Origin of the sequence: Mycobacterium sp. 29Ha (assembly GCF_032883055.1) — a bacterium.
Classification (GTDB): Bacteria; Actinomycetota; Actinomycetes; order Mycobacteriales; family Mycobacteriaceae; genus Mycobacterium; species Mycobacterium gallinarum.
In genome coordinates this window covers 1-115,343 of the sequence record NZ_JAMQTI010000003.1, presented here as the reverse complement: position 1 = coordinate 115,343, position 115,343 = coordinate 1, and the positions used below count along the sequence as shown (strand labels likewise).

Sequence of the window (115,343 nt, the reverse complement as noted above, 5' to 3'; positions counted from 1 at the left end):
TTGTGATAGCGCAGCTTGGCGATGTCGAACTCGTCGTGGATGCCGGTGCCCAACGCGGTGATGATGGCTTGGACTTCGGTGTTCTTCAGCACGCGGTCGATGCGCGCCTTCTCGACGTTGATGATCTTGCCGCGCAGCGGAAGGATCGCCTGGAACATCGAGTCGCGGCCGCTCTTGGCCGAGCCACCCGCGGAATCACCCTCCACCACATACAGTTCCGACTTCTTCGGATCTGTGGACCGGCAGTCCGCGAGCTTGCCCGGCAGTCCGCCGATGTCGGTGGCGCTCTTGCGGCGCACCAACTCGCGTGCCTTGCGTGCGGCCATCCGCGCCTGGGCCGACGACACCGCTTTGTTCACAACGATTTTCGCTTCGGCCGGGTTGGCGTCGAACCAGTGTTGCAGTTCCTCGTTACAGATCTTCTGCACGAACGACTTCACCTCGGTGTTCCCGAGCTTGGTCTTCGTCTGACCCTCGAACTGCGGTTGGCCCACCTTCACCGAGATCACGGCCGCCAGACCTTCGCGGATGTCGTCACCGGTCAGGTTGGGATCTTTGTCCTTGAGGAGCTTCTTGTCCTTGGCGTACTTGTTCACCACGGAGGTCAACGCCGCGCGGAAGCCCTCTTCGTGGGTGCCACCCTCGTGGGTGTTGATGGTGTTGGCGAACGTGTGCACCGACTCGGAGTAGCCGGCGTTCCACTGCATCGCGATCTCGACCTCGTGGCCTTCACCCTTGCCCTCGAAGTCGATCACGCTCTGCTGGATCGGGGACTTCGTCCGGTTGATGTGCTTGACGAAATCGACCAGACCGCCGGGGTAGTGGAAGGTGCGGTGCTTGACCTTGTGGGGAGCGGCGGCCTCGGCGGCCTTTTCCTCCGCCGACTTCGGCGCTTCGGCCTGGTCGCTGACGACCTCGTCGACGACCTCCTCGGCCGTGACCCGCTCATCGGTCAACTCGATGGTCAGTCCCTTGTTCAGGAAAGCCATTTCCTGCAGCCGCCGCGCGATCGTCTCGAAGTCATAGCTGGTGGTCTCGAAGATGTCGGGGTCGGCCCAGAACCGGATCGTCGTGCCGGTTTTCTTCGTCTTCTCACCCTGCTTGAGACTGCCCGGAACCGAGCGGTCATAGGTCTGGAACCACTCGTAGCCGTCCTTCAAGATGTCGGCCTCGAGGCGGGTCGACAGCGCGTTCACCACGGAGACACCCACGCCGTGCAGACCACCGGACACCTGGTAGGCGCCCTCTTCGAACTTTCCGCCCGCGTGCAGGACGGTCATGACGACGTCGACGGTGGGGATGCCCGTCGAGTGCATGGCGACGGGGATGCCGCGGCCGTCGTCGGTGACCTGGACGCCGCCGTTCTCGAGCAGTCGCACGTCGACCTTGGTCGCGAAGCCGGCCATCGCCTCGTCGACGGCGTTGTCCACCACCTCCCAGACCAGGTGGTGCAGACCGCGCTCACCCGTGGAACCGATGTACATGCCGGGGCGTTTGCGGACCGCCTCCAAGCCTTCGAGAACCTTGATCGAATCGGCACCGTATTCTTTCGGTGCACTCTTCTTCTGGGCAGCCACGTTGGACGCGTCTCCTTGGGGTTTTCAAGCGAGAGATGACGACTCTCGCGGATCCTCGATCAGTCTACCGTCAACTACCGTCTGGACCGATTCTGAGGCGGCGTTTTCACATACCTATTTGCGCCGTCTGCTGAATTTCTCGCTCCGAGGTGCGTCATGACGCTTGAGAACGCTGCTTTCTGTGTTCTGGCGGCTCTCAGGCAACAAAAGATCGCTCTTATCCGTACGTGTCGCGAGGTCCTCGCCCGGCGATGTGATATCGCCCCTTGCGCCAGGAGGGACCGACCGGACCGACGATTTTCATCGAATTCACCACGCCGTCGCCGACCGCCGCCGCGATCTTCGCGAGAAGTTGCGCCTGCACCATCCTCAGCTGGGTGGCCCAGGCCGTCGACTCCGCCGAAACCGTGAGCACACCGTCCTGTAGCGACGTCGGCGTCGCGTGGGCCGCGATCTGCTCACCGACGACCACCGACCACCGACCGAACACCGAACCCTCGGCCACCCGATCCGACCAGCCGCGGTTGCGGGCGAGGTCACGGGTGAGGGATCCGAGCAGCTGCGGGTCGCGCGAATCCGGGCCCGGACCCGACCACCGTCGCCGACTGGTGCCCGCGACCTTTTTGCGCGGCTGCGTGCTCCGGCCGCGGCCGACATCCTTTCCTTGACTGCGGGCGGCGCCCCGGGCTTCCTCGAGGGTCCGCCTGACCAGATCCATACCCTTTAGATGCGCCAGGTGCGCCGGCGGTTCCACGTCGTCACTCATTCCGGTCACTCCCGCCCCCACCAGTTCTGTCTCGTACTTCCGAAATCCGGCCGCTGTCGTCGTCGGTCATGACGATTTCGATCCTGGTCGCATCCCAGTCCTGCGGGATGTCCTCGTGGACGGCAGCGGTGACCAACACCTGTTCGGCGGACGCTGCGACGTTGGCGAGCGCCTGCCTGCGCGCGGTGTCGAGTTCGGCGAAGACGTCGTCGAGGAGCAGTACCGGGTCGCTGCCTTCCGCGCGTAACAGTTCGTACGCCGCGAGCCGCAGCGCCAACGCCATCGACCACGATTCACCATGGCTCGCAAAGCCTTTCGCCAATTGGTCGCCGAGTCGCAACTCCAGATCGTCGCGGTGCGGACCCACCAGACAAACGCCACGTTCCAGTTCGGCGTCGCGGCGACGCGCCAGCTCGTCAAGCAGGGCAGCCTCGAACAATTCAGCGCTTCCGGTTCCGGCGTGGGCCTCGCTTTCGATCACCTCCACGCCGCTGCGGTACCGGATGGCCGCCGGCCGTGATGCGGGCGCCAACAGTTGATAGGACTTCTCCACCTCGGGGGCCAGTTGGTTCACCAGATCGACCCGCGCGGCGATGAGTTGTGCACCGTGGGCGGCGAGGTGTCCGTCCCACACGTCCAGGGTGTCGAGCACGCCGCGATCGCCCCGGTACCTCGCGCCGGCCGCCGACTTCAACAGCGCCGTCCGTTGTTTGAGCACTTTGTCGTAATCGGCGCGGATACCGGCCACTCGCGGACGCCGGGTGGTGGCCAGCTCGTCGAGGTATCTCCGTCGTTCTCCCGGATCGCCGCGCACCAACGCCAGATCCTCGGGGGCGAACAACACCGCCCGCAGGGCGCCGAGAATTTCGCGGGCGCTACGGACGGGGGAGCGGTTCAGCCGTGCCTTGTTGGCACGGCCCGGGTTGATCTCCAGGTCGACCGCGAGTTCGCGCCCGTCGTTCACCACGATCGTCGAGATCACTGCGCGTTGGGCGCCGGCCCGGATCAGCGGCGCGTCAGTGCCGACCCGATGTGACCCCAAGGTCGACGAATACCACAGCGCCTCAATCAGATTCGTTTTTCCGAAACCATTGGACCCCACGAATACGGTTCGGCCGGGATCGAGGTCGATCTCGATCCGTGCCCAGGACCGGAAATCGGTAAGCGCAAGGTTTCTGACGTACAACTATCCAGACTCGCTGATCCTCTGCACGGCATGGCCGCCGAACTGGTTGCGCAGCGCCGACACTGCCTTCATGGTGGGGGAGTCCTCTTGGCGCGAAGCGAACCGGGCGAACAGCGACGCCGCGATCACCGGCATCGGCACTCGGTGGCTGATGGCCTCCTCCACCGTCCAGCGACCCTCACCGGAGTCCTCGGTGTAACCGGTGATGTCCGTGAATTTCGGATCTTCCTTCAGCGCCTTGGCCAGCAGCTGTTGCAGCCACGACCGCACCACCGTGCCGTTGGTCCAGGCCTGAATGACCGCCTGGGTGTCTTCGATCAGCTCTTCGGCGGCCAACAGTTCGTAGCCTTCGGCGTAGGCCATCATCAGCCCGTATTCGATGCCGTTGTGCACCATCTTGGCGTAGTGGCCTGCACCGACGGGTCCGGCGTGGACGAATCCGTCCGCCTGTTCGCCGGGCGGACGCAGGGTTTCGAAGATCGGCATGGCCCGCGCGACGTCTTCCTTGCTGCCGCCCACCATGAGGCCGTAGCCCTCGGTCAAACCCCAGACGCCCCCGGACACACCGGCGTCGATGAACGCGATTCCCTTGTCGTCCAACAGCTTCGCGTGAGGTCCGTCCTCGGTGTAGCGGGAGTTGCCGCCGTCGATCACCAGATCACCGGGGCTCAACACGTCGGCGAGCGACACGATGGTCTCGTCGGTGATGGGCCCGGACGGCACCATCACCCAGACGATGCGCGGCGCGTCGAGGGCTTCCGCGAGCGCCGCCAACGTCGGCACGTCGGTGACCTCCGGGCGCGGATCGAAGCCGATGACCTCGTGCCCGCCCTCGCGCAGGCGTTCGCGCATGTTGAAGCCCATCTTGCCCAGGCCGACCAGACCCAATTGCATGTGCGCCCCCGTCGTGGCGTCGGGCCGGTCAGCCAGGAAGCCGAACCGGCATCAGAAGGTAGACATAATCGGTTTGCGCCGCGGGGAACGGCCCCGTGTCGCCGACGCTGCCGTCATCTTCACCCGCCGGCCGCAACACTGCGGGGCGGCTGGGTGTCGTGAAACCAAATGTCACGCGTTCGGAATGCAACGAACTCAACCCGTCGGTGAGATACGTCGGGTTGAACGCGATGGTCAACGGCTCACCCGCGAAGGTGACAGGCAGATCCTCTTCCGCGCGTCCGACGTCGTCCGCGCCGGCGGACAACCGCAGCACGTCGTCGGCGAACTCCATCCGCACCTGCGCGCCGCGATCGGCGACCAGCGCCACACGTTTGATGGCTTCGGTGAGCTCGGCGACGCCGATCGTTGCGATCGCGGTGTGCTCGGTCGGGAGCAATTGACGGAACTTGGGGAACTCCGCGTCGAGCAGGCGCGTGGTGCTGCGCTTGCCGTTGCTGCGGATACCCAACAAGCCTTCCTTGCCGACTTCGGCACCCGCACCCAACGCCAGGTGCACATCCGAACCGTCGGCACCGGCCTTCGCCGCCTCGGCCAACGTCTTGGCCGGAACCAACACCGCGGCCTCCATGTCGGCCGATGCCGTCGACCACGTCAGCTCGCGAACCGCGAGCCGGAAGCGGTCGGTCGCCGCCAAAATGACGTTCTCGCCTGAAATCTCAACGCGAATGCCGGTGAGCATCGGCAACGTGTCGTCACGCCCTGCGGCCACAGCCACCTGACCGATCGCCTCGGCGAACAGGTCGGCCGAGACGACACCGGTCTCGTCGGGAAGGGTCGGCAGCGTCGGGTAATCCTCGACCGCCATGGTCGGCAGCGAGAACCGTGCGCTTCCGCAGGTCAGTGACACCCGAGTGCCCTCGACGCTGACATCCACCGGCTTGGCCGGCAACGCGCGGGTGATGTCGGACAACAGCCGCCCGGACACCAAAACGCTTCCAGGCGAAGCGATTTCAGCCGCCACCTGCACTTCCGCCGATACCTCGTAGTCGAATCCCGAGATCGTCAAACCGTCTTCAGAACCGGTGAGCAACACACCCGCCAGAACCGGGACCGTCGGCCGGTTCGGCAGATTACGAGCTACCCAAGCCACGGCGTCGGCGAAGTCTTCACGCACCAGACGGAACTTCAAATCGGTGACACCAACGGTTGTTGTCGCCACGTCCATACAGTCCCTTCGATCAAAAACACAACAAGCGCTAAGCAGCGATTTCCTGGTGTCTCAACACGCCGCGAAACGAGACGTAGGGACGACCGTAACGGCTGTCGCTGAACCACCGTAGAGCTTTCGGCCCCAACTTGAAAGCTAATCGATCGCGCCGACATCGGGTTCGGTGAACCGGCCCGCAGAGCCGGATTCCAAGTGTTCCCCAGCAGGCTTCTTCTAAGAACTTTCTAGGTAGATATACAAGCAACAGTATTAGGGCCTGTGGACGCTGGGGATGAACGGGTGTCGGTGCTGCGTGCCGCCGGTGCACCGGTGTGGGGTTCCTGTGGATCGTTGTGAGGTGAATGTTCGACGGCTGTGGAAACGACCGCGCCTGTGAAGCAAGTGCCCGGTCATTCGAAGGTTGATCCCAAGTTGTCCACATCGGTGTGCACAGTGCCGGCCTGTGACAAGTGATACCGACGGTGCGGAAGTTTTTTGAAAAGTTTTGGGCGCCCAGGCGTGATTCGGCGAAAGACCAACCGGGTTGGTCGCGCGTGAAGGGGGAGCCGAAGAGGGTTCAGCGCTTGGAGCGTTGACGGATGCGGGTCGTCAGTTCCTTGACGTGATCGAAGACCTCGCGACGTTCCGCCATCTCGCCGCGGATTTTCTTCTCGGCGTACATCACGGTCGTGTGGTCACGTCCGAACGCCTGGCCGATCTTCGGCAGCGACAGGTCGGTGAGCTCGCGGCACAAATACATCGCGATCTGTCGGGACTGCGCGAGCGCGCGCGTCTTACCGGGACCACGCAGTTCCTCGACGGTGGTTTCGAAGTACTCGGCGGTCGCGGCCATGATCGCGGCGGTGCTGATCTGCATCGTGCTCGCGTCGGAAATCAGATCGCGCAACACGATCTCGGCCAGTGACTTGTCGATCGTCGTCTTGTTCAGCGACGCGAACGCGGTGACACGAATGAGCGCACCCTCGAGTTCGCGGATATTGCGCTCGATGCTGCTGGCGATCAGCTCGAGGACATCACCGGGCACGTCGAGGCGGTCCATCTGCGCCTTCTTGCGCAGAATCGCGATGCGGGTCTCCAGTTCAGGAGGCTGAACGTCGGTGATCAGCCCCCACTCGAACCGGGTTCGCAGGCGATCTTCGAGGGTCGCCAGCTGTTTGGGCGGCCGGTCCGATGAGATGACGATCTGCTTGTTCGCGTTGTGCAGGGTGTTGAAGGTGTGGAAGAACTCCTCCTGGATACCTTCCTTGCCCTCAATGAACTGGATGTCATCCACCAGCAGCACGTCGATATCGCGGTAACTGCGTTTGAACGAGGCCTTGCGATCGTCGCGCAACGAGTTGATGAAGTCGTTGGTGAATTCCTCGGTCGAGACGTACTTGACGCGCATCCCGGGGAAGAGACGCTGGGCGTAGTTTCCTGCGGCGTGTAGAAGATGAGTTTTGCCGAGGCCGGATTCGCCCCAGATGAAGAGTGGGTTGTAGGCGCGGGCCGGTGCCTCGGCGATGGCAAGCGACGCGGCGTGAGCAAACCTGTTGGACGCACCGATGACGAAGGTGTCGAAGGTATAGCGGCGGTTCAGGTTGACGGCGGTGGCATCCTCGTCCGTGGAATTCTGGACCCGGTTGGAGAAATAGCTGGGCCAGCTTTCCTCGGCGCTTGCCAGTGCCGCCTGGTCTTCGTCGATGTCGTCGTCGAGGTCGGCGACCGCGGCGGCCAACCCGTTGTGGGACTCGTCTGGTTCGTCGTTTTCCGGAGCGGCGATGCGAACGCCGAGTTCCACTCGTTGACCAAGCTGTCGGCTCAGGGCACTGATGATCGGCTCGCGGAGATGACGTTCGATCTCGTTCTGCACGAAGGGCGTCGGAACCGACAGGAGGGCAAATCCCTCGGTGATGACCAGCGGCTTGACCAGCTTCAGCCACGCCCTTTGCTGAGGCGTGAGCACCGGGCCCGCATCACCGTTCGCCACTCCGACCGCTTCGATGTCGCCGTTGAGCTCGGCAACGACCGTGTTCCATACGGCCACGAATGGTGGATCGGGGTCAGCAGTCAATGACGCGTACCCCCTCGCGGCCGTTTCAGGGAAGGCCAAAGGAACGATGACGAACTGTCCACATGGTTATCCACAGGTTGTGGAAACAGGACAGTCGTCTTCGTTCGGTTGTCTACGGGCTGGAACGCCGCTGGCCGGGGCTCGTCACAGCAGTGGTGCAATCTGTGGGCTCGCGACTTGGTGGGCATCCCCGCTTCGTTGTCTGTCGTCGTTTCGTTATCGAAACGACACTGGCAGAAGCTAACAGTTTTCTTCGCGGGTGCCAACCGTTCTGCAACATTGCGTTTGGGTTACTTTCGCGGCGCTGGAGCGCCGTGACGGTTGAGGCGTTTGTAAAGATTTTCAGTCCGGTCATGGCGGGGGATAGGGTGGTTTGACCTAGGGAAATCTCGTCAGTACCCTCGAACAGTCGCCCGCACGTGGCGGCACGGCTGCGACCCAGATGTTGTGGGGACCGCGCCGGCTAAGCGAGACGGACGAGCTTACCAACGGGCAACCGCGGTCCACCGGCATGACGTGAGTACCGGTGCGGGCGTTGATGCCGACGGAAACGAGGAGAGACAGCCGTGGCCAAGGGCAAGCGGACTTTTCAGCCGAACAACCGGCGCCGCGCACGCGTGCACGGATTCCGCCTGCGGATGCGTACCCGGGCAGGCCGGGCCATCGTGTCGGGCCGGCGTTCCAAGGGTCGCCGCAAGCTGACTGCGTAACCCGACTCGGGATCCAGCAGTGCTTCCGGCGCGGTACCGGATGACGCGGTCGTCCGAGTTCGGTGCCACGGTCAGTCAAGGGGTGCGGGCGGTGCAACCCGACCTTGTCGTGCACACGATGCGCCATGACATCGATGATGACGGACCCCGCATCGGACTCGTCGTCTCCAAGTCCGTGGGCAACGCCGTGGAACGGCACCGAGTGGCCCGACGGCTACGTCACGTTGCGCGCACCGTGATCGAGGATCTTCAGCCGACCGACCGTGTGGTGATCCGGGCTTTACCGGGCAGCCGGTCCGCAGTCTCGGCGCGACTCGAACAAGAGTTGCGGACGGCGTTGGGTCTTGCGCTCTCCAAGAGCGGGGCGCCGCGATGACGCGATCGATTGCGCGGGCGCTGATCTACGCGATCCAGCTGTACCGGCACATGGTGTCTCCGCTGCGACCGGCATCCTGTCGCTTCATGCCCACGTGCAGTCAGTACGCGGTCGACGCGCTCACGGAGTACGGCGCCGTCAAGGGTGGATGGCTGGCGGTGGTGCGGTTGCTGAAATGCGGGCCGTGGCATAAGGGAGGATGGGACCCGATACCGGAACGTGGCGGCGACGCGCATGACTCGTGCGCCGGCACAGGCGGCCACCGGATAGGTCCGGATGCAGCCGACGATGTGCGGGGTACCCACACATCGCGAGCAGAGAGCGAGACGCGTGTTTAACTGGTTCAGCCTCGACATCATCTACTACCCGGTGTCGGCGATCATGTGGGTCTGGTACAAGGCGTTCGCCTTCATTCTCGGGCCGACGAACTTCTTCGCCTGGGGACTGTCGGTGATGTTCCTGGTCTTCACTCTGCGCGCGATTCTGTACAAGCCGTTCGTCAAGCAGATCCGCACCACGCGACAGATGCAGGAACTGCAGCCGCAAATCAAGGCGCTGCAGAAGAAGTACGGCAAGGATCGCCAGCGGATGGCGTTGGAGATGCAGAAGCTCCAGCGCGAGCACGGCTTCAATCCGATTCTCGGCTGTCTGCCGATGCTCGCCCAGCTGCCGGTGTTCCTCGGTCTGTACCACGTGCTGATGTCCTTCAACCGGACTCAGACGGGCATCGGCCGGCTTGGGCTGTCGGTGGAGGAGAACGCTCAACTCGGCAACTACGTGTTCAGCGCTGAGGACGTCCGGCACTTCCTGGATGCGAACCTGTTGGGTGCGCCGCTGGGTGCCACGATGATCCAGCAGCACGGCCTGGAGGCGTTCACCGAATTCAACCGTGTCGCGGTCATCGGAGTCGGCGTGCCGATGATGATCCTGGCCGGCATCGCCACGTACTTCAACAGCCGCGCATCGGTGGCCCGCCAGAGTCCCGAGGCGGCGGCCAATCCACAGACGGCGATGATGAACAAGCTGGCGCTCTACGTCTTCCCGCTCGGCGTGGTCGCCGGCGGCCCGTTCCTGCCGCTGGCGATCATCATGTACTGGCTCGCCAACAACATCTGGACGTTCGGACAGCAGCACTACGTGTTCGGAATGATCGAGAAAGAAGAAGAGGCGAAGAAGCTCGCAGCCAAGGAACGGCGCGCACAGAACGCACCGCCGCCCGGCGCCAAGCCTAAGAAGCAGTCGAAGGTCGCCGCCGAACCGACCGAGATCACCACGAGCGACGGCATGGAGATGGACGGCAAGGCTGCGGAGAACGGATCGTCCGACGCCAAGGCGACCGGGACGAGTCCGGGCAAGACCGCGTCGGGCACCGGCAGCCGAACGCCGCGGCCGGGCGCGACCCCGCGGCCAGGAGCACGGCCCAAGAAACGTAAGCGCTGACCGGCCCACGGTGAGAAGCGCTGGGGTACCCGCGGCCGCGTGGCTGCGGGCCAACCCGAAGACGACCGGTGCAGACCGTAGATGAGGGAGAGACACAAACATGACCGACGCTGACACGACCGAGCGCAGTGAGGAGTTGGCCGGCGACGAAGTCGCCGAAGACCGCACAGGTTCGGAGGACCTCGAGGAGCGGTTGGTCGCCGAAGGCGAGATCGCCGGCGACTACCTCGAGGAGTTGTTGGATCTGCTGGACTTCGACGGCGACATCGATCTGGACGTCGAGGGTGACCGCGCCATCGTGAGCATCGACGGCGGCAGCGATCTCAACAAGCTCGTCGGCCGCAAGGGCGAGGCGCTAGACGCGCTGCAGGAGTTGACGCGGTTGGCGGTGCATCAGAAAACCGGCGAACGGAGCCGACTGATGCTCGACATCGCGCGCTGGCGCCGGCGCCGTCGCGACGAGTTGGCGGCACTGGGCGACAAGGTCGCGCGGCGGGTGCTGGAGTCGGGTGAGCGCGAGGAACTGTCGCCGATGACGCCGTTCGAGCGCAAGATCGTGCACGACGCGGTCGCCGCGGTCGACGGTGTGCACAGCGAGAGCGAGGGCGTTGAGCCGTCGCGCCGCGTCGTCATTCTGGCCGACTGACCAAGAGTTACATCCGTGTAGTTCGTCCCGACGGGACAGTCGGCCCCGCGATGATCCGGAGGATGTTTCACGTGAAACATGACGAGGCGTCGGCAGCGCCACAAGCCGCCGACGCCTTGTTCGGCCCCGGTCTGGACGGCGCACGGCGGTACGCCGCGATCCTGGCCGGCGCCGGTGTCGAACGCGGATTGATCGGGCCCCGCGAGGTCGACCGACTGTGGGACCGCCACCTCCTAAACAGCGCCGCGATCGCCGAGTTGCTGCCTCAGAACGCCCGGGTTGCCGACATCGGTAGTGGCGCGGGCCTGCCCGGGATACCGTTGGCGTTGGCTCGCCCCGATCTTCGGGTGACGCTGATCGAACCCCTGCTGCGCCGCAGCGATTTCCTTCGCGAGGTCATCGACGAACTCGAGATCGACGTGACGGTGGTGCGCGGCAGGGCAGAGGAGCGGGCTGTGCGAGAAGAAGTGGGGGAAGTGGACGCGGTGGCCTCCAGGGCGGTGGCGTCACTGGACAAGGTCGCGAAGTGGAGCATGCCTCTGCTGCGTCCGGGTGGCGAGATGTTGGCCATCAAAGGAGAGCGTGCCGAAGAAGAGGCCCGGGAACACCGGCGTGTGCTGGCGTCTCTGGGAGCCATCGATGTGAGGGTGATGAAATGCTGCGCGGACGTCTTGGATCCTCCCGCGACCGTCGTGGTGGCGCGCCGGCGGAACCCGGCCGACCACACGCCGGAGGACGGGAGCCGAGCATGAGTTCCGTTCCGGCGTCGCCGCGGCCGGATGCCGGGCCGCTGCCGAATCGCGATGTTTCACGTGAAACAAACGCACCCGATGTTTCACGTGAAACATGGGAAGGGACGCCCGCGCAGGCCGAGCCGTGGCCGGATCCGCCCGCGGTGGATACGCCGATCGGGGCTGAAGCCGAACGCGCCGTGCGTCTGCTGCACGCCGCCGCCAAGGGCGGGCTTCCGCGTCCGCAACGGCAACGCGTCTTCACCATCGCGAACCAGAAGGGCGGTGTCGGAAAGACGACCACGGCCGTCAACATCGCCGCCGCACTCGCGCTGCAAGGGCTGCAAGTTCTGGTGATCGATCTCGACCCTCAGGGCAATGCCAGCACCGCGCTCGGCGTGGAGCACCGCGAGGGCACACCGTCGTCGTACGAAGTACTGATCGGGGAGATCCCGCTGGAGGCCGCCCTGCAACGCAGCCCGCACAGCGAGCGGCTGTACTGCCTGCCGGCCACCATCGATCTGGCCGGCGCCGAGATCGAGTTGGTAAGCATGGTGGCGCGCGAAGGGCGGCTGCGCGGTGCACTCGCCAGTCTCAAGAACCACAACTTCGACTACGTCTTCATTGACTGCCCGCCGTCGTTGGGGTTGCTCACCATCAACGCTCTCGTGGCGGCGCCGGAGGTGCTGATCCCTATCCAGTGCGAGTACTACGCGCTCGAGGGTGTGGGTCAGCTGTTGCGCAACATCGAGATGGTCAAGGCCCACCTCAATCCGGAGCTCAACGTCACCACCGTGATCCTGACGATGTACGACGGGCGCACGCGGCTGGCGGATCAGGTAGCCGACGACGTGCGCGCCCACTTCGGCGACAAGGTGCTGCGGACCGTGATCCCACGCAGCGTCAAGGTGTCGGAAGCGCCCGGGTACGGCATGACGATCCTCGACTACGACCCCGGCTCACGAGGTGCGATGAGTTATTTGGATGCCAGCCGTGAGATCGCGGAACGCCGATGAGCGCTTGCGCGAAGAGGATTAGCCACCGATGAGCGCTTGCGCGAAGAGGATTAGCCGCCGATGAGCGCTTGCGCGAAGAGGATCAGCGACCGATGAGGAGATCTGGATGACTCAACCCAAAGGCAAGCGCAGCGGTCTGGGCCGCGGGCTGGCGTCGCTCATTCCGACCGGTCCGTCCGATGGGGAATCGTCGCTCGGCCGGATGGGGGACGCCGCTGCCGATGTGGTGATCGGTGGACCGGTCAACGTGTCGGGGGCGGTCTACCGCGAGATCGATCCGTCGGCGATCGAGCCCAATCCGAAGCAACCCCGCCAGGTCTTCGATGAGGAAGCCCTCGCCGAACTGGTGCATTCGATACGCGAGTTCGGCCTCATGCAGCCCATCGTCGTGCGCGCGCTGCCCGGCGAGGCCACGCCGAAGTATCAGCTCGTGATGGGGGAGCGGCGGTGGCGGGCCGCGCAGGAGGCGGGGCTGGCGACCATCCCGGCGATCGTCCGGGAGACCGGCGACGACAACATGCTCCGCGACGCCTTGCTGGAGAACATCCATCGCGTCCAACTGAACCCGTTGGAAGAGGCGGCCGCGTATCAGCAGCTGCTCGACGAGTTCGGCGTCACCCACGATGAACTTGCCGCGCGCATCGGCCGTTCGCGTCCGCTCATCACCAACATGATCCGGCTGTTGCGGCTGCCGATCGCGGTGCAGCGTCGGGTGGCGGCCGGCGTGCTGTCGGCCGGGCACGCCCGCGCTCTGCTCTCGCTCGAGGGCGGGGCAGAGCAGCAGGAGGAGCTCGCCGCACGCATCGTCGCCGAGGGGCTTTCGGTGCGCGCGACGGAGGAGGCCGTCACGCTGGCCAACAGTGCCGGCCCGGCGACGCCCGCGGCGCCCCGGCGCAAGCCGATCCACATGCCGGGGCTGCAGGATGTTGCTGAGCGGCTGTCGACGGCCTTCGATACCCGCGTCACGGTCGCTCTCGGCAAACGCAAAGGCAAGATCGTGGTGGAGTTCGGGTCGGTCGAGGACCTACAACGCATAGTTGAACTAATGAGCGCGTCCAACCGCTGACCCCTAACCCGCGGCAGTTACGTCACTGTGACACGTACCCTGGGGAGAGTATCCGTGCCCGTCGGCCCTGAGTGGAAATGACTGTGTATCAACAGCTTTGGACAACGCCGCGGCCGCCCGAGGTTCTCCGCGCAGATTTGGCGTCATCTGCGCCGCGCCCTTCTATCCTGGAGTGGCATCCGTGCACATCGACACCGTGCAAAACCCGGAGAGGCTAGTGCCGCCACGTATCACGCCCATGCGGCTCGAAGCGTTCGAGCAGCTGCCCAAGCACGCGCGTCGTTGCGTGTTCTGGGAGGTCGATCCGTCGACCCTGCAGGGTTCGCAAGCGGGTGGAAACCAGCTGTGGGACCCCGAGTTCGAGAAGGAAGCGTGGCTGTCGATGGTCATGCTCGAATGGGGCGCGTGCGGGCAGATAGCGGTGCAGTGTCCCGATTCGATGGGGGACGACGCCGTGCCGACCGGCGACGAGGCCTGCCTGGGCTACGCGTTCTATGCGCCGCCGCGCGCGGTTCCGCGGGCCCGCTATTTCCCGTCCGGTCCGGTCAGTGCCGACGCCGTTCTGCTCACGACCCTGGGGGTGGAGCCCGGTGATGGCGCGGATGCCCTACCGCGCACTCTGATCGCTGCGGTGGTTGGTGATCTCGTACGTCGTGGCGTGCGCGCGCTCGAAGCGTTCGGTCATACCGCCGATGCGTCCGATCTGACCGACCCGCAGGCGGTGTCGCCCGTCCTGCGGCCGATCATCGAGGTGCTGGGCGACTGTTCGGTCGACCAGTGTGTGCTCGATGTCGACGTGCTGCAGGACGCCGGCTTCGTGGTTGTCTCGCCGCATCCGTACTTTCCGCGGCTACGGCTGGAGTTGGAACAGGGATTGGGCTGGAAGGCCGATGTCGAGGCGGCTCTGGAGCGCCTGCTGGAAAGCGCCCAGCTGCAACAGCCGGTGGGAGCGGGCGCCAGCGCCTGCTAGGGGGCGCGCGAAAGCTAGCTCGGGCTGACGCGGCCGGCCTGGTCGACGGAGAGTTCGTGCGCCAGCAGTTCGGCGAAAGTGAATGTGCCAGTAGGGCGATCGTTCTTGCCGAGCAAGTACAGGCGCTTGACCGCGGCGAGGATGCCTTCGGCGATCGAGTCCCGGGTATGGCTCGAGACCAGCAGTCCGCGGTCGCGCGGATTGGTCACGTAGCCGACGTCGACCTGCACCGTGGGCATGCGGGTCAGCCGCAGCAGATCCCACGTTCGCCCATGGGTGCGGCAGTCACGTAATCCGGTGCGCGCCACAACTTCTCGCTGAATGAAGTCGGCGAGGTTGCGTCCGATGGTGGACACCGAACCGTGTGAGTTGCCGAAGTGGAACGATGCGACACCGTTGGCCGCAGGGCTCGGCTGGGTGGCGCAGCGCAGGCTGATCATGAGGTCGGCGCCCACCGTGTTGGCGGTCATGGCCCGCGCGGCGTCGAACGGCGAACGGTTGACGGGGCGAGACAGGAACGTCTCCATACCGATCGCGGTCATGCGGCCCTCGAGCCGGCTCGCCAGATCCCACAGGATGTCGGCCTCGCTGATCGGACCGTCGGGGCTCTGCATGATCAGCCCGTGATCGTCGCCCCCGCGGCCCGGATCGATGATGATCCGCTTACCTGACAGCCGCGGACCGGAGCTACGGACGAGCTCCTCTTCACGGATCGCGTGCGGAGAGCCGCCGGTGACACGTGAACCCAGAAAGTACAAGGAGCGCAACGTTTCTGGGCCACAGATGCCGTCCGGATACAGCCCGTACTCGCGTTGGTACGACATCAGCGCGTTGTGCGTGTGCAGCCCGAAATGTCCGTCGACCATGTCGGTGTAAAAGCCGAGATCCTGCAACCGCGCCTGAAGTGTCGCAACGTCGTCGCCGAACATCGGAGCACCGAACTGATGGTTGAGCGTGCGTGCGCCCAGGCGGTAGGAAGCCTCTTTCAACGCGCGGTAAGTCGCTTCGCCGACTATGCCGTCGACCAATAGGCCGCGGTGCTGTTGGAAGGCGCGCACCGCATGGTCGAGTTCGTCGTCGAACACGTCGAGCGCGACGTGCCGGCCGGTGGTGATGTCGTCGTCGGGATTTTCGACCATGCCCAAGGACGTCAAAGCAGCCCGGATCTCGGTGACCGCACTTCCGCGGTCACCGCGACGCAGACTCGACATAGGCGGCCTTTCGGTCACGGATGCCGGCGACCGCACAACGCCGACACGACGTAATAAAGCTAGACAGCATTGTCTCAGACGGTTCTGGGAATCGAGAAAACGCCAGGCGGGTATCCGCCGGGGCCGAAATTGGGCCCACAGCCAAGCTAGGGGGATCGTTACACCACGTCAGCGAGTTCGCGCAACAAGGCTGCCTTGCCTTTTGCGCCGACGATGCGCTTCACCGGCGCACCGTCCTTGAACAGGATCAACGTCGGAATCGAAACCACCTGAAAATCGCGGGCGGTCGCGGGATTCGCGTCGACGTCGAGCTTGGCGACGGTCAACTGACCGGCCTTCTCGCCGGCGATCTCCTCGAGAACGGGGGCGATCATCTTGCACGGACCGCACCAGGTGGCCCAGAAGTCCACCAGCACAGGGGTACTGCTCGACAGCACATCGCTGGAGAACGAATCGTCGGTGACGGTTACGGTGGCTTTTCCGGCCGAGGTCTCAGTCATGGGTACAACTCCTAACGTACGGGGGTGGCGGTTGCTTCATCGCTTGGGGCAGAGCCGATTTCGGCGAGCCAACGCTCTGCGTCGATGGACGCCGAACAGCCCGTGCCCGCTGCGGTGATGGCCTGTCGGTAGATGTGATCGACGAGGTCGCCCGCGGCGAAAACGCCTTCCACAGAGGTTGCGGTGCTGTGCTGCTTGACCTGCACGTAGCCGTCGTCGTCGAGGTCGACCTGTCCGCGCACCAACTCCGAGCGCGGATCGTGGCCGACGGCGACGAACACGCCGGTCACGTCGAGCTTGGATTCCTCGCCGGTGACGGTGTTGCGCAGCCGCACACCGCTGACCTTGGGATCGCCCTCGATCGAGATCACCTGGGTGTTGGTCAGGAAGGTGATCTTCTCGTTGGCGCGAGCGCGCTCCAGCATGATGCGCGATGCGCGGAACTCCTCGCGGCGGTGCACGATCGTCACGCTGCGGGCGAAGCGGGTGAGGAACGTCGCCTCCTCCATTGCGGAGTCGCCGCCGCCGACCACGACGATGTCCTCGTCGCGGAAGAAGAAGCCGTCGCACGTGGCGCAGGTGCTGACGCCCATGCCGATCAGGGCTTCCTCACCGGGTACTCCCAGGTGACGGGCTTGTGCGCCCATCGCGAGAATGACGGCGCGCGCCTGATAGGTCTCGTCACCGACGGTGACGGTCTTGATGGGGCCCTCCAGCGAAACGGAGTCGACGTCCTCCATCCGCAGATCGGCGCCGAAGCGCAGCGCCTGTTCGCGCATCTGGTCCATCAATTCCGGCCCGGTGATGCCGTCGCGGAAGCCGGGGTAGTTCTCCACCTCGGTGGTGGTCATCAGCGCGCCGCCGAACTGGATGCCTTCGAATACCAGCGGGGCCAGCTGGGCGCGCGCCGCGTAAATGGCTGCGGTGTAGCCCGCGGGCCCGGATCCGATGACGATCAGGTCATGAACCGTGGGATTGGAGGTCATGGGCGCCTTTCGACCTTTCTGCCGATTCGCAACCGGCACGGGTGTAACACCAGCCTAGGCGTGGGTGTTCCCGCCCGGTCTGGTGGACAGATTACGTCCGACTGACCAAGGACTTCGCCAACAGGCCGGTGTGAGCTCCGCTGCAACCCGGCTCGACGACGACGGCCGCGACATCGTCGGGTGAATCGCTGGGAAGCAGCAGCAACACCCCGGGCTGTCCCCGCATGTCCAGTGGCCGGGCACCCAGCACCGTCGTTCCCGGGGAATAGCCCAGTCCGCCGAGGCAGGAACCGCGGCGCCGGGGGTCTGTCAGCGGCCCGAAGTCCGGGGTCCGTGAGAGCAGCTCGATGATCTGCGAATGCGGCAGCGGAATCGCGGCGGCCCGGTCGACGGTGATCATGTTGGCGGTCGGGCCCGCGGGAAACGTGGGTGGCTCGGGGCGGTTCACCATCACGGCCCCGACGATGACGGCGGCCACCGCGGCGCCGAGGCCGACGACGAGCCCGATGACCTGCAGCCGCCGCAGCGGCGCCCGCGCGACCGTGTGGGCGGGTTCGGCGCGCAGGGCGGTGAGGACGCGCTGCGTCACCTCCGGCGGCACGTCGGGCGCCGAAGCCTCGTCCGACCCCAGCTGGGCGAGATCGCGACGGACACGCTCGACCACCGCAGGATCGAGGTCGTCCTCGGTGCCGTTGTCCATCGCGTGCTCCCGCCGGTTGCCCTGACGTCAGCCAGTCTCCATCACCGGGGGATTAGACGACGACGAGGCCGCCGCGGTTCCATCGAGCGCGAAATAGTCCAGCGTCTCGGCGAGCTTGCGCCGGGCGCGCGAACAGCGGCTCTTCACAGTCCCCTCGGCGACACCGAGCATCCGCGCCGTCTCGACCACGGAGTAGCCCTGCATGTCGACCGCGACCACGGCCGCCCGTTGTTCGACGGGCAGCCGCATCAGGGCGCGCTCGACCACGATTGCGGTGTCCACGTGCGGCATGGGATCGCCGGCGTGGCAGGTGTCGTCGAGCAGTGTGGTGGTCGGGCGGGTCTTGTTGCGGCGCAACCGATCCAAGCAGGCGTTGACCACGATGCGATACAGCCAACTGCTGACGGCGGCGTCGTAGCGGAAGGCCGGAGCGGTGCGGTGCGCAGACAGCATCGCGTCCTGCAGCGCGTCGGCGGCGTCCTCCGGGTTGCGACTGGTCAGCTGGGCGAGCCGATACAGCTGGCGGTGATGGCGGCGGAACAGCTCCTCGAACGCGTATTGCTCACCCGCGACGTGCGCGGCGAGCAACTCTCCATCGGTGCGTTCCTGTTCGCCGAATGTCCCCACAGCCGAACACTAAACGGCGCGCACGGGCCCCTCCGACACATCTTTGCCGGGCTGGGGATAGTTCGGTTAGCCCGCCGCCTTGAGAGTGATCTCCGCGATGTCCGAACGGTTCTCGCCATCGACGGTGCCCAGGGTCGACACCCAGACCAGCAGGTAGGACGTCGGCTCGGCGTTGTCGAGCTTGATGGTGTTCTGCCCGGGCTGCAGGCTGGTGGCCGACTTGAGCACGGTCGTGTCGGCCAGCGAGGCCGGCGTCTGCGACTGCGCCGACCGGATCTCCACGGCCGTGCCCGTGCTGTTGAGATCGATGTCGACCTCGCCGATCTTGGTGGGCTCGGGCAGCTGAAGAATCAGACCGACACCGTTCTTGAAGTTCGGGAACGGCACCGGGTCGGTGTACGTGTCGATCGGCCACACGGTGGTCGGGTTGCCGTCGATTGCGAGGCGGGCCTCGGCGGGCGCGTCCGCCTCGCCCTCGGGCGAAAAGACCGTTGCCGAAACGGGTTTCACGTCTTCCCCGGCGCCAACCTCGCCGGCCTCCGACGTACCCGGTGCATTGAGCCCCAGTTCGTCACCGCCGAGTCCATCGCCGACGTCGCCGAAGATCCGGGTCAGCACGGTGCCGAGCACCACCAGCGCGACGATGATGATCGCGCCGCCGACGCTGAGCCCGATCAGCAGAGCCTTGCGGCGGCGGGCTTGCGCGTCGGGATCCTCGGGGTCTCGCCCGCGGAACCGTTGCGGCGCCGGCGCAGCGACCGGCTCGTCGACCGGCTCGATGAGCTCGGTGCGATCGGCGACCGCGGTGGCCTGCTGCAGCAGGTTCAGCAGCGTCGGCGCACTACGAATCCCGCCGCCCTCCTGCACCGCGCGGGCCGCCGCCGCCGAGATCTGGAACGGAATCTGACGGTCGACGGAGCGCGGTTCGACGGGCTGTCCCGCGGGATCGAGTTCGGCGGATTCCAATCCGCTGCGCACGCCTTCCTCGCGCAACGGCCACTTGTTGACCAGCAGCGCGTACAGCGCCGCGCCGATACCGCGGATGTCATCTTCCGGGGTGGCATCGGGCAGCGTCGCCGGGAACGCCAGCGCGACGTCGCCCTCGATGCTCACCCGTATGCGGCTGGGGTGATCGATCGACATCGCCACACCCGCGCGATGCGCGGCCTCAGCGGCAGCCGCCAGGGATTGAATCGCCCGCGCGCCACCAATCGGGGAGGGCGACGTCTCGGCCACCTCGGCCAGGGACCCGCCCCGGATCCACTCCGAAACCACCAGACCACCGGAACCGGTGTTCGCCACGTCGAGCACCCGGGCGACACCGGGCATGTCCAAGCGGCTCAGCTTGAGTGTGGCGGCCAGGATCTTCTGCAGCTGCTCGTCGGGCAGCGTCGCGTCCGGGTCGACGAACGTCAGCGCCACCTGGCGATCGAGCGCGGTGTCCAGTGCCTGCCAGAACTGCAGCGTCGGGGGCCCGCCGTGGAAGACGAGCAGCCGGTATCGGCCGCCGCCGATGACCGCGCCGGGGATCAGATGGACATCCTCATCGGACGTCGCCGCCTCGATCGGCGGCTCGCGAGGCACGTCGAAGGGCAGCGATTCGCGGGTCGGGTCGCCGCCGTAGTCCGACGGCGGCCGCCCGGATGCCGGGATCGGCGCGGTGCCGTTGGGCTCCGCCGTCGACAGGCGGGCCGTTGCGCCGAAGTCGACGGGCTCCTGCACGGTCGCCTTGAAATCGGCGGGCGACGGGGCGCTGGGGATATCGGGAGTCGGCACGTCGGGCTGGAAGTCGTCGGCGGCCACCGGTGATTCGTGGTCGCTCGGGGGCGGCGGTACCGGGATCTTCGCCGTGGCGGTGTTGTCGGGCGCGGAGCCGCCTGCGGGTTCGTTGCTCACCGCTGGTCCTTTCCCCATTTCATGCCTGACAACCTCCCCCGAGGGTTCGCGCCCTACGACCGGCGGGGCCGGGCGTCGTATTGACGCGGACGAATTCCTTTGACGAGCGTACGTGAGGGGAGTGCCCGGCGGAGGCTGGTCGGGCAGCATTCTCGGTGGTGAGGCCACCCTCGCCGGTGTCGCTGGCGCGGGTCGGGTGCGGCCCAGGCGACGACGCACCGCACCGAGGGCGGCCTCTGCTTCGGGCACCTTGGCGGCGAGAAGCACACCGGCGATCGTCGGCGCCATGATCAGGCCGAGCACCAGCAGCCGCAGCAACGACCCCGCGCCACCCCAGTTGGTGGTCAGCGACTCGAGGCCTAACAGTTGGTCGACGACGTGGGCGATCAGACCGGCGATCAGCGACGCGCAGATCGTGACGAGGATGGTGCGGACCACCTGCAGGCCGATGAGTCGTCCGCCGGGTGGGTTGAGGTTCGCGCGCAGCAGGAAGAAGCCGACTGTCGCGCCGGCGAGGAACCCCAGCCCGTTGGCCAGGCCGAGATAGCCGGCGACCAGATCAGGATCGTCGGTGAGGTGCGGCGCGGCCACCGACGCCGCGATCTTGACGACGGTGATCACGACGATCAGTGCGATCGGCGTCCACGGCTGCTCCCGGGCGTAGAACACCCGAAGCTGAAGCAACACCAGGGCATATGGGATCAACGTGAACGCGGACAGCGAGATCGCCATGCCGAGGTAGCCGGCGTCGACGTCGCCGAAGTTCCCGTAGGCGAACAGCGCGCTGCCGATGGCCGGACCGCCGACGGTCATCATCGCCACGATCGGGATGAGCGTCACCATCGTCAGCCGGGTGGCCAACGACAGGTCGGCCAGCACCGCCGGATTGTCGTTCGCCGCGGCGTTGCGGCTCAGCCGCGGCATCACCACCGTCAACACCGTCACCCCGATCATGCCGAACGGCAGCATCAGGACGAGCCAGGTGTAGTTGTAGATCGCCGGGCCGGAAGCCGCAGCGCCACTGGCGATTCGGTTGCCGACGATCAGGCCGATCTGACTGATCAGGACGTAGAGCACCATCGCCGACGCCATCGCACCGAACTGCTTCAACCGGGCATCGATGCCCCACAACGGACGCAGGCTGACCCGCTCGCGCCGCAAAGCGACGAGCAGCACCACCACCTGAGTCACCGTCCCCAGCGTCATGCCGATGCCAAGGACAAGCAGCTTCGCGTTGCCCATCTGGACCGGATCCACCGAAAGCTCGCCGGGCACAACGAGATAGAGGCCAAGCGTGGCGATCGCGACGACGTTGTTGCACACCGGAGCCCACGCGGGCGGCCCGAACACGTTGCGGGTGTTGAGGATCGCCATGAACACCGAAGAAAGCCCGTAGAACAGCACCTGCGGCAGCAGCAGATATGCGAACGCCTTGGTGAGGTCGCGGTTCACCAGAGGGTCGGCGCCGAGCATCAGCTCGACCAGCAGCGGCGCCGACACGATGGCCAGCGCGGTGGTGAGCAGCAGCAGCGTGGTCGCCAGGGTGACCAGCCGGCGCACGAACGCCGTCCCGCCGTCGGGGTCGTCGCGTTCGGCGCGGGCGAGCACGGGCACGAAGATCGCGGTGAACGTCGCCTCCAGCACCAGCGCGGCGATGAGGTTCGGAAGTTGATAGGCCACCGAGAACGCACTGGACAGCGCGGCACCGAGGATGGTGGCGATCAGCACGATGCGGGCGAACCCGGTGAGGCGACTGATCAGGGTCGCGAATGCCATGCCCCACGAGCGCGAAACGACCGCGGCGTCGGACAATTCGGGGCGTCCGGCGCGGCGCCTGGGTGCGGGGCTGCGGGGCAGCCGTGGCGGTGGGGCCGAACGCCTGCGGGGCGGCGGCGGTGGGGGACCGGGCACCGGGTTGCGGGCACCGAACGGCCGCGGCGGCCCGGTGCGGGATCGTGGCGGCGGGGGGCCACTGAGGTCAACGCGGGGAGGGGGCGGCCCGGGGCGGCCGCGCGGGCCTGGGCCCACGCTCGGAGAGCCCGGGACGGTACTCATTTCTCCCCGGTCTGAGCAACCGTGTCCTCGTCGAAGCGCATCGCGACCTCGAGGGGATCGGGTCTGTCGAGGTCGGCGCGGTCGGGCTGGCCGCGGAATCGGTGCCAGAGCCGTCTGCCGACGAGCAGCGCGAGGATCGCCCCGCCGGTCAGCGTGATGAAGAAGAGCACCTTGCCGTACGCGTTGGAGTGCACTGAAAGCCGCACGGGTTCGCCGAGCGGCAGACCGTCGGCGGTGCGCAGTGCCACGTCGACGGCGACGCGCTGGGTGAAGTGCACCTCGATCGGAACCTTGAGCGGCAGGAAACCGGGCGGCGCCACGATCTCGCCGATGTCGGTCACGGTCATGCCCGGCGGCGCGTCAACGTCCAACCGCACCCGGATCGGCACGGGCAGGTTGTTGCGGACGGCGAGTGGGAGGGGGCTGCGTTCGGTCGCCAGCGTGTAGGAGCCGCCGGGGTTGACGATGGTTACCGCGTTGAAAAGGTCTTCGACCGTGCGGCTCACTGTCGTAAGCCGTTGCTGCGCAAGGCCGTTGCGCGCATCCGGTCGCACCGACTGGCTCAGCGCGCGCAGCGAGTCCTCGCGCAGCGGCGCCGTGTAGCCGTAGCCGGTGAGGCCCGTGCGTTCGTCGGTGGTCAATGCGGTCGTCAGACCCCACAGCCGGGCCGTTACCGCCGCGATGCCCGACACCACGGCGTCGTCGAACCGCCCGCGCGAATCTCCGAGGTTGGCGTCGGGCAGCGGCGCGATGCGCTGCGGCGGTACGGCATTGCCGTCGGTGATCACCTGGGTAAGCGGGCGCGGCCGCGCCATCCCGGCGTTGATCATGGTGGCCGCCGCGGTGAGGATCGCCTGTGCGTCCGCCGGCTGGGGGCTCCACGCCATCGGCGGCATCAGGATCTCGGTGCGGGGCTCGATGTCGGGCTGCAGTGCCCGCCACATCATCGCGCCGACGGCGTCTTGTCTGCGCGCCACGTCCGAACCGTGGTGCAGGGGAACGTCCAGCGAAGGGTCGACGTATGACGGTGTGACCGGTTCGGCGCCCGCCCCGGCCAGCGCGGCTCCCACCGCGGGGTCGAACGGCGCCGCGACGACGTTCGGCGCGTATCGCACCGGCCGCGTATCGGCGGGTTCTGGCGCGGTGCCGTTTGCGCTGTCGGCATCCGATGCCGCGACCTCGGCGGCGCCGATCGCGACGGTCTGCTCGCCGCTGCCCTGCGGGCGTGGGCCCAGTGCGGACAGCAGTTGCACCGCCGGCCCGGTGAGGGGTCCGTCGCCGATGAGGCTGGCGCCTCGGACCGACGCGATCCCGAGGATTTGGTCGACGATGTCGCCCGCGGATTTCACGGCGATGGTGGACAGCCCGGAATCACCGACCCGGTGCAGCGCGTCGAGGTCGGCCTGCGCGTAGGTGGTCGATACGACGCACATGCGCTGTGCGATGCCGCGGAGCCGGTTGAGCCAGGCCACGGCGGCGTCCTGGCCGGCGCCGGGGTGCGTCGGGGTGCCCGGCCCGGCGTCGGGACCATCGTTGACGACGTAGCCGCCCGTCATGGCGTTGACGGTGACGAGCAAGTCGGGGTCGACGGCCAGACACGTTGCGAGGCGGACGTTCCCGTCGGGATCGACCTGCGGGCCGGTGGCGAATTCGATGGCCGAAAGCAGGGTATCGAGCCGTCCGCCGGGTGCCAGGGACGTCGCGAGGTCGTCGTCGATGAATCGGATCGGTGTGGTGCCACCGGGTGCGCCCGCAGCCAGCCGCGGCCGGTCGGCGATGGGCCACAACAGGGTCAGGCCGACCGGTTTGGAGGTGTCCGGCGGGACCACCGCCGTCAGCGCGTCGTCGGTGTCGGAGGCAGGATCGGGCGGGACGCCGAGTACCGGCAGCAGGAACCGGGCGTCGTCGAGGCGTGCGGGCGACCCGTAGTCGGGCGTCCCGTTGACGTTGACCATCACTGGGTAGACACCGGGCCGCTCGATGCCGAGCGACGGTTGCTCCGCGGACCGCAGCGGGTAGGACAGAGTGAACGGGACAGCGCGCCCGCGCGCCAGTTCTGGTGCAAGAGTGACGAATTGGGCCACGGGTTCGAACTGATCGACGTTGCCTGCGAGGTTGGTGCGCAGCCCCGCTGACGACGTGACGGCCGCGGCGTCCTCGAGGCGCACCATCACGTCACGCACGGGACGGTCGCCGACGTTCTCCACGGTGCCGGCGACAGTCACGACGGGTTCGCTGGTCGTGGTGACGACCTCGGGGGTGACGCGGTCGATGCGTACCGTCAGGAACGGCGTCGAACCGGGTTCACCGGCGGCGGCGCGGGGGAGTGCGAACGGTACGACGAACAGTGCCACCAGCCCGATCGCGACGAGCAGGCGCGTCACTCCCCGACCTCCCCTGCGCTGCGCGCGTGGGCCCATCGGGTGTGGGCCCAGCCCGCCAGGCGTGGGCCCGGCGAGGGTCCTGCGCGGGGCGCTCACGGCCCTTGGCCGCAGCCGTTCGTCCGCCGAGTTGTCTTATCGTCGGGACGACGGTTGCGGGTGTGCGAGTGCGTCTGGGCCCGTCGCCGCGGCGAGGTCCGTGGCAGCGGCGGCAACGCGGCGGGCCCGTCCGCGTGCAATCGGTCGATGAGCTCACCGGCGACCTCGGCGAGCCGACGTTCGTCGGCGTAGGCCAGCCGCGACGGCAGCTCCTTCAGCGGCACCCAGGCCACCTCGCTGACCTCGACGTCCTCGTCGGACAGCTCTCCTTCAAGGAATCGCATCAGGTAATGGTGCACGGTTTTGTGCACTCGGCGCCCCTCGGTGACAAACCAGTAGTCGATGCTGCCCAGCGCGGCCAGCACGCTGCCCTGGATTCCGGTCTCTTCGGCGACCTCGCGAATGGCAGTCTGCTCGGCGGTCTCACCGAGTTCGATATGGCCTTTCGGCAGCGACCAGAGCATCCGGCCGCGCCGGTCGGTGCGCCCGATGAGGGCGGCTACCTGGCCGTCTTTGGGACCGTCGATGCCGTCGATGACGAGCCCGCCCGCTGAGGTCTCGTGGACTGTGCGCAGCCGGTCCGGTGGTCGGCGCGGACGTGACTTCTGCGGCTTGGGCTGGGCGTTTACCTGGTCTTTTGAGCCGTTGACGGACGAGTTGTTGTGGTGGTCGGCTGGCTGGGGACCGGCCTCGGGAGGACCTGCCGCGCGGCGGCCGCGACGTCGCCCGCGGCGCCGTCGTGGTCTTGCATGTTCGCCGTCCGACACCCAAGCGATAGTAGCTGCCACGAAGTATCGCTCCCGCCACACTCACCGGTCGTGATGGACCCGTTGCTATTAGGGTGTCCGAACGTGGCCGGATCGGGTGCTGATGCTGAACTGCTTGCCGCGGCGCAAGTTGCGCTGAACCGGCATGGCGACGTCCTGCGCGAGCTGGGCCGGGTGTTCGCTGACGCGGGGCACGAACTCTTCCTCGTCGGCGGCAGTGTGCGCGATGCCTTGCTGGGCCGTCTGGGCAACGACCTCGACTTCACCACCGATGCGCGGCCGGAGCAGCTGCAGGCGATGCTGCGCGGGTGGGCCGACGCGATGTGGGACACCGGCATCGAGTTCGGAACGGTCGGGGTGGGCAAGGGCGACGACCGCCTGGAGATCACCACGTTCCGTGCCGACACCTACGACCAGGTGTCACGCAATCCTGAGGTGCGGTTCGGCGACCGCCTCGAGGACGATCTGGTGCGTCGCGATTTCACGTCGAACGCGATGGCCGTGCGCATCACCGCCGACGGTCCCGGCGAGTTTTACGATCCCCTCGGCGGCCTGGCGGCGGTGCAGGCCAAGGTTCTGGATACCCCTGCGGCGCCGGAGATCTCGTTCGGTGACGACCCGCTGCGGATGCTGCGCGCGGCCCGGTTCGTCTCGCAGCTCGGGTTCACCGTTGCGCCGAGGGTGGTGGAGGCGCTGATCGAGATGGCGCCTCAGTTGCAACGCATCTCCGCCGAGCGCGTGGCCGCCGAACTGGACAAGCTGCTGCTGGGCGCGGACCCGGTCGCCGGTATCGACCTGATGGTGCAGACCGGGCTCGGGGACGTCGTGCTGCCGGAGGTCGGTGGCATGCGGATGGCGATCGACGAACACCATCAACACAAGGACGTCTACTGGCATTCGTTGACGGTGCTGCGGCAGGCAATCGACCTGGAATCGGACGACCCAGATCTGGTGCTGCGCTGGGCGGCGCTGCTGCACGACATCGGCAAGCCGTCTACCCGCAGGCACGAACCCGACGGCGGGGTGAGCTTCCACCATCACGAGGTGGTGGGCGCGAAGATGGCGCGCAAGCGGATGCGGGCCCTGAAGTATTCGAAGCAGATGATCGAGGACGTCTCCCAGCTGGTGTACCTGCATCTGCGGTTCCACGGTTACGCCGACGGCAGCGGAACTGGGCGGTGGAGCGATTCGGCGGTGCGCCGGTACGTCACCGACGCCGGCCCACTGCTGCCCAGACTGCACAAGCTGGTTCGTGCCGACTGCACGACGCGCAACAAGCGGCGGGCGGCGCGACTGCAGGCGGCCTATGACGATCTCGAGGCGCGCATCGCCGAGCTGGCCGAGAAGGAGGATCTGGCTCTCGTCCGGCCCGATCTGGACGGCAACGAGATCATGCGGCTGCTCGACATCCCGGCCGGGCCACAGGTCGGCGAGGCGTGGCGGTATCTCAAGGAGCTCCGACTCGACCGTGGCCCGCTGTCGCATGACGAAGCCGTCGAGGAATTGACCACATGGTGGAACGCGCGAGGCGACCACACCGTCTGATCTCGGTATGGAGTACTGCCTCGGCGACGGTGACGGGTCGGCCACCATCTGGAGCGCTGCCCCGGATATCGACCTGAACAGTGATGGTGCGCTCGACGCCGTCGGTCTGGACTTCGACGGGGACGGTCTGCTCGACGATGCGATGGCGGATCTGGATGCCGACGGTGTGGCCGATCACCTGGTGCGCGATCACCTGTCCGACGCGGCCTACTTCACCGACGACGGCACCGGCACGTGGGTGGTGAGCCTGGACCGGGGCGGGTCGTTGAGGTGGTTCGGGCTCGACGGCGTGGAGCACTCGGGGGGTGCGGTGGTCGACGTCGATGCGGACGGCCAGGTCGACGACCGGCTGCTCGACGTCAACGGCGACGGGCTGGCCGACCGCGCGGTGAGCGCCGAGCACGCCTTCGTCGACACCGACGGCGACGGGCGGTGGGATATCAAGCTGAGCGACGGTGATGCCGACGGCAAGGCCGATGGGGCTGACGAGCTCTGATCAGGCCCGCCCCGGTCCGGGTGGCCCGGCGAACGCCTGCGCGATGCCGAGCCACCGCTCGGCGTCCACACCGGTGGCGGTCACATCGAGCTGCGACCGTGGCCGGCGCTGCGTGACCAGCATGCAGAAGTCCTGCGCCGAGCCGGTGACTCGTTGCGCCGCGTCGTCCGGCCCCCACGACCACGTCGACCCGTCCGGAGCGGACAGCTGGACGAGGAACGGATCTGCCGGTGGCGCAAGGCCGTTGACGGCGAAGGCGAAATCGCGGGTCCGCACGCCGATGTGGGCGATCGACTTCAGGCGCGCGGTGGCGGGCCGGTCGATACCTAGCGCGTCGGCGACGTCGAGACCGTGCGCCCACGTCTCCATCAGCCGTGCGGTCGCCATCGACGGGGCGCTCATCGGCGGACCGAACCACGGCAGCTTGCGTCCGTCAGCCACTGTCAACAGCTCGTCGTGCAGACGGCTGCGGGTGCGGCGCCAATCGGCCAGCAGTTCGTCCGGCGGCGTCAACGCCAGCTCTTCGGCGCCCGCATCGACGAATCCCGACGGATCCTTCGACGCCTCCTCCAACACAGCGGCGAATCCGGCTTCGTCCGTGACGGCGGTGAGTGCGACGCGATCGGTCCACAACAGGTGCGCGATCTGGTGGGCGATGGTCCATCCGGGCGACGGTGTGGACTCACTCCAACGTGCGGCGGGAAGGTCGGCCACCAGCGCGTCGAGTTCGTCGCTCTCGGCGCGCAGGTCAGCGACCATCGGCTCGGCACCAGCCATGCCGTCACCTTAGCCTTGGCGTCGGCTCCGCCCGAGCGTGGCGTGCGCGGCCAATCCGAGCAGGTAGATGCCGGCACCTGCGAGGACGAGCGCCGGTTGGTGGCCGCCGGGAGGAATCACCGCGGCGCACGCCGTCACGGCGAGGATGAATGCGATCCAGAACAGCGCGTCCTGGACGGTGAACACGTGGCCGCGTAGCGCGTCGTCGACGTCCAGCTGCATCGCGCTGTCCGCGCAGAGCTTGACCACCTGGCCGGCCAGTCCGATGAAGAAGCCGCACACCATCATCACCGCCAGCTGCAGGCCGGAGCCCAGTATCTGAATCACCGCGGCGATCGCCAAGGCCCCGTTGGCTGTCGCGTACCGGCCCCACCGTGCGACGGCGACCGGCATGACCGCGGCTGCCAGGAACTGTCCGATGCCGACGGCCGCGAAGAACAATGCCGTCGTCCCCAGACCCGCGACGTCCGGCACATCGACGTCGGCGTGCCGGACGAGCACAAGCACCAGCAGGCTGTTGATGCCGAGCACCATGCGGTGCGCGGCCAGCCCCGCGAGCGTCGCGGCCACCGACGGCACCGCCGCGACGGTGCGGGCGCCGTGTCCCCAACCGGTGGCCACCGCGTACACGATCGATCCGTGGACCGCGCGTTTGCTGTCGTCGGGACCGAGCAGATGCGGGGGGAAGCGCCACGACAGCCACAGCGCAAACGCCACCGGCACCGCGACGATGAAGATGATCGTCGAGGCGCCGACGTCGTTTGCCCCGAAGAGCCAGCGCGGCAGGAGCATGAAGATGGCGCCGAGGAAGGCGGCGGCCCCGCCGGCCGCGGTGGCGACCGAGTTCATCGACACCACCTGCTCTCGCGGCACCACGTGCGGCAGTGCCGCCGACAGACCCGAGGAGACGAATCGGGTGAAGCCGTTGACGATCAGCGCGGCCACCAGAATCGCCAGATCGTGAGCGCTGGCCGCGAGCAGCGATGCGACGACCAAGACCATGAGCAGGCGTCCGATGTTGGCGCCGATGAGCACCAGGCGCCGGTCCCAGCGGTCCAGCAGCGCGCCCGCGAACGGGCCGAGCAGCGAGTACGGAAGATAGAGCACCGCGAATGAACCGGCGATGGCCCACGGCGTCGCGGCCCGTTCAGTGCTGAACAGCAGCCCGCCCGCCAGGCCGGCGGCGAACAGCCCGTCACCGAACTGACTGACGAGCCGAAGCTCGAGCAGGCGTCGAAACTCGGGAAGGGCGCGTACCGATTGCCACAGGGCGAGCGGCGAACGTGCCTCGACCACGACAATCCCGTCCCTGCTGCATCGCCGGGGCGGCTTGCGGCGATCGATGTTCGGCGGCCCCCCCGACCCACAGTACAAATATCCCGCCGGACCGGCTTTGTTCGCCACGTTCGCTGGTTGCTGATGCGATGATGGTGTGATGGCGCACTCAGAGGACCCGGAGGACTTCATAGCGCCTGCGAAACACCGGGTCCGCGCGGGCACACTCCTGCTCGCCAACACCGACCTGCTCGAGCCGACGTTCCGGCGCAGTGTCATCTACATCGTCGAGCACAACGACGGCGGCACGCTGGGTGTGGTGCTGAACCGGCCCAGCGAGACCGCGGTCTACAACGTGCTGCCGCAATGGGCGAAGCTGGCCACCAAACCGAAGACGATGTTCATCGGGGGCCCCGTCAAGCGCGACGCCGCACTGTGCCTGGCGACCCTGCGGGTCGGTATGGACCCGGCCGGCCTGCCCGGGTTGCGTCACGTGCAGGGCCGCATGGTGATGGTGGATCTCGACGCCGAACCCGATTCGATCGCACCGGTGGTCGAAGGGGTGCGGATTTTCGCCGGTTACTCGGGGTGGACCATCGGTCAGCTGGAGGGTGAGATCGAGCGCGACGACTGGATTGTGCTGTCCGCGTTGCCAACCGACGTACTCGCCGAGCCCCGGATGGACTTGTGGGCTCGGGTCCTGCGCCGTCAGCCGCTGCCGCTGTCGCTACTCGCGACGCACCCAATCGATATCAGCCGCAACTGAAAAGCGCTGCGCGCCAACCGTTCAGCCGCATGACAGCGTGCATGTCGCGCAGGCACCACCACAACCGTCCGCACCGCCCGCAGCGGCCGCCTCTCGGCTCGCGATGACCTTGGCCGCCTGCCAGCAGCCGGCCGCGACCGTGCTCACGGCACCGATTACGCAGACGACGACCACGACGAGCGCGGTGTCGGGGTGGCTTGAGAGCGCCACGGTGCCTGCGGAGGCCAGCATCGCCGCGGCGGCGAGCTGGGTCGGGGCCACCCCGCGGAGCACAGATTGGATCGGATCCGCCGTCCGTGGCCGAGTCAGCAGCCAAACACCGAGACCTGCGATCGCGACTGCGGCGCACAGGCACAACACCGCGACGATGAACATGCGCCACAGAATACGAGGCGGCGGTTCTTGGGTTCAGGGCGTCCCCCCGGGCGCCAGGCTTCGCCCGGGGGAACAGGCCCTGTTATCCAGTTAGTCCAATGGCCGGAGCCGCGGGGGCGGGCGCAGCCGGCTGACCCTGCGGTGCGGGAGCGGGTGCGCCCGGGGGCGGGGTTCCCGGGGGCGGGGTTGCGCCGGGGACGCCGACCTTGAAGCCCCGCACGATCGCGTCGGTGGCGTCGGCCGCCGCGACGACCTGGTCCACGCTAGTGGTCACCGCCAGCGACACCAGGTACTTGTCCGGACCCGCGGTGGCGATGATGTGTCGGCGCGACGTGTCCAGCGTCATGGAGTTGTCGCGGTAGGTGCCTTCGATGGTCGACGTCGGCAGCCCGGCGACCTCGGCGATCGACCCGTTGGTGGACCGCCAGGCGGGAAGCTGCTGGCTGTCGACGAACCCGTGGCTGATCGCCTCGCGCGGGTCGAAGTCGCCGACCAGCTTGTACACCACGACCTGGGCGTTCGAGGAGTACAGGCCATTGCCGCCCACGCGGTCGGCGATCACGGCGAACGCGTCGGGCACATTCGGATCCGGCACGTGTGCCCAGCCCCTCGGCATCGGCAGCACGATGTTGAGGGCCTTGAAGTTCTGGCTGACCTGAGGTTCCATCGCCACGCCCTTGGACTGGAAGAAGTCCGACAGCGTGCCCGCGTTGGCGGGGGTGATCGGTACCGCCGCCGGGGCGGCGACCTGCGGGGCCGTGACGCCGCCGGGCGCGGCCGCGGCGGCGACCGGCGTCGCCGGGGTCAGGGCGGGGTTGGCCATCGCCGGTGCGACCGCGGGATTCGGTGTCGACGGGACCGCCAGCGCGGCGTTGGGTGCGGCGGGGACGGTCAACGCCGTGTTGGGAACGGCGGGGGTGAGGGCGGCGTTGGGTGTCGCCGCGGTCTGCGACACCACGGCGGGACCGGGCTGCGGCGCGACCGGCTGCAGTGGCTGGGCCGCGGCGGGGACGCCGGCGAAGAAGAGGACGCCGACGGTGGCCGCAGCCACACCGGTAGCCGGAGTCCTCCAGCGTCGGGCGTTGTCGTTCATCGCCGTCGGTCCTTTCACTGTCGGGCTCGTCAGCCATGTGGTCAGGCGCCGACTGTATCCACGGCGAAGCGACGGTCACCAGGGCCGGAACCGACCTGGGATCAAGCTCTGACCGACCGGTGACGTAACCGAGACCAACCTGTGGCCGGCGAGAGCACGATCGGCGGGCTTATACCCTGTTCACGTGACTGAATCGCCCGACGCCGGCACTGATGCCCCGCAGCACCGCTATACCGCGGAGCTGGCCGGGCAGATCGAGCGTGCCTGGCAGCAGCGCTGGGCGGACTCCGGGACGTTCAATGTGCCCAACCCGGTGGGCTCGCTGGCCGAGCCTGATCGCGGCCCTGTCCCCGCCGACAAGATGTTCGTGCAGGACATGTTTCCGTACCCGTCGGGGGAGGGCCTGCACGTCGGACATCCGCTCGGCTACATCGCCACCGACGTCTATGCCCGCTACTACCGGATGACCGGGCGTAATGTGTTGCACGCGTTGGGTTTCGATGCCTTCGGTCTACCCGCCGAGCAGTACGCGATTCAGACCGGGACGCATCCGCGCACCAGGACCGAGGCCAACATCGTCAACTTCCGCCGCCAGCTGGGCAGGCTGGGGCTGGGGCACGATGCACGGCGAAGCTTCTCGACCACCGACGTCGACTTCTACAAGTGGACGCAGTGGATCTTCCTGCAGATCTACAACGCCTGGTTCGACCCGTCGGTGGACAAAGCGCGGCCGATCGCCGAGCTGATCGCCGAATTCGATTCGGGTAGCCGGACGTTGGATGATGGCCGGGTTTGGTCGGAGTTGAGCGCCGGTGAGCGCGCCGATGTCGTCGACTCGTACCGACTGGTGTACCGGGCGGACTCGCTGGTCAACTGGTGCCCGGGTCTGGGCACGGTGCTGGCCAACGAGGAGGTCACCTCCGACGGGCGAAGTGACCGCGGCAACTTCCCGGTGTTCCGGAAACGCCTGCGGCAGTGGATGATGCGCATCACCGCTTACTCTGACCGGCTGCTCGACGATCTCGACCTGCTGGACTGGCCGGACAAGGTCAAGACCATGCAGCGCAACTGGATCGGCCGGTCCACCGGTGCGGCGGTCCAGTTCGCGACCGACGCCGGCGACATCGAGGTGTTCACCACCAGGCCCGACACGCTGTTCGGCGCGACGTACCTGGTGCTGGCGCCTGAACACGAGTTGGTCGACAGGCTTGTGGCCGGCCAGTGGCCCGCCGACGCCGACCCACGCTGGACGTTCGATGCGGCGACCCCCGCCGAGGCGGTCGCGGCCTACCGCGCGACCGTCGGAGCCAAGTCGGATCTGGAGCGTCAGGAGAACAAGACCAAGACCGGCGTGTTCCTCGGCGCGTATGCGACGAATCCGGCCAACGGCCAACAGGTTCCGGTGTTCATCGCCGACTACGTGCTGCTGGGATACGGCACCGGGGCCATCATGGCGGTGCCCGGTCACGATCAGCGCGACTGGGAATTCGCCACGACGTTCGGCCTGCCGATCACCGAAGTGATTGCCGGCGGCGACATTTCGCTGCAGGCCTACTCCGGCGACGGCGAGCTGGTCAACTCGGACTATCTGAACGGGCTGTCCGTCGCATCGGCGAAGGAGGCCATCACCAATCGGCTGGTCGCCGACGGGCGCGGGCAGGCCCGCGTCGAGTACAAGCTGCGCGACTGGTTGTTCGCGCGGCAACGGTATTGGGGCGAGCCGTTCCCGATCGTCTACGACGCCGACGGCCGGGCACATCCGTTGCCCGAATCCGCGCTGCCCGTAGAGCTGCCCGACATTCCGGATTACGCCCCGGTGCAGTTCGATCCCGACGATGCCGACAGCGAGCCGTCGCCGCCGCTGGGCAAGGCGACCGAATGGGTGCACGTCGAGATGGATCTCGGCGACGGCCTGCAGCCCTACACCCGCGACACCAACGTCATGCCGCAGTGGGCGGCGAGCTCCTGGTACGAGTTGCGCTACACCGACCCGCTCAACAAGGAAGAGTTGTGCGCCAAGGAGAACGAGGCGTACTGGATGGGACCGCGCCCGGCCGAGCACGGGCCGGACGATCCCGGGGGCGTCGACCTGTACGTGGGTGGCGTCGAGCACGCGGTGCTGCATCTGCTGTACTGCCGCTTCTGGCACAAGGTGCTCTACGACCTCGGCCATGTGTCGTCGCGCGAGCCCTACCGCCGGCTGGTCAACCAGGGCTACATCCAGGCGTTCGCCTACACGGACGCGCGCGGTTCGTACGTGCCTGCCGCCGAGGTCGTCGAACGCGACGGAAAGTTCTACTGGCGCGCACCCGACGGTGAGATCGAGGTCTTCCAGGAGTTCGGCAAGATCGGGAAGAGCCTGAAGAACTCGGTGTCGCCCGACGAGATCTGCGACGACTACGGCGCGGACACGCTGCGGGTCTACGAGATGTCGATGGGCCCGTTGGAGGCGTCGCGGCCATGGGCGACAAAGGATGTCGTCGGCGCCTACCGCTTCCTGCAACGGGTGTGGCGGTTGGTGGTCGACGAGCAGACCGGCGCCGAGCGGTCGGCTGCCCACGAGGCGTTGGACGACGACACCCTGCGGGTGTTGCACCGCACGATCGCCGGAGTATCCGACGACTACACAAACCTGCGCAACAACACCGCCGCGGCCAAACTGATCGAGTACACCAACCACTTGACCAAGCAGGGGGTGACGGCGCGGGCGGCATTGGAGCCGTTGGTGCTGATGGTCGCGCCGTTGGCGCCGCATCTCGCCGAAGAGCTGTGGCGGCGGCTGGGCCACGACACCTCGCTGGCGCACGGGCCGTTCCCGGTGGCCGACCCGCAGTACCTCGTCGAGGACACCGTCGAACTGCCGGTACAGATCAACGGCAAGGTCCGCGGACGCATCACTGTGCCCGCCGACGCCGATGCCGATGCGCTGGAGGCCGCAGCGCTCGCCGATGCCAAGGTGCAGGAGTTTCTCGACGGCAAGACGCCGAAAAAGGTGATCGTGGTGGCGGGTCGGCTGGTCAACATCGTCGCCTGACTGCGATTTCGGTGTGGTCGGTCGCGCTCACCGCGACTGTTGACACCGAAATCGCCGGCTAGGGAACCCGGCGGACCAGCGCTACGTCCTTGTCTAAGTGCTCAACGAGTATCTGCGTCGACACGACGGTGTGTTGACACTGCGACAGGCTCGCGATGTGGGACTGAGCAAGCACGCCGTCAATCGGCGAGTGCAGTCCGGTCAGTTTCGGAGATGCGCGCCTGGCGTCTACTTCTCCGACGACCGGCCCTTCACCGACGCTGCGCGAGTCCGCGCCACGGTATGGGCCTACGGCGACCTTGCAGTAGCGAGCGGCCTGGCGGCCGCATGGTGGCACGGTCTTACCAACTTCGCGCCGGATCGCGTCGAAGTGACATTGCCACGGAACGGAAGTGGGCGATCGAAGCCAGGTTCGGTCATGCGCAGGCGCGACTTGTCCCTCGCCGACATTGTCGAGCGGCGTGGCCTGCGTGTAACCGCACTGCCGTTGACGGTCATCGAGGCAGCAGTCAGGCAGCGCGGTGGGGTGAAGATCATGGACAAGGCCCTTCAACAGGATGTCCAGCTGCGCGAGCTGTGGGACGCGCACTTGCGGAACAAGGGTCGTTACGGGGCGCCGGCAGCGCGAATACGCCTGCAGGCGGCTTCTGATGGCGCACGGTCTGTCGCCGAACGCCTTCTCGTCAGATGCCTGCGCGAAGCGGGCATCACCGGTTGGCGGACGAATTACCCCCTCGGTGGCTACAAGGTTGACGTCGGGTTCCCTAGACAGAAGGTGGCGATAGAAGTTGACGGGCTTGCGTTCCACAGCGCTACCGAAGACTTCCACGCGGACCGATTGCGTCAGAACAACATCATGCTGATGGGGTGGCAGGTGCTGCGCTTCACCTGGCTGGACCTAACTGAATATCCCGATCGTGTGACCGCCATCATCCGAAACGCGATTTCGGTGTAGCCGGTCGCGCTCACCGCGACTGTCGACACCGAAATCGCTATCGGGGTCGGACGATCACCTCGTGGATGTGCGCGTCGGGCGGCGCGTTGACCGCGTGGGCTATGACTTTGGCGACAGTTTCGGGGCTCAGGTATTTCGACGGGTCATACTCACGGCCCTCGTAGGCGACCAGACCTTCCTGCATCTCGGTCGCGATCCGGCCCGGGTGCACCGAGGTCACCCGCAGCGACGGCTCGTCGTTGCGCAGGGAGTCCGCGAACCCGCGTAGTGCGAATTTGCTCGCGGTGTAGGACGCCAGGCCGGGAGACGCGTTGATGCCCGCCCCGGAGTTCACGAAGACGACGTGGCCTCTGGCTGCGCGCAGTGCAGGCAGCAGCGGCAGCGTAAGTGCCACCGGGCCAACGACATTCACGATCATGGTGGAGCGCCACTCGTCGACTGTCGAATCCGGAACGGTGGCCGGGTACGCGACGCCCGCATTGTGGATCAGGACGTCCAGCTCGACGATCGGTTCGACGGCGACCTCGATGGCGTCGAGGTCACCGAAATCGACCGGCCAGGTGGTGGCCCCGTACTCGGCGGCGACCGCGTCGAGTTCCGCCGACGGCCGCCCCGCGAGGAACAACGTGTGGGTAGGTGCGAGTGCGCGGGCGATGGCCGCACCGAGCCCGCGCGAGGCCCCGGTGATCATCGCCGTCGGCATCCGGGCCGCGTCGGCGGCGACATTCGGCATCCGGGCCGCGTCGGCGGCGACATTCGACACGAAGTCACCCTACCGACCTGCAACTCGTGCCCGGCCGTCGCATCATTGACACGATGGCCCACGATTCCGGCTTCGCGCCGACGCAACTGGCGGCCCGCGCCGCGTATCTTTTGCGTGGCAACGACCTGGGCACCATGACCACGGCGGCGCCGCTGCTGTATCCGCATATGTGGAGCTGGGACGCCGCTTTCGTGGCGATCGGGCTGGCTCCGCTGAGTGTCGAACGCGCCGTCGTCGAGCTCGACACCCTGCTGTCGGCGCAGTGGGCCAACGGCATGATCCCGCACATCGTCTTCGCCAACGGCGTGGACGGATACTTCCCAGGACCGGCGAGGTGGGCCACGTCAGCGCTTGCCGCCAACGCCCCACGTAACCGCCACACATCGGGCATCACGCAGCCGCCGGTGCACGCGATCGCGGTCCAGCGCATCCTTGACCACGCCCGCAGTCGTGGCCGGTCGACCCGCGCCGTCGCCGAGGCGTTTCTCGACCGCCGGTGGGACGACCTGGTCCGGTGGCACCGCTGGCTTGCCGAGGCCCGCGACCCCAGAGCGCGCGGCCGGGTCACGATGTACCACGGCTGGGAGTCCGGCATGGACAACTCGCCGCGGTGGGACAGCGCCTACGCCAATGTCGTCCCCGGCCGGCTGCCTGAATATCAGCGTGCGGACAACGCGATCGTCACTGACGCCAGCCAGCGGCCGTCGGACATCGAGTACGACCGCTATCTGTGGCTGCTCGAGGAGATGAAGTCGGCTCGTTACGACGACGAGCTGCTACCCAAGGTGATGAGCTTCGCCGTCGAGGACGTGTTCGTATCGGCGATCCTCGCCGTGGCGTGCGATGTGCTGGCCGAGATCGGCGAGGACTACAAGCGGCCACGCTCCGACGTGCGGGACCTGTACGCCTGGGCCGAACGGTTCCGCAGGGGCGTCGTCGAAACCGCCGACGAACGTAACGGCGCGGCAAGGGATTACGACGTGCGGGCCGAGAAGTGGATAGCCACCGAGACGGTCGCGCAGTTCGCGCCGCTGCTGTGTGGCGGGCTGCCGCACGACAAGGAGCGTGCCTTGCTGCGGCTGTTGGAAGGGCCGCGCTTCTGCGGGCATCCGGACCTGAAGTTCGCGCTGATTCCGACGACGTCGCCGGTGTCGCGCGACTTCCGCCCCCGCGAGTACTGGCGTGGGCCGGTCTGGCCGGTGACGACGTGGCTGTTCTCGTGGTGCTTCGCGCGTCGCGGCTGGGCCGAACGGTCGCTGATCCTTCGGCGCGAAGGGCTGCGGCAGGTCAGCGACGGCACCTTCGCCGAGTACTACGAACCGTTCACCGGAGAACCGTTGGGCAGCATGCAGCAGTCATGGACCGCCGCGGCGGTGCTGGACTGGTTGGGCTGAGGGGTTATTCGGCGATGCGCTCGAGCGGGACCAGCGCCTTGGTCAGCGTCTCGAGGTCTTCGGGTCCGAGCTTTTCGAGCAGCTTGGCCAGGAAGGCCCGCCGATTGGCCAGCGCTTCCTGATGCTGGGCCAGGCCCTCGGGGGTGATGTCGACCAGGACCGCCCGTAGGTCGGAGGGGTCGCGGGAGCGCTTCACCAGCCCGAGTTTCTCCAGCCGGCGGATCGCGACCGTCGTCGTGGGTGTGCGCACCCGTTCGTGCGCGGCGAGCTCGGTCATCCTGATCGGTCCCTGCTCCAGCAGGGTCAGCAGAATCGACAACTGGGCAAGAGTCAGATCGCCGGTGGCGGCATCCCGACTGGGATCGCTCCGGCGGAGCACGGAGAACACGCGGGAGAGGACGCGCTGCAGCTCTCCGGCCAGCTCAGCGACCTGCGGTTCGGTCTCCACCATAATTTCGGCAGTCTAACCTGTCTGAGGCTGCCAAGTTGTGTGACGAGCACGTAAAAGCTCAGAGAACTTGCGAAAGGAAGCGTTGGAGCCGGTCCGTCTCGGCGGCCCCGAACACTTGGTCGGGTGAGCCGGACTCGACGACCTTCCCGTGGTCCATGAACACCACGGAGTCCGACGCCGATTGGGCGAACCCCATCTCGTGGGTGACGACGATCATCGTCATGCCATCGGCGCCGAGCTCGGCGATGAGCGCCAGGACGCCCTTCACCAACTCGGGGTCCAGCGCGGAGGTGGCTTCGTCGAAGAACATCACCTGCGGCGCCATCGCCAGCGCCCGCGCGATCGCCACCCGCTGTTGCTGCCCGCCGGACAGGGTCGACGGGCGCACCCCGGCCTTGTGCCTCAGTCCGACGCGGTCCAGTTGGGCCAACCCGAGTTCGCGCGCCTGCTCGGCGTCGAGCCGCTTGAGCTTGCGCGGCGCCAGCGTCACGTTGTCCAGCACGCTGCGGTGCGGAAAGAGGTTGAACTGCTGGAAGACCATTCCGATGCGCTGCCGCAACTGGTCCGGATTGTCGGCCAGTACCGACCGGCCGTCGAGCAGGATGTCGCCGCGATCGGGCTCGTACAACCGGTTCAGCGTCCGCAACAATGTCGACTTGCCCGACCCCGATGGCCCGATGACCGCTGTGGTGGCGCCCGCGGGGACGTCGATGTCCACACCGCGCAGCACCGCGTTGGGACCGAACGACAGGTGAATATCGTTGGCGCTCAACGATACCGGCTCAGCGGGGCTGGTCATCAGATCATCTCCTGACTTCGCGACAGCTCCAGCGGGTCGTCTTCCGCGGTGGGTTTGTTGCCGCGCCGCAATCGGCCGTCGATGTAGTTGACCAAATGTGTCAGCGGGACCGTGAGCAGCAGGTAGAAGATTCCGGCGGCGACCAGTGGCGACAGGTTGCCGGTCTGCGCGTTGAGGTCTCGGCCGACCTGGAACAGCTCGCGCTGGGTGGCGATCAGCCCGAGGAAGTACACCAGCGACGACGCCTTCAGCAGCGAGATGAACTGGTTCATCAAGGCGGGCAGCACCCTGCGGATGCCCTGCGGGATCACCACCAGGCGCATCGACGACGGATACGAGAAGCCCAGCGCGCGTGATGCTTCCATCTGCCCGGACTCGACGCTCTGGATGCCTGACCGGAAGATCTCCCCGACGTACGCGGCGGCCATCAGCCCAAGGGCGGCGATGCCCAGCGGATACGGGTTGTTTCCGGTGAGCCCGCCGACCACCGGGCCGAGCCCGAGTCCGATCAGCAGGATGATCACCACTTCGGGCAGTCCGCGGAAGATGTCGGTGTACACCCGCGCCGGCCAACGGAGCCAGCGATGCCGGGAGATGCCCGCCACCGCCAGTGCCATGCCGAGCGTCAAACCGATCACGGCCGCGCTGATCGTCAGAATCAGGGTGTTGGGCAGGCCGGTCTTGAACAGATCGGGAATGGCCTGTTTGTACAACTCCCAGTTGCCGAACGCCGCAGCCAGTTGGGACAGGGTCGACTTGGGCTCGGACGCAGTCGTAGGCGCCTCCTGGTTCTCGGCGGCGATCGCGGTGAAGTCGGGCAGCTGCGGTGCGGGCGCAGCCTTGGAGCCCGGTTTCCATCCGGGCGGCAGCGCGCGCGGCACCCAATCGGTGTAGAGCCGCGACCAGGTGCCGTCGGCGATGATCGCGTCGAGCCCGGAATTCAGCGCGTTGATGAGCGGCGGGTTGTCGTTCGCGACCGCCCACGCGACGAAATTGTCCAAGCTGAAGGTGTTTTCGATGATCTCGGCGGGATCGCCCGGTTGCACCGTGCCCGACGCTTGCTGTGACGGCGCCACCCAGGCGTCGATCTGCCGGGTTTTGAGGCTGGCGTAGACGGTGTTGTAGTCCGGGAATTTGACGGGATCCAGGCCGAGCGTGTCGATGACGTACGCCTCCTGGACGGTGCCTTGCACGACGCCGATGCGCTGTCCGGCGGCGAGCTTGTCGAATCCGGTGATCGGCGATCCGGTCGGCACGACGAGCGAGAAGTAGCCGAAGTCGTAGCCGTTGGTAAAACCGACTGTGCGGCGGCGCGCGTCGGTGGTGGTGATGGACGACGACCCGACGTCGAAGCGTCGCGACGCCACCTGTGCCAGCAGGCCGGAGAACTCGGTGCCGACGAAATTGATTCTCAGACCCAGCTTTTCGGCGATGGCCCGCAGTAGCTCGTTGTCGAAGCCAGTGAACTGACCCGCCGAGTCGATGCAGATGCTCGGCGGTGCGTCCGACAATGTGCCGACGGTGAGCGTGCCCGGCACGCTCAGTCCGAGCGATGTGACGTCGATGGAGTCCAGCGGCTGCACTGTCGCGGTGGTGTACCGGTCCTCGTCGGGTCCGGTGGCGGCGGCCGCGAGGTTGGTCGGTAGCGCGCTGGCGCTGGTGATGCCGGGCGGCGCGCACTGGTCGATCTGGGCCGCCGCGGGGGCGGCCATCCCGATGCTGCCGACCAGCAGTGCGATGAGCGCCACGGCGAGTGTCCTACAGAAGCTCATCCCTGCAAGGTATCGACCTCCGGCCCGGACGCACCGCCTTCAGCTCGATCAGAACTCAACGTGCGCCACGCCCTGGGGCGGCAGCACACCGCGGCGCACCAGTTCGGTGAGCATGATCTGCGCCATGAGCGCGGCTCGCCCGTTGTTGGCGGCGCGCGCGGCCGGGCCGTCGCCGGCGCGTACGGCGTCGTAGTCCGCCTCCAGAAACCGCAGCAGATCCCGGTGATTGTCTTGGTAAGCCGGCCAGAATGCCCGCGGCAGGAACGACTGCGACCCCCGGATGACGGCGAGTAGCCGTGGGCCCGAGTACTCCTCGTTGATCAGGACGCGGAATTGAAACGCCGCGTCCTGGAAGGCGCGCGAGTCGATGTTGGCGCGCATCGTGTCCAGCAAGGTACTGAGCTGGTGGAGGTGCGCCGGGTTGCGGGCTTCGGCGGCGCGTGCCGACGCGATACCGCTGAGCATCCCATAGATTTCGTGGTGCTCGCGGACGACGGATTCGTCGAACGTCTCCACGTAAGCGCCGCGGTGATATTGCGTCGATAGGATGCCGTCGTGCTCGAGTTGTACGACGGCTTCCTGAATGGGCACCCGTGAAACACCGAGTTCGTGCGCAATCTCGTTGCGGTCCACTCGATCTCCGGACCGGAGTTTGCCGGTCAGAATCAGGTTGACCACGTGCGCCACCACGAGGTCCTTCTCTTTGAATCCATACTTCTTGGGCATGGCGGTACAAGCCTCTCACGGCATATACCCGACCCGGAGCAGTTACGCAGCTTCAGTAATTAGCCGGTGCGACTCGCGCGCCAGCGACACAAAGCCTCCGCCCGCGTCAGATCGTAGTCGGGGCCGTTGACGCCGACGGTCAGCAGGGTCACTCCGAGCCCCGCCAATGCGTCGGCCTCCTTGAGCAGCGCGTCCTCGTCGTCGCCCGCGACACCCGCTGACCTCTCGATTTCAGCGGGATCGCGCCCGACCTCGGCGCAATGGCCGTCGAGCACCTCGGCCTTGCGTGGGTACTCGGCGCTGTCGGCGAAGCTGTGCCAGATGTCGCCGTACTGGGCGACCAGGCGCAATGTCTTCTTTTCACCACCGCCACCGATGAGGATCGGAATGTCGCGCGTCGGTGCCGGATTGAGTTTGGCAAGCCGGGATGTGATCCGCGGCAGCGCGCCCGCGAGGTCGTCGAGGCGGCTGCCCGCGGTACCGAATTCATAGCCGTATTCGTCGTAGTCCTTCTGCTTCCAGCCGGAACCGATACCCAGAATCAGCCGGCCGTCGCTGATGTTGTCGACGGTGCGCGCCATATCGGCGAGCAACTCGGGATTGCGGTACGAGTTGCAGGTAACCAGCGCACCGATTTCCAGCCGGGTCGTCTGCTCGGCCCATGCGCCGAGCATCGTCCAGCATTCGTAGTGCGCACCATCGGGGTCGCCGTACAGCGGGAAGAAGTGATCCCAGTTGAACGCGACGTCGACACCGATGTCTTCACAGCGGCGCACCGCATCGCGGAGGTGGCTGTACTGCGGTGCATGTTGGGGTTGCAGTTGAACGCCGACACGGACTTGTCTCTGGGAAGGGAAGCTCACATCTCCAACCGTACGTTCGCCTAGACGCCGATGTTCCCGTCGGTCCGCCATACCGCGACCACCGACGGCCGTGCCGTCCCGTTGCCGCCTTCGGGCCAGCGTGACACCGGGTCGTCGATGCTGTTGTCGTCGTACTCGCCGGGATGCTGCACACACACCGTCACCAGATCGTCGGTGACGACCGGGCCGCACGCCTCCGCGCCGAGTGGCACGGTGAGGAACTGCTTGGTCTCACCGCGGCCAGGACCTTCAAGCGCGACTGCGAACAGCCCGTCGTTGGAGTCGAGCGCGTTGCCGTCGGTCGATATCCACAGGTTGCCGTGGTTGTCGAACGCCAGGTTGTCCGGGCAGGAGATCGGGCTGACCTTCGTCTTGTCGAACCCGCCGAAGTAGGTGTCCGCCGCGGCGGGGTCGCCGCACACCAGCAGCAGATCCCAGGTGAAGTCGGTGCCCGCGTGGTTGTCGGTGATCTCGAGGACCTGGCCGCTCTTGTTGTCGTTGCGCGGGTTGGCCGCATCGGGTGGGGCCTCCCCGGGGGCGCCGCGCTCGTTGTTGTTGGTCAGCGCGACGTAGACCTTGCCGGTCTTCGGGTTGGCCTCGAAGTCCTCGGGCCGGTCCATCTTGGTGGCGCCCGCTTTGTCGGCGGCCATCCGGGTGAAGACCGCGACCTCCTGCGGCGAGAAGCCGTCGACCAGCGACTCGGCCTGCCCGTCGGGGCCGGAGCGCACCAGCGGCAACCAGGTGCCCGCGCCGCTGAACGACCCCTTCGACGGCAGCTTGCCCGAGCCGTCGATCTCGTTGGCCGGGATGTCACTGGAGAGCTTCGCGACGTAGAGCGTGCCCTCACCGAGCAGCGTCATGTTGTAGGCGATGGCGGCCGGATCGGTACCGGGGCGCATCTTCTTGCTCGAGACGAATTTGTACATGTAGTCGAAGCGTTCGTCGTCGCCGGTGTACGCGACCACGGTGCCGTCGCCGGTGACGTAGATGTTGGCGCCCTCGTGCTTGAGCCGGCCCATCGCCGAGTGCTTCACCGGCGCCGAGGCCGGATCCCACGGGTTGAGCTCGACGATGTAGCCGAAACGGTTGGGCTCGTTGGGCGTGGCCACCAGGTCGAAGCGTTGGTCAAACGTCTCCCAGAGCAGTGTCGACGGTTCGGCGGAGATGCCGTAGCGGTCGAGGCGGTCGGCGTCCACCGGGGCAGGGGCGGGCGATCCCTCGGCGGCGCCGAAATAGTCCTGGAAGTTCTCCTCACCGGAAAGCACTGTGCCCCAGGGGGTTACGCCGCCCGCACAGTTGGCAAAGGTGCCTGCGACGGTGCGCCCGGCCGGGTCGGCGGCGGTCTTGACGAAGTCGGTGCCCGCGGCGGGACCGGTGAGCGTCATCGGGGTGTCGGCGGTGATCCGCCGGTTGTAGCGGCCCATCACGGGCTTGAGGCCCTGTGGCGTGCGCTCGACCTCGACGACACCCATGCCGACGGCGGCGATTTCGACGTCGAACTGTTCACGAGTCGGCTTGTCCTTGTCGTAGCCGGGGAACATGAAGACGGGGTCGACGTACTCGAAGTTGGTCACCAGCAGGAAGCGGTTCTGCTGACCCGGGATCGGCAGCAGACCGGCGAAGTCGTTGTTGAAGCCGAATTGTGCCCGCTGGGCGGCACCGGTCTGCCCTGCCACGTCGAACTTGGGCGCACCGGGCAGCACGGGGTCGCCCCAGCTGATGACGACCGCCTGCTGGTAGCCGTCGGCGATGACGACGGCGTCCTCGCTGTTGGGCGCAACCGAGGTGAACCTCATGCCCGGGGGCGGCTCGGCGGGGGCCGTGGACGACGAGGTCGGTGTGGCGGCCGGCTGTTCGTCGCTTCCACAGGCGGCCAATGCCGAACCGGCACCCACGGCCAGCACCGCGATGCCGCCGGCCCGCAGCATCGAGCGGCGCGACAAGGCTTTGACGATGTCGCCGAAGTACTCATTGTCGCTGGTGTTGGGGACCGGCTTGGAGCATGCGTCGCCGCATTTGTAGACGCAGGTGATGTGCTGACGCTTGGACTTGCCGTTGTGGGTGACGAGCAGATTGAGAGGCACGAGCGCCATGGCTGCGGTTCCTTCTGTTGGGCTGCCCGGCCAGGGCTGCGGCCAGACGCGCGAAAACCTACGACAACAGGTGTAGCAGTCGGCAAGCAACAGATGAACGGAAATCAAACGATCGAGCGCGGCGGTTGTAACGGCACGGCGAGGAATCGCGCGAATTCCCGCCACCCCGTTACATTCGGCGACGCGCCTAGTCGAGCAACCCGCGCAAGATCTCGACGAGGCGCACCGGCTGATCGCTCTGCACCGAGTGTCCGGAGTCCTCGACGATGTGCACGTTCTGGAATCCCGGTGCGATGCGGGCGAATTCGGCGGCATCGTCATCGTTGACGAAGAACGAGTTCGCGCCCCGCACCAACGTCGTCGGCGTGGTGAGTTTGGGGACGTCGTCCCACAACCCCTGAAAACCTGAGTAGCCCTTATCGCCCCGGATCGAGTCGTAGCGCCATGTCCAGGTGCCGTCATCGAGCCGTCTGGCGTTGTGGAAAACACCGCGCCGCAACGACTCCCGGTCCCGATGCGGTGCGGCCGCAACGGTGACCTCGAGCATCGCGTCGAAGCTCGGGAACGACTTCTCGCCCTGAACCAGCGCGACGGTGCCCTTCTGCTCGTCGGTCATCTCGGTGTGCCGCTCGGGCGCCGACGGCGTCACGTCGACGAGAACCAGCTCGCGGACGAGTTCGGGTGCGGTGACCGCCAGTCGCAGTGCCGTGAGCCCACCCAGCGACATTCCGACGACCAGGTCGGCGTCCGACGCGAACGCACGCACGACGGGTTCTATGGCGGTGGCATTCAGCTTGGGCCCGTAGTCGCCGTCCTCGCGCCATGCGGAGCGCCCGTGCCCCGGCAGATCGATCGACAGGGCCGGCTCGCCGAGGCCGATGATCACGGTGTCCCAGGTGTGCGCGTTCTGTCCGCCGCCATGCAGGAACACGACCCGTGGCGCGGCATCGCCGAACTTCAGCGCGCTGATGGCGGCGGTGTCGATGCGCTCGACGGACGGCAGCGAGCCTGTCACACCGGCCTGCTTGGCGTTCTCCTTGAGGAAGGTGAACTCCGAGAGGGAGGCGAGCTCGTCATCAGCGCTGATGTCGGTCATTAGCTGACCCTAACTGACGGCGATTTGTGCACGTTCAGGAGCGCTCACCGCTCCAAAACGCACACAAATCGCCGGGAAGAATCAGCCCTCGATGAAATCTTCGAGCTGGGCGCGAGCAATGTCGTCGGGCAGCTGCTTCGGCGGGCTCTTCATCAGGTACGCCGACGCGGCGACGACGGGTCCGCCGATGCCGCGGTCCTTGGCGATCTTGGCGGCACGCACCGCGTCGATGATGACGCCCGCCGAGTTCGGCGAGTCCCACACCTCGAGCTTGTACTCCAGGTTCAGCGGCACATCACCGAACGCGCGACCCTCCAGCCGCACGTACGCCCACTTGCGGTCGTCGAGCCAGCCGACGTGATCGGACGGGCCGATGTGGACGTCCTTGGTCTTGAACTCGCGCTGCAGATTCGAGGTGACCGCCTGGGTCTTCGAGATCTTCTTCGACTCGAGGCGCTCGCGCTCGAGCATGTTGAGGAAGTCCATGTTGCCGCCGACGTTGAGCTGCATCGTGCGGTCCAGCTGCACGCCGCGGTCCTCGAACAGCTTGGCCATCACGCGGTGGGTGATCGTCGCGCCGACCTGGCTCTTGATGTCGTCGCCGACGATCGGCACGCCCGCGTCCTCGAACTTCTTGGCCCACACCGGGTCGGAGGCGATGAAGACGGGCAGCGCGTTGACGAACGCCACCCCGGCGTCGATGCAGCACTGCGCGTAGAACTTGTCGGCCTCTTCCGAGCCGACGGGCAGGTAGGACACCAGCACGTCGACGGCGTTGTCCTTGAGGATCTTGACGACGTCGGCCGGCTCGGTGTCAGACACCTCGATGGTGTCGGCGTAGTACTTACCGATGCCGTCGAGCGTCGGGCCGCGCTGCACGACCACATTCGTGGGCGGCACGTCGGCGATCTTGATGGTGTTGTTCTCCGACGCGAAGATGGCTTCGGAAAGGTCGAAGCCGACCTTCTTGGCGTCGACGTCGAACGCGGCGACGAACTTCACGTCGCGCACGTGGTACGGGCCGAGCCGCACATGCATCAGGCCGGGAACCGTGGCGTTCTCGTCGGCGTCCCTGTAGTACTGCACGCCCTGTACCAGCGACGACGCGCAGTTTCCCACGCCGACGATCGCGACGCGCACGTCTGATTTAGAAGTCATGACGGCTTCTTCCCTTCTGTCCCTGTCCTACAACCCGGTCGTAATTACGGCTGTTCAGCCCGTTGCTGCGCGGTCCGTTCCGCCGCAATCAGTTCGTTGAGCCATTTCACTTCGCGCTCGCTGGACTCCAACCCGAGCTGGTGAAGCTGCCGGGTGTAGCGGTCGATCGAGCTGCTGGCCCGCGCCACTGCTTCGCGCAGGCCCTCGCGGCGCTCCTCCACTTGACGACGGCGGCCCTCCAGAATCCGCATCCGCGCTTCGGCGGGTGTGCGGTTGAAGAAGGCGAGGTGAACGCCGAATCCGTCGTCGGAGAAGTTCTGGGGGCCGGTGTCGGCAACCAGTTCGGTGAATCGTTGGATGCCTGCTTCGCTGAGCCGGTAGACGCGTCGCGCGCGGCGCATCTTGGGGATGCCTTCCGGGGCGGCGTCCTCCACGATCAGTCCGTCGGCCTGCATGCGCCGCAGCGCGGGGTACAGCGAGCCGTAGGAAAATGCCCGGAACGCGCCGAGCAGACCGGTCAGACGTTTACGCAGCTCGTAGCCGTGCATGGGGGATTCGAGCAGAAGGCCCAGGATGGCGAGCTCCAACATCAGATCGCCCCCTTTGCTTTCCGTTACGGCGGTCCAACACCTCCGCCAATAGTATCGCGCCGATATATTCAGCGCCAACGCAGGGTTACGCCGCGGTGCCTCGTGAACCCGGCGGTCAGGTGACGTCGTCGATGCGTTTGACCGTGCCGTCGCCCGCGAAGGTGACCGAACCGCTGCCGAAGTCACTCGACACGTTTGCGCGCAGCGTCAGTTCGCCGGGGGCCGTCGGATCTTTCGCCGGGTCGATGGTCAGGTAGGTGCTGTCCTTCTTCACGTCGGCGGGGTTCAGGCCGACGGTCTCGGCGGCGCCGCGCAGGATGCCGACCGCTGTTTCGACGTCGAACGCACCCAGGTCCACCAGGACGTCATCTTCGCTCTTGGCCGAGGTGGTCGGATCGTCGAACCCGCCGCGATAGGTGTAGCTCAGCTTGCGGCGCTCATCGCTGGGGTCGGGCCGGTACAGCACCGCGTACTCCGGATAGATCACCATGTCGTATCCCATGGTGTCGCCGAACTGCTGGCGCATCTGCTCGAGCAGCCCGTTGAGACCACCGAGCGACTGGAGCTGCTTGGGCGGCGTCAAAACCTTCCCCGGGATGCCGTCGGACTTGGCACCCGGATCGGAGGTGAAGCTCAGCGGCGAGGTGGTGTTGCCGTAGAGGCCCCAGCCGATGCCGATGCCGAGCGCGACCAGCACGCCGGCCACGGCCAGGCGGATTCCCCACCCTCCGCCGCCCGACGGCATCTTGGACTGCCGCTTGAGGTCGGGTAACTGAACGGGTGCATTGCCGGTCTGCAGGTCGGAGATCAGCGACTGCAGGTCGCCGAGCGTCTCCGACTGCGTCGCCAGGGCGACACGGGTGCGGTGCTCTTCCATCGACAGCTGCCCGTCGGCGAGCGCGCTGTCGAGAATCTGGCAGGTGTCGTTGCGGTCGCTGTCTTTGGCCCGCGTTCCTGCTGTTTGCCGGTTCGCCACGACGACGATCGTAAATGTCAGCCGGGGTACTCGACGCGCTTGGTGTTGCCCGCGCTGTCGAGATAGATGTATCCGTCCGCGCCGGACTTGCTGGACACCTGCACCAGCAATTCCAGCGCGGGGGCGCCATCGGGACCCGGCACCTCATCGATGTCCACGACGATCTCTGAGACATCGGAGGGCTGGACACCGACCATCTCCGGCGCGGCGCGTAGAGCCTCCACCACCGCCTCCACATCGAAGGCGCCGAGGTCGGTGGGGTTGTCTTCGTCGTCCCTCGGTCTGCTGGTGGGATCCCCCCAGCCGTTGTCGAACGTGTACAGCAGTTTTGACTGATCGTCGTTGGGGTCCGGGCGGAAAAGCATGGCGCGGTCGGGAAAAATCGCGAGCTCGATGCCCGTGGTGTCGCCGAACCGCGCGCGCATCTGGTCGAGTAGGCCCGTCATGCCACCCAATGTGTGCAACTGTTTCGGCAGGCTCAGCACCGTCGGCTCCACGCCGTCGGGTGCGGCTCCGGGGTCCGCGGGCTTCTTCGGCGCGGCCGGACCTGCGGGCGCTGGGGGCGCTGCGACGCTCGGCTTCCCGGGATCCGGGTCTGAACTATTGGCGATGACCACGCCGACCACGATGACTATCGCCAGTACCCCGCTCACGGCGGCCGCGACCAGCAGTTGGCCCTTGCCACTCATCCCGAACGTTCGACGCGGGCGCGGCGTCACGGGCGCGCTCGTCGGCTGCAGGTCGGTGATCAGGTCCTGGAGTTCGCCGAGTGTGCCGGCCTTGGTCGCGAGGGCGACCCGATGGCGATGCTCTTCCATGGAGAGTTGCCCCTCGGCGAGTGCGCTGTCGAGGATCTGGCAGGTGTCGTTACGGTCGGTGTCCCTCGCCCGCATCCGTGGTGTATGCCGCGCAGCCACGTCGATGATCGTAGGGGCAAACCTTCAGAGAGGTTGGTCGATCTTTTTGACGTTTCCGGCCCCGTCGAGGTCGATGAATCCGGTGCCGAAGCTCGTGGAGACGTTGATGCGCCCGTCACCGCCTCGGGTGCGGACGGGTCGTCGGCGGGCTCGACGGTGAACCAGGTTCTGATGATGTTCATCGGCTTGAGGTCAAACGTCTGAGGAATGCCACGGATGACCCCTAGGACCGCTGCCGCGTCGAACGCGCTCAAGTCGACGGTGTCGGCGCCGGAACTGGGGTTCGTGTATGGACCCTTCCACGTTCCGGCTTCGTACCGGTACCGCGCCTCGAAGCGTTCGTCGTCGGGATCCAGGCGGATCAGTTCCGCGTAGTCGGTGTACACCGACAGTTCGTAGCCCGTGGTGTCGCCGAACTTCCCGCGCATCTGCTCGAACAAGCCGTTGATCCCGCCGACTGAGTGAAGCAATCGAGGTCCACTGGGCGTCGCGGTGGTCACGGCGTCGGGGTCACCACCCCGGCTGTCGGTCACCGCGGCCGGTGCCTCGCCCCGGTCCGGTGGCTCGTTGTCGAACAACCCCCAGCTGATGACGACGCCCAGCACCAACAGGACAACGGCGGCGACCCCAGCCTGGATCACCCAGCGGGGTGTGCGCGACCGCTGCGGAGGTTTCACCGGAGCGTTCTGCAGTTGAAGATCCGTCAGCAAGCCCTGCAGCTCCCCGAGCGTCGCGGCCTTGGTTGCGGTGGCGATCCGTTGCCGATGCTCTTCCATGGAGAGTTGGCCTTCAGCCAGTGCGGTGTCGAGAATCTGGCAGGTATGACTGCGGTCGCTGTCCTTCGCCCGCATTCCCGGTCTCTGCCGCCTCGCCACGTCTGTAGATCGTAAAGTTCGATCCCGTCGAGGTCAGTGGATAAGCCCAGGCGATCTCAACGCGGACTCACGCTCGAGTGCAAAGTCGCGCCGTCCAGCATTGACCTTTTCTTGAGAATCGAATGTCCAGATCAACCACCCTTGAGATCAGGTCCCCGGCGCCGTCGCGCCTCCGTCGCCGCGCGGTCGACGTACTCTGGTCTCCGTGCGATTGCAGCGACAGGTGGTGGACTACGCCCTTCGGCGACGGTCCCTGCTGGCGGAGGTCTATTCGGGACGCACCGGCGTCTCCGAGGTCTGCGACGCCAATCCCTATCTGCTGCGAGCCGCGAAGTTCCACGGGAAGCCCAGTTCGGTGACGTGCCCGATCTGCCGCAAGGAGCAGCTCACCCTGGTGTCCTGGGTGTTCGGCGACCATCTTGGCGCTGTGTCCGGTTCGGCGCGTACGGCCGAGGAGCTGGTTCTGTTGGCGACCCGTTACGACGAGTTCTCCGTACACGTGGTGGAGGTATGCCGCACCTGCAGCTGGAATCACTTGGTCAAGTCGTACGTACTCGGCGCCATCCCGCCACCGAAGGGGTCGCGCACACCGAGGCGGACCCAGACGGCGCGCAGTCGTGCGCGCACGGCCAGTGAATAGCGAAGGGCGCCACGACCGGTCAGCCAACGACGCCCGTGCCGGGCGGATGGCTGACGGCGTGAGCGACCCGGGGCCGAAGCATTCCGAGGGCGTGGCACGTCACTCCGACGACGCTGGACGCCATCGACCGCAGGCCGAGGGACCGCCGCCGCCGCGGACGCGCAGCCTTCCGCCCGACGACAGGAGAACCGCCATCCTGCCGCCGGTGCGTGAAGCACCGCCGCCGCAGTGGCGCGACCCCATCGACGTGGTGAAGGCCGCGCTCGACGGCACACCGGCGCCCAAGCAGCCGCCGCCGCTACCGCCGCGCCGCCCACCTGGCGGTGGGGGGCCGCCGGAGGGTCCGGGGGGTGGGCCGCCGCGTCAGCGTCCCCAGATCAACTGGAAGTGGGTCCGGCGCGGAGCCCTCGTCGCGGTGGTCGCGATGATCGTGCTGCCGATCATCACCTTCGCGATGGCGTACATGATCGTGGAGGTGCCCAAGCCGGGCGACATCCGCACCAATCAGGTGTCGACGATCCTGGCCAGTGACGGCAGCGAGCTCGCGAAAATCGTTCCGCCGGAAGGCAACCGCGTCGACGTCAACATCGACCAGATACCCGTGCAGGTGCGCAACGCGGTGATGGCCGCCGAGGACCGCGACTTCTACTCCAACCCGGGTTTCTCGTTCACCGGCTTCATCAGGGCCATGAAGAACAACCTGTTCGGTGGCGACCTGCAGGGTGGTTCGACCATCACGCAGCAGTACGTGAAGAACGCGTTGGTCGGTGACGAGCGCTCGGGTGTCGGCGGCCTGATCCGCAAAGCAAAAGAGGTGGTCATCTCGACGAAGATGGCCGGCGAGTGGTCCAAAGACCAAGTGCTGCAGTCATATCTGAACATCATCTATTTCGGCCGCGGCTCATACGGCATCGCTGCGGCGTCGAGGGCGTACTTCGACAAACCCGTCGAACAGCTCTCGGTCGCCGAGGGCGCGCTGTTGGCCGCGCTCATCCAGCAGCCGTCCGGCCTGGATCCGGCCGTCAACCCCGAGGGTGCGGTGGAGCGCTGGAACTGGGTGCTCGACGGCATGGTGACCATCGGTGCGCTCTCACCGCAAGAGCGTGCGGAGCAGGTCTTTCCGGTGACCGTGCCCCCTGAGCAGGCGCGGTCGCAGAACCAGACGACGGGCCCCAACGGACTCATCGAACGGCAGGTGCAGCGCGAACTGCTCGAGCTGTTCGACATCGACGAACAGACCCTGAACACCGAGGGTCTGCAGATCACCACCACGATCAACCCGCAGGCGCAGCGGGCCGCCGAGGAGGCCGCGGCCGAGTACCTCGAGGGGCAGGACCCCGACATGCGCACCGCGATCGTGTCGATCAACCCGAAGACGGGCGGGGTCGAGGCCTACTACGGCGGAACCGACGCCAACGGATTCGACTTCGCCCAGGCCGGTCTGCCGACGGGCTCGTCGTTCAAGGTGTTCGCGTTGATCGCCGCACTGCAGCAGGGAATGGGCCTGGGCACGCAGGTCGACAGTTCCCCGGTGTCGATGAACGGCATCACGATCAACAACGTCGAAGGCGGCGGCTGCGGCACCTGCAACATCGCCGAAGCTCTGAAGCGCTCACTGAACACCAGCTACTACCGGCTGATGCTCAAGTTGGAGAACGGGCCCGCCGACGTCGCGAAGGCCGCTCACGAGGCGGGCATCGCCGAGAGCTTCCCCGGCGTCGACCACACGCTGTCCGAGGACGGCCAGGGCGGACCGCCCAACAACGGCATCGTGTTGGGCCAGTACCAGAGCCGGGTCATCGATATGGCGTCGGCGTACGCGACCATCGCGGCGTCCGGTGTGTACCACAAACCGCACTTCGTGCAGAAGGTCGTCAACGCCGCGGGCGAGGTGTTGTTCGATGCGTCGCAGCAGGACAACGAGGGCGAGCAGCGCATCGACAAGAAGGTCGCCGAAAACGTCATCTCGGCCATGCAGCCGATCGCCGCGTACTCCAACGGCCACGCGCTGGCCGGCGGACGTCCGTCGGCCGCGAAGACGGGTACGAACCAGCTGGGGGACACCGGCGCCAACCGTGACGCGTGGATGGTCGGCTTCACACCGTCGTTGTCGACGGCGGTCTGGGTCGGCACCACCGAAGGCACCAAACCACTGGAGAACAGTTACGGCTCGCCGGTCTACGGTTCGGGTCTGCCGTCGGACATCTGGAAAGCGACGATGGACGGCGCGCTGGACGGAACCGACAACGAGACGTTCCCGAAGCCCGAGGAGATCGGCGGCTACGCCGGTGTGCCGCAAGCCCCGGCGCCGCCGCCGTCGAGCCCGCCGCCGGACGTCCCGCCCGTGCCGCAGACCACCGTGATTCAGCCGACGATCGAGCTGGCGCCCGGGGTCACGATCCCGTGGGGCCCACCCACGACTGTGCCCGTCGGCCCGCCTGCGCCCGTCGCACCCGGCGCGCCTCAGCCTGTGCCCGTCGCGCCCGGTGCGCCGGTCGCGCCTGGTGCGCCACCGCCGCCCCCCGGCGTGCCGGGTGCACCGCCTCCGCCTCCGTGACCGACGTGCCAGACCGCGACGACGGCGAGCCACCGATGGCGTCGTCGGGTCCTCTCGCACAGTTTGAATCGCCGGGTCGTCTCGCAGAAGACCGGCGGAGCCTCGACAACCGGGACATGCCCAGCCGCACGGACACCCTGGGCGCCGCCCTGTCCGGAATGATCGGCGGCCCGGTCGGCAGGCACGCACTCATCGGCCGCCAACGGTTCTTCACCCCGTTGCGCGCCATGCTGCTCATCGCGCTGGTGTTGCTCGCGCTCGGGTACTCGACCAAGGCGGCGTGCCTGCAGACCACCGGCACCGGCCCGCCTGACCAACGCGTCGCCAACTGGGACAACCAGCGGGCGTACTACCAGCTCTGCTACTCCGACACCGTCCCGCTGTACACCGCTGAACTGTTGAACCTCGGCAAGTTCCCGTACAAGTCCAGTTGGACTGAAAAGGACGGTGAGGGTAAGCCGAAGATCAGGTACGACGGCGATGTCGCGGTGCGGTACATGGAGTATCCGGTGTTGACCGGGCTGTACCAATACGGGTCGATGGCGCTGGCGAAGTCGTACACCGCGTTGGCAAAGCTGGTGTCGCTGCCGATCCTGGCCGAGGTGGTGATGTTCTTCAACATCGCGGCCTTCGGACTGGCGCTGGCGTGGCTGGCGACGGTGTGGGCGACGTCGCGACTAGCCGGCCCGCGCAGGGTGTGGGATGCGGCCCTGGTGGCGGCCTCGCCGATCGTGATCTTCCAGATCTTCACCAACTTCGACGCGCTCGCAACGGCTTTCGCGACGGGGGCGATGCTCGCGTGGGCGCGACGAAAGCCGGTGCTGGCCGGCGTGCTGATCGGCCTGGGCGTGGCGGCGAAGCTGTATCCGCTGCTGCTCCTCGCGCCGCTGCTGGTGTTGGCAGTGCGCACCGGCAAGGGACGTGACGTGGCTAAGACGGCACTCGCCGCCGTGGTCACCTGGGTGCTGGTGAACCTGCCGATCATGGTGCTGTTCCCGAGGGGATGGTCAGAGTTCTTCCGGCTCAACAGCCGTCGCGGTGACGACATGGATTCGATCTACAACGTGATCAGGTCGTTCACCGGCTGGGGTGGTTTCGATCCGGATCTGGGAGTGTGGGAGCCGCCGACGGTGCTGAACACCGTGTCGGCGCTGCTGTTCGTATCATGTTGCGTCGCAATCGCTTATATCGCGTTGACGGCCAAACAGCGGCCGCGGGTGGCGCAGATCGCGTTCCTGGTGGTAGCGGCGTTCCTGCTGACGAACAAGGTGTGGAGCCCGCAGTTCTCGCTGTGGCTGGTGCCGCTGGCGGTGCTCGCCCTGCCGCACCGGCGCGTCCTGCTCGCGTGGATGACGATAGACGCGCTGGTCTGGATTCCGCGGATGCTCTACCTCTACGGCCAGCAGAACAAGGGCCTGCCAGAGCAACCGTTCACCGTCGTGGTGGTACTCCGGGATCTCGCAGTGATCGGCTTGTGTGCGTTGGTGATTCATCAAATCTATCGACCCGATAAGGATCTGGTGCGCTTCGGCGGTGAGGTCGACGACCCGGCCGGAGGAGTCTTCGACCGCGCGCCAGACGCCCCGCCCCGATGGCTGCCCGACTGGCTACGTCCGGATCGAGACAGGGTGCGGGTGGACGCGCCGCAGCCCGATCCCGATCCTGATCCCGATCAGCTGGTGGGCAGTTCGTCGCGCTGAGTGCGCTCGTTGAGTTCGGTGACGGGTTCTCCGCGCGTGCTCAATATGAGTGGTCGGAACGGCGGCTTACTCACTACGTTGGCGGTGCCGAAATCGACGGCGGCGAGCGCGTCGATGCCAGCCGTGAGGGCGACGCCGGCGGTCGCGCTCCAATCCGATCGGTAGGGCAGGTACTGCAGCGTCTTCGCGTTGGCGGCCAGTTCGGCGTAGGTGAAGTTGTTGGCGTGCGGCCCTTGTTGGGGCACAGCGGGTTTCGCCCAGCCGGACTCGACGTCGTCGGAGTAGCTACCCGCGCCGAGTGCCGTCGAGCGCAGCCGCGTCCACCGGTGTCTGGTCCACTGCGTCGCTGCTTGATCGGATTGATCGGGATCGGCATGCTCCGGGATGGTCCCTCGCACCATCCAGCCCAGGTTCTCTCCGGCTGCCTGTCCGCGCGGAGCCAGGCCCTTGATCGTCGTACTTGCCATGTCGAGGTTCATGCCGCCCTCTTTCGAGCTCAGCCGAATGGTGCAGACACGATCACGTATGCCGAGCGATCTGGTCGCCGAGTAGTCCGACCAGTTCTGCATCGTGGTGAGTACCGCGCCCAGCAGCTGGGCGGTGGAATCGATGTCGGAGATGGGAGCTCCTGCACCGGATCCGGTCCGGATCGGGCGCCACACGTTGCGGTGTGCGCGGGCCATCACCGAATGGTCATCGCCGGGTTCCGCGTCGTCGTCTGTCGCACCGGAGCCGAGGTTGATGGCGTAGGTCGGGCGCGACGGCAGTGGATGGTCGAAGAGGTGGACGGGCATGTTCGAGCAGATGCCACCGTCGGACAGCCACACCTCGCGGTACTCGGTGACCCACTGGCCCCCGCGCCGAATCGGCGTCAATCGCCATAGCGGAATCGCCGAGATCACCACGGGGAACGACAAACTGATCCGCGCACCGAGGATCACCGGCAGCTCCGGTGCCGGCGGCAGCTGCAGCAGTCCCGCCTTTTCGAGTGCTGCGCGCTGGTCCGAGGATTCGGTCGCCGCCTGCCCTCGACGTTCGAGATGGGAAGCGACCTGCTCGGGGAACAGCGTGCGGATGTCGGCGGGCCGGAACGCCCATGTCAGGTCCGAGAAAGGAAAGGTCTCGCTCGAGGTCTGCGAGAGGTTGGTCGTCAGCGTGACGAGGCCGATGTCGTGGCGCGCGAGGTCGCCGTAGGTCAGCGGTGATTGACGATCGCCGCCCGCCAGTCGCTCGATTCGTTCGTGCAGCCAGTCGGTGAGTCCCATCTGGTCGCCGACCGACCGCCCGTTGACCAGGCCGTGCATGTTGGCGGCGACGGCCTGCTGCGCGTCACGGACCATGTTGATGACGCCCGCGACCACGCGAGCGACCAGGTAGGTGACCACGCCGACGAGCACTGCCAGCACGGCGAACGCAATTGTTCCCGGTGAGCACGCGAGCACCGCCCATACGATCGCCGCCAGCGGAAGGACGACGGCAAAGACATTGGCCACCTTGAACTTTGGAAAGGTCGGGCTGTGTCGGAGGAGGGTCGGAAGTACAGCTTTGGCGCGTGTGAACAGCCCTCCCTCCAGCTTCTTCTGCTGCCAGAACAGGTCGAAGTACTCGCGGGTTTCGGGCTGCGCCACGAAGAGTCGCTGCAGCATCGTCTGGCGGGATGGCGTGTCCTCCTGCGCCAGTTGGTCGGGAATCGCGTTCAGTTCGTCGAACCCGCCGCCGCCGGTCTGGCGCCCGTATTCGGCTGCCGCAGCGGCGACGGCGGCGATCGCTCCTGCCGAAGCGCCGCCGATGTTGTGGAAGCGGTGGTCGCGGGCAAGCTCGACGATGGCGGTGGGGTAGACGACGCCGCTGGTGATTCCGCCCTTCAATACGAGGTCGCAGTCGAATGGCAGATCGGACATGGTCACATCTCCAATCAGGGTGGGCCGACGGAGAACAGGCCGAGTCTAAGCCGAAGCAGGGGCGGCGCAACCGCACTCGAAGCTATTCTCGACGGGTGACCCGGCGGACGCGACGCCTGCTTGCGGTGGCCTGCCTGGCCGCCGCGCTGGTCAGCTGCGGCAAGTCCGAGAGCCCGGCACCGTCGTCGCCGACGGCACAGCAGCCGGAAGGTGGCACGACATCCGCCGTGCCGGACGACGACACCGTGCGCTATCTCGCGTTGGGCGATTCGCTGAGCCAGGGCGTCGGCGCGCCGGACGAGCAGACGGGTGCTTTCCCAGCGCTGCTGGCCGAGCGGTGGCGCGGTGAAGGCTGCCAGGTAGAGCTGCAGAATGCGGGCATCAGCGGCTATACGGCCGAGCAGGTGCTGACCGACGAGGTGCCCCAGATCGACTCGTTCGCACCGACGTTGATCACTTTCCAGGCCGGCGCCAACGACATCGTCAACGGCGTGACGATCGAGGACTATCGGAAGAACGTGAAGTCGGTACTCGATGCGGCGACGGCCAGTGGTGCGCGCGTGATCGTGCTGGCGCAGAACGAATGGTTTCGGTCGCCCGAGGGGCAGACCTACGGGGAGGACCTGCCTGCGCAGCGCGAGGCGTTCGACAGCGTGCTGATCGAAGAGGCCAACGCGACGGGCGCCGAATTCATTGACATGCGACCGCTGTACACGCAACAGGCCGATGAGAACCAATGGGTCGAGGACGGGATTCACCCGACCGCGGAGGCCTACGAAGCCTGGGCGACGGAATTGTCCAGCGCAGTGCCTGCGCCTTGCCAGTGAGCTGGGAAAAAGACAACGTTGCGTGACGCAGACGCCTAGCCTTGGGCGATGAAGGTCGGTCTGTCACCCGCCGCGATGCGTCCTGGCGCCCGCGTCCTCTGTCGCTGGCTGTTTTCGCCGACCGCGTCGTGGTCGACGATTCGCAGGCGCATGACGCTCGCGCTCGCCTATCCGCCACCGCCGAAGGGGACGATGGTGACGCCAACGACCATTGGTGGCGTTCGGGCAGAGGACATCCGGCCGCCCGGGGTCGCCGAATCGCGCGTGCTGCTCTACGCGCACGGCGGCGGGTACGCAGTCGGAAGCGCACGCTCGCATCGCGCGCTCGTCGCCGCGATCGGTACCGCAGCGGATGCGCGGGTGATCTCGCTCGACTACCGGATGGGGCCGGAACACCCGTACCCCGCCGCGGTCGACGACGGGCTCGCTGCTTATCGCGAGCTCGTCGCGCAGGGTGTCGATCCGAGCCGCATCGCGATCGCCGGTGACTCCGCCGGCGCCGGGTTGACGCTCGCCGTCGCGCTGCGTCTGCGCGAAACCGGCGAGGCTCTGCCGGCCGTGCTCGGTCTCATCTGTCCCTGGCCCGACCTCACCCCGGGCGCCCATGTACGACGTGGTCCGGCGCCGCGGGACGCTGCGCTGACCGCTGACCTCTTGATCCGTTTCGCTGACGCCTATCTGCCGTCTGGTCAGGATCCGGCCGAGCCGACGATCTCGCCGATGTTCGCCGACCTCGCCGGGCTGCCGCCGATTGTCATGCACTCGGGCGGTGACGACATCCTCGCCTCGGACGCACGCGAGCTCGAAAAGCGGGCGCGCGCGGGTGGCGTGGACATCGAACACCGCGCCTACGACGGTCTTTGGCACGACTTTCACCTTTTCTCGCCGTTCCTCTCGGGGCCCAGCGGCGACGCCCCACAGGAGTTGGGTCGGGCGCTCGGCCGTAGGCTCGGATCCGGCTGAGTTCACATACACGTCACGTCGACGCGACGGCGAATAGCCGCCATTCGCCGGGCACGCCTTTGAGTTGATGGGTGCCGTGGTCGTCGAACTCAAGCCCCAAGCCGATGACAAGGTCGTGCAGGGTGCTAGAGACGACGACGTCGTTGGCGCCGGCGAGTGCGCTGACGCGGGCGCCGATGTGTACGGCGATGCCGCCGATGTCGTCGCCGCGGATTTCGACCTCCCCGGTGTGCAACCCCGCACGCACCTCGATGCCGAGTGCTTGCACCGAGTCGCGAATTGCCATGGCGCAGCGGATCGCTCGCTGCGGGCCGTCGAAGGTGGCCAGGAAGCCGTCGCCGGTCGAGTTCACCTCGCGGCCGCGGAAGCGCGTTAGTTGTGCGCGGACGATGGCGTCGTGTGCGTCGAGCAGGGCACGCCAGTCGCGGTCGCCCATTTCGGCGGCGCGCCGCGTCGAGTCCACGATGTCAGTGAACAACACCGTGGCGAGCACACGATCATCGATGACCTCTGCCTGATGTCCGGTGAGGAATTCGGCGATTTCCTGGAACGAGTCGTGCCACGGTTCAACGAAGTGATGAAAGTTGCGGCCAGGCAGCTCAACGTATTTCGCACCCGGTATGTGATCGGCGACGTACTCGCCCCATTCCGACGGGATAAACGGGTCACCGGCGTGCTGGACAACGAGAGTTGGGACGCGAACGGACGGCAGGATTGCCCGAATGTCTAGTCCGGCGACGATGGGCATTACGTGGGCGACGGTTCCAGGGCTTGCGCCGAGGCGTTCCATCCGGGCCCATGCGGCGCGAATCTCTTCATTCCACGGCATGTCCGGATTCAAGACATGCTGTGTCGTCCCCGTACCCCACAGCGCGACGAACGCAGCGTTCGTTTCGTCGCGATCGAAATCGGTGCGCTGGACCGTCGGATCCGCATAGCCCTCGAGTACGACGAGCGCGGTGGTGCGGGACCGATGCGTCGCGGCGAACAGCGCGGCTGTCGGCAGCGCGCCGGCAGGAGCGACGAGAACTGCTTGTCCAATATCGAGGGCATCCAGCACGGCGGTGACGCTGTCGGCCCATTGTTCCAGCGTCGGCAACCCACCCATGATGATGGAGTCGGAGGCCCCGGTCCCGGGTTGGTCCAAGAAGATCAGTCGACCAAGCGACGTCATCGCCTCGGCAAAACCCCGAACGGACGGCAGCTCCGGGAGAAGCTCGCAACACGTGAACCAGTTCGGGACGAAGACGATGTCCCGTGTACCTTCGCGGGACGCGCGGTAAGCGACGTGCAAGTCTCCGTTCATTGCATACCGCGTCTCGGAGAACACGATCGAAGCGTAAGCCGGTCAGCAGTGCGATTTCGCAGATCAGCGGGCATTCCTGTAGCCTGGGCCGGTTGCCGACGCAGGTAACCCTCCTGTCACGGAACGACCGTGGCCGAACAAGACCGTAGGAGGTGGTGTGGTTCTCATGCGTCCATACGAAATCATGGTCATCCTCGACCCCACTCTCGACGAGCGCACTGTTGCTCCGTCGCTGGAGACGTTCCTCAACGTCATCCGCAAGGACGGCGGCACTGTCGACAAGGTCGACATCTGGGGCAAGCGCCGGCTGGCATACGAGATCGCCAAGCACGCCGAGGGCATCTATGCCGTCGTCGATGTGAAGGCCGAGTCCGCAACGGTGTCCGAACTGGACCGCCAGCTCAACCTGAACGAGTCCGTCCTGCGGACCAAGGTCATGCGGACCGACAAGCACTAAAGGCTGCCGTACGTCGGAGCGGCTCCGTAGGCTCGCCTGCGACTGACTTCGCGCCGACAACCCAATCCAGGAGGAACTCGTGGCTGGTGACACCATCATCACGGTCATCGGAAACCTGACGGCAGACCCCGAGCTTCGGTTCACGCCGTCAGGCGCAGCCGTCGCCAACTTCACCGTGGCGTCGACGCCGCGCATTTTCGACCGTCAGACCAACGAATGGAAAGACGGCGAGGCGCTGTTCCTCCGCTGCAACATCTGGCGTGAGGCGGCCGAGAACGTGGCCGAGAGCCTGACTCGCGGCTCGCGCGTGATCGTGCAAGGGCGGCTCAAGCAGCGCTCCTTCGAAACCCGTGAGGGTGAGAAGCGCACCGTGGTGGAGCTCGAGGTCGACGAGATCGGCCCGTCACTGAAGTACGCCACGGCCAAGGTGAATAAGGCCAGCCGCAGCGGCGGTGGCGGCGGCGGGTTCGGCAGCGGTGGCGGTGGTGGTTCGCGTAGTGCGGCTACTGGCGGTGCGGGTGGTTCCGACGGCCGGCAAGACGATCCGTGGGGCAGCGCGCCCGCGTCGGGCTCGTTCAGCGGCAGCGACGACGAACCCCCCTTCTGACTTATCACTGATCAGCAATTCCAGAAAGAGATAGACACATGGCCAAGTCCTCGACCAAGAGGCGTCCGGCTCCCGAGAAGCCGGTCAAGACCCGCAAGTGCGTGTTCTGCTCAAAGAAGGGCAAGAACCAGATCATCGACTACAAGGACACCGCACTGCTGCGGACCTACATCAGCGAGCGCGGCAAGATCCGTGCCCGCCGCGTGACAGGTAACTGCGTTCAGCACCAGCGCGACATCGCTATCGCGGTGAAGAACGCCCGCGAGGTGGCGCTGCTGCCGTTCAGCTCCTCGACGCGATAGGCAGAGGGAAACAAGACATGAAACTCATTCTCACCACCGAGGTGGAGCACCTGGGTACTTCCGGTGACATCGTCGAGGTCAAGGACGGCTACGGCCGCAACTTCCTGCTGCCCCGCGGCATGGCCGTCGTGGCATCGCGTGGCGCCGAGCGCCAGGCCGAGGAGATCCGCCGGGCCCGCGAGGCCAAGGCCGTGCAAGGGCTCGAGCACGCACGCGAGTTGAAGACGGCACTCGAGGGTCTGGGCGCGGTCGAGCTGTCGGTGAAGGCCGCCGGCGACAGCGGCAAGCTGTTCGGCTCGGTCACGGGCTCCGACGTGGTCGCTGCCATCAAGAAGGCCGGCGGCCCGAATCTGGACAAGCGCACCGTGCAGTTGCCCAAGGCGCACATCAAGTCCACCGGCACGCATCCGATCACGGTGCGGTTGCATCCCGAGGTCGACGCCTCGGTGTCGTTGAGCGTCGTCGCCGGACAGTAACGTCAGCGCAAAAACGGCCGGGTGAGGATCGCATAGATCTTCACCCGGCCATTGCTGTGCGCGCAGGCGGGTGCTGGCGAACTCGTCAAGGTATTTAGGTCACAGCGAAGCTAACCGGCTGTTAACCTGCATGGCCCCGATCGGAAACACAACACGCCCGAGACCGCAACCTATAGCGACACGCCGTGCGAATTCCCATCCACAGAATTCCATGCGGTTTATGGTGCGGCTATCTGCACGGATGCGCTGAAAAAAGCAAGTTATACACAGGTTCTCCCCAACGACTCAACATGGCTGTCCAGACCTATCCACAGCCCATCCACAGGTCCATGAACAGGGGGCACTTGCATCGCTCCCAGCAACGTCTAGCGTTGGCCGTCGCGAGTCCATCAGGGCGACCGATTGGGGGCGGATGTCCGACGCTTGTCACTGTGCCGCGGTAGCGTTTGATCGAACGTCAGTTCGACCTAGTTCAGGGGAGGTGTAGCTCCGTGGCTGTCGTGGACGACCTTGGCCATTCGGACATGGACACCCCTCCATCCAGTGAGGAATTCGGCCGCCAGCCTCCGCAGGACGCCGCTGCCGAGCAGGCGGTCCTGGGCGGCATGCTGCTGAGCAAGGACGCGATCGCCGACGTGCTGGAGAAGCTGCGGCCCGGTGATTTCTATCGGCCGGCGCACCAAAACGTGTATGACGCGATCCTGGACCTTTACGGCCGTGGTGAGCCGGCCGACGCGGTGACGGTGGCGGCGGAGCTCGACCGCCGCGGGTTACTGCGCCGGATCGGTGGAGCACCGTATCTGCACACGCTCATCTCGACGGTGCCGACGGCCGCGAACGCGGGGTTCTACGCGGGCATCGTCGCGGAGAAGGCACTGCTGCGCCGGCTCGTGGAGGCGGGCACGCGCGTCGTGCAGTACGGCTATGCCGGCGCCGATGGTGCCGATGTGGCGGACATTGTGGACCGCGCGCAGGCCGAGATCTACGACGTGACCGAGGGTCGCAATACCTCAGAGGACTTCGTGCCGCTGGAGCAGTTGCTGCAGCCGACGATGGATGAGATCGACGCGATCGCCTCGCAAGGCGGGATGTCGCGCGGGGTGCCGACGGGCTTCGTGGAACTCGACGATCTCACTAACGGTTTGCATCCCGGGCAGATGGTCGTCATCGCGGCCCGACCCGGTATGGGGAAGGCCCTCAAGCTCGATACGCCGCTGCCGACTCCGACAGGCTGGACGACGATGGGTGCGGTCGCCGTCGGCGATCAGCTGATCGGAGCCGACGGAAACCCGACACGGGTGGTCGCGGCAACAGAGGTGATGTTCGGGCGGCCCTGCTTCGAGGTCGAGTTCTCGGACGGAACCGTGATCGTCGCCGACGCCGAGCACCAGTGGCTCACAGATACGCGAACGTCACGCAAGTCAGCTCAAGCCGCCGCCGTCGGGTACAACCGCACCAAGAATCAGCGCACATTCGCCGAGGTCCGCACGACGCGCGAGATCGCCCAGACGCTGCGGTGCCGGACCGCCGATCGCAGGCTCAACCACTCAGTCGTCAACGCTGCGCCGTTGCAGGCTCCGGAACGTGATCTGCTCGTCCCGCCATACACGTTGGGTGCGTGGCTGGGTGACGGCACGACCGCCTCTGCCCAGATCACCACGGAAGACGCGGAAGTCATTATGCGTATCGAGGCCGAGGGCTTCGTCGCGCACCAATCGAGGGCTGCAAAATTGCGCTATCAATTACGCCTGCCCGAGTTTGAGGACGTCGCCGCGCGCAACTGTGTTGTCTGCGGTTCACCGTTCGTTCCGCGGACGAGCCAGGTACGTACCTGCGGCCGGACCTGCGGAGGACGCGCACGGTTTATGTCGGACCGGGTACCGGCGCCCACCTGCGGTCGTTGCGGCGGGCCGTCGTGCGGATTGAGGTTGTGCCAGGAATGCCGCAACGCGGTAGGGACGCTGCAAGCGCGGCTGCGCACCGTCGGCGTTTTGGGCAATAAGCACATACCGATCGAGTACTTGCGTGCGTCGGAATCGCAGCGGCGAGCACTGTTGGCGGGATTACTTGACACGGACGGCACCGTCACCGCGAGCGGCGCGGTCCAGTTCTGTGTCACTGATCGCCGACTGGCGGCCGACGTCGCGGAATTGATCGTCAGCCTCGGCTATCGATGCCAAACCTCCCGGAAGCCGGTCAACGGCCGCCGTGCGGATACGTCGATCGCGTACATCCTCAACTTCTCGACCGAAGATGATGTCTTTGGTCTGACGCGAAAGAGCCTGTTGCACAAAGAACGCCGAGCAGGTCGTGGAATCGCGCGGTCGAACTCAAGGTTCATTGTCGATGTGCGTCCCGTGGACAGCGTTCCGGTGCGCTGTGTCCAGGTCGATAACGACGACCACATGTATCTGGCAGGGCGCGCCATGGTGCCGACGCACAACTCGACTCTTGGACTCGATTTTTTGCGGTCGTGCTCCATCAAGCACCACATGGCGAGCGTCATCTTCTCGCTGGAGATGAGTAAATCCGAGATTGTGATGCGTCTGCTGTCGGCCGAGGCGAAGATCAAGCTGGCAGACATGCGCTTGGGTCGGATGAACGACGACGACTGGACTCGGCTCGCGCGACGGATGAGCGAGATCAGCGAGGCGCCACTGTATATCGACGACTCACCGAACCTGACGATGATGGAGATCAGGGCCAAAGCGCGTCGGCTCAAGCAGAAGGCGGACCTGAAGCTCATCGTCCTCGACTACCTGCAGCTGATGACGTCAGGCAAAAAGGTCGAGTCGCGTCAACAGGAAGTGTCCGAATTCTCGCGTCAGATCAAGCTTTTGGCCAAGGAGCTCGAAGTTCCCGTGGTCGCGATGAGCCAGCTGAACCGTGGTCCGGAACAACGCACCGACAAGAAGCCAATGCTGGCCGATCTACGCGAATCGGGATCGATCGAGCAAGATGCGGACATGGTGATTCTGCTGCACCGGCCCGACGCGTTCGAGCGCGACGACCCGCGTGGTGGCGAGGCCGACTTGATCATCGCCAAGCACCGCAGCGGTCCGACAAAGACGATTACCGTTGCGCACCAACTACATTTGTCGCGTTTCGCGAACATGGCGAAGGCTTAAGGCGGCACTTGTCGAGATCCACGGAAGATTAGCAAGCAGCCGGTGATTGTTTAACAAGGTGGCTAGCGGATCAAACTAAACTCCGTAACCGCAACGGCTGCGCGGCCGCGACCGCGCAGCAGCGCCCGGTTGGGCACGCTGTTGCCACTCATTGAAGTTTGGCGTCGCCGGTAAGCAAGTGAAGTCTGTTTAGCGCATGCGCGGCGGTCTCGGCAGGGTGGGTCTCGGAGCCTTAGTTGAGCGGGTGTCGTTGCAGCGGTTGAGGATTGGCATGCAAATTCGAATAGATCAACCACGAATCGGGGACGCGAACAAGTAGTATTGCACTACTAGTAGTGGTAGCGCTCGGTGAGCGGAACTGAGGTCACAATGTCTGAGGCGCAACATGACTCGCCCGGATCAATTGCTCGCGAGCAGATCGATCGCTTTGGATATCTGGTTGCGGAGAATGTGTACGGCCGCTGGTGCGGGGGCCATGGCGCCCCACTCTGGCGAGAAGCTTTTGAGTCACAGAAAGTGTCGAAATTCTTCGAAGAAGCGAATATATCCGAATGGCATTCGATCAAGGAAATGTTGATGCGGCGCGCCGCAGGGCGCGGATGGGTTGTCTACGGAAGCGAACCCAGGTCGCTACGGTTCGGTCCGACATTCCTCGCGTCGACGGTGAGCAAGACCAGCGTCTGTTATCCGGATGCCGTGGGACGGCGTATCGCCAGCTCGGTAGGCGGATTCATGAAGCGGCATGGGCGATATCCGACGGCCAGCGATCTGGTCTTGTTCATGCGCAACCCTAATGGCACGCATGTTTTCAGGACCGAGTCAGAGTTCGTGAAGAACCTTCCTTGGCTGACTATCTCCGGCTGGGTACTTTATGAAGACTGTGAAATCCACTGCGGCGCAACTGCGATAGCAGATGATGTTGAGCGCGCGACACGCCATCACTTGAAGCGGGAAGCGCGGCTTAGCGCCCGAGGTGGTTCTATTGCGGACCGCCGGGTCGTCGCGGTCGTCAACGGGTACGCAAAAGTCTGACGGCGGAGGTCAAGCACCACGGCTCAACCGCGTGATGCGCCAAAGCTGAGCGGTTGCCACTGATTAGCGTGAGTGGTAACTGCTCAGGCGTTGCACCGGCGGGTACATCAAACGCGACAGCGCACCATTAGTGGGGCGGACTCAGAGGCCGTTTAGTGGCTTTCTGGTTGCATGCATGAACAACCCACACGCGTGAGATGACGCGGCTCCCGGTCAGAGTGCGGCCGATTGATGGAGAAGCAATTGACTCGTGGCTTGAGACCGTCGCACGCCACATGGACTTGTCACTCGGATCAGTCGCACGGATGTTGAACCTCGTGGTCGATCCGCAATCGCAATGGCACGTGTGGATTTCCAAACCTCAACTCCAGGCGATCGAGGCCGCAACGGGGGTCGGCGCCCGAGCCATCGCCGCGACTGTCCTCAGTGCTTACGACGGGTCAGCGCTGAAACTGGATCCTCATACAGGCGAGATGGACCCGAGGTTTCCGTACGGCGCGCTCGCCTGGTCGAGGTTCTGTCCCGAGTGCCTCCGTTTGACCGACGGTCGCTGGCAGCTGCGGTGGAGGCTGGGTTGGTCGTTTGCGTGCTCAAGGCATAGCCGGCTTCTCGTTGACGTATGCCCGGAATGTCGCGGGCGACCTCGCCGACGCTACATCGTTCGCGGGCTACCAAATCCAATCCGATGTACTTGCGGCTTCTTCCTGCACGAGGCTCCAGCATTGACGCTGGATCCCGCGCATCCAATCCTCAACGCGCAGCGGCTAATTGATGACATTGTCGCGGGCCGCCAGACCGCGCGATTGTTGACTGAGGAACTACCGACCCGAGCGGCACTGGAAGCCTTGCGGAGCATCTCCAACCGCGTTCTCAACTATGCGGCCAGGCACGGGCTTATTGCTGTGCCTGGCATCGATCTTCCTTCGTGCGCGAGGGATGACATCTGCGCGAAGCCGACGAGGGCGAGAAGCGCGTTGAACCCTGACCCTCCCTCCCGCGCAATCGAAACGGCGGTCGGTACAACCGCCGCGCTAAACATTCTGAGTGCACCGAGTCTCGACGAGGCGGCTCAACGAGCTGACTGGCTGATCCGCGGTCAGAACGCGGACACCGGCCCGGCAGAGCTTCGATCGTGCGTGAAGGACGACCCCAACGCGGCCGCAATCGTCATCAAGGCAAGCGCCGGCCGGCTGGGGCCAGAACTCCAACTTCGCTATCGCGTCTCCACACCCACGCCCACCGCACCAAATCTAACCGGCGCGGACGCCGAGCGAATCGCCCGAGCTCTACCCCGCGAGATGTGGTCTGACTGGTCCTACGAACTCCTTCGAGGGGTGTCAAGGACTACCGCGACCAGGTCCGCTCTGTCGATCGCAGTGTTGCTCGTCGGCAGTACCGTAAGACCGGTCGAAGCATGCAAGCTGCTCGGAGAGGACGCTAGCGCAAACGCCCTTAACCAGCGCCTGTGGTTGCTCTGCGGTTCCGATAACTGGGACGTGATCTGCTCTGCCGCGACCCGGCTCAGCGATTACCTGAATCGACACAATTCGCCAATCGATTATCACCGGCGCCGCAGTCTGGACTATTCCTCGCTGCTTGGCGCGGAGCAGTGGAAGGTGATCGCACGGCGCATCGGCGACGAGGTCGCTCGCGATGAGAAGGCCGCAGCCGATGTGCGCGAGTACCTGATCGGGCGGATCAGTGGCAATCCGGCTACGAGTAGTCCGCTCGTCAAAACATTACTGGGCCGCCTCTTGGAGGGACACGATTCCGTACGCCTAGTCAGCGCGGCAGACATGCTGGACGACTACGCAAAGCGGTTCCTACGCCTTTCCGATATAGACGAGCCGGTCATATGGAGTCCTCCGCTCCAAAAATTAGTGTCATGTGCGCCCCAAAACAGCCCTTAGAGTGACATGCGTTGAGGCGCAACCAAATTAACGAGCCCTGATGGTGCCGAAAGGCGCACCAAATTCAAGATCACTGGCTAGCTTGGAAGCAGTTGTGCGGTTTCCAGAGGTGTAGCGATGACTCCAAACGATGAAGATCTCGCTCAGCAACAGGTATGGCCACAATTGGCCAGCCCGACCCGGTTGACCTGGACGTTCAATGTCGACGGCGGCGAAGTCGCGTGGCTATGGCGGGATGGCGGAGAGCCGCCCCTCCGTCAGCTCGCGCCGCTCCGCACGCCGACGGCGTCCGCGCTGAATCGCCACATCGCAGTAACTGCATACTCGGTCACCAACGGCGGAGTTCTGCACCTTGAATCGGGACTTGAGCACGACTTGCTTCGCCGCGTCGACCGCGATCCGAGAATCGCCCACATCGTGGCGCAACCTTTTCGGTTGAGCTGGAGGGCGGAACCTCCCAACCGGCACACGCCTGATCTCGTGACCGTCGACGTGGACGGGAGCGTTATTGCCTGGGATGCGCGATCGCCAGATCAACAAGACACAGACTTCATCCTGAAACAGTCGATCACCTCGAGCGCGTGCACAGCAGTCGGATGGCGATACGAGGTGTTTGGTGGGCTGGAGCCGGTAGAGCGACTCAACCTGATGTGGCTGCACGGCTTCCGGCGCCGACCCCCGTGGGCCGCAAGCCACGAGTCGCGGATTCGCGACATCGTCGGGCCAGAGGGCGCTACATTCGGTGAACTGCTCGGAGCGGACGAGGGTCTCGGTGAACTCAAGTCGACGATGTGGCACCTCGTATGGACCGGGGCTCTCCAGGTAGACACCTGCTCTCGATGGTGTGAGCACACAGTCGTCTCCGTTCCCGCGCCAGAGGAGCGGTAATGTCGGCCGCCCGCAGCGCGCTCTATGAAGGTGCACTAGTGATGTCCGCCGAAGGTGCGGCGCGAGTCGTGGCTGTGAAGGCCGCCGGTGTAGACCTTCGTGATTGCCGCGGCGTGGTAACACACGTGCGCTGGGACGAGCTGTCCGTTGTGCGCGATATTCAGAACGGCAAACCCGCAGCGCTCACCCCGGCCCTGCGCCCGCTTTGGGACAGTCTCGAGGATGACGCGCGCACCATTGCCTTGAATCGCCTCGAAATCGTGCAGGAATTGGTGACTGGCTACCGTGATGGTCACGCCGAGTTCGCGCGCCCAGGTGAACCCCACCCACCATTCGGACCAGACTTCGGCGTGTCGATCTCCAAGCGAGCGATCGCGATGGCAGCTGTTCTAGCCCAGGAGGCTCACGCGGATCGCCAGTTGCAGAGGCGACTTCGCGACAACGAGATTCAATCTGGCGGCGTGAATCCCAGTACGATCCGAAACTGGGAACGGCAATGGCGTGAGCAGGGACTGTTCGGGCTGATCGACAAGCGAAGTCTCCGCAAGAGCGATCCGATACAGCGGGTTGATGAACGGTACCGCAGTGTCGCCGAGACGCTCGTCGCCAGCCTCGATGGGACGCGATCAGCTATTGCCCTGCAGGAACTCGATCGCCGCGTACACGTCCAACTGCTGAAGCGCGGAGTGTCAGACTTGCACGTCCCGCGCCAAGCGACGCAGAAGTTTCTCTCGGATCTGCTGCACGACAAAGGGATGACACCGCGCGAACAGCGCAACAAGGTCTTGCAGACCGTTTCCGGCACGAAGCAATATCCCGCAATCAGGCCAGGACAGGTCGTTGCCATAGACGCAACACGCGCTGACAACCTCGTGTTCGACAGGCTCACCGGGAAGCCGTGCAGCGTCGAGATCCTTACGGCCATCTGCGTCGCGACCCGTGTAATCCTCGCGTTGCGTGTAGTACCGAGGAGCGCCAACGGATTTGAAGCGGGACTGCTTGTGTACGACGTGTGCCGGCCCTTCTCGATGAGAGTAGAAGGTACGTCGGTCTCTGAATGGAGATGGGTCGGCCTGCCGACACAACTCGACTTCTCGGACGTAGCGATCCATGGTGCCGGACAAGTCGTCCTACCCGACTTCGAAACCTTGCAAGGTAGCCACGCGATCCCGGCTGTCATGCCGGACGCGATCCACAGCGACCATGGGTCAATCTTCGTCTCCCAGCAGTTTCGAGCTCTGCTGCACGATCTCAGAATTGATCTGCTGCTTAGTCGAGGTGGTAAGCCTACGGACAACCCGCACGTGGAGCGCTGGCATGAGACGCTCCAGAGGGCCGTACAACAAATTCCGGGATATAAGGGCCGCAACGTATCTGAGCGCGGACGGCTGGTAGCCGAAGAGCCTCTGATGACTGCCCGTGAGCTCCAAGGGCATCTACGTCGCTTTGTCGCGCTGGACTATCACCGTACAGGTCACATGGGTTTGATTTTGCCGGGACAGGAGGACGGCAGGCTCTGCCCATTGGAAATGTGGGATGTGATGATGGAGTTCACAGGTCGCATCGACGTTCCTCAACAGCCCGATCTGATCTATCAGTTCCTTCCAATCCGCTGGGGGACCGTCAACACTTCCGGCGTTGAGTTCGCCGAGATGACTTACGATTCGCCAGTACTGGATCCATATCGGCGTGTGCCAGTTGGATATTTCAGGCCCGGCGATCGCGCCGCTCCCTTCTACACCGACCCGCACGACTTGAGCCGCGTATGGTTCCGCGATCCGTCTACGAACCGAGTCGAGGCGATTGAGTGGCGCGGCGCCAACCGCACGGATGCACCGCTGACCGAAATGATCGTGAACGCAGCGTGCCGGAGGATCCGTCAGCGTGGTGGGAACAATGTCCTTGGCCGCGGATCAGCAACCCGTCAAATCCTCAATGAACTGGGCGAAATAACCAGTGCTCCAGACAAGAAGGAGTGGAACCGAAAGTTGGCCGCGGCGACACTTCGCGTTGAACAATCTCGCGTAGATCACCACGAGGCGCAGCGGGCGCAGGACGTCGTCAATCCAGTGCGGTCTATGGCCAAGCGCAGCGCTCAGCGGGCCTTCTTCACCGACCCATGGCCGGATCTCCTCGACGACGCCTAGGCAATGGAGCCGCAGCGCTGGCACGACGAATGTCTCAAGGGCGAACCGCAAGAGCCCGCGAGACTGTCTCTAGATCAGTGGAAGATGTTGAACGATGAAGCCCGTTGTACGCACCTCCGTGACCTCTCAGCCTGGTTTGGATGGCTGTTCGTGGAGACGGATGAAGTACGCGGCATTCGTGCCGCCCTGGCCAAAACGATACGGCGCAACAAGAATTCGCCGCCCGGCGCAAAAGAATTCTTTGCACTGTCTGGTCCCAACTATGTCGGCAAGAGCACGTTCATCATGCGATGGGCACGCGAACGCTATCGCAAGCTGATCGAAGGCGCCGACACCGATTCTCGCGGGCGTCCTGTAATGCACCCCAACGAGGACGTCGAAGTGGATCTATGTCCGGTGGTGTTGACATTGATTCCTGCCAAAGCCGTCGTAAAGTCTGTCAATCAAGAAATCCTGGCCTGCTATGGATTGCCCGGCGACGGCGACACCGTCCAGCTGACTTCCAACGCAATCAACGCCGCCCGGAGGCACGGAACGCAAATCATCATTTTCGATGACCTCCATATGCTCTACACCGATTGGAGAGGAGGCCGCTTTGTGCTCGACCACATCAAGAACATCAACACCGAACTCGGATACACGGGTACAACCTTCGTCTTGGTCGGCGCCAACATCGAGAACAGTGCGCTGGTCAACGACCCGCAAATTGCTGGGCGCTTGACGCTCAGGACGTTAACGCCTTACCCGGCAGGAACGGTCGATGAACGACGAACTTGGCAACGAGTACTCATGCAACTCGAAGAGCTGGTGCTGCCGCATCTTCCAGCCGGAAAACGCGGGATGCTATACCGCGACCTCGCCGGTGAATTATGGCTACGCACACAGGGTTTCGTCGGTGATTTGAAAACGTTGGTCGGTGAAGCCCTCGAAGCTGCAAATCAGGACGGCTCGCACCGGATACTGGCCAGGCATCTGGAAGCGGCAACTCTCACCAAGCGAGCCGAAGACGAATACCGCGAAGAAATCGCGGAACGTCGGCGGCGCCCGCGCTCGAACACCGCGGCGGCGGAGCAGTCACAGCCGCAGTCGGTGGATAGCTCTGGAATCATATCTGGCAATCAGTAAGGACGAGTGTTCGCAGGGATTCTTGCATTGGCTGCGGCAGCTTGGTCTCGAAAGCCCGATAGCCAGCCTTAACGCGGTGGGAAGGCGGCGCACTCCACCCGGGACTGCTGTCAACCGTGCTTTGCGCTACCTCACACCACATCCAAGTGACCGCATAACTCAGTGACGTCAAACGCCGAGCAGGGGCCGACGAACTGCGCCACCGCGGAAACCAACTTTGGGGTCGTTCGGCGAGTGTTCTCACACGCGCTTCACGCTTCCGGAAGTCTCTATTAGGCGGCAGCGCCTGAAGCCCACGTCGTACGGCTTGCGTGAACTCCTCAGGCGAGACGCGCATGAGCTTCGAGGCCGCTCGTGCCGTCTGAGAACCGACATGGGGTGCAAGGCCTAAGCTTTGAGCCACCCCGGCCCAACTCGGCGCTGCTGTGAGTGCTCGCGTGATGGACAGCGAAGCGTAGAGGCGTCGAGTGCGCGCATATCCGCCCAACATATCCGCGAAGATCTCGTCGAACAGTTGCTCGTCGAGGAGATGCGGCACCGCTGAAATCGAAAGATTCGCGGCGGAGGAGCCGCGCTTGCTGAGCCGCCGTCCAACGTGATGGCGGGTTTCCGTCGCCGAACGGATCAGCGAGTCCATAGTCGTAGTTCGAGAGGTGCGGTTGACCATCCAGACGCTTGGCCCGTTGGGTTCGTCTGCGATGAGGGCAGTCCACGGTGCTAACAAGGCTCCGGCCGACTCGACACTCGGGCTCGTCAAGATCTGATGGGCTTGTTTGATGACGTGGCCTCGAATTATCGCGCTCTGCGGGGGGCTATAGCCCCACCGTGGCCCTCGATGCTGGGGCGACCGCGCCCGCGCCTCCGCACGTAAATCCTCAGCCCAATGGATGACGCTGACAGCTTGGGGACGAGACGCTAGATGCAACAGCAAGGTCCCGAGGTGGCGTAGTTCGGCGAGGTACCTACGTGGGTCCACCATCCCGCCGAGCATCTCTGGACGGGCCCCGGCAAGTGCGCGTTGAACGGCGTGGGCAGCGGCGACGAGCGAGGCCTTTGCAGGTTCCGGTCGGTGACCGAGCACGGATTGTCGGCAGGGTGACCGGAGACTGACGGGGTTGCCACACGGCTGATTTGGACCTAGGACTGCGCGGAGTGGTGAGTAGTGATGGCTGCGGAATCGTCGGCCGCACGCTGCGCACCGCGAGATCAGGAAAGTGCCGTGGCGAGGGCAGATCGCATTGATCGGGAGCCGCCAAGCGGTTAGCCACCTACCACGCTCCCGCAAGCACAGCGGGCACGCTTGCGTGCCGGTGGTGGGAAACCAGCCTTGTGACACCACCGCGCGGTAGCTGTGACGTCGCCGCGGATCGAGATCGTCAAGTCGATAGGGCAGGCCACCTCCGAAGCGAGCGAGAGTTGCATGCGTTAGATCCGCCTCGGCGATGCCGCCGATGTCAGCGATCGCAGCGAGAAGTGCGGGATCGGGTTTGATGTCGAAGAACGCCAGGATCGGCCTGCCGCCAGTCTCGCCGGCCCGCAAGAGGCGCAGTAATTGACTGGGGCGGAGATCATTCGCGAATGCGAGACGCTCGACGTAGCTGGCCAGTGATTCATCGCTATCAAGAGCTATTCGAGTGGGGAGCAAACGCTCTTTGTGATGAGGCAGATCGGCAGCCGAGCGGACCACCAACCACATACTACCCTACTAGTAGGGTAGACTTCGCGCTCGTATGAACCCCATGTAGAGGAGTGCCGACGCGCCCCAGCCAGAACGACCCGGAAAGGGTGGCCAAGTGGGAGTTTTGGAGGCACGTTGTGGGGGCGCGCATTCGGGAGCTTCGCGTCGCGAAAGACATGACACAAGAGGCACTGGCGCTCCGATCCGGTGTCACTCGAAACGTCCTCGCCGACGTCGAGCACGGCCGACGGGGACTCCTGTATGAACGGCTATTTGATATTGCCGAAGCGCTAAATGTTCAAGTGGCGGACCTGCTGCCTGAGTCGGACGGGTCGTCGCCGTCGGACCAATAGACAGGACGGAAATTAGAAAGCGCGTAGTTGTGAGTCAAGAGGGCTTGAGGGCCGCCGGGCGGCGGTCCACCAAAGCATCGGCGAAGCTCTCGGGCCGTGAGTTGCCGGAAAGCTACACCCGTCCGGCCGCAGTCGAGAGGCTTCTCGCTGACCTGGCCGAACGCCGGACGACGAACGCGCGGGATGACAAGACGTGAACGAACGCGGGAGGTCACGTCCGGAGGCAAGACCCCGCATCTGGTTCGCGGATCGCGAACTTGTTGACCATTCAGTTCGTGACCCTTGGGAGAACCTTGGCGGCGATGAAGCCGCCAAAACCGCGCAGGAGGAGTACGACTCAACTCCTGAGCTACGCGACCTCCTGGCCAGAGCCGCCGCTAGTAGTTCGGTCATTCGGTCGGGCGTGAACGAGAGAGCGAACAAGACACACGTGAGTAAGGGCGAGGCGTTCCGACGAATGAATGACCGGATCGATGCACTTGTCACCGATCCCCTAATCGCCGATGACTTGCGTAGCTACGAGGCTGAACGACAAAACGCCGACCGCTTGGCCGCGATCAAGCCACCAGCGGAACACCGAAGCGTTCCCCATCCGGAAACCTAGTGGTACTCCGTGTCGATTCTTCAACAACTGTTGAAGACCGACATAGATTCACTGCGTAGCGATCTGTTGAGTCGAGTCGCCGAGTGAGTGAAGAGTGACGGAAGTTGGGTACTGGACAGAAATCTCTAGCTCTCGAAAGACCCTCTTCAGCAGAGTGATTCGACAAGTACGCACACGTCATGGACAGCAGCACCGGGGGACGACAAAACCCGTTTCGGGTCACACCGTAGGTCCGTCATCGAGGTGGCGCCTGAATCACAGGAGCGCAGGCTGCACACGGCAAAGCCGGTGGAGGGGAGTCATCAGTCGATAAGACTCTCCTGCGGATGTCGTATCACGATGTTAATTGCCCTACGTAGCAGAATAGTAGTTGTAGTCCACCGAAGCGGCGAAGGGAGAACTCATGGTTGGTCTGGTTCGCGCCGTCCTCGCCGCGGTTGGCGCTGCGATCGTCGCTATCGGCGGCGCCGATATTGCCGATGCCGGGACGACGACGTCAAGCAGTGTCGCAGTGGCTACGGTCATGTCACCTCAGCCTGGCCAGGTGGTCGGCATCGCCGCGCCCGTGATAATTCGTTTCAGCACCGTGGTCGCCGATCGCGTAGCGGCCGAGCGGGGCATCGCCATCGACACGCCCGCTGAGGTGCCGGGAGAGTTCACGTGGATCGGTGACCGCGTCGTGCAGTGGACGCCGCAGGACTTCTGGCCCGCCTATACGCCGGTGACTGTGCGCACGGGCGGGATGGCGACCAGCTTCGATGTCGGGGCAGCGGTCATGGCCGTTGCCGATATCTCAGCGCATACATTCACTGTGAGTATGGACGGTCAGACGGTGCGGGAGATGCCGGCGTCTTTGGGCAAGCCGGGCTTCGACACTCCACAGGGCACGTTCAAGGTGCTGGAGAAGCAGCGCCGAGTGAAGTTTGATTCACGCACAATCGGCATTCCGTTGGATTCCCCTGAGGGCTACCTGATCGACGGCGAATACGCGGTGCGTGTCACCTGGGGAGGTGTCTATGTGCATTCAGCGCCGTGGTCGGTCGGCTCGCAAGGCAATGCCAATGTCAGCCACGGATGCATCAATCTCAGCCCTGACAATGCGGCGTGGTATTTCGACACGGTGAGCATCGGTGATCCGGTCATTGTCGAGGCGTGACTGACCTGCGCTCGTTAGACAATGGGTGTGGTAGCGACGGCTATGCGCAAGCCGGTCGCTCGCTCACGATGGGTCGGTCAGGTCTGAGGACGACGTGGATTTAACATTCGCGGCGGTCCTCCGTCTGTGTCTCTGCGATTGCCAAAATGCGATCACGCCGCCCAGGGCCAGACCCGCAATTGCTGCGGTTATGACTGTCGTCTTGGTGTCCGATGTGGCAGGAGCTGCCGTGGAGGGCGGCGAAGCGGCGGTCCTTGGCGCGGCAGCCGCCGATGAAGAGGTGGGTGAGGAGGCATCGGAGACCCCGGCGATCGTGAAGCTGTACGAGCCGGTGACGGGATGGCCGTCTGCTGAGACCACCCGGTAGCCGACGGTGTAGACGCCGTTGCCGGGCCTGTCTGGGCCGATGGCCGAGGTAAGTCGCTGTCCGTCCACCTCCGGGGAGCCGGAACTCCACTCGCGACCGTCAGCGCTGGTGACGACGACCGTCGCGAATTCTGGGCTGATGTCCTCGTTGAACGTCAACACTATGGCGTCCGGTGGCACCGTGACGGTCGCGTCCTTCGCGGGGTCCGAGCTCGAGAGCATTGTGTGAGCCGCAGCGATTCCACTTCCACACGACAGGAGGATCAGCGTCCCGAGGCCTATCGCCATTGCGCGCACTATCAGGTTCACAGTCCTCGTTTCCCTCTTGCCTCGGGCGGTGGCACTTCGCGAGGCCCAGCACAGTCGAGTGTATGTTTCGGTCAGCTACGTATGGGGATGGTACGTACGGAGGTGGCCGGTACATGCAACCCACCGCCGAGACGCTGTCGCTATGGATGGAAGGCTGAGCTGATGTCGAGAACTCGACTCATCCGACGCGGCGCACGGACTGGCTCTCAGGATGCAACCCAATGCGCGCCCTAGCCGCGAGCGACGTTTCGTACCTCGCCACCGACGTTGGCCTATGGATGTCGCTGCCTGCTTTCGGACCGGCTTTTGTGGTCGTTGGTGTCGTGATCTACGTGATCCGGCGGGACAGGCGCCGAAACCCCGTCGCTGCCGACGGCGTCGATGAGACAGATAAGGGAAGGAACGATGCTGAGTGAGCCTCAAGGCGCCAAATGTAGCCGTCGTGACGGCGGCGATCCTCGCAGGCACACTGGTCGGTTGCGGTTCATCTAACTCTCCCTCCGGGACAACCGCCTCCCAGTCGGCAGCAGGTGCTGCTAGTGGATCGCCCTCCGCGTCGGCGCCCGCTACATCGACCACGCCGTCCGCGGAGGCCAATGAAGGCACGATCGTCGACATCAACATCGCAGGCGGAATCGTCACGCCGACGAACGGCCAGGCGCAGGGCAACGTCGGCAAGCCGATCGTTCTGAAGGTCGACAGCGACGTCTCGGACTCGCTGCATGTCCATTCAGTGCCTGAGCACACATTTCAGGTCGAACCTCGGCCGGACCAGCAGTTCGAGTTCACGGTTGACGTTCCCGGCCAGGTCGACATCGAGTTACATGACCTCAATCGCACGGTCGTGACGATCCAAGTTCGGCCGTGACACCTGCGCTGAGCGTAGACGTGCTGGCGCACGGCGTAGGCGGTTCCACAGACCTTCCAGTGCCACTGTCGTTCGCGTTGATAGGCGCCGCGTGGGCGTTGACCGCGACTTTCGCTGTAGTCGCATTGGCTTGGAAGACACCACGTTTCGACCCGAACAAACCGGGACGCGACCTACCGACGTGGATTACCCGCGCCGTGGACTCCGTGGTACTGCGATGGACGGTGTCGCTGGCAGCGTTGCTCTTCGCGGCATGGGTGGTCTTCGCGGCGGTCTTCGGACCGGACGGTAGTGAGAACGCCCTACCGGGCGTGTTCTACGTGCTGCTCTGGGTTGGGCTAGTGGCGGTTTCGGTAATTGTCGGCCCGGCGTGGAGAGTCATCTCGCCGGTGCGCACGCTGTATCGATTGCTCTGCGGGAGGCGTCGTGAGTCACCTGACCGGCCCGCGCCGCGCGAGTATCCAAGGCCGTGGGGGTACTGGCCGGCGGCGTTCGGTCTCTTGGCTTTCGTTTGGCTCGAATTGGCGAGCCCGGATCCCGGCTCGCTGACAGCGATCAGAGCTTGGCTGCTCACTTACACGGTTCTAATGTTGTTGGGCGCCTGGGTCTTCGGTTCGCGCTGGTTCGCCCGGGCCGACCCGTTCGAGGTCTACAGCATGGCAGTGTCGCGGCTCGCTCCATTTCGACGCAGCCCTGTGACCGGCCGCATCACGGCGATCAATCCGATGGACCACTTACCGACCATGCCGATTCGTCCGGGAAGCGTAGCTGTCCTCGCCGTGTTGCTTGGCTCCACGGCCTTCGACAGCTTCTCGCAGTCACCCGCGTTCCGTAATTTCATCGATCGGCTCGCGGCCTCATTGCCAGTTCTTAGCGAGGCGTGGGCCGCGTCTGTGCTGCGTACGGTCGGTCTGGTTGTGTTCGTGTCTGTTGTCGGCGTGACCTTTTGGTCTGCCGCAAGGGCAACCGGAGGGGTGGACTCGGACCGCCGCCGGCAACTCCCCGGCGAATTGGCTCACTCGTTGATACCGATCGTCGTCGGTTACATCTTCGCCCACTACATCTCCTATCTGGTTGAGCGTGGCCAGGAGACGATCGTCCGGTTGGCCGATCCGCTGGGCCGAGGGTGGCACCTACTCGGGCTTGATCGGACCGACGTGGCGTACGTGCTGTCCCAACACCCTTCGGTGCTGTGGACGATCAAGGTCTCCTGCGTGGTGATAGGCCACATCGTGGCTGTGATCGCCGCGCACGATCGAGCGCTAAGGCTACTTCCGAAGCGAAATCAAATCAGCGGACAGCTCGCAATGATGCTCACCATGGTCGGATACACCTTCACCGGCTTGTATCTGTTGTTCGGGGGTTAACGACAATCGACCGGGACGCTGATGCGCTTCGGGTGAGGTGGTGGCGTTCAGTTTTGCCAATTCGCAGCAAAATGACCCCGATCGCAATCAGACCCACGAGCGCACCCCCCAGGATCCACAGCGCAGGGCTCGCGCCTTCGGGTTGTTGCTCGCTGTGGGAGTCGTCGTAGGAGTGCTTGGTTGGGGTGGGGACCGCAGGGCTTTGCGAGGTTGTTGTCGATGCAGACTGCGCCGAAGGCTCCGCAGCGACAGAAGGCGCAGCATTCGAGCACAGACCGATGAGTACGGCGGCGAACACAAGCATGATGGCTTGACGAACGCGGCGACGGCTGACTCCTCGTTGGGGCGGGCGCGGCGTTGCGGTCATCACCGCACGAAGTAGATGGTCGCAAAGAGTGCGATCCAGACGATGTCCACGAAATGCCAGTAGTACGAGACGACGATGGCGGCCGTCGCCTGGGCCGGGGTGAATTTGCTCATTCGCGTGCGCATGAGCAGGAAGACGAATGCGACTAGACCACCAATGACGTGCAATCCGTGAAACCCAGTCGTCAGGTAAAAGACGGAGCCATAGGCGCTGCTCGATAGGGTCGTCCCCTCATGCACCAGGTTGATGTACTCGTAGCCTTGGCCTAGGACGAAGAAGAACCCCATGACGAAGGTGACGAGATACCACCGCCGCAGGCCGAATACGTCACCTCGTTCGGCGGCGAAGACGCCCATCTGACAAGTGAACGATGACGCGATGAGTACCAACGTCACCGGCACCGCGAGGGCGAGGTTCAGCTCGGTCGGCGGCGGCGGCCACTCGTCAGCCTGGGAACGAGCGGTGAAGTACATCGCGAATAGGCCGGCGAAGAACATGAGCTCGCTGGATAACCACACGATGGTCCCGACTGAAACCATGTTGGGTCGATTCAGGGAATGAACCCGGGCCGTGATGGCGGTTCCGCTGGTCATATCGTCCCTCGAGGCAAGTCCGCAGGCGATCTACGTAGACACTGCATACTATTGCACATAGTAGGTTCTGGCCTCTGCGCTCTTTGGTGCGGCTGATCGCGAGGGACTAGATACCCTCCGCCACAGCACCTTTGATCCGCTTCGGAGGGTTGCGGATGGGAGAAGGTTGGCGTGGACGACGTCTGCCGCCTCCCGCTTAGTTGGACTTTCGACGCCTTCGCTCGTAACCTTTTCGTGATCTACGTAGTTAGACCATAGGTGTCCCTGCGGGGTGTGAGGATCTGTGTCTTGAGGTTGGACTCTGCCGCGATATGCCGATCGGCGAGTGCTGTCGTCGTGGCGATCGTGCTTTCACTGACATTCGGCGACTCGGTGGGCATTGGTAGGGCCGACCCAGCGGCCGATGCCTTGGCCCGCATGACGGAGCTCTGTCGGGAGGCCGAGCGAACGTCGGAAGCCATCTACTCGGCCGAACTCGACCTCGAGGCGAAACTGGCGGCACAACGCCAAGCCGAGAGCCGTCAGCGCGCCGAGTCTGAGGCCTTGACGGCGGCGCGAGCAGACTTACGCGCATATCAGGACGTCGTGGACCAAGTGGCGGCAGCGTCCTACATGGGAGGTGCGACCAGCGGCATCAACGCCGCGCTGGTCGCAGAGTCTCCGCAAAGCTTGCTCGACGAACTCTCTTTCGACCGCCTGATGGCCACCCAGATGTCGGAGCGCATCGCGGCCTATCGCGCCGCATCAACCCGTGCCGAGAGTGCCGCCCGCGCGGCCGAATCTTCGTCGCTCGATGCCAGGACGGCAGCAGAACAGGCATCAGCGGTCCGCGCAAGCCTTCAGGCCGAGCAGAGTCGGCTGCGCACTCAAATCGCAGACGTCGAGGCCCAGTACCGAGCACTGACTCCGGATCAGCGTGCCGCGCTGGCGGACCCTGGTCCGCTGCCGCCTCAGCCGCCGCCTCCAACAGCGGGGGACCCCGCCATCGTCGCGATGCCTGAGATGGGACTGCCGCCGGTAGCGCCAGGGCCCACCGGCTCGCCCGACGGTGCGGCGGTCGTGCAGGCCGCGTTGACCCGCGTCGGTTCTCCGTACTCTTGGGGCGCGACCGGACCGAATGCATTCGACTGCTCAGGACTCATAAAGTGGGCATTCCTACAGAACGGCAAATCGCTGCCACGGTCGAGTCAAGCCTTGGCTGCCGGTGGACAGCCCGTCGCGACGTCCGACGTCCAGCCCGGTGACATTGTCACCTTCTATTCAGACGCCTCGCATGCGGGAATCTACATCGGAGACGGGAACATGGTGCACGCCTCGACGTACGGCACCCCCGTCAAGGTGGCGCCCATCTCGTCGGCTCCGATTTACAACGTTCGACGATATTAGCCAGTTACTGTGGCGTTTCCCGCTTTCCATTGGTCCCACGGGATGTTCCAGTCGCCGAGTCCGTCAGTTCCAGACAGCATGGGCCCTACCGTGTTGACGACCTCGACGATGTCGCCGCGCTTGGTGTTGTCGTAGAACCATTTACCGTTCTCCGTACTGGCGTTGAGGCAGCCGTGGCTGACGTTGGCGCTCCCCTGGCTGCCGACCGACCATGGGGCAGCGTGGACATAGATCCCGCTGTAGGACATCTGGGTGGCCCAATTGACCTCGGTTCGGTATCCGTCGGGTGAGTTCACCGGCACGCCGTAGGTCGAAGAATCCATCACCAGGAATGAGTATCGATCGCCGATGACGTACGTGCCGTTGTCGGTGGGCGTCTTGTCCTTGCCCATGGAGATGGGCATGGTTTTGACGACGTCGCCGTTGACCCGCACGGTCATGGTCTTGGTGGTGTCGTCAGCGGTTGCGATCACCTCGTCGCCAATGGTGAAGCGTGTGGAGGCATCGTCCTGACCAAACAATCCTTGACCCAGATCAACCCCGTAGGCCTTCACCTGGACATCAACCGATGTGCCCGGCTTCCAGTATTGCGCTGGCCGCCAACGAACCTCGCGATCGTTCAACCAGTAGAACGCACCCTCGACCGGAGGATTCGTAGTGACGGTGATTGCCTGCTGGGCGGCGAGTCGGTCTGGAATGTTTTCGTCGAAGCGCACGGCGATGGGCTGCCCGACGCCCACGACTTCGCCGTCGTTGGGCAGCACATACGGCATCGTGAGGTTCTGCGGCGAATGGGTCTCGAAGGTAGCACTGGTATGTGCTACCCCACCCAGCCCACGCGCTTCCGCGTCGAGCGTGTACTGCCGGTTGTAGCCCAGCGGTTCCGCAGAACTCCACGTGACACCGTCAGGACTCATCTCGCCGGCCACGACGCGACCCTGCTCGTTGACCAATGTCACCGCCCCCAACACCCCGGCGTCGGCAGTGACGGTCACCGGCGACTCAACCGGAACACCGATGGCGCCATCAGTTACGGACGCCTGCACCTTCGGCACGAGCAAATCGCCAAAGGGTGTGCCCTTGTCAACGATGGCTTGAGGCTGTTGGGGCGGCGTCGATCCGCCGCAGGCGGCGACCCCCAGAACGAGGCTGGCAATTGCCAGCAGCGCCAACGTCGTCCACCCGACGCCCCTGCGCCGATGGATGGCCCCGGAGCCGATCCGCCTCATTCGCGTATCCCGTCATTCGCCGTGAACTTGTGTCGCTACCATCTTACGTAGTCTCTACGTAGAGGGTGTTTTGCAAGCGGACCCTCGAAGGAATTGCGCCTGGCGTCGAGTCTCCGGAGGTAATTCTGGCGATAGTGCACGTCACGTGCGGCAATCTCTCGGGTCCGATTGCGCGACCCGGTTCGCGGCAGGATTAGACGAAGATGAAACGTGAGATAGGTCATCCGCAGACTTCCGCGTCAGGTCCGCCGAGGATTGACGCGGACGATGAACGTGTGCATGGCCGACGACGAACCGCATCCGTTTCCTCGGCGATACGCCGACTCTTTGTTGCGGGTGTTAGTGCGGTGCTGCTCGGTGTCGCAGTGTCCGGGTGTTCGAGTGGCGACGACGCGGTCGCGCAGGGCGGCACGTTCGAATTCGTTTCGCCAGGAGGACAAGTCGACATCTATTATGACCCTCCCCAGAACCGAGGTAGCCCCGGACTGATACGCGGACCTGACCTGATGGACCCGAACCGCACGGTGTCCGTCGATGACTTCGCCGGCCAGGTGGTGGTAATCAACGTGTGGGGGCAGTGGTGTGGTCCATGCCGAACCGAGATGCCGGAATTGCAGACGGTGTACGACGCGACCCGCAACGCGGGAGTCGCATTTGTCGGCATCGATGTCCGTGACAACAACCGCCAAGCTGCAGTCGACTTCATTGTCGACCGCAAGGTCACCTTCCCATCGATCTATGACCCGCCGATGCGCACGATGATTGCCCTGGGGGCCAGGTATCCCACCACGGTGATCCCATCAACGATCGTGTTGGACCGGTCGCATCGCGTTGCCGCGGTGTTTCTTCGGGCCCTGCTTGCCGAGGATCTCGAACCCGTGGTTCGACGCCTCGCCGCCGAGCCCGCCACTGATCCCGGATCGCCACAGTGAACGGCGTCCGCACCGCGGACTCTGGCCACCACACGAGCCGGTCGATATCGGGGCACTGCGCACAACCTCTCCGTTCGGAGGACCCTTGATCGGTCACGTGGTGCTACCTACGTCACCACCGTCGATATCGGCGATGCTCGGCTGGTTCCCGCCGCCCGTCCCTTTAATCCCAGTAGTCGCAGGCGGTTTGGCGGTGTGGTATCTGCTCGCCGTTCGGGTGGTCAGGTCGCGGGGTCACGACTGGGCGTGGACGCGAACCGTGAGCTTTCTCGCAGGTTGCATCGCCATGGCGGCGGTGACCGGACTGGCCATCGACAGCTATGGCTACCGCTTGTTCAGTGCCTTCATGTTTCAGCACCTCACGCTGTCGATACTTGTCCCGCCACTGCTGGTGTTGGGTGCACCTGGCCGGCTCCTGCTCAGGTCCACGCCCCACCGCGGCGTTGGGCGTTGCATCCTGATCGTTGTCTTGAGCGCGCTGCGGTGCCGGGCGAGCCGGGTGGTGTTGCACCCCGGTTTCACCATTCCGCTGTTCCTTATCAGCTACTACGGTCTTTACCTGTCCGACTTATTCGACGCCGCGGCGGCCAGTGTTGCCGGCCACATCGCACTGCAGGTGTTCTTCCTTGCCAGCGGCCTGCTCTTCATCCTGCCGATCCTGTCGACTGGTCCGCTGCCGGTCCGGCAGAGCAACCTGGGTCGATTTTTCGACATTTTCGTCGAAATGCCACTGCACGTCTTCATCGGCGTGATCCTGATGATGGCACCCCGCGCGCTGACCGACACCTTTGCGCATCCGCCGGCGAATTGGAACGTCGACCCGGTCGCCGATCAGGCGGTCGCCGGCGCCTTGGCATGGTCGTATGGCGAACCCATTGCGCTATTGACCACGTTGATCTTTGCCATCCGCTGGCGTCGTGAAGAGGAGTCGGAGTCGGCGAAGAGGGAAGCGGACGTCGAGCGCGGCGACGCAGATCTGGCCGCCTACAACGCATTCCTGCGCGAGCTTCATCGACAGCCGCTACGGCCTACCGGGCCGGAAGACGCGCACCGGCACGACTGACCGGCCGCACGGGCAACCTGTCGAAGCTCATCCCGTGGACATGATGCGCTTTCTCTAGTCAGCACCCAGTCAGCGTCGCAACGCCTCCATGACGGAGATTTCGGCCTGCTGACTTTCGACAAGCGATCGCGCAATGGCCATCGTTCCGGGGTGTGACCCTGATTGGAGTTGGTCGCGCGCGGCAGAGATCGTGAACCTGTGCTGCCTGATCATCAGTGCGAGATACATGTCCGCCGCGCGCGCTTGGGCCGCTTCGGCTAAGTAGCGAAAGTCTATTTCGGAGGCGAGGGGGTGTTCGCCTGGCCGAACGGGAAGGTTCGGTGCGCCCGTTGGAGGAGCTGAGTCGGCGCTTATGGGGGCGAATCCCCACTCCAGGAGAAGCGCCTGCAACTCATCGGAGTAGCGGGAGCTGCTGTCCGTGATTCGGCTTGCGATGTCGACGATTTCGGGCGCAAGACCATCCTTGGCGATAGCCAGGTTGCTCAACGCAATAGTTTGTGCGCTGTGGTCGATGATGTCGCGTGCGAACAAGACATCGAACCGGGTGTGCTCCTCCTCCGCGGTGGCAACCGAAGCAGTCGAAGGACGCTGCGCCGAAACACCCTCTGTATTGCCACATCCCGCGACGATAATTGTCATCGGGATTGCGAATGCCACCAATACCCGACGGAATCGGCCCCTGGTACGGAGTGTTAGTCCAAGCGCACGCACCGCATCACCTCGCTGACGGAAAAATGGGTACAGGGCCTCGTGATCACTTTGTCCGTATGACATCGCCACACCTCGTATCGGATGACCCATGAAAGCGATGGTCACATACGTAGTGACATAGTAGATTGGTGGGCGTGAAGAGCGCACTGGTCGTGTCCTGCGGTGGGCCGCAGTCGAGTTGGTATAAACAACGCCAGGTGCCGCAAAGGGGAAGAGTGGTTCGCCGATGGATCGCCGCCGCGCTGCTGTTGGCCCTGGGGTTGGCGGTAGTGGCCTTGCTCCTGGCCGACCCGGTCGCCGCTGACCTCGCCCTTACTGTGCGGCTCCCGTACGTCTAGCGGCGCAGAGCGATGTGTCCTCCGTTGTGGTCGCATCCTCGATCAATGGTGCTGTGCAGCGAGGCATTCGGGTTGCGCTTGCAGAGTGCGTTGGCCCTTCTCGAGTGTGCGAGCCACTCACGCAAAGCAGATCAAGACGCCCGACAGTGAAAGCGCGACGATAGCCAACGGGGTGGCGGCCATCGCCGCAACCGCACCACTGAGCGTGAGGCGGGTCTGGATTTGGGCGAGCCCCCGGGGGGGATCCGATAGCCGCTCGGCACGGACGAGTACGGCCACCGCGGCGGCCGCCAGACCATGGGCCGGCGCGTTGGCACCCGAAAGGGTCAGCAGGCCCGCGAGGAGAGGCTGACGGCCATGTCGCCTCGCGGCGGCATCGTCAGCACACATTTCCAGCAGCGCACTGATGTACGTGGCTGCCTTCGTGAAAAGCCCGATCTTGGGTAGCGCGGAAGTCAGGCCGCGCATTGCAGCAACGACATAGGCATGACGCCCGTCCAGGTGCGCGCGCTCATGGGCCACGACGGCCGCAAGTTGTACCTCGTCGAGTGCAGCCAGAGCAGCTGTGGTGACGACGATTGCCGGTGGGCGACCCGCCACGCAGTACGCCGCGGGTTCGGATGCCTCGATGAACACAACGTCTCTACCGCTTGACTTACCAACCATTCGCACGGCGTCGGCGTGCGCGAAAGTGTGAGTACGCATACGGCTGAGGGCTCGGCCAATTCGAACGCAAATGGCGACGAAGCTCCCGACAGCGATGGCCACCGCGACACTTGCAACGGATCGTGCAGGCCAGCCAGCGTGCCCGGCGAGAATCGCGTAAAGACGCTCCAAGCAAGACGCCAACAGCGCGTCAGGGCTGTCCCAATGACCGGCGGCCTCGATGAGCAGCAGCGCCACAGCGGTGACCGAACAGCCAAGCACCGTCACGATAGCCGTGAGCCAGGCTGCGATTGAGAGGCGCGGAGCCCCGCCATCGGCAGTGAGCCGGACCAACAGTTTCGGTCCGATCGATAAAACTACTGCTACATACAACAGCAGTGCGGCCGCGACGGTCATCGCCGCCCGCGTTTACGGGCAAGGCGCCGAAGTGCAGCCCGCAAGTCCGCCGATTCCCCCGCGTCGATTTGCGCCACGAAATGGCTGAGTACCGCCTCCGAACGGCCTCCGCCGCTGAGCGCTTCAAGCATCAGACGGGCACTGTGCTCTTCCCGAGTCAGGGTCGGTCGGTATCGGTACGCCTTACCGTCGCGTTCTCGCGACAGCCATCCCTTGCCATGCAAGTTGTCCATCGTCGACATCACCGTGGTGTACGCGATGTGGCGTTCGGTGCTCAACTCGTCGAATATCTCCCGGACTGTGGTATCGGTCTCGGGGTCGCGATTCCAGAGGCGATCCATGATCGCCGCCTCGAGTTCTCCGAAGCCACGCACCCGCGCCATGAACGAACCTCCTGAATTAGTCAGTAGGTAGCTTACGGTGTCTGCAGCATCTGACGCTGAATTGTGGTCTGGGTCGACCTAGTCAGTTGTGGAACCTACCTGCTATCAGCTGGGCACCCCGCGCTCCTGCAACCACGCCATCGGGTCAATCTTGTCCGACCCGTTGCGGTGGACCTCAAAATGCAGATGGGGACCCGTCGAATTGCCACGGTTGCCCATAGTGGCAATTTGATCGCCAGCCATTACACGGTCGCCTTCTTGCACCGTGGCAGTGTCGATGTGACCGTAGAGCGTGACCGTGCCGTCCGAGGCGCGGATCTTGACCCACATGCCGTAACCGGGTGTCGGCCCGGACGCGACCACCTCGCCATCGGAGGCGGCATAGATCGGCGTACCGACGGCGTTGGCGATGTCGAGTCCCGCGTGTAGGGAACCCCACCGTGTTCCGAATCCCGACGTCAAGATGCCTCGGGCCGGAAAGACGAACTGCGGACGTCGCATTCGCGCCTCTCGCTGCGCACGCTCCTGGGCGAATGCCGCTCCGCGAACCAGCTCTTCTTGGTGGACTGCGGCGTCGAAACTGTTGGCTACTTGGACGATCTGCATTCCCGCCGCGTCCGGTACGGAATCGGTTTGCGCTGTTGTGGCGTCCGCGATCAAAGTCGGGTTGGCCGGAACGTCCGACGCTTCCACCATCGCATTCGCGCCAGCGGCTATCGCCCCAGCAGCAACACCCGCGACCACCAGCCGGCCGTGTACGGATCCGGCTGCTTCCGGAGGCCGTCGATGCACAGGGGGTCTGCGGCGGTGTGCACCGGACGGTGTCGGTCGATGGCGACTCGACGCATCTGGTTCGTGCACGCGTGCAGGACCTGTGGACGATTGCGGGGCCCGTGATGCAGGTGTTTCAACAACCGGTGCAAGTAGCAATAGGGGCCGCTCGTCGGTCAGGTCGTTCACGTCGTCGAGTTCGGGTGCGGTCAGTACTTCCAGGTCGGTGGTGAAAGGATTGCGATCGACCGTCGAATCCGCGGACGGGCCGAACTCACTGACAGGGATGATTTCAGTGATTGCGGCCCACAGATGTTTCTGTGGCGCGTTCGGTCGCGGGGTCCGTCGGCGAGCCACCAATTTCGAGACGTTCCTTACCGTTACCGGTTCGTTATGAAGCTGGCGAGAGGTTAGCCGATCGCACTCGACTCGGCAAGCCCGGTCTTGGAGCTTGGCGCACGTATCACTACTTCGCCCGGTATGTCTGGAGCGCATACGGGGCCGAGAGCAGCCATATCTCCGCAACACCGCTGTGGTACGTAAGACCTACATACGCAGTAACAAAGTACTTGGCAAACCTCAGCCCTAGGCAAGCGATCAATTCCGGGAGGGCCGGGGCGGGTGCGAGTACTCGGCACCCGCCCCGGCGGGACACCCGTCTTGCCGGGTGGTGCGGCCTACGGTAGGGCGTGTTCAACTACCTCGATTAGTACTAGGCTACTCAGTAGATCAACCTACTGAGTAGATCAGTAGATCGCACATCACGTCACCTAACTAGTAGCGGGAGAATTTCGTTGGTCGCCGAAGCGCCGCCCGTTGGAGAACTCGAGGCTCGCCGTCCCTTCCCGGCCCGCATGGGACGAAAAGGCAACCTGATCTACAAGCTGGTGACGACCACCGATCACAAGCTGATCGGCATGATGTACGTCGTCGCATGCTTCGTGTTCTTTTTTGCTGGCGGGTTGATGGCGCTGTTCATCAGGACCGAGCTGGCGATACCGGGTCTGCAGTTCCTGAGCAACGAGCAGTACAACCAGCTGTTCACCATGCACGGCACGGTGATGTTGCTGTTCTACGCAACGCCGATCGTCTTTGGGTTCGCCAACCTGGTTTTGCCGCTGCAGATCGGTGCGCCAGACGTCGCCTTCCCGCGGCTCAATGCATTCTCGTTCTGGTTATTTTTGTTCGGTGCGCTAATCGCGATGGGCGGCTTTATCACGCCGGGCGGTGCCGCTGATTTCGGGTGGACCGCCTACACGCCGTTGTCGAATGCCATCAGTAGTCCCGGCGCGGGCGCGGATTTGTGGATCATGGGTCTTATCGTCGGCGGGTTGGGTACCATCCTGGGCGCGGTCAACATGATCACGACGGTGGTCTGCATGCGCGCCCCCGGTATGACGATGTTCCGGATGCCGATCTTCACGTGGAACATCCTGGTGACGTCGATCCTGGTGCTGATCGCGTTCCCGATCTTGACGGCCGCACTTTTCGCGTTGGCGGCCGACCGGCATCTCGGCGCTCACGTCTACGACCCGGCCAACGGCGGAGTCTTGTTGTGGCAGCACCTGTTCTGGTTCTTCGGGCACCCCGAGGTGTACATCATCGCGTTGCCGTTCTTCGGCATCGTGTCCGAGATCTTCCCGGTCTTCAGCCGAAAGCCGATCTTTGGCTATACCACGCTGATCTACGCGACGCTCTCGATCGCCGCACTCTCGGTCGCGGTGTGGGCGCATCACATGTACGCAACGGGAGCCGTTCTCCTACCGTTCTTTTCGTTCATGACGTTCCTGATTGCGGTACCCACCGGTATCAAGTTTTTCAACTGGATAGGCACGATGTGGAAGGGACAGTTGACATTCGAAACACCGATGCTGTTCTCGGTGGGCTTCCTCGTCACCTTCCTACTTGGCGGCCTTTCGGGCGTGCTGCTGGCCAGCCCGCCGCTGGACTTCCAGGTCACCGACTCGTACTTCGTGGTGGCGCACTTCCACTACGTGCTCTTCGGCACGATCGTGTTCGCCACCTATGCGGGCATCTACTTCTGGTTCCCGAAGATGACCGGCCGTCTCCTCGACGAGCGACTGGGCAAGCTGCACTTCTGGCTGACCTTCATCGGGTTCCACACCACCTTCCTGGTCCAGCATTGGCTCGGTAACGAGGGCATGCCGCGCCGCTACGCGGACTACCTGCCGTCCGACGGGTTCACGACGCTCAACGTCATCTCGACGATCGGCGCGTTCATCCTCGGCATCTCGACGATCCCGTTCGTGTGGAACGTGTTCAAGAGCTGGCGCTACGGAGAGCCGGTCACGGTCGACGATCCCTGGGGTTACGGCAATTCGCTGGAATGGGCGACCAGTTGCCCGCCGCCGCGCCACAACTTCACCGAGCTGCCCCGCATTCGTTCGGAGCGGCCCGCGTTCGAGTTGCACTATCCGCACATGGTCGATCGCATGCGCACCGAGGCCCACGTGGGTCGCGCGCACGGGCCGGACGACGGCGACGTGACGCGGTTGGACAACGAGAACGTCCGCACTTGACATGTCCGGCTCAGTGTCGCTCCGAAGCCAAATGGACAAGACAAATCCAAGCCGAGAGGTCTCGTGAACACGATGCGCGGTGACTTCGAGTTGGCCGAAGTGATGTGGGAGTCGGCCGACCCCTGTCTGTCGGAAGCCGAGCGGCAAGCAGTGCTCACGGCGTTGCATGCTGGTGAGCCATACACTGCGATGCTGGTGCTTGCCACCGCATTGTCGCGCAGCGGATATCCGGTCCCGTCCGACGTGCATATTGAGTTCTGCGAGTGGTTACGGCAGCTGCCCGAATGGGATACGCACAACGGTGGAGCAGCTGTCCAGCTCGAACTCCACGTGATGGCGGCCGACATTCAGGTGAGCACAGTCCCAGGCGCCGATGACGGTCCCTTCGGCGACGCGACTCTGTGCTACTTCGTTCTCGACGACGCGGGAGTGGCGGACGCTTCGCGCGACCGCCAGGCAGATGCGTTGAGGAAATGGCTACAAGTGAACAAACCCAGCCCGTCGCTGCGCGCGGACATGCAGGCCAACGGATTCGGATATTTGCTACCGACGCCAGAACCGCCGCCGGCAGGGGGCCATCGCACAGGTGGCTCCGACAGGTAGCGCCGCATTCTCCGGCGTTGCTGTCCGAGCTGCGGGCTTGGGTTAAGCAGAAAGGTCGATTCCGAACGTTAGGGGTTGACGAGGTATATGCTCACATGCGTATAGTCGCATATATGACGTCCAACGACGAATGTGGGGCGCGCGGTGACGCTTCGGGATCGTCTTCGAGCCAAACTTTGGCGCTCCATCTCACCGACCTGATGCCAGGTAGCGATGAACGTTGCGCCGACCGACTGACAGATGAATTGGTCGATAGCGCGATTATCGAGGACGCTCACGTCATCGACGGCGCGACGCTGACGCCACTCCTATGCGTGCATTACGACGGTGCCGCAGCAACTGCAGTCGACGTTCAGCGGCGGGCATGGCAGGCGGCCGAGACCATCAATTCGCGATTCGGCCATCTGCGCTGGTTAACGAGCGAGACCTACGTCGATGAGCAGGCGCGAACAGCGCTGGTTCACCAGCTAGCCGCCGTGTCGGGGGTAGTCAGCGCGGTGGCCACTCCAGACTCGGTCGAGGTGGAGTTCGAGCGCGCGAAAGTGACAGCTCAAGAACTCGTCGATGTGCTCGCCAGTGAATCCGCACCCTTCAGGACTGTGGTGCCTGGCGTAGAGAATGCCGCTGAACATCATGACGAACACCGGGACGGCGCCGGGCACCACCACGAGCATGGCGGGATCTTCGGCGAGCGCACCGAACTGATCTTTGCGGGTCTGGCGGGGACGCTGCTCCTGGTGGGTTGGTTGCTAGCGACCTTCGCCGACACACCGCGCTCCGCGGAGTTGGTCGTCTACTCACTAGCCTTCTTCTTCGGTGCGTTCTTCACCGTGCAGGAAGCCTTCGCCAGCGTTCGACAGGGCCGGTTCGAGATCGACTTCCTCATGCTGGTGTCGGCAGCCGGTGCGGCGGCGCTCGGTGAAGTCGCCGAAGGCGCTCTCCTGCTATTCCTGTTCAGCGTCGGGCACGCGCTGGAGGGCTACGCGATGGGCCGCGCCCGCCGGGCGATCGAGGCGCTCGCCGAGCTCGCTCCGAAGACAGCCCTGGTTCGACGCGGCGGCACGGGCGACACCGTGGAAGTACCGGTGGGCGACCTGCGCATCGGGGATATCGTCGTCGTGCGACCCAACATGCGGCTCGCTGCCGACGGCTTCGTCGTGGCTGGTGCCAGCAGCATCGATCAAGCCCCCGTGACAGGGGAAAGCGTTCCCGTCGACAAGAACCCGGTCCCGGACGTGGCGGCAGCTGCGGCGTCACCCGACCTGATCGACGCGGCATCGCGGGTGTTCGCCGGCACGATTAACGGCGCCGGCGCCATCGAGATCCAGGTGACCCGGCTCGCGAGTGACTCCACCCTGGCCCGAGTCGTCCGGTTGGTCGCTGAGGCGCAGACCAAGACCACCTCCACCCAGCGCTTCACCGACCGGTTCCAGCGCATCTTCGTGCCGACAATCCTCGTCGGAGTCGTCCTACTGCTGTTCGCCGGTTTCGTCGTCGACGAACCGTTCAGCGCCACTGTGTACCGTGCACTCGCCGTCCTGGTGGCCGCCAGTCCGTGTGCGCTGGCGATCGCCACACCCAGCGCGGTTCTGTCGGCGGTGGCGCGCGCGGCCAGAGCCGGAATCCTGATGAAGGGCGGCGCCGCGCTGGAGGAGTTGGGCCGCGTCGATGTGCTGGCTTTCGACAAGACCGGCACCCTCACCGAGGGCAGGCCCAGGATCGCCGACGTCGTGGCGAGCGTGGACAGCGATGACGTGGAACTGCTCGCCGTCGCCGTCGCCGTCGAGGAGCAGAGCGATCATCCACTGGCCCGTGCCATCGTCCGCGACGGCCGCGAGCGCCTTGCTGGGGCGACGGTACCGCGCGCGACCGACGTCCGAGCCCTGACAGGCCGCGGCATCGTCGCGTCCGTCGACGGGGTCGAGGTCCGCATCGGCAAGACTGAACTGTTCACCGACGCCGCCGAGCACCCGCCGAACCATTTGGCGGGCGAGGTGGAGCGCCTCGAACAGGCCGGCCGCACCACGATGCTCGTCCGCGCAGGCGAGCGTTGGCTGGGTGCGATCGGGTTGATGGACGTTCCTCGGGCGGAGGCGTCGACGGTCATCGCCCGTCTCGCCGAGATTGGGGTCTCGAACACTGTGATGCTGTCGGGAGACAACCAGCGGGTGGCCGACGCCGTCGCCGGCGAAGTCGGTGTCGCCTACGCCCGCGGCGACTTGATGCCTGAGGACAAGGTGGCCGAGATCGCCGCCCTGCGCCAGCGTTATGGACGCGTGGGCATGGTGGGTGACGGCGTCAACGACGCGCCCGCAATGGCGGCCGCAAGCGTAGGCATCGCGATGGGCGCGGCCGGTTCCGACGTTGCCCTGGAAACCGCTGACGTCGCGCTGATGGCCGACGACCTGCGGGCGTTGCCGTTCGCGGTGAGGCTGAGTCACCGCTCCTCACGGGTAATCAAGCAGAATCTATGGGCAAGTCTCGGGATCGTCGCGGTGCTCATTCCGGCGACGATCCTCGGATTGGGCATCGGCCCTGCCGTGCTCATTCACGAGGGCTCGACACTCATCGTGGTCGCCAACGCGCTTCGGCTCTTAGGGATGCGGATGGAACCCGTACGAGCACCAGAACCGAGCGTCAAGTCGGACGCGAGCCACCTGCAGGATCCGTGATGATGTTAGGTGCAGCAACTAGATTCGAGCACGCCGACGTCGAAGCAGCCGTCGTCTTCGTCGACATGTCTGGATTCACCGCGTTCACCGAAACCCACGGCGATCACAGTGCCGCACAGCTGGCAGAAACATTCACCGCCACAGCCACACAGGTTCTCGGTCCCGTCGACGAACTCATCAAGACCATCGGCGATGCGGTGCTGGTGGTGTGTGAGAATCCGACTACGGCAGTGAATTTCCTCCGACGGCTCACCGCCGAGACTGGTCTCATTCCCGGCTTTCCAATGCTGCGGGCCGGCGTCGCCGCCGGCACCGTGGTGAAGCGGAACGGAGACGTCTTCGGTTCGACAGTCAACACCGCGGCGAGGCTCGCTACCCTCGCGCAGGCCGGGCAGATCGTCGTCAACGACGGTGTCGCGTCGGCGCTTTCGGCAGCCGATCTCGCCGCGATGACCGCGTTGGGATCGCTGGCGCTGCGCAACGTCGGATCGCCTATTGACGCATTTGCCCTCGACATCGGTACCCACCACCAAGAGCATGTAGATCCGGTCTGTCGGATGCACGTCGCAACGGGCGCCCCTGAATTGACGATCACACAGTCGGGCACGTCGTACCGCTTCTGTTCGACGGCCTGCATGCAGCAGTTCGCCCAGCGCATCGTCGGTGACACCGCCTCGCCTCCTGACAACGAGGGGGCACGGCCATCGGATCGGTGAGACGCGAGACCCGTTGCGCGCGTGTCAGATCTGCCAGTCCTGCGCGCCGTCGTTCTCGTTGTACACGCCGAGGGAGTTCTTGACCACGACCGGGTCGCCGCTGCCGAAGGTGTCATAGAACCACTGGGCGTTGGCCGGACTGAGGTTGGGGCAGCCGTGGCTGACATTGCGCTTGCCCTGGTCAGCCACCGACCAGGGGGCGCCGTGAACGAAGATGCCCGCGTTGTTGATGCGTACCGCGTCCTTCACTTTGAGCTTGTAGCCCTCGGCGGAGTCGATGGGCACGCCGTAGGTCGAGGAGTCCATCACCATGTCGGCGAACTTCTCAAGCACGTAATAGGTGCCGTTGGGAGTTTCATAGCCCGGCTTTCCCAGAGATACCGGAATCGTCTTTTCGAGCACGCCGTTGCGCATCACCTCCATTTGGAGGGTTGCGTTATCGATGGTCGCCACCAACGCGTCACCGGTGCGAAAGCTCGATTTCGTTCCACCCGCGTCGATGGTGACCGTGGTGTTGGCGGGCCAGAAGTCGATCGGGCGCCACCTGAGTTGGGTCGCGCTCATCCAGTAGAACTTGCCGGGAACCGGGGGGTTCGACGAGACGTGGACGGCCTGCTCGGCCAGAGGCCGGTCGGCGATCGACCGCTGAAAGTTGATGATGATGGGTTTGGCCACGCCAACGATCGAGCCGTTCACCGGGTTGAACGTGGGGGGCGCGAAAACTGGCGGGCCGAGGTACGGTGCCGGATTTTGGCCGGCGGGTGGGTCTGCTGCAGCTGTCGGCGCCGAGCCGAGGGATGGCATGAACGGGTCCGACGCCGTCGGTGCGGGGATCGCCAGAGGGTCGCCAGGCGCAGGCACGGGTACCGGCGGTTGGGCGGAGGCCGACATCGCGGTCAGGAGCGTCATCGCCGCGAAGAGGGACGTCAGCATCGCGACGACTGGCCTCAGCGGCGGACACCGCATACAGGTCTCCTCCCATTTACCGGTCGCCGTCAATGCATTGAGGCGTCTACGCTGCCGAGTTGATACGTAGTTACATAGTAGATGATGGTGCAGCCCGTACAGCAGCATGACTGCTGACCTAGGTAGTAGATGTGGAGGTTCTGGCAGGTGGATATGAAGAGTCTGGAACGTCGTGACTAATTTCACGGAGATCGCCACGTCGGGACACGTGCTGTTAGCCGTCCTTGTCTCGGTGCTGGCGGGGCTGGTGTCATTTGCATCGCCTTGCGTCGTTCCGCTCGTACCCGGGTATCTGTCCTATTTGGCGGCCATTGTTGGCGTCGACGACGAGGCGCGTGCCCAGCGGCAAGTCAGCGCGCGCCTGCGGGTCGCAGGCGCCGCAGGCTTGTTCGTCGCTGGCTTCACGGCGGTGTTCCTGATGGGTACTGTCGCGATCTTGGGTCTGACGTCGACGGTGATCAGCAACGGGTTGTTGTTGCAACGCCTTGGTGGCGTCATCACGATCTTGATGGGTCTGGTGTTTATGGGTGTCATCCCCGCACTGCAACGCGAAGCGCGTTTCACGCCGAAGTCGTTGTCAACGCTCGGGGGTGCACCGCTGCTCGGTGCGGTCTTCGGGCTCGGCTGGACCCCTTGTTTGGGTCCGACGCTTACGGGTGTCATCGCAGTGGCCTCTGCCACCGAGGGGCCGAATGTACTCCGTGGTGTCTTGCTCGTAGTCGCCTACTGTCTGGGGCTGGGCGTCCCGTTTGTGCTGTTAGCGGCCGCATCTGGGCGCGCGGTTGGGGCCCTGGGCTGGCTTCGCCGAAACACCCGACGAATTCAAATCTTCGGCGGCGTACTCCTCGTCGTCGTCGGCATCGCCTTGCTGACCGGATTGTGGAATGAGGTGGTGTCGTGGGTGCGCGATGGGTTCGTCAGCAACACCACACTTCCGATATGACGGTGCGGGACCGGCTTTTCGCGCGGACGGAGCGCATGAGGTGACGGCGACTTCCGTTGCCGCCGGGCGCCGCCGGACGGTGTGGCCAGTGTTGCTCGGTGTCGCATTGGTGGCGGGCGTCACCGCCGCCGCGATCGGTGCCCTCGTGCTGGCCGACGCGCTTGAAGTGACAGGACTCAGCGATCCAGGGCCGATCACCACCTACGGGCTGTCCTTCCTCCGTGCCGCCGGCGAGGTCGCTGCGATGGTGGCGATCGGACACTTCTTGTTCGCCGCCTTCCTCGTGCCGCCACAAACCAGTGGAGTGCTCGACGTTGACGGGTACCGGGCGGTGCGGGTCGGCGCTGTCGCTTGTGCGTTGTGGGCGGTGTGCGCTGCGCTGTTGGTGGCGCTGACAGTCTCCGATGTGTCGGGGGTGCCGTTGACTGACCTGACACCACTGGACGTTTGGTCGGCGGCCGACCTTGTCGAAACCACGGCGGCGTGGCGCACCACCTCGATTCTGGCCGCGGTCGTCGCCGCGGCGAGTCTGACGGTGTTGCGGTGGTCGTGGACACCCGGCTTATTGGTGGGCGGGCTGGTGACGTTGGTGCCGGTCGCAGTGACGGGGCACTCTTCCACGGGCGGATCACACGATATCGCGACCAACAGCCTGCTCATCCATCTGATTGCCGGGTCATTGTGGGCCGGTGGACTGGTCGCGCTGCTCGTACACGCACTGCGCGGTGGCAGTGGCACCGACGTCGCCGCCCGGCGATTCTCGGGTCTGGCGCTTGGATGCTTCGCGGCGATGGCTGTCAGCGGACTGGTCAATGCAGCGGTCCGGATCGACGTGTCGAACCTCTGGGATAGCACCTACGGTCTCTTGCTCGTGGCGAAGGTGGCGGCGCTTGTCGGACTCGGTGTCATTGGGTGGCGCCAACGGCGATCGTCAATCCGTGCGCTGCAGCTTGATCCGACTTCACGTCGACCGCTTCTGCGGCTCGCGCTCGGCGAAGCTCTCCTGTTCGGCATCGCCGTCGGCGTCGCGGTCGGGCTTGGTCGCACTCCGCCGCCGCCCGCGACGAGCGAACCCTCACCGGCTGAAGTTGCCCTCGGATTCGACCTTCCCGAAGCGCCGACGATTTCAGGATTGTTTACCGAATGGCGGTTCGACCTGATTTTCGGTACAGCAGCGGTTGTCATGGCCTGCATCTATCTCGCTGGAGTGTACCGGCTGGCCCGCCGGGGTGACCCGTGGTCGAAGCGACGCACCACATCGTGGTTGATCGGTTGCGTCACAATGCTATTCGCTACCTCGTCGGGACTTGGCATGTACATGGCGGCGATGTACAGCATGCACGCCATCGTTCAACTGCTGCTCACCATCGTGGTGCCGGCGCTGCTCGTCCAGGGCGCGCCTGTGACGCTGGCACTAACGGCGCTGAGAGCAGCCGAACCCGGGGCTGCCCCCGGGCCACGCGAATGGGTTCAGGGCGCGTTGGACTCACCGATGACGCGCCTCCTCACCCAACCGTGGACGGCACTGGCGATACTCGTGATGGGCGTCTACGGGTTATGCATTGCTGGCGTCTTCGACATCGCAACTAGCGAACACGCAGCGCACATGGCGACGATCGGCTACTTCCTGTTCAGCGGCACACTGTTTTTCGCTGTCGTCAGCGGCGGGGAGCCGGTGCCGCGGCTGATGCCCAAGGGGTGTCGAGTTGCATTGACGTTGTTTGCGCTGTCACAGTTCGTGTTCGCAGGCATCGTGGTGGTGAGCATGCAGGGTGTCCTCGGCGGTGCCTTCTATCGTTCGTTGAAGCTGAATTGGCATACGAACCTTCTCAGTGACCAAAGAACTGGAGGTGTCATCGTCTCAGTCGGTGGTGCTTTGGCGATGCTGACGGTCATCGCCATCCTGACCGCGCAGCGTACCGGTCGCTTGCGAACGAGAGACGCACTGGCGTCGGCCACTGACGCGTGAAGTTGACGAGCGCGTCGCACACTATGCGGCGGAAAGCAGCGGCAGCGACTACGGTCTGGCCACGTACGCGCACAACGGCGACATAACGACCCATCCCATCTCGGCTACTCCTTCAGGGCCTTTTCAACCGCCGTTGACAAGTCTTCGTAGCTCCTGAACTCCACGCGTTCGCCGTTGAGGAAGAAAGTCGGGGTGCCCTGGACACCGAGGGCCTCACCGTCGGCGACGTCCACGTTGACACGGTCGAGCGTGGCGGGGTCGTTGTAGGCGGCGTCGAACGCGGCCATGTCGAGTCCCAGTTCGGTTGCGAAGCCGCGGAACGTGGAGTCGGCCGGAGTCCGCTGTTCGCCCCATTGACTCTGGGTTTCATACATCTTCTTGTACATCGGCTCGAACTTGCCCTGCTGGGCGGCTGACTCGACCGCACGCGCCGCCCGCTCGGCGTTGAAATGGGACTGAATAGGGAAGTAGCGGATGACGAAGTTGACACGGTCCCCGTACTCGGATCGCGCCTGCTCGACCATCGGGAATGCCGCGCGACATGCCTCGCATTCGAAGTCGAGAAACTCGACGAGGGTGACATCACTGTTCGGCGCGGTATTGAGGCGGCGACTGTTATCTCGAACCAGCTGACCTACCTCGCCGCCCTCGGCCTGCGCCGCGGCGGGCGTGTCCTTTTCTTGGACCGAGAGGTAGACGCCGGCCCCGATTATCACGGTGATGACGGCAAACGCGGTCAGCAGAATGCGTGTGATGGGTGCCATCTGAGTACGTCCTTCTTCCAGAGAGTGTCTGTTCTTCGCTGGGGCGGCCACGTACCGTAGCGGCGCGCCGGAACGGACGTGAGGATGTGCATCTCTCCTCCGACTATATACGTAGGAAAACCGTAGATCTTCGGCCGCGACCCTCTCGCGAACACCTCGAACCGACGCCGAAGCAGCGCCCGTGCCCTAGAGCGTCTCCGCCGTCGCCCTAGGTGATGGATGGTGCTCGAGCGAGACGCCACATCCCCCACCAGGCGACCGGAGCCAGCGCGACTACGCTCCACATTCCCGGCACGTAGCCGGCCCCGGCGGGGTCGAGCCACGGGAAGATCAGGAAGTGCGCCAACTCGGTCAAACCCATCGAGGTGAAAAACGTCCACGCGAGATAACGGCCGATCGGCCGCCTGCGGTGCATGAGGACCGGCACCAGCAGCCAGGCGCCGGCCGAAACGACGACCAGCAGGACCACCGGCACCGAGGTCACCGGGGGAGTAGGCACGCCCGTGACCGTCGCCAGGAAGGCGAAAAACTCCATCTGCTTCTCTTCGACGCGGTGAATCACGAACAATGCCAACGCGATCCAGTAGGGCGCGCGAATGTCGGCCCAGCTACCGCCATTCGGCCACGCCAGCCACAGGAGCAAGCCTCCGACGAACCCGGCGGTGAAGATGAGCATTGTCGCCAGCCCGAGCGCCCAATAGCCCACGCCTAATGTCCCGGCCGTCAACGCTACCGCGGCAGCGACGGACGGCGCGGGCAGAGCGCCGCGGTTCGACTCCATGACTGCCATCGTGATCGTGTCCGGTCATCGCCCACGAGAGAGGCGCGGTCGTCGGGTATCGCCATCAGCATAAAGCCTGTAGCGACCCTGCCGGTATTGCCCATCGGATACCGTCCGCTCAACGATCCCGGCGCGGCGACGATGAGGCGGACAACCTGGCCGAGAGCTTCACGACGATCTCGTTGGCGCAGCGCGAGCGCCAGCATCGCCGCGTGGTTGCAGGGGTACGCGTCGCGACCCGCGACACCAAGGCGGTTACAGGGGTGCTTTCGGACGAGGCAGGTGGCAACCGCGCTGCCGCAGTCGCAATCCGATCCTGGTACTGGTCGACGTCAGGACGCGGTCGAATTCACCTGAGGCTGACGAGTTTCCGCTGAACGCCGCAACGCGAAATTCGAACGAACGCACGCGCGACGGCTTGTGCCGAAGGCGTTCAGCATCATTGCGCCGACAGTGACTGGTCATGCGAGCGCGAGGAACAACTTCTCCAGTTCGGCTTCGGTCATCGGCTTGACACCCTCGGTGCTGTCTCCGGTGATGCATTCACGCAGACCGGTCGCAACGATCTTGAAACCCGCCCGGTCGAGGGCCCGTGAGACGGCGGCGAGTTGGGTGACGACGTCTTTGCAGTCGCGTCCCTGCTCGATCATCGAGATCACTCCGGCGAGCTGTCCCTGAGCCCGCCGCAGCCGATTCAGTACTGCGGCAATGCTGTCTTCGTCGCCAACCATCGCGGTTTCCCTTCTGCGGTTTCAAGCAGGTCAACATTACCCGTGGGGGTATTCTTCCCGGTGCACTCACCGGGTCAGGCCGCGGCCGCTGGCTGCACGCGAGGGATGAGCCGCCGCAGCGGGCAGTAGGCGGTTCGACGGCAGGTGACATACGTGCCGACGCCGATCATGATCAGCGCTGCGGACGCGGCTCCGACGGCCGGGGTTGTCTCCTGCGCGAGGATCACCGACGCCATCAGCAGAACGAACCAGCCGAAGAGCGTGCGCAACGCGTCGGCATCGACCGCGCCGGAAAGGCGTGCGCCGATCAGAGCGCCCACAACGGCGGCGGCGGTGACCATAGCGGCCAAAGGCCAGTCGACGTGTCCGCTGGCCAGATGGCCCGTGAGACCGGCGAAGGACTGCATCGCGATGACCACCAGCGAGGTGCCGACCGCGGCGGCCATCGGTAGACCGGCCAGCACGGCCAGCGCGGGCACCAGCAGGAAGCCGCCACCCGCCCCGACCAGCCCGCTGACCCCGCCGACGGCGACACCCAACACGGCCATCTTGACCAAGGGCACGCGCCGGACCTCGTCGCAAGCATTGGTGTTCCTGCGGCCGCGAAGCATCGCACCCCCGGCGGCGATCATGATCACCGCGAGTGAGATCAACAGCGCGGTCCCGGGGATGAAGCGGGCTACCACGCCGCCGCCCAAGGCCCCGGTCATGGCCGCCGCGCCGAATGGCAGCGTGACGCCCCACCGCACCCGCCCGGCCCGCCCATGGGCGATCGCGCCGACCGCGCTGGTGACCCCGACCACCAGAAGCGAACTTGCGATCGCCTGCTTGGTGTCCAGCCCCCCGACATAGGCCAGCAGCGGGACCGTCAGGATCGAGCCGCCCCCGCCCAGCAGCCCCAGCGACAACCCGACCAACACGGCCAAGGCGACGGTCAACGCCATCATGTCGACCGCATCGCGGCAGATTCGACCCTGGCCTTATTCAACATCTCGTGTCGTCCTGTCTGTCGTGGCCGGGGCGGAACCGCACCGTGCCGGGAATACCTCTGGGGGTATGCGCGCTATAGTAGCTGATACCCCCCAGGGTATACATCGGATGACACCGGAATGCGCCAGGGGTATCGGCTCAGGCCGCAAAGGTTTCTGCGTATCCGCGGGACATAGGAGGACGGACGAATGATTCTTGAGCAGTACTACATCGAGTGCTTGTCGCACGCGTCGTATCTGGTTGGCGACGAAACCAGTGGGCGCGCAGTGGTTGTGGACCCGCGCCGCGACATCACCGAATACCTCGACGACGCCGCCAAGCACGGGTTGAGTATCGAAGGCGTGATCAATACCCACTTTCACGCCGACTTCGTCTCCGGTCACCTGGAACTGGTGCAGGCGACCGGGGCGTGGATCGGCTTCGGCGCAGCCGCCCGCACCGATTACCCGATCCGCCGGCTGGCCGATGGAGAACACCTCTCACTCGGCGAGGTGAACCTGGAGATCCTGTCCACACCGGGCCACACCTGGGAATCGATCAGCGTGGTCGTGCGTGAGCATCGCGGAGCCAACCCTGTCGCGGTGCTGACCGGTGATGCGCTGTTCATCGGCGCTGTGGGCCGTCCGGATCTGGCCAATCTTGGTGATGGCTCGACTACCGACCTGGCTCGGGCGATGTACCGAACCATCCACGACACGCTGCTAAGGCTGCCCGATCACGTCACGGTGATGCCGGCGCACGGCGCCGGGTCGTCGTGCGGCAAGAACCTGTCTGCTGAACTCACCTCAACCATCGGCGTGCAGCGGCGTACCAACCCGTCGGTGCAGCCGATGACCGAGGCCGAATTCGTGGAGCTGATCACCCACGGCCAGCCGGCGGCGCCCGCATATTTCTCGGTCGACGCCGCGATGAACAAACGCGTGCATCCACTGCTGGATCAGCACCGCAACATCCCCGAACTGACCGCGGCCCAGTTGCGGTCCGCGCTGGAGGCCGGTATCCGCGTCGTGGATGCCCGGACGGTGGACGACTTCGCAGAGGGTCACCTCAGTGGATCGGTCAACGTCGGTTTCGACGGCCGCTTCGCCGAGACCGGCGGTATGGTCGCCGATGTGGGCGAGAAACTCGCACTGATTACCTATCCCGGTGAGGAACAGGCGGCGGCCCTGCGGCTGGCACGGATCGGCTCCGACAACGTGATCGGCTTTCTGACCGTCGACGAAGGTGGTGCTTTTCCCGCCGAACTGGCCGATCTTGTTCGATCAGCATCGCGGATCGGCGTCGCTGAGCTCGACCGGCTGCGGGCCGAGAATGCGGTGACGGTGATCGACATCCGCAATCCCGGCGAACGCGAAGTCGGGACGATACCCGGCGCGGTGCACATCCCGCTGGCGCAACTGCGCACCCAGCTGGCGCACATTTCCGGTGACAAGCCGATCGTGGTGCATTGCGCCGGCGGCTGGCGTTCCAGTGTGGCCGCCTCACTGATGCGGGCCGACGGATTCGGACGCGTTAGTGATCTGATCGGCGGTTACAACGCATGGGCGCAGGCCCATGCCGCAGCGTGAACGACAACTGCGCCGACCGATCTGAGCCCGGCGCCAGGTGAGCCCGGTCTGTGCTCAGTCCTGGCTTATCCCACGCTGGTGGCGATCGCTGACTGTTTCGACACTCGCGTATTGCGCTGGTGCGGCGGCGAATCGTTGAGCGCACTCTGGTGAGCAGAACCACCAGTCGCGGTCGGCGTGACGCAGATGGCTGGCCGCCGTGCCAGGGTCGACCCGCACGCGGCACACCGGGTCGGTGGGATAGCGGGCCGCCGCCAGGCCCACCGCGTACACCTCCATCGGTGTCGCAATGTTGCGGAGTTCCTCGGCGCCCAATGGATCTGGCGAGAGACCGAGTTGCGCGCAAGCCTGACGAACTTTGTCGGTCACCACAGCCTGCCCAGCACCGGCCACCGCCGTGATGCGGGCGGCCACATTCACGCCGTGTCCGAAGTAATCGTTGTCGCGGTGCACCGCGCTGCCGTGGTGAATGCCAGCCCGCAGCGCAAGGAAGCCATCCTCATCGGCGGCCCGGTCAGCGAGCTGCAGGATCGTCGCCACCATCTGCTCGGGCTTGCTGGCGCGCAGCATGACCGCATCACCCATCGTCTTGACGATGGTGACGCCCGGCCCGAGCGAGTCACGGGTCACGGCCAGCAGGCGGCCGGCCAGACTGGCCGCCTGTTCATCACCGCACATTTCAGTCAGGACGCTGAACCCAGACAGATCGACGAACGCGAACGTCGCTTCGACACTTTCACATTCGGTCACCTGATCGTCCCTCCATCATCATCGGATGCGCTCATGTCTGGCGGCGCTTCCGTATCTGCATGCCTCGCAGTGCTCAGCAGGATTGGTACCCGAATGCTAGGTCCTGTGCTGGTGTTCGGGTTGCAGGCGCCCGATGCCGGGTAGGAAGCGGCCAACGCGGGAGGTGTACTCGGTGTAGGCCACGCCGTGGGCGCGGCGTAGGTAGGGTTCTTCGGCCAGACGGACCTGCACCTCGATGCCGATTACGGAGACCACAAGGCCGGCCACTGCCACCGCGTTGGGCACCATGAGCGCCAGGCCGACAAACGCCACAGTTGCGGCGGCGAAGATCGGGTTGCGAACGACCCGGAATGCGCCGGTGGTGACGAGACTGGTGCGTTCTGCCTCGTCGATCCCGGTGCGCCAGGATGCGCCCATTGCCATTTGAGCGCCGAAGGCCAAGAGCATGCCGAGCACCGCGAACGCGACACCGACACCGCTCACCAACGGATGATCCAGGATCGTGAGCGGCGACATGCCGGCCAGGTCGGCGATGGGTGCGCCGACACCCACTGTCAGCCAGCCGAGGTCGGTCCCCGCCAGCGCCCACCACTGCAGTGAGCCATCGGGTCGCAAGGTGCGCCGAGTGCCGATCTCGCCGGTGCGGCGCCGTTGAATCACTGCGCGCAGGGCGCCCATCACCAGCATCATGGCGGCGAACAAGGCCAGCACAGCGATGGCCATCACCGCTCACCCCCGGCGGGGAGGGGCTTGGCGGCCGCGCCGAGCAGGTAATCGCCCTGAATTCGGGTGAGCGATCCGAGCACCACCAGACCGTGCTGGGTCAGTTCATCGAGGAATTGATCGGCGCTGAATCGGTGCTCGGTGGGGTGATCGAACAGCCGCCGGTAGGTGGGGCGGGCCAGGGCGTGGGCGGTGACCTCCTCGAAATAGAACCGACCGCCCGGTATCAGGACCCTACTGACTTCGGCGATGGCTTCTCGCCAGTCCGGGATATGGTGCACGATCCCGAAATCGAAGACCGCGCCGTAGCTGTCGTCGTCGGCATCCAGTGCGGTCCGCAGATCGGTGGCGCTGCCCTGGGCCAGCCGAACCCGATCCCGATAGCGGGCCAAGCGCCGGCCGGCGCGGCCGATCATCGCCGGGTCCAGATCCACCGCGTCCACGGCGGCCGCGCCGAACCGTTCCAAGATCAGCTGCGAGCCGTACCCGGACCCACAACCGATCTCCAGCGCTCGTGTGCTGGGCAGGAGTCGGCCGCCGAACCGCAGTAGTACCGGCGCCTCGTAGATGCGTTGCAGCCAGCGTCGCGGCGGCGAATTGACCAGCCCGGTCTCGGCCCGGTTCATCAACATCGGAGTTGTCCTTTCGGCGATTGTCAAGGGTTTCCAGGATCACGTCGATTCTCCGAATCAACGCCTATAAGCGCTATCACCGTGATTTGACGATCAATGTGATCTGTACGCTATCATCGTCGTATGGCGATGACAACGGGTAGATCCTCAACGCGGTCGGCCGTAGACCTGGCACCGGCAGTGGCGCTGTTTCACGGTCTTTCCGACCCGACGCGGCTGGCGATCCTGGAGCGACTCGCCGAAGGCGAAGCCCGGGTGGTGGATCTGACGGGGCTACTGGGGGCGGCGCAGTCAACCGTGTCGGCTCATCTGGCCTGCCTCCGTGAATGTGGGCTGGTTGTTGGCCGCCCGGAGGGCCGGCAGATGTTTTACTCGCTGACCCGTCCGGAGCTGATGGAGGTACTGGCCTCGGCCGAAACGCTGCTGGCCGCCACCGGCAACAAGGTGGCACTGTGCCCCAACTACGGAACCCGCGCCCGCACCGGTGCCACGACCAAGACGAAGGGGAGCACCCGATGAGCGACGCGTGCGGCTGCAACGACGAACCCCGCAACGAAGAGTCGGAGGGGCACGAGCCCGAACGGCTATGGGAGGTACGCGAATTACAGTTCGCTGCCATCTCGGGCGTCTTCCTGCTCGCGGCGCTGATCGCCGGGTTCGTAGATGCGACACGTCCGGTGGTGCTCACTTTGGAAGCGGTGGCACTGGTTGTCGGGGCGTACACCTTCGTTCCGTCCACCCTCAAGCGGCTGGCCAAGGGCAAGATCGGGGTCGGCACGCTAATGACCATCGCCGCCGTGGGTGCGGTGATTCTCGGCGAGGTCGGCGAGGCCGCCATGCTGGCGTTCCTGTTCTCCATCAGCGAAGGTTTGGAGGAGTACTCGCTAGCCCGCACCCGCCGCGGACTGCGCGCACTGCTCTCCCTGGTGCCCGACGAGGCCACCGTGCTGCGCGACGGCGCTGAAACGGTTGTCTCGCCAAGCGAATTGCGGGTCGGTGACCGGATGCTGGTCAAATCCGGCGAACGGCTCGCCACCGACGGCGTCATCCGCGAAGGCCGCACCGCACTGGATCTTTCGGCCATCACTGGCGAATCGGTGCCCGTCGAGGCCGGACCCGGTGATGAGGTGTTTGCCGGGTCGATCAACGGCACCGGAGTGCTCGAAGTTGAGGTCACCACCACCGCCGAGGACAACTCGCTGGCCCGCATCGTGCGCATCGTGGAGGCCGAACAATCCCGCAAGGGCGCCTCCCAACGCCTGGCTGACCGCATCGCCAAACCCCTGGTGCCAGGGGTGATGATCGCCGCGACGCTGATCGCGGTGATCGGCAGCCTGCTCGGCGACCCGACCACCTGGATCGAACGCGCCCTGGTCGTGCTGGTCGCGGCCTCCCCGTGTGCGTTGGCGATCTCGGTGCCGGTCACAGTGGTCGCGGCGATCGGCGCTGCAAGTAAGCTCGGCGCGCTCGTCAAGGGCGGTGCCGCACTTGAGGCTCTGGGCGCGGTGCGCGGTCTCGCGCTCGACAAGACCGGCACGCTCACCGCAAACCGGCCCGCCGTCATCGACGTCGCCGTCGCCAACGGCGCCACCCGCGAACAGGTGATGGATCTGGCCGCGGCGCTGGAAGCGCGCAGCGAACATCCGCTGGCCGCGGCGATCCTTGGCGCGGTCGATGACGTCACCCCGGCCAGCGACGTGGAGGCGGTGACCGGTGCCGGGCTGACCGGGATTCGGGACGGGCACACCATCCGGCTGGGCCGCCCCGGCTGGCTCGACCCCGGGCCGCTGGCCGGCGACGTGGCGCGGATGCAGCAGGCCGGCGCGACCGCCGTGCTCGTCGAGGACAACGGCCAGGTGATCGGCGCCATCGCCGTGCGCGACGAACTGCGCCCCGAGGCCGCCAACGTCGTCGCCCAACTGCAGCGTGACGGCTACCACGTCGCGATGCTCACTGGCGACAACCATGCCACCGCGGTCGCACTCGCGCGCGACGTCGGAATCGACGCGGTGCACGCCGAACTTCGGCCGGAGGACAAGGCGCGACTGATTGAACAGCTGCGCTCCCAACGCTCCACGGCCATGGTCGGCGACGGCGTCAACGACGCCCCCGCGCTGGCCACCGCCGACCTCGGTATCGCCATGGGCGCCATGGGCACCGACGTCGCCATCGAAACCGCAGACGTGGCGTTGATGGGCGAAGACCTGCGCCACCTTCCGCAGACGTTCAGCCACGCGCGACGCGCGCGGCGAATCATGCTGCAAAACGTTGGCCTCTCGCTGGTACTGATCGCTGCGTTGATGCCGCTCGCACTGTTCGGTGTGCTCGGACTCGCAGCGGTCGTGCTGGTCCACGAAGTAGCCGAAATCGTAGTCATCGCCAACGGTGTACGGGCCGGTCGAACCACAGCGTTGGCCACCGCGCCGGGGGAACGGTCAGCGAGCCGGACCTCCGCGGCGCCGGTGGGCGCACCCTAGTGAATGCCGGCAACCCCAACTTCGCTCTCGGCGACGCAGTCGTAGTCGCCTCGACTGTTCGACGTGCACGCGATCCCACAGACACCGCGACATGCGCATGATGCTGTCGTCGGTTCTGCCCGCGGTCGGCCTGTTCATCGCCACCAACATCGACGACATCATCGTGCTCTCGCTGTTCTTTGCCCGCGGCGAGGGGCAGCGCGGGACAACGACACGGATCACCGTAGGCCAGTACCTGGGTTTCGCGGGGATCCTGGGCGCGGCGGTGCTTGTGACAGTCGGTACGGGGGCGTTCCTTCCCCCCGAAATCGTCCCTTACTTCGGACTCATCCCCCTAGCCCTGGGGCTGTGGGCGGCATGGGAAGCGTGGCGCGGCAACGATGAAGATGACAACGATGGAGGGGTCACAAGCAAGAACGTCGGTATCTTTGCTGTCGCAGGAGTCACTTTCGCCAACGGTGGGGACAACATCGGCGTCTACGTTCCCGTCTTTCTCAACGTGGGAACAGCGGCTGTAGTGGCCTACTGTGTGGTCTTCCTCCTGCTTGTAGCAGTGCTGGTCCTCGTCGCCAGATTCGTCGCCACCCGCCAGCCGATCGCCGAAGTCCTCGAACGCTGGGAACACGTCCTATTTCCGATCGTCTTGATCGGTCTGGGCATCTTCATCCTGGTGAGCGGCCTCGCTTTTAAGAGGTAGGGCCACTACCAGCCGACACGATGGGCCCGGCCTGCCGACACCTACGTAGACGGGCAGTAGTAAGGCGTGTGCCCACCGGCGTGCCTTCGGCCGTCGTGCGTACGGGGCTGACAGGCTGAGCCTGTGAAGGCGCTGGCAACTGGACTCGTCGCGTTGGCGGTGCTGGTATTCGTCCCGACGCCCGTCGCGAACGCTGACATGGCCCAGCGCATTGCGCAGGCGAACGCCTACCTCGCCACTCGTCCCGGCACCGTCGGCTATGTGCTCCGCGACCGCACGACTGGACAGGCGCACCGCAACGACGCGGCCGGCACGATGATATGGACAGCGTCCACCATCAAACTCGCGATGGTTGTCGACCTGCTGACGCGGGCCCGCGCTGGTCAGATCAGTCTGACCCCGGCCGACAACCAACTCATGGCCGACATGATGCACTCCTCTGACAGCGCCGCCGCCGACACGTTGTGGGAACGCCACGGCGGACCCGATAACACGGCGTTCAACCGCAACTTCCCCACTTACGGAATGACCAGTCTGCAAGCGCAACAGGGCTTCAGCGATACGTACCCCTACTGGGGATTCCAGAAATCCACGAGCGACGACCTGGACCGGCTGATGAACTACACCCTCACCAAGCTGCCGCCGGCCCAGACCGCGGCCATCGTGTCAGAGATGCAGCACCTCGACTCCAACCAACAATGGGGAGTGTGGGGAGCGGGCGCGGCGATGACCCCCGGCAACAAGAACGGATGGTCACAGGAGCAGGGGGGCTGGGTGGTCAACAGCGTTGGTTTCGCCGGTCCTCAACAGCGCTACACCCTGGCAATCATGAACTCACTTGACGGTGAGGGCGGCTACGATGACGGTGTCGAGACGACGACGCGCCTGGCCCAGATTTTGCTATCGCCGGCCTAGCGCAGTGTCCTCACCGTGCTGCTTCATAGGCACGACAACTCCCCATGCGGACCAGTAGTTCGTAGCCGAATTCACCAAAACGACTGCTGCACTTCGAAATCAGTGCACCGCACGCGACTGACGGCGGCATAGCCCATGAGTGCCGCATTCGTCGGCCGTTGGTGGGAAGGTCTTTATCAAATCTTCATCGGAAGTCGAACCGACCCACACTTGAAATCTGAAGGCTGGAGGCAACCGGCGGCAATCGCGCGTGTCGGCATACGCATGACGTCAATGGACGTGATCAGGGAAGGATGTGCGATGCAGCACAAGCGATATGGATTCGGACTCGCGGCGGTGGCGGCGTTGGTCCTCTTCTCTAGCGCCTGTTCGAACACGAACAGCGACACCCAGGCTACGTCAGCCATCTCCGTGACGTCCTCGGTTTCCACTGGCGCTGCCGGAAATGACGCCGCGCTCAACGACGCCGACGTGACGTTCGCTCAAGGCATGATCCCACATCATCAGCAGGCAATCGAGATGAGCGACATGCTCCTTAGCAAGCAGGGCGTTGACCCCCAGATCGTGTCGCTGGCCAACCAAATCAAGAGCGCGCAAGGTCCGGAGATCGAGCAGATGCAGGGCTGGCTCCAAGAATGGGGCGCGTCGTCCACACCCGCGCCCACCAGCAGCGGCATGCCCGGTCATGAAATGCCCGGCGACGGTGACACCAGTCTGATGCCGGGTATGGCAGGCGGGCACGGGATGATGTCTGAGGCGGACATGGCCGCCCTCCAAAACGCACAAGGCGGCGAGGCTGGCCGGTTGTTCCTGTCACAGATGATTGAACACCACAAGGGTGCAATCACCATGGCCCAGCAGGAGATCGACAACGGGCAGTTCCCGGCGGCGGTGGAAATGGCGCGGACCATCGTTTCCAATCAGCAAGAAGAGATCGCCATCATGCAGGGGATCTTCGAAAAGCAATGAGGGGTATTCGCTAGTCAGCGTGTGCGGTCGGCGTCGCCGCAACCGGTGTCTCGTTCTTTCGCGGGCGCGCTATCGGCAGAGCGACGGTGAATGCTGCGCCGGTGCCAGGCCCGGCGCTCATCACGGAGATCGTTCCGCCGTGCGCTTCGACGAGCGCTTTGGCAATCGCGAGCCCTATGCCGGCGCCGCCGTGTTCACGATCACGGGCTGCGTCTGCCCGGTAGAACCGCTCGAATAGACGTGGCAGGTGCTCGGCTGTGACTCCCTGGCCACTGTCGACGACCGCTATAACCAACCGCTCTGCTTCGCGAACGCAACTGACTTCAACCGATCCTTCAGAAGGTGTGTGGCGCAACGCATTGTCGAGCAGGTTGCTTACCACTTGCGAAAGTCGCTGCTCATCACCCCACAATCGGGGCAGGTCATCGGCAACTCGGACGTGTAGTGCCACCTTCTTGGCGTCGTAGCGTTCCTGTACCGCCGCAGCGCAGCGGCGAGCCAAGCGTTCGACGTCGATGAAGCTGTAAGTCATCGAGACCGAACTCTCTTCGGCCTTCGCGAGGGAGGCCAGGTCATTGGAGAACCGCACAAGACGGCCTGTCTGGTCACGCAGCATGGTTGCTGTCTGTGGGTTTAGCGTGCGTACCCCGTCTTCGAGCGCCTCGATGTAGGCCACCAGAACTGCTATCGGAGTGCGAATCTCATGCGCCAAGTCGCCGAACAGTTGCCGTCTCGTCGATTCAACCGATTGCAGCCGGGACGCCATCTGGTTGAAGGCAGTAGCGAGCGCGTCGAATTCATCGCCGAGCCGTGGAGATGACACCCGTGTTTCGTAGTGACCTTCGGCGACGGCGGTAGCCGCTGCCGCGACCTCGGTTATCGATCGCTGCAGTCGCCGGCTGACGTACCAGCTCACCGCTAGAGCAGCCAGCGCCGCCACCGCTACGGCGCCTCCCAACGAGATGGCCGTCGCGTATCCGTACGCTTCCTCGGCGTGGAATTGCTCGACGGAGTCCGCAGCGACTCCGGCTCGATGCAGATGCTCACGAAACAGCGGCGGTCCCACGACACCCGCCACGACTGAAGTCGTCGCTGCGCCAGCGGCCAAGACGATGGCCTGAGCCGCGAGCAGGCGTAAGCCAATGCCGGATCGGCGCCACCGGCCTCGCCGAGACCGCGGGGCGGGGACTGTGGTGGTCACTCTCCCGTTCCCATCCGGTAGCCAACTCCCCGCACTGTGGTGATGTAGCGCGGCCGCGCGGCACCGTCACCGAGCTTCCGTCGAAGATGTCCGATGTGGACGTCGACGAGGTGGTCGTTGCCGACCCACGGACCGTCGCGAGTGATCTCGAGAAGTTGTCGCCTCGTCAATACCATGCCGGGGCGACCTGACAGGGCTTCGAGGATGTCGAACTCGGTGCGCGTCAACAAAATCAACTCATCGTCGATGCGTACCTCTCGGGCCGCCACATCTATAGAGAGCAGTCCGAAGCGTCGCGCTGGTGCGTTCTCGAGGACTGGGGCCGTGCTGGTGGTCGGCACCGCGCGCGGTCGCCGCAGCATCGCCCGGATGCGTGCTACGAGTTCGCGTGGGCTGAAGGGTTTGGTCATGTAGTCGTCGGCCCCGACGGTGAGACCGAGGACGGTGTCGATCTCCGTGTCCCGAGCTGTCAGCATCACGACATATGCGTCGGAGAAGGTGCGCAACTGTCTGCACACCTCTAAACCATCAATTCCTGGCAGGCCTAAGTCGAGGATGACGACGTCGGGGTCGAGTTCGCGCGCCACCGCGATGGCATCGACACCGTTGTCGGCGACGATCGCCTCAAACTGCTCGCGTTCCAGGTAGCTGGCTACAACCTCGGCCAGTGGCACTTCGTCGTCCACCACCAAAGCGCGATAGCCCTTAGCACGCTCCGATGGCGTCCCCGTCGGATGCTCCATGCCACTTATGGTGCCCGCTCTGCCGGTGAAGAAGCACTTGCTTGCATACGCGGGCTCGATCTTCAGCAGATCTTCATAGGACAAATACCGCGTCACTAGATGACAGCGCAACTATGAGCGTCATAGGAGGTGCCTTCGATGTCGTGGATGGACACTTGTCGCAACACTCTTGGATGGCAGGTCTGGCCGCTGCTGTGTGCATCCGTGGTGGTGCTGTGGGCTGTAGCGATCGCTGGCGCTATTGCTCTGCTTAGTTCGTCAGCACGACTTAGTACCTCAGACGGAGCGCCCCGCCGCGATGCTGTGACCCCGACCCTATGGCGGCGGTGCCGATGATGCTGACATGACTCATACTGACCGGCCAAGCTGATTTGCCTAGTGTCTTGCAATGTACTGCTAAATCGTCAGATTCAAAGCGTGGCCACGGATGCGAGCTGCCAGCCGCCCGCTAAAGGGATCCGGCTTGGTGTCACGCAACGGTGCACGTACCAAGCAATTCACCTTTGGACCGCTACATTGAGGAATTGCCGTTGAGTCGCGGAGCGAGTGGCCAGCTCGCCCGCGAGAGCAGGAGTTGGCGACGTGGAACGACGAGGGTTCGGTGACCTCGAAGCGGTGGTCAAGGAGCGGCTCTGGGAGTACGCAGATTCCGTGACAGTGCGCGACGCCTTCGAGGAGCCGTCGCGCCGCCGGCGATCCGCCTACACGACGGGGATGTCCTTTTCCGCTGATCGAATTTGCGAGAAGCTCTGCGTGCAACTCAAGGCGGCTCCGTGCAAGGGCCAACGATGATGACGACAGCCATGTGGCTTGTGCTCTACGGCGGTTTGCTCGCGTGGCTGGCGCCTCCCGCGCTGCGGCGAATGACCAGCAGCGGCACCAGCCCTTACATGGGTGTCGTTGCTTGGCTCGCCACGATTGGCGCCACGCTCATTGCGTGGGTCGTGGCACTGGCTCTGGTTCTCTTCTCAGCATCGGACAGCATCCAAGATGCCTCGGCCGTGACCTTGTGCCTGGAACTGTTCGGCTTCTCGGACCACACCCCGCTGCCAGGACGGATCGGAACAGTGGCAATCATGATTGGGGGCCTACTGGCGCTATGCGTAGTCGGGATACGGGTGGGCCGCTCCATCGCAAGACTTCGCGCTCGAAGTCATGAGCATGCACACGCTGCGCGGATCATCGGAAGGCCAACGGGCCACCCCGACGTGGTCGTAATTGAGGCTGCCCGACGTGCCGCTTATTGTGTCGTCGGGCGGCCGAATGCCATTGTCGTCACCTCCGCGGCGATGAGTTCCTTGGACCCCTCGCAGCTCAAAGCGGTTCTGGCGCATGAGGATGCGCACATCTCGGGCCGACATCACCACATTCTCATGGTGCTACGCGCGCTGGCCACCACACTCCCTCGCCTCCCGCTGTTCGCGATCGCGAACGATTCGGTCGCTGAACTGCTGGAGATGTGTGCGGATGACGCTGCTGCTCGTAGAGTGGGCACTCGTCCATTGCTCGCTGGGTTGCTCACACTTGCCGGCCACCATGCCCCGTTGCCGGAAGGTTTGGCTGCGGCGGCAATGGGGGTCGTTATTCGCGCAATGCGGCTCGCGACACCCACGCGAAGTCACATTCGATGGCGGCACCGCGCCTCGCTCGGCGCAGCGATGGCAGCGATGCTTGCGATGCCCGCGCTCATCCAGGTGCTATGCCACCACTAATTGGCACGTGGCGGGAGGGACCCCTTCGGGCCAGGAATCTGGCACTTGCCCGCGCGCTGGACGCAGCATGGACGACACAACGTACGTGCCTACGTAGTAGATACGTACATTGCGTTACGATAGCCGTCTGCGCGGTGGTTTTTGCGATTGATCGAGAGCGCTTGCCATCGCTGACGCATGCGAGCTAGGAGCCTCACACGACTATCGAGATTGGTCACCGAACCAGCGATTCACCGAGAGATGTGGCCGCCGGGCGCATCCGCGTTCTGCTGCTAGAGCCGCGGCACATCTACGCCGCTAATCTGACGCAGAGGCTACGCGCGCACGAATTCGCCGTTGAAGTCGTGCACTCCGAAGCAGCTGCACTCGATGAGCTGCGAAACGGCGACCCTGACGTCGTGATGGTGTGCATAGGAACAGATGGACCGGGTGCCGCAGTGCTGGACCGCGTTCGGCAGACGGCTCATGTCGGCGTCGTAGCCATTACCGACGCAGATGTCAGACCGCTACTTTCGAATGTCGCACTCATATCTGAAAGAAACATCGAGGGGTTAAATGCTCGTATCCGTAACGTGCTGAGACACAACCGAATCGGTACGCAGACAACGCATCGCGGCTCGAATAGCGAAGCAAAACGGCGGCGCAAAATTGGAGATCTAGAGGTTGATGTGGTATCACGTCGCGTGTTCTTGTGCGGTAATGCGGTGGCGGTCACTCGTATCGAGTTCTCCATTCTCAAAGCGCTTTCAGCATGCCCAGGAGAGCCTCTGACGTGTCGACAGCTGGCAGAGTTCGTGTGGGGGAGATCCGTCACCGGTGGCCGATCCGCGCTTGGAGTACACGTTGGCAGACTCCGTCGCAAGCTGGGCGAGGACTCAGCATCTCCCCGGTACCTGCGCACAGTGCGAGGCGTGGGTTACTGCCTCGGCGGCTGAGCGCGGGTGCGAACGGGTAATGCATACGAGGGGTATTGGGATCGGTCCGGTGTCACGTCTCGATGATCCGAACGACGTACGGTGTCATGCCACCCCTTCGCACTGGTGAAACCTTAATGGGGACTGCCCCGGGTTCAGTTGACTCGCGGGGTGTGAATTTCAGGCCGCGGT

At 65.0% G+C, this 115,343-nt stretch carries 107 protein-coding genes and 3 pseudogenes (1 of these 110 running past the window's edge); 56 read left to right on the top strand and 54 right to left on the bottom strand.

Annotation, left to right across the window (positions count from 1 at the left end):
- From gyrB to dnaA, 6 genes are all read right to left on the bottom strand, one after another.
- Positions 1-1,577 carry the 5' portion of a DNA topoisomerase (ATP-hydrolyzing) subunit B gene (gyrB, locus tag M1248_RS05195; protein ID WP_163732621.1) on the bottom strand. 451 nt of this gene lie to the left of the window's left edge, so 1,577 of the gene's 2,028 nt are visible here — the first part of the coding sequence; the start codon lies at positions 1,575-1,577; its stop codon lies beyond the left edge, outside the window.
- Between the two features lie 217 nt (positions 1,578-1,794).
- Positions 1,795-2,343 carry a DUF721 family protein gene (locus M1248_RS05190; protein ID WP_163732618.1) on the bottom strand — a complete coding sequence of 183 codons (549 nt, stop codon included), beginning with the start codon at positions 2,341-2,343 and terminating at the stop codon, positions 1,795-1,797.
- Positions 2,336-3,529, bottom strand: coding sequence for a DNA replication/repair protein RecF (gene recF / locus M1248_RS05185; RefSeq protein ID WP_163732615.1), 1,194 nt, complete (start codon positions 3,527-3,529; stop codon positions 2,336-2,338). The genes M1248_RS05190 and recF overlap by 8 nt, the downstream gene beginning before the upstream one ends.
- The gene (gnd, locus tag M1248_RS05180; RefSeq protein WP_163732612.1) at positions 3,530-4,423 is read right to left on the bottom strand and encodes a phosphogluconate dehydrogenase (NAD(+)-dependent, decarboxylating); all 894 of its coding nucleotides are present in this window, start codon (positions 4,421-4,423) and stop codon (positions 3,530-3,532) included.
- Between the two features lie 28 nt (positions 4,424-4,451).
- A complete protein-coding gene (gene dnaN / locus M1248_RS05175) occupies positions 4,452-5,651 on the bottom strand; it encodes a DNA polymerase III subunit beta (protein WP_163732609.1) in 1,200 nt (399 codons plus the stop codon).
- 559 nt (positions 5,652-6,210) lie between these two features.
- Positions 6,211-7,707, bottom strand: coding sequence for a chromosomal replication initiator protein DnaA (dnaA, locus tag M1248_RS05170; RefSeq protein WP_163732606.1), 1,497 nt, complete (start codon positions 7,705-7,707; stop codon positions 6,211-6,213).
- Between the two features lie 566 nt (positions 7,708-8,273).
- On the opposite strand from dnaA, the gene rpmH reads away from it, so the two are divergent.
- The 9 genes from rpmH to M1248_RS05125 all read left to right on the top strand — a co-directional run bounded on the left by rpmH (position 8,274) and on the right by M1248_RS05125 (position 14,662).
- Positions 8,274-8,417 (top strand): 50S ribosomal protein L34, encoded by a 144-nt coding sequence (gene rpmH / locus M1248_RS05165; RefSeq protein WP_083129102.1) that lies wholly within the window; start codon positions 8,274-8,276, stop codon positions 8,415-8,417.
- Positions 8,418-8,436: 19 nt separating this feature from the next.
- Positions 8,437-8,793: a ribonuclease P protein component gene (gene rnpA, locus M1248_RS05160; protein WP_317147743.1), complete on the top strand. Its 357-nt coding sequence runs from the start codon at positions 8,437-8,439 to the stop codon at positions 8,791-8,793.
- Positions 8,790-9,131, top strand: a complete 342-nt coding sequence (gene yidD / locus M1248_RS05155; protein WP_163732600.1) for a membrane protein insertion efficiency factor YidD — start codon at positions 8,790-8,792, stop codon at positions 9,129-9,131. The genes rnpA and yidD overlap by 4 nt, the downstream gene beginning before the upstream one ends.
- 43 nt (positions 9,132-9,174) lie before the next feature.
- Positions 9,175-10,233 carry a membrane protein insertase YidC gene (gene yidC / locus M1248_RS05150; protein ID WP_410506628.1) on the top strand — a complete coding sequence of 353 codons (1,059 nt, stop codon included), beginning with the start codon at positions 9,175-9,177 and terminating at the stop codon, positions 10,231-10,233.
- A gap of 100 nt (positions 10,234-10,333) precedes the next feature.
- The gene (locus tag M1248_RS05145; RefSeq protein WP_163732594.1) at positions 10,334-10,879 is read left to right on the top strand and encodes a protein jag; all 546 of its coding nucleotides are present in this window, start codon (positions 10,334-10,336) and stop codon (positions 10,877-10,879) included.
- Between the two features lie 71 nt (positions 10,880-10,950).
- The gene (rsmG, locus tag M1248_RS05140; protein ID WP_163732591.1) at positions 10,951-11,631 is read left to right on the top strand and encodes a 16S rRNA (guanine(527)-N(7))-methyltransferase RsmG; all 681 of its coding nucleotides are present in this window, start codon (positions 10,951-10,953) and stop codon (positions 11,629-11,631) included.
- A complete protein-coding gene (locus M1248_RS05135; protein WP_410506619.1) occupies positions 11,535-12,626 on the top strand; it encodes an AAA family ATPase in 1,092 nt (363 codons plus the stop codon). The genes rsmG and M1248_RS05135 overlap by 97 nt, the downstream gene beginning before the upstream one ends.
- Positions 12,627-12,732: 106 nt before the next feature.
- Positions 12,733-13,692 (top strand): ParB/RepB/Spo0J family partition protein, encoded by a 960-nt coding sequence (locus M1248_RS05130; protein ID WP_163732588.1) that lies wholly within the window; start codon positions 12,733-12,735, stop codon positions 13,690-13,692.
- 217 nt (positions 13,693-13,909) lie between these two features.
- Complete coding sequence (locus M1248_RS05125; RefSeq protein WP_317147859.1) at positions 13,910-14,662, top strand: acetyltransferase; 753 nt, start codon at positions 13,910-13,912, stop codon at positions 14,660-14,662.
- A 14-nt stretch (positions 14,663-14,676) separates the two neighbouring features.
- On the opposite strand, the gene M1248_RS05120 is transcribed toward M1248_RS05125, so the two are convergent.
- The 8 genes from M1248_RS05120 to M1248_RS05085 all read right to left on the bottom strand — a co-directional run bounded on the left by M1248_RS05120 (position 14,677) and on the right by M1248_RS05085 (position 25,884).
- Positions 14,677-15,873 carry an N-acetylmuramoyl-L-alanine amidase gene (locus tag M1248_RS05120; protein ID WP_163732585.1) on the bottom strand — a complete coding sequence of 399 codons (1,197 nt, stop codon included), beginning with the start codon at positions 15,871-15,873 and terminating at the stop codon, positions 14,677-14,679.
- 158 nt (positions 15,874-16,031) lie between these two features.
- A complete protein-coding gene (gene trxA, locus M1248_RS05115) occupies positions 16,032-16,373 on the bottom strand; it encodes a thioredoxin (RefSeq protein WP_163688804.1) in 342 nt (113 codons plus the stop codon).
- Positions 16,374-16,384: 11 nt separating this feature from the next.
- A complete protein-coding gene (gene trxB / locus M1248_RS05110; RefSeq protein ID WP_163732582.1) occupies positions 16,385-17,359 on the bottom strand; it encodes a thioredoxin-disulfide reductase in 975 nt (324 codons plus the stop codon).
- A 91-nt stretch (positions 17,360-17,450) separates the two neighbouring features.
- The gene (locus tag M1248_RS05105; protein ID WP_317147742.1) at positions 17,451-18,059 is read right to left on the bottom strand and encodes a hypothetical protein; all 609 of its coding nucleotides are present in this window, start codon (positions 18,057-18,059) and stop codon (positions 17,451-17,453) included.
- Between the two features lie 27 nt (positions 18,060-18,086).
- On the bottom strand, positions 18,087-18,686 hold the full coding sequence (gene sigM / locus M1248_RS05100; protein ID WP_163732577.1) for an RNA polymerase sigma factor SigM: 600 nt from the start codon (positions 18,684-18,686) through the stop codon (positions 18,087-18,089).
- A 66-nt stretch (positions 18,687-18,752) separates the two neighbouring features.
- On the bottom strand, positions 18,753-22,637 hold the full coding sequence (gene murJ, locus M1248_RS05095) for a murein biosynthesis integral membrane protein MurJ (RefSeq protein WP_410506618.1): 3,885 nt from the start codon (positions 22,635-22,637) through the stop codon (positions 18,753-18,755).
- Positions 22,634-25,057 (bottom strand): DUF6049 family protein, encoded by a 2,424-nt coding sequence (locus tag M1248_RS05090; RefSeq protein WP_163737979.1) that lies wholly within the window; start codon positions 25,055-25,057, stop codon positions 22,634-22,636. The genes murJ and M1248_RS05090 overlap by 4 nt, the downstream gene beginning before the upstream one ends.
- A gap of 56 nt (positions 25,058-25,113) precedes the next feature.
- The gene (locus M1248_RS05085) at positions 25,114-25,884 is read right to left on the bottom strand and encodes an NUDIX hydrolase (protein ID WP_163732570.1); all 771 of its coding nucleotides are present in this window, start codon (positions 25,882-25,884) and stop codon (positions 25,114-25,116) included.
- A gap of 54 nt (positions 25,885-25,938) precedes the next feature.
- Here M1248_RS05085 and M1248_RS05080 point away from each other — a divergent pair, with 54 nt between their 5' ends.
- Together M1248_RS05080 and M1248_RS05075 are read left to right on the top strand one after the other, a co-directional pair.
- A complete protein-coding gene (locus M1248_RS05080) occupies positions 25,939-27,429 on the top strand; it encodes a CCA tRNA nucleotidyltransferase (protein ID WP_317147857.1) in 1,491 nt (496 codons plus the stop codon).
- A gap of 7 nt (positions 27,430-27,436) precedes the next feature.
- The gene (locus M1248_RS05075) at positions 27,437-27,925 is read left to right on the top strand and encodes a pullulanase (RefSeq protein ID WP_163737978.1); all 489 of its coding nucleotides are present in this window, start codon (positions 27,437-27,439) and stop codon (positions 27,923-27,925) included.
- Here M1248_RS05075 and M1248_RS05070 read toward each other — a convergent pair whose 3' ends face one another.
- Both M1248_RS05070 and M1248_RS05065 read right to left on the bottom strand, forming a co-directional pair.
- On the bottom strand, positions 27,926-28,702 hold the full coding sequence (locus tag M1248_RS05070) for a TIGR03084 family metal-binding protein (RefSeq protein WP_317147741.1): 777 nt from the start codon (positions 28,700-28,702) through the stop codon (positions 27,926-27,928).
- 9 nt (positions 28,703-28,711) lie between these two features.
- On the bottom strand, positions 28,712-29,998 hold the full coding sequence (locus M1248_RS05065) for an MFS transporter (protein ID WP_163732564.1): 1,287 nt from the start codon (positions 29,996-29,998) through the stop codon (positions 28,712-28,714).
- A 139-nt stretch (positions 29,999-30,137) separates the two neighbouring features.
- Here M1248_RS05065 and M1248_RS05060 point away from each other — a divergent pair, with 139 nt between their 5' ends.
- The gene (locus M1248_RS05060; RefSeq protein WP_163732561.1) at positions 30,138-30,743 is read left to right on the top strand and encodes a YqgE/AlgH family protein; all 606 of its coding nucleotides are present in this window, start codon (positions 30,138-30,140) and stop codon (positions 30,741-30,743) included.
- A gap of 21 nt (positions 30,744-30,764) precedes the next feature.
- On the opposite strand, the gene M1248_RS05055 is transcribed toward M1248_RS05060, so the two are convergent.
- Entirely contained in the window at positions 30,765-31,118 is a 354-nt protein-coding gene (locus tag M1248_RS05055) for a hypothetical protein (protein WP_163732558.1), read from the bottom strand.
- 82 nt (positions 31,119-31,200) lie between these two features.
- Positions 31,201-32,211: an LpqN/LpqT family lipoprotein gene (locus M1248_RS05050; protein ID WP_317147740.1), complete on the bottom strand. Its 1,011-nt coding sequence runs from the start codon at positions 32,209-32,211 to the stop codon at positions 31,201-31,203.
- Positions 32,212-32,395: 184 nt separating this feature from the next.
- Between M1248_RS05050 and leuS the strand changes: the two genes are divergently transcribed.
- Both leuS and M1248_RS05040 read left to right on the top strand, forming a co-directional pair.
- Positions 32,396-35,245, top strand: a complete 2,850-nt coding sequence (leuS, locus tag M1248_RS05045; protein WP_317147739.1) for a leucine--tRNA ligase — start codon at positions 32,396-32,398, stop codon at positions 35,243-35,245.
- A gap of 97 nt (positions 35,246-35,342) precedes the next feature.
- The gene (locus M1248_RS05040; protein ID WP_317147738.1) at positions 35,343-36,200 is read left to right on the top strand and encodes a DUF559 domain-containing protein; all 858 of its coding nucleotides are present in this window, start codon (positions 35,343-35,345) and stop codon (positions 36,198-36,200) included.
- A gap of 37 nt (positions 36,201-36,237) precedes the next feature.
- Here the strand turns inward: M1248_RS05040 and M1248_RS05035 are convergent, their stop codons facing one another.
- A complete protein-coding gene (locus M1248_RS05035; protein WP_317147856.1) occupies positions 36,238-36,903 on the bottom strand; it encodes an SDR family oxidoreductase in 666 nt (221 codons plus the stop codon).
- Between the two features lie 113 nt (positions 36,904-37,016).
- On the opposite strand from M1248_RS05035, the gene ggh reads away from it, so the two are divergent.
- Positions 37,017-38,357, top strand: a complete 1,341-nt coding sequence (gene ggh / locus M1248_RS05030) for a glucosylglycerate hydrolase (protein WP_317147737.1) — start codon at positions 37,017-37,019, stop codon at positions 38,355-38,357.
- A gap of 4 nt (positions 38,358-38,361) precedes the next feature.
- On the opposite strand, the gene M1248_RS05025 is transcribed toward ggh, so the two are convergent.
- The 12 genes from M1248_RS05025 to M1248_RS04970 form a co-directional block, all read right to left on the bottom strand.
- Positions 38,362-38,808 carry a MarR family winged helix-turn-helix transcriptional regulator gene (locus M1248_RS05025; RefSeq protein WP_163732543.1) on the bottom strand — a complete coding sequence of 149 codons (447 nt, stop codon included), beginning with the start codon at positions 38,806-38,808 and terminating at the stop codon, positions 38,362-38,364.
- 58 nt (positions 38,809-38,866) lie between these two features.
- Positions 38,867-39,607, bottom strand: coding sequence for an amino acid ABC transporter ATP-binding protein (locus M1248_RS05020; protein WP_317147736.1), 741 nt, complete (start codon positions 39,605-39,607; stop codon positions 38,867-38,869).
- Positions 39,607-41,379, bottom strand: coding sequence for an ABC transporter substrate-binding protein/permease (locus tag M1248_RS05015; RefSeq protein ID WP_317147735.1), 1,773 nt, complete (start codon positions 41,377-41,379; stop codon positions 39,607-39,609). The genes M1248_RS05020 and M1248_RS05015 overlap by 1 nt, the downstream gene beginning before the upstream one ends.
- 48 nt (positions 41,380-41,427) lie before the next feature.
- Positions 41,428-42,105, bottom strand: coding sequence for a GntR family transcriptional regulator (locus M1248_RS05010; RefSeq protein ID WP_317147734.1), 678 nt, complete (start codon positions 42,103-42,105; stop codon positions 41,428-41,430).
- A gap of 59 nt (positions 42,106-42,164) precedes the next feature.
- Positions 42,165-42,968, bottom strand: coding sequence for an LLM class F420-dependent oxidoreductase (locus M1248_RS05005; protein WP_163732530.1), 804 nt, complete (start codon positions 42,966-42,968; stop codon positions 42,165-42,167).
- A 20-nt stretch (positions 42,969-42,988) separates the two neighbouring features.
- Entirely contained in the window at positions 42,989-45,061 is a 2,073-nt protein-coding gene (locus tag M1248_RS05000) for a PhoX family phosphatase (RefSeq protein ID WP_317147733.1), read from the bottom strand.
- 187 nt (positions 45,062-45,248) lie between these two features.
- Entirely contained in the window at positions 45,249-46,157 is a 909-nt protein-coding gene (locus tag M1248_RS04995; RefSeq protein ID WP_163732524.1) for an alpha/beta fold hydrolase, read from the bottom strand.
- A gap of 81 nt (positions 46,158-46,238) precedes the next feature.
- Positions 46,239-47,315 carry an inositol-3-phosphate synthase gene (locus M1248_RS04990; protein WP_317147732.1) on the bottom strand — a complete coding sequence of 359 codons (1,077 nt, stop codon included), beginning with the start codon at positions 47,313-47,315 and terminating at the stop codon, positions 46,239-46,241.
- Positions 47,316-47,359: 44 nt separating this feature from the next.
- Complete coding sequence (locus M1248_RS04985; protein ID WP_163688827.1) at positions 47,360-47,905, bottom strand: PadR family transcriptional regulator; 546 nt, start codon at positions 47,903-47,905, stop codon at positions 47,360-47,362.
- Positions 47,906-48,020: 115 nt separating this feature from the next.
- On the bottom strand, positions 48,021-48,881 hold the full coding sequence (locus M1248_RS04980) for a DUF1707 domain-containing protein (RefSeq protein ID WP_163732517.1): 861 nt from the start codon (positions 48,879-48,881) through the stop codon (positions 48,021-48,023).
- Positions 48,882-48,898: 17 nt separating this feature from the next.
- Positions 48,899-49,735 carry a DUF1707 domain-containing protein gene (locus M1248_RS04975; protein ID WP_317147855.1) on the bottom strand — a complete coding sequence of 279 codons (837 nt, stop codon included), beginning with the start codon at positions 49,733-49,735 and terminating at the stop codon, positions 48,899-48,901.
- On the bottom strand, positions 49,630-50,673 hold the full coding sequence (locus M1248_RS04970) for a DUF1707 domain-containing protein (RefSeq protein ID WP_317147731.1): 1,044 nt from the start codon (positions 50,671-50,673) through the stop codon (positions 49,630-49,632). The genes M1248_RS04975 and M1248_RS04970 overlap by 106 nt, the downstream gene beginning before the upstream one ends.
- A gap of 205 nt (positions 50,674-50,878) precedes the next feature.
- On the opposite strand from M1248_RS04970, the gene M1248_RS04965 reads away from it, so the two are divergent.
- From M1248_RS04965 to M1248_RS04955, 3 genes are read left to right on the top strand one after another with little or no spacing between them, the layout of a single operon-like run.
- On the top strand, positions 50,879-51,313 hold the full coding sequence (locus M1248_RS04965) for a DUF5318 domain-containing protein (protein ID WP_041301577.1): 435 nt from the start codon (positions 50,879-50,881) through the stop codon (positions 51,311-51,313).
- A gap of 46 nt (positions 51,314-51,359) precedes the next feature.
- Positions 51,360-53,870, top strand: coding sequence for a transglycosylase domain-containing protein (locus M1248_RS04960; protein WP_163737966.1), 2,511 nt, complete (start codon positions 51,360-51,362; stop codon positions 53,868-53,870).
- 35 nt (positions 53,871-53,905) lie between these two features.
- Positions 53,906-55,570, top strand: a complete 1,665-nt coding sequence (locus tag M1248_RS04955; protein ID WP_317147854.1) for a glycosyltransferase family 87 protein — start codon at positions 53,906-53,908, stop codon at positions 55,568-55,570.
- Here the strand turns inward: M1248_RS04955 and M1248_RS04950 are convergent.
- Entirely contained in the window at positions 55,543-57,471 is a 1,929-nt protein-coding gene (locus M1248_RS04950) for a patatin-like phospholipase family protein (protein ID WP_317147730.1), read from the bottom strand. The two genes, M1248_RS04955 and M1248_RS04950, sit on opposite strands and share 28 nt — an antisense overlap.
- A 95-nt stretch (positions 57,472-57,566) precedes the next feature.
- Here M1248_RS04950 and M1248_RS04945 point away from each other — a divergent pair, with 95 nt between their 5' ends.
- Together M1248_RS04945 and M1248_RS04940 are read left to right on the top strand one after the other, a co-directional pair.
- A complete protein-coding gene (locus tag M1248_RS04945) occupies positions 57,567-58,298 on the top strand; it encodes an SGNH/GDSL hydrolase family protein (protein WP_317147729.1) in 732 nt (243 codons plus the stop codon).
- A gap of 48 nt (positions 58,299-58,346) precedes the next feature.
- Complete coding sequence (locus M1248_RS04940; RefSeq protein ID WP_317147728.1) at positions 58,347-59,261, top strand: alpha/beta hydrolase; 915 nt, start codon at positions 58,347-58,349, stop codon at positions 59,259-59,261.
- A 13-nt stretch (positions 59,262-59,274) separates the two neighbouring features.
- Here M1248_RS04940 and M1248_RS04935 read toward each other — a convergent pair whose 3' ends face one another.
- Positions 59,275-60,591, bottom strand: a complete 1,317-nt coding sequence (locus tag M1248_RS04935; protein ID WP_317147727.1) for an adenylate/guanylate cyclase domain-containing protein — start codon at positions 60,589-60,591, stop codon at positions 59,275-59,277.
- Between the two features lie 142 nt (positions 60,592-60,733).
- On the opposite strand from M1248_RS04935, the gene rpsF reads away from it, so the two are divergent.
- The 6 genes from rpsF to M1248_RS04905 all read left to right on the top strand — a co-directional run bounded on the left by rpsF (position 60,734) and on the right by M1248_RS04905 (position 66,569).
- Positions 60,734-61,024 carry a 30S ribosomal protein S6 gene (gene rpsF, locus M1248_RS04930; protein ID WP_083126552.1) on the top strand — a complete coding sequence of 97 codons (291 nt, stop codon included), beginning with the start codon at positions 60,734-60,736 and terminating at the stop codon, positions 61,022-61,024.
- A gap of 79 nt (positions 61,025-61,103) precedes the next feature.
- Positions 61,104-61,631, top strand: a complete 528-nt coding sequence (locus M1248_RS04925) for a single-stranded DNA-binding protein (protein ID WP_317147726.1) — start codon at positions 61,104-61,106, stop codon at positions 61,629-61,631.
- A 38-nt stretch (positions 61,632-61,669) separates the two neighbouring features.
- Positions 61,670-61,933: a 30S ribosomal protein S18 gene (gene rpsR / locus M1248_RS04920; protein WP_014210198.1), complete on the top strand. Its 264-nt coding sequence runs from the start codon at positions 61,670-61,672 to the stop codon at positions 61,931-61,933.
- Positions 61,934-61,950: 17 nt separating this feature from the next.
- Positions 61,951-62,409, top strand: a complete 459-nt coding sequence (gene rplI / locus M1248_RS04915; RefSeq protein ID WP_163732504.1) for a 50S ribosomal protein L9 — start codon at positions 61,951-61,953, stop codon at positions 62,407-62,409.
- A 491-nt stretch (positions 62,410-62,900) separates the two neighbouring features.
- A complete protein-coding gene (gene dnaB / locus M1248_RS04910; RefSeq protein ID WP_163732502.1) occupies positions 62,901-65,537 on the top strand; it encodes a replicative DNA helicase in 2,637 nt (878 codons plus the stop codon).
- Positions 65,538-65,906: 369 nt separating this feature from the next.
- Positions 65,907-66,569, top strand: a complete 663-nt coding sequence (locus tag M1248_RS04905) for a hypothetical protein (protein WP_317147725.1) — start codon at positions 65,907-65,909, stop codon at positions 66,567-66,569.
- Between the two features lie 127 nt (positions 66,570-66,696).
- Here M1248_RS04905 and M1248_RS33325 read toward each other — a convergent pair whose 3' ends face one another.
- Positions 66,697-66,876 carry a hypothetical protein gene (locus tag M1248_RS33325; RefSeq protein WP_410506627.1) on the bottom strand — a complete coding sequence of 60 codons (180 nt, stop codon included), beginning with the start codon at positions 66,874-66,876 and terminating at the stop codon, positions 66,697-66,699.
- On the opposite strand from M1248_RS33325, the pseudogene M1248_RS04900 reads away from it, so the two are divergent.
- The 5 genes and pseudogenes from M1248_RS04900 to M1248_RS04880 all read left to right on the top strand — a co-directional run.
- Positions 66,791-67,168, top strand: a pseudogene (locus M1248_RS04900) (TniQ family protein); the annotation flags it as partial. The gene M1248_RS33325 and the pseudogene M1248_RS04900 sit on opposite strands and share 86 nt — an antisense overlap.
- A 123-nt stretch (positions 67,169-67,291) precedes the next feature.
- Entirely contained in the window at positions 67,292-68,479 is a 1,188-nt protein-coding gene (locus M1248_RS04895) for a hypothetical protein (RefSeq protein ID WP_317147867.1), read from the top strand.
- A gap of 117 nt (positions 68,480-68,596) precedes the next feature.
- Positions 68,597-69,367, top strand: coding sequence for a TnsA-like heteromeric transposase endonuclease subunit (locus M1248_RS04890; protein WP_317147724.1), 771 nt, complete (start codon positions 68,597-68,599; stop codon positions 69,365-69,367).
- Positions 69,367-71,514, top strand: coding sequence for an integrase (locus M1248_RS04885; protein ID WP_317147723.1), 2,148 nt, complete (start codon positions 69,367-69,369; stop codon positions 71,512-71,514). The genes M1248_RS04890 and M1248_RS04885 overlap by 1 nt, the downstream gene beginning before the upstream one ends.
- 150 nt (positions 71,515-71,664) lie before the next feature.
- Complete coding sequence (locus M1248_RS04880; RefSeq protein ID WP_317147722.1) at positions 71,665-72,639, top strand: TniB family NTP-binding protein; 975 nt, start codon at positions 71,665-71,667, stop codon at positions 72,637-72,639.
- On the opposite strand, the gene M1248_RS04875 is transcribed toward M1248_RS04880, so the two are convergent.
- Positions 72,620-74,335: a TniQ family protein gene (locus M1248_RS04875; RefSeq protein WP_317147721.1), complete on the bottom strand. Its 1,716-nt coding sequence runs from the start codon at positions 74,333-74,335 to the stop codon at positions 72,620-72,622. The genes M1248_RS04880 and M1248_RS04875 overlap by 20 nt on opposite strands.
- Before the next feature lie 53 nt (positions 74,336-74,388).
- Here M1248_RS04875 and M1248_RS04870 point away from each other — a divergent pair, with 53 nt between their 5' ends.
- The 4 genes from M1248_RS04870 to M1248_RS04855 all read left to right on the top strand — a co-directional run bounded on the left by M1248_RS04870 (position 74,389) and on the right by M1248_RS04855 (position 76,797).
- Entirely contained in the window at positions 74,389-74,670 is a 282-nt protein-coding gene (locus M1248_RS04870) for a helix-turn-helix transcriptional regulator (RefSeq protein WP_317147720.1), read from the top strand.
- 193 nt (positions 74,671-74,863) lie between these two features.
- Complete coding sequence (locus tag M1248_RS04865; protein ID WP_317147719.1) at positions 74,864-75,274, top strand: hypothetical protein; 411 nt, start codon at positions 74,864-74,866, stop codon at positions 75,272-75,274.
- A gap of 544 nt (positions 75,275-75,818) precedes the next feature.
- Positions 75,819-76,430: a L,D-transpeptidase gene (locus M1248_RS04860; protein ID WP_317147718.1), complete on the top strand. Its 612-nt coding sequence runs from the start codon at positions 75,819-75,821 to the stop codon at positions 76,428-76,430.
- A gap of 190 nt (positions 76,431-76,620) precedes the next feature.
- The gene (locus M1248_RS04855; RefSeq protein WP_317147866.1) at positions 76,621-76,797 is read left to right on the top strand and encodes a hypothetical protein; all 177 of its coding nucleotides are present in this window, start codon (positions 76,621-76,623) and stop codon (positions 76,795-76,797) included.
- Between the two features lie 2 nt (positions 76,798-76,799).
- Here M1248_RS04855 and M1248_RS04850 read toward each other — a convergent pair.
- Positions 76,800-77,018, bottom strand: a pseudogene (locus tag M1248_RS04850) (copper resistance protein CopC); the annotation flags it as partial.
- Between the two features lie 499 nt (positions 77,019-77,517).
- On the opposite strand from M1248_RS04850, the gene M1248_RS04845 reads away from it, so the two are divergent.
- Positions 77,518-77,973, top strand: coding sequence for a hypothetical protein (locus M1248_RS04845; protein ID WP_317147717.1), 456 nt, complete (start codon positions 77,518-77,520; stop codon positions 77,971-77,973).
- Positions 77,970-79,340 (top strand): hypothetical protein, encoded by a 1,371-nt coding sequence (locus M1248_RS04840; protein WP_317147716.1) that lies wholly within the window; start codon positions 77,970-77,972, stop codon positions 79,338-79,340. The genes M1248_RS04845 and M1248_RS04840 overlap by 4 nt, the downstream gene beginning before the upstream one ends.
- 366 nt (positions 79,341-79,706) lie before the next feature.
- On the opposite strand, the gene M1248_RS04835 is transcribed toward M1248_RS04840, so the two are convergent.
- The gene (locus M1248_RS04835) at positions 79,707-80,300 is read right to left on the bottom strand and encodes a heme-copper oxidase subunit III (RefSeq protein ID WP_059088549.1); all 594 of its coding nucleotides are present in this window, start codon (positions 80,298-80,300) and stop codon (positions 79,707-79,709) included.
- A 288-nt stretch (positions 80,301-80,588) separates the two neighbouring features.
- Between M1248_RS04835 and ripC the strand changes: the two genes are divergently transcribed.
- Positions 80,589-81,686: a peptidoglycan hydrolase RipC gene (gene ripC, locus M1248_RS04830; protein WP_317147715.1), complete on the top strand. Its 1,098-nt coding sequence runs from the start codon at positions 80,589-80,591 to the stop codon at positions 81,684-81,686.
- On the opposite strand, the gene M1248_RS04825 is transcribed toward ripC, so the two are convergent.
- Positions 81,683-82,915, bottom strand: a complete 1,233-nt coding sequence (locus M1248_RS04825) for an Ig-like domain-containing protein (RefSeq protein WP_317147714.1) — start codon at positions 82,913-82,915, stop codon at positions 81,683-81,685. The genes ripC and M1248_RS04825 overlap by 4 nt on opposite strands.
- Before the next feature lie 203 nt (positions 82,916-83,118).
- On the opposite strand from M1248_RS04825, the gene M1248_RS04820 reads away from it, so the two are divergent.
- Positions 83,119-83,847 carry a TlpA family protein disulfide reductase gene (locus tag M1248_RS04820; RefSeq protein ID WP_410506617.1) on the top strand — a complete coding sequence of 243 codons (729 nt, stop codon included), beginning with the start codon at positions 83,119-83,121 and terminating at the stop codon, positions 83,845-83,847.
- A gap of 133 nt (positions 83,848-83,980) precedes the next feature.
- The gene (locus M1248_RS04815; RefSeq protein WP_317147852.1) at positions 83,981-84,910 is read left to right on the top strand and encodes a cytochrome c oxidase assembly protein; all 930 of its coding nucleotides are present in this window, start codon (positions 83,981-83,983) and stop codon (positions 84,908-84,910) included.
- Between the two features lie 69 nt (positions 84,911-84,979).
- On the opposite strand, the gene M1248_RS04810 is transcribed toward M1248_RS04815, so the two are convergent.
- The gene (locus tag M1248_RS04810; RefSeq protein WP_317147713.1) at positions 84,980-85,567 is read right to left on the bottom strand and encodes a DUF305 domain-containing protein; all 588 of its coding nucleotides are present in this window, start codon (positions 85,565-85,567) and stop codon (positions 84,980-84,982) included.
- Positions 85,568-85,755: 188 nt separating this feature from the next.
- Between M1248_RS04810 and M1248_RS04805 the strand changes: the two genes are divergently transcribed.
- Positions 85,756-85,959 carry a hypothetical protein gene (locus M1248_RS04805; protein WP_317147712.1) on the top strand — a complete coding sequence of 68 codons (204 nt, stop codon included), beginning with the start codon at positions 85,756-85,758 and terminating at the stop codon, positions 85,957-85,959.
- Between the two features lie 117 nt (positions 85,960-86,076).
- Here the strand turns inward: M1248_RS04805 and M1248_RS04800 are convergent, their stop codons facing one another.
- The 3 genes from M1248_RS04800 to M1248_RS04790 all read right to left on the bottom strand — a co-directional run bounded on the left by M1248_RS04800 (position 86,077) and on the right by M1248_RS04790 (position 88,097).
- A complete protein-coding gene (locus M1248_RS04800) occupies positions 86,077-87,021 on the bottom strand; it encodes a M56 family metallopeptidase (RefSeq protein WP_317147711.1) in 945 nt (314 codons plus the stop codon).
- Complete coding sequence (locus tag M1248_RS04795; RefSeq protein ID WP_317147710.1) at positions 87,018-87,404, bottom strand: BlaI/MecI/CopY family transcriptional regulator; 387 nt, start codon at positions 87,402-87,404, stop codon at positions 87,018-87,020. Before M1248_RS04795 ends, M1248_RS04800 begins: the two co-directional genes overlap by 4 nt.
- A 105-nt stretch (positions 87,405-87,509) precedes the next feature.
- Positions 87,510-88,097: a M23 family metallopeptidase gene (locus M1248_RS04790; RefSeq protein ID WP_317147709.1), complete on the bottom strand. Its 588-nt coding sequence runs from the start codon at positions 88,095-88,097 to the stop codon at positions 87,510-87,512.
- Positions 88,098-88,969: 872 nt separating this feature from the next.
- Between M1248_RS04790 and ctaD the strand changes: the two genes are divergently transcribed.
- From ctaD to M1248_RS04770, 4 genes are all read left to right on the top strand, one after another.
- The gene (gene ctaD / locus M1248_RS04785) at positions 88,970-90,715 is read left to right on the top strand and encodes a cytochrome c oxidase subunit I (RefSeq protein ID WP_317147708.1); all 1,746 of its coding nucleotides are present in this window, start codon (positions 88,970-88,972) and stop codon (positions 90,713-90,715) included.
- 72 nt (positions 90,716-90,787) lie between these two features.
- Positions 90,788-91,318, top strand: coding sequence for a hypothetical protein (locus M1248_RS04780; RefSeq protein WP_317147707.1), 531 nt, complete (start codon positions 90,788-90,790; stop codon positions 91,316-91,318).
- Between the two features lie 113 nt (positions 91,319-91,431).
- On the top strand, positions 91,432-93,990 hold the full coding sequence (locus tag M1248_RS04775) for a heavy metal translocating P-type ATPase (RefSeq protein WP_317147706.1): 2,559 nt from the start codon (positions 91,432-91,434) through the stop codon (positions 93,988-93,990).
- Positions 93,990-94,706: an adenylate/guanylate cyclase domain-containing protein gene (locus M1248_RS04770; RefSeq protein WP_317147705.1), complete on the top strand. Its 717-nt coding sequence runs from the start codon at positions 93,990-93,992 to the stop codon at positions 94,704-94,706. The genes M1248_RS04775 and M1248_RS04770 overlap by 1 nt, the downstream gene beginning before the upstream one ends.
- A gap of 24 nt (positions 94,707-94,730) precedes the next feature.
- Here the strand turns inward: M1248_RS04770 and M1248_RS04765 are convergent, their stop codons facing one another.
- Positions 94,731-95,672, bottom strand: a complete 942-nt coding sequence (locus tag M1248_RS04765) for a L,D-transpeptidase (protein ID WP_317147704.1) — start codon at positions 95,670-95,672, stop codon at positions 94,731-94,733.
- 172 nt (positions 95,673-95,844) lie between these two features.
- Between M1248_RS04765 and M1248_RS04760 the strand changes: the two genes are divergently transcribed.
- Positions 95,845-96,615 carry a cytochrome c biogenesis CcdA family protein gene (locus tag M1248_RS04760; protein ID WP_317147703.1) on the top strand — a complete coding sequence of 257 codons (771 nt, stop codon included), beginning with the start codon at positions 95,845-95,847 and terminating at the stop codon, positions 96,613-96,615.
- 40 nt (positions 96,616-96,655) lie between these two features.
- A complete protein-coding gene (locus tag M1248_RS04755) occupies positions 96,656-98,584 on the top strand; it encodes a cytochrome c oxidase assembly protein (RefSeq protein WP_317147702.1) in 1,929 nt (642 codons plus the stop codon).
- Between the two features lie 104 nt (positions 98,585-98,688).
- Here the strand turns inward: M1248_RS04755 and M1248_RS04750 are convergent, their stop codons facing one another.
- The 5 genes and pseudogenes from M1248_RS04750 to M1248_RS04730 all read right to left on the bottom strand — a co-directional run bounded on the left by M1248_RS04750 (position 98,689) and on the right by M1248_RS04730 (position 101,807).
- The gene (locus M1248_RS04750) at positions 98,689-99,348 is read right to left on the bottom strand and encodes a DsbA family protein (protein WP_317147701.1); all 660 of its coding nucleotides are present in this window, start codon (positions 99,346-99,348) and stop codon (positions 98,689-98,691) included.
- A gap of 208 nt (positions 99,349-99,556) precedes the next feature.
- Positions 99,557-100,129 carry a hypothetical protein gene (locus M1248_RS04745; protein ID WP_317147700.1) on the bottom strand — a complete coding sequence of 191 codons (573 nt, stop codon included), beginning with the start codon at positions 100,127-100,129 and terminating at the stop codon, positions 99,557-99,559.
- A gap of 35 nt (positions 100,130-100,164) precedes the next feature.
- Positions 100,165-100,356: pseudogene (locus tag M1248_RS04740) on the bottom strand (DUF3703 domain-containing protein); the annotation flags it as partial.
- 234 nt (positions 100,357-100,590) lie between these two features.
- Positions 100,591-100,860, bottom strand: coding sequence for a metal-sensitive transcriptional regulator (locus M1248_RS04735; protein ID WP_317147699.1), 270 nt, complete (start codon positions 100,858-100,860; stop codon positions 100,591-100,593).
- Between the two features lie 74 nt (positions 100,861-100,934).
- Positions 100,935-101,807 (bottom strand): sulfite exporter TauE/SafE family protein, encoded by an 873-nt coding sequence (locus M1248_RS04730; protein WP_317147698.1) that lies wholly within the window; start codon positions 101,805-101,807, stop codon positions 100,935-100,937.
- Positions 101,808-102,038: 231 nt separating this feature from the next.
- On the opposite strand from M1248_RS04730, the gene M1248_RS04725 reads away from it, so the two are divergent.
- On the top strand, positions 102,039-103,418 hold the full coding sequence (locus M1248_RS04725; RefSeq protein ID WP_317147697.1) for a rhodanese-like domain-containing protein: 1,380 nt from the start codon (positions 102,039-102,041) through the stop codon (positions 103,416-103,418).
- Between the two features lie 54 nt (positions 103,419-103,472).
- Here M1248_RS04725 and M1248_RS04720 read toward each other — a convergent pair whose 3' ends face one another.
- From M1248_RS04720 to M1248_RS04710, 3 genes are all read right to left on the bottom strand, one after another.
- The gene (locus M1248_RS04720) at positions 103,473-104,168 is read right to left on the bottom strand and encodes an adenylate/guanylate cyclase domain-containing protein (protein ID WP_317147696.1); all 696 of its coding nucleotides are present in this window, start codon (positions 104,166-104,168) and stop codon (positions 103,473-103,475) included.
- A gap of 96 nt (positions 104,169-104,264) precedes the next feature.
- Positions 104,265-104,891, bottom strand: coding sequence for an isoprenylcysteine carboxylmethyltransferase family protein (locus tag M1248_RS04715; RefSeq protein WP_317147695.1), 627 nt, complete (start codon positions 104,889-104,891; stop codon positions 104,265-104,267).
- The gene (locus tag M1248_RS04710; protein WP_317147851.1) at positions 104,891-105,517 is read right to left on the bottom strand and encodes a class I SAM-dependent methyltransferase; all 627 of its coding nucleotides are present in this window, start codon (positions 105,515-105,517) and stop codon (positions 104,891-104,893) included. The genes M1248_RS04715 and M1248_RS04710 overlap by 1 nt, the downstream gene beginning before the upstream one ends.
- Before the next feature lie 129 nt (positions 105,518-105,646).
- Here M1248_RS04710 and M1248_RS04705 point away from each other — a divergent pair, with 129 nt between their 5' ends.
- The 5 genes from M1248_RS04705 to M1248_RS04685 all read left to right on the top strand — a co-directional run bounded on the left by M1248_RS04705 (position 105,647) and on the right by M1248_RS04685 (position 110,581).
- The gene (locus M1248_RS04705; protein WP_317147694.1) at positions 105,647-106,042 is read left to right on the top strand and encodes a metalloregulator ArsR/SmtB family transcription factor; all 396 of its coding nucleotides are present in this window, start codon (positions 105,647-105,649) and stop codon (positions 106,040-106,042) included.
- On the top strand, positions 106,039-108,000 hold the full coding sequence (locus M1248_RS04700) for a cation-translocating P-type ATPase (protein ID WP_317147693.1): 1,962 nt from the start codon (positions 106,039-106,041) through the stop codon (positions 107,998-108,000). The genes M1248_RS04705 and M1248_RS04700 overlap by 4 nt, the downstream gene beginning before the upstream one ends.
- 97 nt (positions 108,001-108,097) lie before the next feature.
- Positions 108,098-108,697 (top strand): cadmium resistance transporter, encoded by a 600-nt coding sequence (locus tag M1248_RS04695; RefSeq protein WP_317147850.1) that lies wholly within the window; start codon positions 108,098-108,100, stop codon positions 108,695-108,697.
- Between the two features lie 198 nt (positions 108,698-108,895).
- Complete coding sequence (locus M1248_RS04690) at positions 108,896-109,612, top strand: serine hydrolase (protein ID WP_410506626.1); 717 nt, start codon at positions 108,896-108,898, stop codon at positions 109,610-109,612.
- 300 nt (positions 109,613-109,912) lie between these two features.
- Positions 109,913-110,581, top strand: a complete 669-nt coding sequence (locus M1248_RS04685) for a DUF305 domain-containing protein (RefSeq protein ID WP_317147848.1) — start codon at positions 109,913-109,915, stop codon at positions 110,579-110,581.
- 10 nt (positions 110,582-110,591) lie between these two features.
- On the opposite strand, the gene M1248_RS04680 is transcribed toward M1248_RS04685, so the two are convergent.
- Complete coding sequence (locus M1248_RS04680; protein WP_317147692.1) at positions 110,592-111,782, bottom strand: sensor histidine kinase; 1,191 nt, start codon at positions 111,780-111,782, stop codon at positions 110,592-110,594.
- Positions 111,779-112,525: a response regulator transcription factor gene (locus tag M1248_RS04675; protein WP_317147691.1), complete on the bottom strand. Its 747-nt coding sequence runs from the start codon at positions 112,523-112,525 to the stop codon at positions 111,779-111,781. The genes M1248_RS04680 and M1248_RS04675 overlap by 4 nt, the downstream gene beginning before the upstream one ends.
- A gap of 582 nt (positions 112,526-113,107) precedes the next feature.
- Here M1248_RS04675 and M1248_RS04670 point away from each other — a divergent pair.
- Together M1248_RS04670 and M1248_RS04665 are read left to right on the top strand one after the other, a co-directional pair.
- Positions 113,108-113,317, top strand: coding sequence for a hypothetical protein (locus M1248_RS04670; RefSeq protein ID WP_317147690.1), 210 nt, complete (start codon positions 113,108-113,110; stop codon positions 113,315-113,317).
- Positions 113,317-114,237: a M56 family metallopeptidase gene (locus M1248_RS04665; RefSeq protein ID WP_317147689.1), complete on the top strand. Its 921-nt coding sequence runs from the start codon at positions 113,317-113,319 to the stop codon at positions 114,235-114,237. Before M1248_RS04670 ends, M1248_RS04665 begins: the two co-directional genes overlap by 1 nt.
- Before the next feature lie 314 nt (positions 114,238-114,551).
- Here M1248_RS04665 and M1248_RS04660 read toward each other — a convergent pair whose 3' ends face one another.
- The gene (locus M1248_RS04660) at positions 114,552-114,704 is read right to left on the bottom strand and encodes a hypothetical protein (protein ID WP_317147865.1); all 153 of its coding nucleotides are present in this window, start codon (positions 114,702-114,704) and stop codon (positions 114,552-114,554) included.
- Between M1248_RS04660 and M1248_RS04655 the strand changes: the two genes are divergently transcribed.
- Positions 114,639-115,172, top strand: a complete 534-nt coding sequence (locus M1248_RS04655; RefSeq protein WP_317147847.1) for a response regulator transcription factor — start codon at positions 114,639-114,641, stop codon at positions 115,170-115,172. The genes M1248_RS04660 and M1248_RS04655 overlap by 66 nt on opposite strands.
- Positions 115,173-115,343: the final 171 nt, after the last annotated feature.

Excerpts from the sequence above, each read along its gene's own strand:
- M1248_RS05190 (WP_163732618.1), bottom strand. The coding sequence starts at position 2,343 with ATGAGTGACGACGTGGAACCGCCGGCGCACCTGGCGCATCTAAAGGGT.
- gnd (WP_163732612.1), bottom strand. The coding sequence starts at position 4,423 with ATGCAATTGGGTCTGGTCGGCCTGGGCAAGATGGGCTTCAACATGCGC.
- dnaN (WP_163732609.1), bottom strand. The coding sequence starts at position 5,651 with ATGGACGTGGCGACAACAACCGTTGGTGTCACCGATTTGAAGTTCCGT.
- yidD (WP_163732600.1), top strand. The coding sequence starts at position 8,790 with ATGACGCGATCGATTGCGCGGGCGCTGATCTACGCGATCCAGCTGTAC.
- yidC (WP_410506628.1), top strand. The coding sequence starts at position 9,175 with ATGTGGGTCTGGTACAAGGCGTTCGCCTTCATTCTCGGGCCGACGAAC.
- M1248_RS05145 (WP_163732594.1), top strand. The coding sequence starts at position 10,334 with ATGACCGACGCTGACACGACCGAGCGCAGTGAGGAGTTGGCCGGCGAC.
- M1248_RS05135 (WP_410506619.1), top strand. The coding sequence starts at position 11,535 with ATGCTGCGCGGACGTCTTGGATCCTCCCGCGACCGTCGTGGTGGCGCG.
- M1248_RS05130 (WP_163732588.1), top strand. The coding sequence starts at position 12,733 with ATGACTCAACCCAAAGGCAAGCGCAGCGGTCTGGGCCGCGGGCTGGCG.
- M1248_RS05120 (WP_163732585.1), bottom strand. The coding sequence starts at position 15,873 with ATGTCGAGTCTGCGTCGCGGTGACCGCGGAAGTGCGGTCACCGAGATC.
- trxA (WP_163688804.1), bottom strand. The coding sequence starts at position 16,373 with ATGACTGAGACCTCGGCCGGAAAAGCCACCGTAACCGTCACCGACGAT.
- trxB (WP_163732582.1), bottom strand. The coding sequence starts at position 17,359 with ATGACCTCCAATCCCACGGTTCATGACCTGATCGTCATCGGATCCGGG.
- M1248_RS05105 (WP_317147742.1), bottom strand. The coding sequence starts at position 18,059 with ATGGACAACGGCACCGAGGACGACCTCGATCCTGCGGTGGTCGAGCGT.
- murJ (WP_410506618.1), bottom strand. The coding sequence starts at position 22,637 with ATGAGTACCGTCCCGGGCTCTCCGAGCGTGGGCCCAGGCCCGCGCGGC.
- M1248_RS05090 (WP_163737979.1), bottom strand. The coding sequence starts at position 25,057 with ATGGGCCCACGCGCGCAGCGCAGGGGAGGTCGGGGAGTGACGCGCCTG.
- M1248_RS05080 (WP_317147857.1), top strand. The coding sequence starts at position 25,939 with ATGGACCCGTTGCTATTAGGGTGTCCGAACGTGGCCGGATCGGGTGCT.
- M1248_RS05075 (WP_163737978.1), top strand. The coding sequence starts at position 27,437 with ATGGAGTACTGCCTCGGCGACGGTGACGGGTCGGCCACCATCTGGAGC.
- M1248_RS05070 (WP_317147741.1), bottom strand. The coding sequence starts at position 28,702 with ATGGCTGGTGCCGAGCCGATGGTCGCTGACCTGCGCGCCGAGAGCGAC.
- M1248_RS05060 (WP_163732561.1), top strand. The coding sequence starts at position 30,138 with ATGGCGCACTCAGAGGACCCGGAGGACTTCATAGCGCCTGCGAAACAC.
- M1248_RS05055 (WP_163732558.1), bottom strand. The coding sequence starts at position 31,118 with ATGTTCATCGTCGCGGTGTTGTGCCTGTGCGCCGCAGTCGCGATCGCA.
- M1248_RS05050 (WP_317147740.1), bottom strand. The coding sequence starts at position 32,211 with ATGAACGACAACGCCCGACGCTGGAGGACTCCGGCTACCGGTGTGGCT.
- M1248_RS05035 (WP_317147856.1), bottom strand. The coding sequence starts at position 36,903 with ATGCCGACGGCGATGATCACCGGGGCCTCGCGCGGGCTCGGTGCGGCC.
- ggh (WP_317147737.1), top strand. The coding sequence starts at position 37,017 with ATGGCCCACGATTCCGGCTTCGCGCCGACGCAACTGGCGGCCCGCGCC.
- M1248_RS05025 (WP_163732543.1), bottom strand. The coding sequence starts at position 38,808 with ATGGTGGAGACCGAACCGCAGGTCGCTGAGCTGGCCGGAGAGCTGCAG.
- M1248_RS05020 (WP_317147736.1), bottom strand. The coding sequence starts at position 39,607 with ATGACCAGCCCCGCTGAGCCGGTATCGTTGAGCGCCAACGATATTCAC.
- M1248_RS05015 (WP_317147735.1), bottom strand. The coding sequence starts at position 41,379 with ATGAGCTTCTGTAGGACACTCGCCGTGGCGCTCATCGCACTGCTGGTC.
- M1248_RS05010 (WP_317147734.1), bottom strand. The coding sequence starts at position 42,105 with ATGCCCAAGAAGTATGGATTCAAAGAGAAGGACCTCGTGGTGGCGCAC.
- M1248_RS05000 (WP_317147733.1), bottom strand. The coding sequence starts at position 45,061 with ATGGCGCTCGTGCCTCTCAATCTGCTCGTCACCCACAACGGCAAGTCC.
- M1248_RS04995 (WP_163732524.1), bottom strand. The coding sequence starts at position 46,157 with ATGACCGACATCAGCGCTGATGACGAGCTCGCCTCCCTCTCGGAGTTC.
- M1248_RS04990 (WP_317147732.1), bottom strand. The coding sequence starts at position 47,315 with ATGACTTCTAAATCAGACGTGCGCGTCGCGATCGTCGGCGTGGGAAAC.
- M1248_RS04985 (WP_163688827.1), bottom strand. The coding sequence starts at position 47,905 with ATGTTGGAGCTCGCCATCCTGGGCCTTCTGCTCGAATCCCCCATGCAC.
- M1248_RS04960 (WP_163737966.1), top strand. The coding sequence starts at position 51,360 with ATGGCTGACGGCGTGAGCGACCCGGGGCCGAAGCATTCCGAGGGCGTG.
- M1248_RS04955 (WP_317147854.1), top strand. The coding sequence starts at position 53,906 with ATGGCGTCGTCGGGTCCTCTCGCACAGTTTGAATCGCCGGGTCGTCTC.
- M1248_RS04950 (WP_317147730.1), bottom strand. The coding sequence starts at position 57,471 with ATGTCCGATCTGCCATTCGACTGCGACCTCGTATTGAAGGGCGGAATC.
- M1248_RS04940 (WP_317147728.1), top strand. The coding sequence starts at position 58,347 with ATGAAGGTCGGTCTGTCACCCGCCGCGATGCGTCCTGGCGCCCGCGTC.
- rpsF (WP_083126552.1), top strand. The coding sequence starts at position 60,734 with ATGCGTCCATACGAAATCATGGTCATCCTCGACCCCACTCTCGACGAG.
- rpsR (WP_014210198.1), top strand. The coding sequence starts at position 61,670 with ATGGCCAAGTCCTCGACCAAGAGGCGTCCGGCTCCCGAGAAGCCGGTC.
- rplI (WP_163732504.1), top strand. The coding sequence starts at position 61,951 with ATGAAACTCATTCTCACCACCGAGGTGGAGCACCTGGGTACTTCCGGT.
- M1248_RS04905 (WP_317147725.1), top strand. The coding sequence starts at position 65,907 with ATGTCTGAGGCGCAACATGACTCGCCCGGATCAATTGCTCGCGAGCAG.
- M1248_RS04890 (WP_317147724.1), top strand. The coding sequence starts at position 68,597 with ATGACTCCAAACGATGAAGATCTCGCTCAGCAACAGGTATGGCCACAA.
- M1248_RS04885 (WP_317147723.1), top strand. The coding sequence starts at position 69,367 with ATGTCGGCCGCCCGCAGCGCGCTCTATGAAGGTGCACTAGTGATGTCC.
- M1248_RS04875 (WP_317147721.1), bottom strand. The coding sequence starts at position 74,335 with ATGTGGTTGGTGGTCCGCTCGGCTGCCGATCTGCCTCATCACAAAGAG.
- M1248_RS04855 (WP_317147866.1), top strand. The coding sequence starts at position 76,621 with ATGACTGTCGTCTTGGTGTCCGATGTGGCAGGAGCTGCCGTGGAGGGC.
- M1248_RS04835 (WP_059088549.1), bottom strand. The coding sequence starts at position 80,300 with ATGACCAGCGGAACCGCCATCACGGCCCGGGTTCATTCCCTGAATCGA.
- M1248_RS04825 (WP_317147714.1), bottom strand. The coding sequence starts at position 82,915 with ATGAGGCGGATCGGCTCCGGGGCCATCCATCGGCGCAGGGGCGTCGGG.
- M1248_RS04820 (WP_410506617.1), top strand. The coding sequence starts at position 83,119 with ATGAAACGTGAGATAGGTCATCCGCAGACTTCCGCGTCAGGTCCGCCG.
- M1248_RS04815 (WP_317147852.1), top strand. The coding sequence starts at position 83,981 with ATGCTCGGCTGGTTCCCGCCGCCCGTCCCTTTAATCCCAGTAGTCGCA.
- M1248_RS04800 (WP_317147711.1), bottom strand. The coding sequence starts at position 87,021 with ATGACCGTCGCGGCCGCACTGCTGTTGTATGTAGCAGTAGTTTTATCG.
- M1248_RS04795 (WP_317147710.1), bottom strand. The coding sequence starts at position 87,404 with ATGGCGCGGGTGCGTGGCTTCGGAGAACTCGAGGCGGCGATCATGGAT.
- M1248_RS04780 (WP_317147707.1), top strand. The coding sequence starts at position 90,788 with ATGCGCGGTGACTTCGAGTTGGCCGAAGTGATGTGGGAGTCGGCCGAC.
- M1248_RS04775 (WP_317147706.1), top strand. The coding sequence starts at position 91,432 with ATGACGTCCAACGACGAATGTGGGGCGCGCGGTGACGCTTCGGGATCG.
- M1248_RS04770 (WP_317147705.1), top strand. The coding sequence starts at position 93,990 with ATGATGTTAGGTGCAGCAACTAGATTCGAGCACGCCGACGTCGAAGCA.
- M1248_RS04765 (WP_317147704.1), bottom strand. The coding sequence starts at position 95,672 with ATGCGGTGTCCGCCGCTGAGGCCAGTCGTCGCGATGCTGACGTCCCTC.
- M1248_RS04750 (WP_317147701.1), bottom strand. The coding sequence starts at position 99,348 with ATGGCACCCATCACACGCATTCTGCTGACCGCGTTTGCCGTCATCACC.
- M1248_RS04745 (WP_317147700.1), bottom strand. The coding sequence starts at position 100,129 with ATGGAGTCGAACCGCGGCGCTCTGCCCGCGCCGTCCGTCGCTGCCGCG.
- M1248_RS04735 (WP_317147699.1), bottom strand. The coding sequence starts at position 100,860 with ATGGTTGGCGACGAAGACAGCATTGCCGCAGTACTGAATCGGCTGCGG.
- M1248_RS04730 (WP_317147698.1), bottom strand. The coding sequence starts at position 101,807 with ATGATGGCGTTGACCGTCGCCTTGGCCGTGTTGGTCGGGTTGTCGCTG.
- M1248_RS04725 (WP_317147697.1), top strand. The coding sequence starts at position 102,039 with ATGATTCTTGAGCAGTACTACATCGAGTGCTTGTCGCACGCGTCGTAT.
- M1248_RS04715 (WP_317147695.1), bottom strand. The coding sequence starts at position 104,891 with ATGGCCATCGCTGTGCTGGCCTTGTTCGCCGCCATGATGCTGGTGATG.
- M1248_RS04710 (WP_317147851.1), bottom strand. The coding sequence starts at position 105,517 with ATGAACCGGGCCGAGACCGGGCTGGTCAATTCGCCGCCGCGACGCTGG.
- M1248_RS04705 (WP_317147694.1), top strand. The coding sequence starts at position 105,647 with ATGGCGATGACAACGGGTAGATCCTCAACGCGGTCGGCCGTAGACCTG.
- M1248_RS04700 (WP_317147693.1), top strand. The coding sequence starts at position 106,039 with ATGAGCGACGCGTGCGGCTGCAACGACGAACCCCGCAACGAAGAGTCG.
- M1248_RS04695 (WP_317147850.1), top strand. The coding sequence starts at position 108,098 with ATGATGCTGTCGTCGGTTCTGCCCGCGGTCGGCCTGTTCATCGCCACC.
- M1248_RS04690 (WP_410506626.1), top strand. The coding sequence starts at position 108,896 with ATGGCCCAGCGCATTGCGCAGGCGAACGCCTACCTCGCCACTCGTCCC.
- M1248_RS04685 (WP_317147848.1), top strand. The coding sequence starts at position 109,913 with ATGCAGCACAAGCGATATGGATTCGGACTCGCGGCGGTGGCGGCGTTG.
- M1248_RS04675 (WP_317147691.1), bottom strand. The coding sequence starts at position 112,525 with ATGGAGCATCCGACGGGGACGCCATCGGAGCGTGCTAAGGGCTATCGC.
- M1248_RS04665 (WP_317147689.1), top strand. The coding sequence starts at position 113,317 with ATGACGACAGCCATGTGGCTTGTGCTCTACGGCGGTTTGCTCGCGTGG.
- M1248_RS04655 (WP_317147847.1), top strand. The coding sequence starts at position 114,639 with ATGGTGTGCATAGGAACAGATGGACCGGGTGCCGCAGTGCTGGACCGC.
- M1248_RS04660 (WP_317147865.1), bottom strand. The coding sequence starts at position 114,704 with ATGAGCCGTCTGCCGAACGCGGTCCAGCACTGCGGCACCCGGTCCATC.